The organism is Leuconostoc aquikimchii (assembly GCF_040838325.1).
Taxonomy (GTDB): Bacteria; Bacillota; Bacilli; order Lactobacillales; family Lactobacillaceae; genus Leuconostoc; species Leuconostoc aquikimchii.
Window position 1 is genome coordinate 1038086 of sequence record NZ_JBFPER010000001.1, and the last position, 115343, is coordinate 1153428.

A 115343-nucleotide genomic window follows, 5' to 3' on the forward strand; every position below is an offset into this window, starting at 1 on the left:
TGGTGCTAAAACATCGACGGTTAATGCAATTTTTTTTTCAGAACCAGATCCTGCTATTAACACTTTATATCCTGCACGAACAGCTAATTGCGCAAGTACCATACCAACTTTACCAGCACCTAGAATGCCAACAGTATTAATGTTCATGTGAATTCTCCAAAAGTATTGCTTTGACACGAGGTATGACTTTTTCTCCATAAAGTTTGATCATATGTTCGCGTGCTGATGTCGTTTGCTCGCCAGCACCATAAACTAAATCAAAACGGTCGACATTTAAAGTGATAATTGAATTTGCAATTTTTTTGGCGACTACTTCTGGTGTGCCGACATACATTGAGCCATATTGCATTTCATTTTCAAACTGTTCTCTAGACATTGGGGCCCAACCTCTAGTAACCCCGATTTTGTCAAATGATAGTTTAATATTTGACCATGCAATTTCAACTGCTTCTTCTTGTGTATCTGCAATGAAACCATGTGAATGCATACCAACTTTATTGACAGGAAAGCCAAATTTTTTTAAGGCTTGCTGATATAATGCGACATATGACTTAAAGTTTTCAGGTGATCCGCCGATGATTGCTAACATGACTGGAAATTGATAGCGTGCAGCGCGAATGATTGATTCAGGCGATCCACCGACTCCCACCCACGTATCGAGAGAAGATGAAGCGGTTTTTGGAAACACATTCGTATTCACTAATGATTGGGTGAAATGACCTTCCCAACTAAATTCTTTTTCTTCAAGTAGTTTTGAAAATAACGCAATTTTTTCTTCAAACAAGGCATCATAGTCCTTTAGGTCAAATCCAAATAGTGGGAAAGACTCCGTAAATGAGCCACGACCCAATATTACTTGCGCTCTACCGTCTGATAAGCCATCCAATGTTGCAAAGCGTTCAAAAACGCGAACCGGATCATCAGAACTTAGAACAGTTACACCTGATGCCAGTTTAATTCGCTTCGTGTGCGTTGCAACAGAAGCCAGAACTACTTCGGGACTTGAAATAGCAAATTCCTCACGATGATGCTCTCCTAATGCAACAACATCAACACCGACTGCGTCCGCCAGTTCAATTTCTTTAACAACTTGCTTCAAAGCACCAGCATAGGTCATTAACTTACCAGTGTTATCTTTCGGTATATCACCGAATGTGTCTAAACCAAATAATACTTCTTTTTTCGCTGCCATCTTGTCTCCTTTTACTTACTATTTATAAGTAAATTCTAAATGCAGTTTGTTTAATTGTCAACTAATTTGCTGTATTTTTTATATCTGAGAAAAGATAGGTAAGTCTTGCAACTTCAAATACTTCTTATCAATTACTGACTATTTTAAAACACAGGACATTTTTTTCCACATTGCTTGAACATACTATCTAGTTTACCGTCATTACCAGCTAACTCAGCACTAGTTATTCTGTTTGCCATGATTTGATCATATTTACCTGAAGCAATTGCAGATACAGGAGTATGGTTAGTTGTCACAATGCCGTCATTGAAATGCTAGTTTGCGTGTAATTTTTTTAAATAGCTGACGCCAATACTGCACAATATAGCCGGTTAAGGTAGCGATCACTAACGTGCCTATACCAAGTGGTCCACCAAATATTAAAGAAATTATAAAAAAAGACAAATCTTGAATCGAACGTGTTACTCGGTAGCTGGCCCATTTATTTTTATCAAATAATGGTGCAACTGAATCATATGGAGAAACACCTAAATTGGTACTCGTATAAACACCAATTCCGAATGAAAATAAGAGCATACCAATAATAAATAAAAGTATGCCATCAGAATAAGAAACATCTCCAAACCAATGCTCATTTATGGCACCAAGTTTTGGCGTGAAATAAGCAACGATGTAACCAGGTAATGACATATTGATAATTGTTCCGATTCCAAATTGTGTGCGATCAAAAAATAGAATCACCAAAAACAATAGTGCATTAAACGCCAACTGATAGTTCCCCAAAGGCCAATGAAATGTATTTGATATGCCAACATCTGCTGATGTAGCTGGATCAATTCCCATATTTGCTAAACGAAAAAAAACAATTCCAAAAGCAATAATCACGGTTCCGATAATCGACGCAAATAGTCGCAAGATGAACAGCCTTGGTTTATTGTTAGTCATATGCCTCTCCTTTCTATTGCTAAACCACCTGAGTCTGTCTCATAGAATCTAATAAATAATTTAGTTATCATCGTAAAAAATTAAAAGCCTTAATAGGAAAACGAACCGAGAAAAAAACGGCCGTGACCCTACCACTATGATTATATCAAACCTATCTAACAGTATTTTTAATTAATTGATTCAGGTAAAAATGAACAATTTCAGGTTGATCAATCATCAAGTTGTGTCCAGCATGCGCAATCAGTGCAACGGTGCTTTTTTCATTGGTTGAAAATAACTTAAATTGTTGTTTGTAGCCAACCACATGATCGTGATGCCCAAGTAACACATAAACATGAGTATCATTACCAAATTCAGTTAATTTTCTTTCAGAAGACAAGGTATACCCCTCTTCTTCTAAGCGATTAATGAACGCAACATTTGCTTTTTTTAATCCCGGTAAAATAAGTTTTTGATAGGCTAGCCAACTTGTTTGATTGATGATGACATTCATTTCTGTAAAATCTTGTAAAAACGAGTCATTTTTTTCTGGTTGTGGTTTGTTAATGAATTCATTTTTATGTTCTTCAAGTATTCTTTTGTCTTTGTTTGCAATAACAACAGGACAAGTGATTAAAACGCCTATGACTTGATTCTGATAATGATGTGCGATTGCTTGCGCTAAGTATCCACCGTAAGAATGTCCGTAAATAATGAATTGATTCGATCCAATAATATGATTAATAAATGATATAAGCGTCTTCAAAATTGCGTCAGAAGAAACTTCAATAATTGGTATAGAGTCGCCCATACCAGGAAGATCTATATAGATACGCCTAAATTGACTTAAATTTGAGTTGTTTTCAAAAAAACCTTGTGTTGTGGTTTTGTCTAAAAACATACCATGAATGAATAAAATTGCTGTGCCATTGCCAACACTTGTGTATTTAATACCCTTATATTCAGTATCTATCATAATTCCTCCAACGCTTGAATCAACTAAAGCAAGCTATTGTATACATTGTATCGGCCAAACTTTGATAGGTCAAATGACTTAATAGTATGTCAATTTAGTATAGACTTTTTTAAGATTTGATTGTTTCTATCAATACTATTTACAAGCAATTATTAATCACAATCAGCAACGGAGAACTGTCAAATCAATTGGAATATAATGTCATGAAACAGTTCAAGGATTTTCTGGGTCGTTTGTGGACGCTATCATTTTATCTAACTCCCGATTATAGTTACTCAAAGCCAAACACAGTAGATTTAAATACTTCTTACAGTTACAATAAAAACGACACAACTAGAAAATTATGTCACATTGATCGATATTATGCCAAAATAATACAATTAATTTATTGTCATGCCAAGCGGTTAACACTGTGAGTGAATGACTGATGGTTTTTTCAGGAAGTTGTTGCGAATTATTATGTCTACGGAATACAAATAAATTGAAAATGATAGTCGGTAAGGAATGGTTAGCAGATCATGCAGGACAACTTGTGATAGTAAACAAATACTATAATCAAGCACGGTCACTAACTAAACGATTGGCTTTTATGATGAAAAAATTTAAATTTTTTAGTGATTCACATCAACCTGCTTTAGTATTAAATTTTTCCAAACGATATAGTTGTTCTGAATCAACTTTGCTTATACCGTTCTTAAAATCATATCCCATTCTCTTATAAAAATTTAATGCTGTTTTAGATGCTGGTATTTCAATTCGTGAGGCTCGTAAAAAAAATTCGTCATTTTCTAAAATGTTAATTATTTTCCTTCCTAAGCCATACCCTTGAAAATCAGGATCAATAAAAATATTAAAAAGACTGCTTTCTATTTTACTGCCCCAAAATGGACCAATTGAACCAACACCAATAATATGAGTGTCTTCAGAATTTTCAAGGACATAACAATGAAATTCTTTGGCCCGTTCAATTAAATTTGTGGCTTGTAGTTGATTTAAGTCATTTTCAATAAATTCAAGCGAATAATCTTGAATGTTGGTTGTCCGCATCGTCCTAGAAATCAATTCTGCAACTTCATCAGCATCGTCATTTAAAAATCTGCGTATTTTATACATATTCAGCCTCCTAAAAATAACTTAAGTATAGACCTATTCCGTCAAAATTAGCACTTTTATTTTTTCTATTGATCGTAAAATTAATATTTATTATCACTTCAATTGCTGTATGGTTCACCAGCACTAATTTTTACATCGATCAATGTTATTTGTGTACCAAACACATATTGACAAAGGAGACCTGAATTATCACGATCTTTTCAACCATACTAGCTATCATTTCATTAATTCTCGTACATTTTAGTAATATATAATAAATATTAAAACAAAATTGGTCGACATGCGCCCGGTTAAATACCGGCTTCATATCGACCAATTTGTTAGTTCATACTTTTTTCAAGTTTTTGAAAGTACTGCAACACATGTCATAAAGATATAGTAAAAAGGCTCAAAACTAAGGTTTTATTTTTATATTTATACAACGCGTACATCGTCATCATTTTTAACTTTTGACGCCGTTTCTTTGACAGTATTAACGCCATCCGATGTTTTTTCTTTAATTGTATTGCCAGCATCGGTCACACGATCTTGCAATGACACTTGATCAGCATCAAATTCTGCTTTTGTTTGAATATCAATCACTTCAACATTGAGTTCAACCAACTCTAAACTTGTTATGTCTGTCAATTGCTTGGTAATCACTTCAGTCAAAGCTTTATAAATATCGTGGGCATTGTTTCCATAAGCCATAATAACGTTTAGGTCAACAGCCACCTGTTCTTTACCAACTTCTACTGCAATGCCATCAACAGGATTATCACTGTTGACAAGTTTATTTTTAATATTAGCTATAAAACCACCATCAACGCCTAGCAAACCAGGAACATTTTCAATCGCATAGCCAACAACTTTTTGAATCACTTTGTCATTAAATGTCAATTCACCCTTAGGTACCGTCATGTCTGAACGCTGTGTCTTTTTGTTTTCTGTAACCATTATCATTTCCTCCAAATTTGTTTAACGTTGATTTTTTCGTAGCCAATTTTCAGCTATATGCGATAAATCAATATTATTTTTTTCCAGTAAATAGCCACCAAAAGCAGCAGCTAACGTTACTACGATGATAAAAATTGTGCTTAGAAAACCAACAGTCATTATCAAAGTTGCTAGAACAAAACCAATGCCACCGGTAATCCAAAACATTGAGATATTGTTTTTGTTAATCATTTTTACACTCCAAACTACTAGATAACCCGTGCGGCTTTACGCTTGCCACTGGTTGCCTGATTGATCTTCATATCGACTTTAATGGGAACCGTATTAACGCCTGCCAATAAATCTGTTATTTTATCTGTTAAAGTGTTTGTTAATCTGGGTAATTCCGTAATCGCATATTGCTGATATACTGAGTCTGCTACAATATGAAATCGTTTTTGATGCCGTGTATTTTTAATCGTTACTTTGATGTTCGATAACCCTTCACCCGATAATTGTGTTTGGATAAAGTGACTGACACCATTATTACTTAATGCTAGTCGACCGCGCTTGGTATGACTCAATGGGATATCTGCCTTCTGTGAAGGTGCCAATAATATTCCTAAAAGAATAATTATAGTGATCACGATGAGTGTCATACCATAGTATTCAACAATTGTTTGACTGTTAATGGTGATATTAAGATTCATACGTTCTAAAACAGTCATTATAGTCACAATGATACGTGGCCAAAGCATGATTGCTAATCCGATCAAATAACCTATGCTAAGCAAACTCAGCAGGGCTTTTCGCCATTTTTTCATATCACACCTCTTTACTTAGTTGCGTTAACGATTTGCTCGAATACCAAAAATAGCTGATACAATTAAGACAAGAATAACCGCCCCGATGATTGATGGAATAATTGCCATACCAGCAAGACTAGGACCCCAATGACCAAGAATTCCCTGTCCAATTGCTGATCCAACAAGACCGGCAATAATATTACTAATCCACCCCATAGATTCACCGCGATTCGTAATTGCGCCTGCAACTGCGCCAATAATGGCGCCAACGATTAATGACCAAATCATAATATAATCCTCCATTCTTTTCTTCATATAAGTAGCGCTACTTATTACTTTCAGTATAACATTTTCTTTAATATTTCACAAACTTTCTACGAGTAAATAGCTTATTTTATTAGGTTGACAACGCTTACACAAATATTATTTCACAATGTAAAAAATATTAAGCGACTTCGCTATGTCGGGGTTCAATATGAAACTGTAGCCCAATCTAGTACTGCAAACAAGTTTACCATTGTCAGGTATTTCAAATATATCCTCATGCCAATACAAGGCCGAAATATACTAGGACTGATTTCTGTTTGCCATTTCAGAAGCGTAAAATAACAGCTATATCCTCTGAATATAAAAAAACCAATAACTGAGATAGATTTTATACTATCTAAGCTATTGGTTGTAGTACATAATGACGATTCCAAATATTTAAAAACTATATTTATTATCAGTCGTATCTTTAATATACTTTGAAGTTAGGCCCTCAGCTTCAAGGAATTCACGGAATGGGACTAATTCCTGTGCTTCATAGCGTGTTTTGTAAGCATTAACAACCGCTTCACTGTACAATTCTGTATCAAGCTTCAATGTTTCCACAGGAATTGGACGATCCTTCGTGATCTTTGCATCAATAACAACAACACGTCCCTGATTGTTGTAGTCGACTGCTTCCTTCATGACACGATCAATATCTTCAATACGCCTTACGGTTAAACCAACCGCACCTTGTGCTTCGGCAATCTTTGCATAATCAACATCAGTAAAATCAACACCAAAGTTGTATGTGTTGGTGTCCTCATACTTGTTCTTGATAAAACCATATTCTGTATTTGTGAACACGACGTTGATAACAGGTAAGTCGTAGCGGACATTTGTGACAACATCTGGATACGTCATTGAGAAGGCACCATCACCCATTAAGTTCCAAACTTGACGATCTGGATACGTATTCTTAGCACCAATACCGCCTGGTAAACCAATACCCATTGTTGCAAACAGTGGTGATGTACGCCACATGTTTTTAGGTGTCATGTGTAAGTGACGTATGGACATTTGCGTCACATTACCAACGTCAGTTGAGAAAATGGCATCTTTTGCTGCATACTTATTAATTGCATGATAAACTTGGTAAGCTTGAAGTTCGCCTTCAGTTTTTTGTTCAAGCTTATTCATGTAATCACGCCAGTTTTGTACGTTTTTAATATTGGCATGCCACCAAGATGATTCATTAACTGGCGAAACCTTAGCAAGAATCTCATTAATGGCATCACCAGCATCTCCTAGGATAGCAACATCATTTTGATGACGTTTACCTAGCATTGCTGGATTATTATCAATTTGAATGAACTTATTAACATTTCGGAATGTCCCTTCAACCTCTGAAAATGGGAAGTTTGTTCCGACAAATAATACAGTATCTGCTTCAAGAATGGCTTCATTAGCTGGTTTCCAGCCAACACGGAATGTTGAACCTGTAAAGGCTTCAAAATCCCAGTCAAACGTTTCAAAGTTCTTACCGGTTGTAATAATAGGCGCCTTGATCTTACGCGCCAATTCTTGAACGGCAGGACCATGTCCCATCGTACCAACACCAGCGTAGATGATTGGACGCTTTGCTTGGTTTAGTATGTCAACGGCTTCATCGATATCCGTTTCGTCAACAGGCGCTGATTTATATTCTTTATACTTTAAACCTGACGAATATAATGGTGATGAATAAAGTGAATCTGCATCAATTTCTGAAAATCCAAAATCAGCAGGGACTTCAAGTACTGCAACGCCACGCTTTGAAATTGCTGTCCGAATTGCGTCATCAACCAAATGAGGTAACTGCTCTGCAGTAGCTACACGGCGGTTGTAAACAGCAATGCTTTCATACATTGGATTTTGATTTAATTCTTGGAATGAATCCATGTTTAACTCACGAACTGGTTTAGATCCCAAAATAGCTAATACCGGCGTGTGATCCATCGCTGCGTCATATAAACCGTTGATCAAATGCGTCGCACCAGGGCCACCTGAGCCAACTGCAACACCCAATTTACCGCCAAACTTCCATTGCATGACAGCTGCCATTGCACCGACTTCTTCATGTTTAACTTGTAAGAATTTGATGTTGTTTTCAGGATTTCCCATCGCATTCATCAAACCACTTAATGTGCCGGAGGGAATGCCGTACATTGTGTCAACACCCCAGCCTTCCATAACTTTCAAAGCTGCTAACCCAGCTGATATTTTCTTATCTGACATTTTAATACTCTCCTAAAATAAATATAGTTTTTGTAAACGCTTACTTTATCACTATTTTAATTATAGCCTAATTATTGTATCATATCAAGTGATTGTTATTCGCTAAAAAATAGTCAGTTTTATAGCTAAAAATGATACGAATTACATCAGTCCCATTAATTTTGCAAATGTTGGCACAATTAAATCAACAATTAAGCCAATAACTACCATTGAAATAGAAGCCATAGCACCCTCTACCTCACCAACTTCTATGGCCTTTGCCGAACCAATGGTATGTCCAGCTGTACCAAATGATAATCCTAATCCTATCGGATCTTTATCTAACTTAAACCATTTGATCAGTTGGCTACCCAAAGCATAAATGACAACAGCATTAACAATGACTGCCATCGCTGTAATGGATGCGGCCGTTGTGCCCATTTGGCCACCACCTGCAATGACAGAAGAAATTGGTAATGCGATTGCCGTTGTTGCCGCTTGGGGCAACATAGCGATCGTTGCAATTTTTGATAAACCAAATAGACGTGAAATGGTAAAAATAAGAAACAACGCTATTGTTAATCCAACGAACAAAGAAGTAAAAATGCGTAGCCAATACTGTTTCACTAAATCACGACGTTTGTATAGTGGGACCGCAAACGCCATTGTTGCTGGACTCAAAAACCAAAAGATGAAATCACCCCCAACTTTATACTGTTGATAAAGTGATGTGACAGGTTGCTGTAATAAGCTAGATAAGCCAATCAAGATTAAAATACCCAGTACCATGCCGATAAACAAGGGTTGAAATATAAAAATTGGATACTTCTTGAATAGCTGTTGGCCAATCCAATAAACGGCAATCGTTAAAAAAATGCCCCAAAATGGTGTGCTTAAAAAAGATAACATATAGCTACTCCTAACAACCTATAATTTGTGATGGGTTTTATCACTAATTTTCGCCACTAGTTGTGATGTATACGCAACTGACAGTAAAAGAACGATAGTTGAAATAATCACTACTGCAATAATTTTAATGCCTTCTTGTTTAAATAAAGTTAGCGAACTGGCAAGCGAAATTCCTGAAGGTACAAATAACAAGCCAATCAAGCCAATTAAATTTGTTGACAGGCTTTCTACTTGTTCTAACTTAACAAGGCCACTCACTAAAGCAATAAATAATAATATTAAACCAACTAATGGTGTTGGTACAGGAAATCCGGGTAACACCAATGAAATACCAATTGATAAAATATTAGCCACCAGTAGAATACTACTAAAAATTAGAAATTGCGTTAATAGTGGCGCAGCTTCCTTTTTCTTCTCCATAAAACGATCGCCTCCTGAATATTGTAAGCGTTTACATTGCAGATTTAATTGTACACCATCACACCCATATTGCAAGGGATTTGAAAAATTATAAAACAAGACAGATCTTTTACATGAAAATTTCTCAGTCAAAATTTTAAGAAACTAACGCTTTCAGTTACGCCATGAAAGTTTGCGCACAAAAATCATTATAAAAGTTCAAAAAAAAAACGCACGAAAATGAAGGACTAATGATATAGCATTGACCAATTATTCGATCAATAAAGATGGTTAAAAGCAGTGACCCAAAACTAAACCAGCCACTTTTCTTCTTGATAAGCCATTTCCCAAAAAAGCACTTCATAACGCAACGAATTTTTAAAAATGTTTGTTAAGTGTGTACGTTGAACAGATGTTTGTTGTGTTGTTAACGTATCAAATTTTTGAATTAACCACTCAGTCAAGGCACTAAACTCAGATGAACTATACATCGCAATCCACTCACCGTAAAGCGCATGTTTGGCACCTGGCGAATGAGCTAAACTTTTACCAATTGTCTCATATCCCCACATACAAGGTAAGAGTGCAGCCAGGAGTTCTGCTTGTCCGCCAATCTGAGCAACTGATAGTAGATAATTTGTGTATGCCAATGTTGTCGGTGATGGTTCTGCAGAGGCTAATGTCCCTTCGTCAATATTAAATTGCGCAGCATACTGCCGATGTAATGCCATTTCTTCAGTTAAAGTTGACTGTAAAATTTTTGAAAACTGTGTCATGGTTGTCAAATCAGTGCTTTTGAGAGCACCTAGGGCAAACATTTTAGCATAATCTATCAGATATACATAATCTTGTATCATATAATATTTGAATTTTTTGATGGGTAACGTACCAGCACCGATTTCTTGCACAAATGGATGATTTAGATTAGCTTGCCAAATATTGTCAATTTCTGTGATGATTTCTTGACTAAATCCCATTTTTACTCCTTTTTGGTCTGTGTCCAATTCACAATAAACTGTGCTAAAGATTGACTATATTGCACTAAACGTTCAACTGAAATACTTTCATCAACTGCGTGTGCATGACGTAAGTCACCTGGCCCGTATATGGCAGCGGAAATGTGTGCGTCACCAAACCAACCACCATCCGTGACACTTGTTGAAACAGAAATTTTTGTTTTCGTTTCAAAAACAGCTAGGTGCGCGTTTAGCAATGTTTGAACTGCGGGATGATTTTTATCTACTTCGAGTGCCGGAAATATTTCGCCTCTGTCTTCAATCATCGAATTGCCGCCCCACTCAAAAGTGGGTAAGTGGTCTCGCAACCATGGATCTGACTGTGCTAATCGGGTTACAAATGATTCGATTTCTTGTGTGACAGATTGATAGGTTTCATTTGGATAAAAGTGAACTGTTATCCACAAACGTGCCTCATCAGCGATGAATGCTGCATTTCGACCACCTGAAATTACTGCAGGATTAATCGTATTCGTGCCAGCAGGAAAACCAGGATAAACTTTGTTCACTGCCCAGTCACGTTCCAATTCCTGCAAACCAATGATTAACTTTGCCATTTTTTCAATGGCACTCGCCGCTCTTAAACCGCCACCAGCATGGATCATTTCACGACGCAAGCCATCATGGTAAGTTTTGTCACTTTTAATCGTAATCCAACCTGTAATAACACCACCCTGCCCTTGGATTTCTAAATCACTTGAATCTGTTACAAGTGCAAAATCTGCTGTATAGCCATGTTCAATTGTTGATTTCGTACCGGCCTCACCAACCTCCTCACCAATCACTGATTCAAATAGTATTTTACCAGGCAAGGCGATGTTTTGATCATGCAAAATTTTTAATGCGAATAAAGCAGCTGCCAAACCGCCTTTCATATCTGATACACCACGCCCAATGATTCGTTTATCATGAACCACGGCATCAAAAGGTGAAAAATGCCACTTTTCATCCGGATTTAACGCAGCAACATCCATATGGCCATTAACAATCAAACTTTGATATGCAGAATCGCCAGCTTTGGTACCAACTACGATATCGTCATGATCATATAATTCCCACTGGTCAATATCAAATCCCAAAGGCCGTAAAAAATCAGCAACAAAATTTTGGGCCTCACGCGTGTTTCGTGCTGGCGGCGCTGGTGTTTCAAAAGCAACCAGATTTTTCACTAAATCTAATAACTCATCCTGTTGTGTCTCAATTTGTTGATTAACTTCTGTTAAATCCATGCTTTACCTCCACAAAAAAAGCACTTTTGCCAGCGGACAAAAGGTGCTCTAAAAATTGCGTTTAAACGTATCATAAATCACTTTCCTCCGCTGGTATTATCCATCTCAGGTTCAAAGGGTACTTCTCAGCCATTTGGCGCCCCCAGTATATTATTTAATTATGTCACAAGTGTAACGAATTTTGACAGATTTGTCAAAATGATTTTGAGTAGTCATAATTCTTACTTTTGCCCAACACCAACTTGAAGTGATTTAATAGGTTTATCAAATGCTTATTATTTTAACAACGCACCTAATGTATCTGGTACATATCGTGGGCCCCTAACAGAGGTTACACCGTATTTTTTTAATGTTTCGAGTGTATATGCTTGCTTATCGTATTTTGTCATTAAATGTATATGCATGACATACTTCATCGCAATATTTTTATCGCGATAAGGATAAGACTGGTTTACTTTGACAACTAAACATTTGTAGATAATGGCTGAAACCGGTGCGGTAACATACAGGTAAACCACATCATTCTCTTTAATATGTGTGGTTTGCTTCCAAATAATTGTTTCATTCTCAGAAAATGCTTTTTCTAAGTCAAAATAGTTTGGATTAGCTGGCACAAGCCACTTTGCGCCTGTAGTTGTTGGCGCGTAGCTAAAACAATTTTTGGCAATATTTTGCAATAAAGCGACATACTTTTCTTTGATACTTGCCGCAAAAGAGCCTAAATTATTTTCAACTCGGAAGTTCGTATATTCAGCATGATAATCAGTATCGATTATTTTACCGGTGACCTCTCCTGTTGCATTAACAATAATGATTACTGCAAAATTAGTCTCGGGTATATTTGTTGTGTATTCAAAAAAATTATCTTTTTTTTGAAAACCAAAAGTAATTAACTTTGAATTTTGAGGTTTTAAATTTGTAAATATTCCTGCTTCTATTGTCATTTTTTCTCCTGCACAATCACGTCATCGTCAACTAGTAACTTTTCATCATGTCATTTCTAAAATTAGCTTGTTAATAACAGCGTGTCCCAGCCATATTTAGAAGCACCAGTTTCAATAATTGTATCACCAGCATTTATTTGCCATAAATTTGATTGTAGTCATAATAGCGATACCCAGCTTCGCTTTTTTCAATTGGTTTAAAAGTGGCTTGTTTATCATAAAATATGCGTGTGCGACGCGTGATATTGGCCAACCTTACCATGTCACTTGTTTTTAGTATAGGAGGTCCTTTCGTTGACTTTAACATGACGTTATAGTTTAATATTGATTATAGCATGGTGTTACTATAAACTCGAAAGTCAGGTGTTTTATGAAGCAAGAATCTCTTTTCTCTAGCCAATTCCAAAAGACCCCCTTAGCTAGTCGTGTGCGACCACAAAATTTAGATCAGTTTGTTGGACAACAACAGTTATTGGGTGATGGCAAAATACTAAGAGAAATCATTGAAAATGATCAAGTGTCGTCAATGATTTTCTGGGGGCCACCGGGCGTTGGCAAGACAACACTAGCAGAAATTATTGCCCGAAGAACAAAATCTAATTTTTTGAGTTTTAGCGCCGTTGATAGTAGTATCAGCCAAATCAAAAAAATTATGAAACAAGCTGAGTTAGATCGTGAAATTGGGCAACAAACAACAGTTTTTGTAGACGAAATCCACCGTTTCAACAAGGCACAACAGGATGCTTTCTTGCCTTATGTTGAGAAAGGCAGCATTATTCTAATTGGTGCAACAACAGAAAATCCCTCATTTGAGGTTAATTCTGCCTTACTATCGCGTTGCAAAGTATTTGTTCTTCAGGCATTGAAACACGCTGATATTATCACGTTAATTGAAAATGCATTAAGCAACCCCAATGGTTTTGGTAAACAAACAATTAAGATCGGCCATGATGAAATTCAAGCCATTGCTAATTTTTCAGATGGTGATGCCAGAATGGCTTTAAACACATTAGAAATGGCAATACTTAACGGTGAAAAAACTGATGATGTGATCACAGTCACCATCGATAATTTAAGTCAGTTAATTACTAAAAAATTTGTATTATACGATAAAAGTGGTGAAGAACACTATAACATTATCTCAGCACTACATAAATCAATGCGCAATAGCGATGTTGATGCTGCAATCTACTGGCTTTCACGTATGCTTGAAGGTGGTGAAGACCCATTATACATTGCCAGACGCTTAATCAGATTTGCGAGTGAAGATGTCGGTTTAGCAGATACCAATGCGCTCAATATTGCAGTTAATGTTTTTCAGGCATGCCAATTTATCGGTATGCCTGAGTGCGATATTCATCTAGTTGAGGCCGTAACTTACTTGTCCCTTGCACCAAAATCAAATGCTATTTATAAAGCTAGGCTCGCGGCTGCTAAAGATGTTAAGCAAACAGCTAACGATCCTGTCCCACTACAAATACGTAATGCGCCGACTAAGCTAATGAAAGACTTAGGTTATGGGAAAGATTATGAATTAGCTCATCATGCAAAAGATAAACTAACCACGATGAGCACCATGCCACCCTCTGTTGCAGGACATGAATATTATCTGCCAACTATACAAGGCAATGAACGCCGTTTTAAAGATCGACTTGCTCAAATAAAGGCTTGGCATAAACAACATGGTTAGCCAAATAAAAAGGCGGTCTTTTTAGATCGCCTTTTTAAATTATTTTTTGTTGGGACCTATTAATCTGTTTTTTAAAATATTTAAGAATATAAGACAAAACTAGTGCGGGCTCATCTTCTTGGACTAAGTGTCCAGCATTTTTGATTGCAATAAAGGTAGAATTTGGTATCATTTGATTGAGTTTTTTTCCGTGCACTATAGGAATCCACTGATCCTGCTCGCCCCATAGCAAAAGAACCGGTGTCTTAATAGAGTTGTACATCGCTTCAATTTCATCGGTATATTTTTGGTTCGATTGCGCTATTTGTTGATAAAAAGCTTTTTTGCCCGCTTCACTTGTCCAAGGTTTTTTGATATTTTCTAATGTTTTTAAATCCATTTTGTTATAAGTGGCACCAGCGACATACTTCTCAAGAACAGCATCATGAATATAATTTGGTAAAAACTTGAAAGCCGACTCATTCAAAGTTACATGTTCGAAGAACGGCGAACCCCACGGTGATAAAGCAACTGGATCAATAAGTAAAATTTTCTCAAATGCTACTTTGTTAAGTAAATGTGTTCTTAAAACGGTAGCGCCACCAAAATCATGACCCACAATTTTAGGATTGATAAGATGCCAGTGTTTAATTAATTGAGATAAAATTTGATTTTGTATGCCTAAAGAAACGTTAGTTACATTTTTTTCTGATTCGCCGTAACCTAATAAATCGTAATAATAGACAGTAAACCAATCACTTAATGCTGGAATTATTTTACGCCAATTATATGATGACCATGGTGTTCCGTGAACCAAAATTAAGGGCTCACCGCGCCCCACAATATTATATTTTATATTGCCAAAATCTGTTTTATAGGATAAGTTAGGCTTCACATATTCATCTATCATTTTATGACCCTCGGTTTTGTATAATTTATAGTATTACATAATTCTATTATATCCAAAAAAAATGAAATAAATATTAACTTTGTGACCAAAAAATATTACCAATTTTATTAAAAATAAGCGCGTATTAAATAAAAAAGGCATAACAAAAAGTTTTGAAATGAACCCCACCAACCCGCCGCTTCTTTTTGATATCGTAAATCATCATCTGTATTCTCCTGTATACTAATTATAAGCACTTATTAGAATGAATTGTTTCTTGTGGGAGGTACTATTAATTCTTTTCTTAATCTTAAATGATCACAGTAGAAAGGTGTACCTTCTTTTCTAAAAGTACGCCAATTATTAAATCAAATTGTACCGTGACGTCACAGTCAATAAGTAAAGGACAGTTACTATTGACTGTGTCCAAACGGCATAGTTTAATATGTTATTAAGTCTTGCTGATTAATATGATAATCCATCAGCAATAAATCATATCAAAGTTTAAGGGAATCGTTTTTAGCAACCAATATTTGCTAATTAAATTAAACATATAGGAGGCATCATAAAAGTACTATGGCTGCAAAAAAAAGTAATATTAAACAAATTGAAGTCCGTGGTGGTAACGTCCACAACTTAAAAAATATTAATGTCAACATACCGCTTAATCAATTTGTGGCTATTTCAGGCCCATCAGGATCAGGGAAAAGTTCTTTAGCTATGGGTATTTTATATTCTGAAGGCTCACGTCGTTATTTGGAGGCATTATCTACCTATACTAGGCGCCGCATCAGTCAAAGCAAAAGGTCTCAGGTGCAGGAAGTAAAACATATTCCTTCGGCAATTGCCTTACGTCAAAGACCCAATCTGCCATCTGAGCGGTCGACTGTGGGCTCAATGAGTGAATTATTTAATGTCGTCAGACTGATATTTTCACGTTTAGGATCAACGGTATGTCCAAATGGTCATCGCGTAGATCCGAGCCTGAAAATTGCGCAAGCCATGGATTTGCCTGGTGGTGTAGATAGCCGAATGGGTATTATTACTTGCCCTGTTTGTGATGTTGAATTTATGGCAAAATCAGCTGAAGACTTTGCCTTTAATTCTGGTGGTGCTTGTACTGAATGTCATGGTACAGGTCACGTACGAGAATTAGATATCACGAAACTAATTGGTGATGAAAACCTTAGTTTGGCCGACGGTGCGGTTGCTTCTTGGCATTTACCAGGGCGTAATTTTATGCCTACAGTAGCAGCAACACTTGGGGTCCGCATTGATGTGCCGTATAAAGAATTATCAGATCATGAAAAAAACATTGTCTTACATGGTGAAAAAAAACAGTATCCAGTTGACTTTAGAACAGCAACTGGACGCGTGTTTCATACCGACAAAACCTTATATGAAAATGCTTATGAAGCAGTATATGATTCGCTTAAAACTGTCAAAAGTGAGCGCGCAATTAGCAAAATTAATCAGTTTTTTCATTTCTCAGTGTGTCCGACTTGTCATGGCACACGATTAAATCAGAAATTATTAACGCAACTAGTCGGTGGTTTAAATGTTGCTGAAGTATCAGCACTTTCGCTAGGAACTTTATCTCATTGGGAAAAGCAAACAAAACCTAAGTTACCACAAGACATGCAAGCTATGGCGACTGTTTTATTTCAAAATTTAACCGACACCTTGCGTCCTTTAATTGAATTAGGTTTAGATTACTTAACACTGTCTCGCAATGGCAACACCCTATCAACTGGAGAATTACAGCGTCTCCAGTTGGCCAGAACAATTCGAACTGAAACAATAGGTGTTTTGTATGTGTTAGATGAACCATCAATTGGCTTGCACCCCGATAATGTTAAAGGCTTAATTAATGTGTTTAGAAAACTGATTGATCAGGGCAATTCATTGGTTGTCGTTGACCATGAAGTTGCTATTATTGAAGCTGCCGATTGGGTAATTGAAGTTGGTCCTGGCTCTGGTGATGCTGGCGGTAATATTATCGCTGAAGGTTCACCAAAAGAATTAGTTAACAATTCAAAATCATTAATCGGCCCTTATATCTCAGGAAAAGCAACTATCATGCATGATAAGGTCGTTACTGCAAAACATGCCAATAACTTAACAACGCACTTAGAAGTCGATCAATACTTTAATCTTCATGACATTGCTGTAACAATACCTGGCAATAAAATTACAGCTGTCACTGGCTTTTCGGGCGCTGGTAAAACTAGCTTAATTTTGGATACCTTAGTCCCTGCTGTAAAAGCACTGAATGAAAAGCGAACATTACCATCTCAGGTAAAAAAATTAACGACTACTTTAACCAATGTCGTGAGTGTCGATGCAAAACCGATTGGTAAAAATTCGCGTTCAAGTTTAGCAACTTATACGTCAATTATGGATAACTTAAGACGTATTTTTGCTGATTTGCCAGAATCTAAATCCAAAAATTATGGTCTTGCTTATTTTTCATACAACAATAAACAAGGTGCCTGTGAACATTGTGGTGGTGTTGGGACAATCACCTTAGATATTCAATACCTCCCAGATATGGAAGAAACTTGCCCTTATTGTCACGGTGCACGATATAAAGATGACATTCAACAGATTCGTTGGCATGGCTACAATATTGTTGATTTACTGAACTTATCAGTTAAAGAGGCCCTAATGGTCTTTAAAGATGTGCCCAATATCGAAAAACAGTTAATATTACTCAGTGAAATTGGTTTAGATTATTTACATTTAGGTGAAACCACACCAAGTTTATCTGGTGGCGAAGCACAAAGATTGAAATTAGTTAATCATTTAAATAAGACACAAAATAATACCCTCTTTGTCTTTGACGAACCTTCTGTCGGGCTGCACCCACAAGATGTGCAAACCTTACTTGGTGTAATTAACAAACTAAAAGAAAAAGGCGCCACTGTCATCATCATTACCCATGATCTTGATTTGATGACTAACGCAGATTACATGATTGATTTAGGACCCAAAGGCGGATCAACTGGTGGGCAGTTAATGGCTAGCGGTGAACCAAGTCAGTTAGTTAAAAATCCTATCAGTCTAACCCTGACGTATCTTAAAGAACACTTTAGTCACTTTGGCTTAATTGGAGAAACATGATGATTATTTTCTCAACAGCGTACACTCTCAGTACCAACAATAAAGTAAGTTAACGTCCAATTTTTAGAAGCTCAAAAGAAAAAAGTTAGCCCATGAAAACCATAGTATACGCTCATTCTTGGGAATAAGCGTATACTATGTCACGATAATCAATTAATTTGACACCCTACCACTTGATAGAGTTGTATAAAGAATCTTTCAACACAATCTTTTCTCTCGAAGAACTTAAATTATATGGCGATGGCAAGACACCGTGCATTTTTGTGACAGAATTGATTTTTTATATTTCCTATCTGGTAGTCCAATTTATAAGCAATGTTAAAAAATTTTGCTTATTCAGAAGAAAAAAATCACTTTTTAAAATAACTAACTCACATTTTTAATATATGTGATAAACTATAAAAGTAAGATATCTGGGGTGCCTTGAGCTGAGATCATACCCATTGAACCTGATTTAGTTAACACTGACGAAGGAAGATGTTTATAAATTGATTCATCAAAAAAGTATCATTTTTTTGATTGGAGATTTCATTTTCAACTTTTGTCTCAAGCCCAGCTCAATTAGAGTTGGGCTTTTTTCTGATATTTTATAAAAAATAAAGATGGAGAATAATACAATGAAATTTAGTGAATTAGCACATGAGGAAACAAAAGAACTTTGGCAATCCAGTAAAAATCATCCTTTTATTAAAGGCATTGAAAACGGTACATTACCCTTATCAGCCTTCAAGGCCTATCTTTTACAAGATAATTTTTATGTTCAAAACTATCTTGCAATTTATGATAAAATACTATCAACTACAGACGATAATAAAATTATTCAAGAATTACAGTCAGGTATCTTAGCAATCAACGATTATGATGTGACGCAGCAAAAAAACATTTATAAACAACTTAATATCACAGAAAAAAATATTCATGAAACGCACATGTTACCAACAACATACCATTACATTTGCCATATGCATCATGCATTTAATGAGTACAATGAAATTCATGCTTTATCAGCATTATTACCCTGCCCATGGCTATATTTAGAAATATTTGAAGAAATGTTAGCACGCAAAAATTATTTACAGGGTTCAGAACAAATCTATATTGACTTTATAGAATCTTACGCTGATTCAAATTTCCAAAAATATGTTCATAAAATGATTGCGTTGCTTGATGATTTGGTGGCTAATCGTTTCAATGAAATCCAATCAGACATTCTTTTACAACAATTTGTGTATAGCAGTGCAGAAGAATTACGATTTTGGCAAATGACGCTTCTCCCTGAACAATGGGAAAAATATTCAATAGCCCAGTCATTTTAAAAATAATTCTTCTCACCGGCTAACCGCAATTTTAACTAGAAATATTATTGCGCCTAAATCAATCGTTTGAACTCATTTGTTCTATGGTTGGTCGGTTAAGCTACGTATATCTTACGCTGAAAGGAACAAGTTCATACCTATATTATTTTAGATAAAAACCTAGAAAGAAAATCAGTCGCAATTTGAATATAATTGCCCCCTCAAAAATTATTTCTAACGCAACTTTCATCTCATAAAAAATTGCATATCATAGTCTGTAATATTCAAATAATCATTTTTAAATGGACCGGAAATATCATGAAATCCGTTTTTGAGATAAAATTCATGAGCAGAAGCTCTGGCTGTCAAATTTACTTCGTCATAACCGCTTTTTTGATAGTCGACAATTACTTGTTTGAGCAATAAAGACCCTATGCCTTGCTTCTGAAAATCTGAGTCAACAGCGAAGGAAACAATCTTAATTGTTGATTTACCTAGTTCATAAGTTGAAAGTGTCGCAATCAGCTTTTGACTTAATAAAATACCATAAAATTGATTATTCTTTTCAATTAGTAAGTCATGTTGTAAATATTGCTTACCTAAAGGTTTTCGCAATATGTCATTTCTCAAATTTATAGTTTGATTATATAAATCACTATCGGTTGTTTTAAATTTTTTAAACAAAAAATTATTTTCCATAACGTTACTCCCTGGGCAACGAATTGAGAAACGACCGCAATTCATCTAAATAATTATGGGTCTGATTGATTTCACTCAAGATTTCTTGATTATGAGTATAAGCACGACCAGCGTAAATCATTGCTGAATATAATTCAGCATAAGGTAATCCAACCTTTGTTGCTAAAGATACTTCTTGATCAAGATTATAGGTAACCTTTCTGAAATCAACATCTGCTAAACCCATTTCGTCTATTTCTAAAATTGCATATTGTGCGCGTCGATCGTCGTTCAATTTTGAATGTGTAAAGAATGGTTCACCGATTGTGCCCGGATTAATCACTAATTGGCCTTTGCTACTATACCTTAACAATTGATGATGCACATGACCATAAACAGCAATATCATAACTAGAATCGTCAAATAATGCATCAAAATTGCTTGTTTCAGCGACTGGAAGTAACTCTGATCCATAATTTTTCTGAGGTGAATTATGAGAAATATTAATTTTCATATTATTTATTATCCGAGTTGTACTGGTTTCAAAATTCTTAATTTTATTCGTGTTAATCATCGACAAGTGCCTATAAACATACTTAGCTAAAATACCAATATAAATATCAGATGCATCGTTAAGGTCAATAGTAGCATTTTGTTTGATGACTTCAAGCAAACAATCGTCCCAATTACCTTTAATATAGATTGATGTATTAATACTATTAAGCAAATCAAATAACTCATTATTTCCTGGTCCAGGCAGGACTAAATCACCTAAAAACCAACAGTCATCAACGTTTCTTTTCTTGAGATCTGCTACGACAGCTGATAAGGCAGTAGTATTACCATGAACATCTGACAACAAAGCAATTCTTCGTTTCATTTTTATCTCTTTTTCATCAAATTATAATTCAATTAGATATTTTGCAATAATTATAGCATATTTTATTACATGCTATTAGTCAAGAGGAAATAATGATTTAATTGTTAATGCACTTTAATTAGAATTATTAACTACTTTTTAAAAATAAATAGTGTATAATTATTTTTAATTATGACAATTTGAAATGAAAGAACAAGAGAATGTTTAATGATAGTAATCAAAATAATAATCTGTTTATACGCCTTATTAATGTTATTAGCAGCAATTCAAGATTTTAAAAACAACAAAATTTCTAGTATGCTAATAATAACTACTACTTTAGTTATCATAGTTTCTTTTTTTCTGCCAACTGGATTATTTCAAGTACTTTCAGTGGCCGGATTAATAATTTTTCAAATAATGGCCATTTATCATGGTCTTGCGCAACACAACTTTCATTTAGTGCACCACATGATACGATTGATGGTTACTGTAACTATGATTCTTGCCATACTGTTTTCATGACATAATAAAGGCTTGATTCTTTATATCAATTCAGAATCAAGCCTATCAATAATTCGCAGACCACTTAGCGTCTCGCACAGCTTGCTTAGCGTCACTGATTTTTTCACGATTCAAATCCTGATCTAACACACTTTGTACAGTTACTTCCGCAATTTTTTGCGAAAACTCAGTCAAATTTGAAACGGGCGGCAATACTGCTGCACCTGCTTGATCCGAATCGACTAAACCACCTAATGCATGAATAGCTGCTGAAATTGTTTTTTGCGTTAACAATTTTGCAGTTGAGACTACCAAACCAAACCCTAATCCAGGATAAATCAATGCATTGTTACCTTGCCCAATGTGGTAAGTGACACCTTTGTATTCAACATTTGATGCAGGAATTCCTGTAGCCACTAATGCTTTACCGTCAGTCCATTGAATTAAATTTTCTGCCGTTGCTTCAGCGAGTTTCGTAGGATTTGACAAAGGAAAAATAATGGGACGCGCTGTGTGTGTTGCCATCTCCTTTACAATTTCTTCTGTGAATGTACCAGGTTGCGTTGATGTACCAATCAAAACTGTTGGTTTTATTTCTTTAACCACTGCAGACAATGTTGTGAGTTTTTCCGCATGACTAAATTCGTCTCGCGTGCGTGCAAATGGCTTTTGTGCAACGGTCAAATCTGACATATCATCAAATAATAAGCCTTGTTTGTCAACCAGGTAAAAATGTTTTTTAGCTTCTTCAACGGATAAGCCTGCTTCTTGTAATTCAGTAAAAATTTGATTAACAATGCCCATACCGGCTGTTCCAGCGCCAAATGTTACAAATGTTTGATCAATAAGGCGTTCTTTTGAAATATTTAATGCACCAAAAACACCTGCCAAAACGATCATGCCTGTTCCTTGAATATCATCATTGAAGGTGGCACTTTTATTTTTATACTTGTCTAAAATTACCTGTGCGTTTGCACGGCCAAAGTCTTCCCAATGCAGTAATGACTCTGGAAATAGTTCTTGTTCTGCTGTCACGAATTGATCAATAAATTCAAGATAGGCATCGCCTGCTATTCGTACATGCTTATTTCCGAGATAACGTTTGTTTGCTAGTAGTGTTTGGTTGTTTGTACCAGCATCAATACTAATTGGCAAAACATTGGCTGGGTCGATACCAGATGCTGCAGTATAAACCATTAATTTACCAACAGCAATATCAACCCCATTGACGCCCCAGTCACCCATGCCTAAAATGCCTTCAGCATCTGTTACCACAACTAATTTAATATCACGGCCGTCTGCTGCATTCATAAGTGATTCTTTGATATCTTCTGGCCTATCTACTGATAAAAATGTCGCATTTTGTGGATTTGTAAAGATTTCATTGTACTGTTCAATTGAATCCGCAACAACGGGATCATAAACAATTGGCATGAATTCGGTAACATGCTGCGCCATCAAATGATAAAATAAAGTGATGTTTTCGTTAAAGAGAGTCATCAAGAAAATACGTTTTTCGAGTGGCGTTGTCTTTGATTGGAACTGTTGGTATGCTTGCTCAGCCTGTTCATCAATGGTTTGTACTTGACTAGGCAATGTGCCAGTTAAGCCTAGTGCCGTGCGCTCTGATAACGTAAATCCAGTCCCTTTGTTCAAAAAGGGATTTCGTAATACCTCATATCCTTTTGTGTGCATCAGTAGTTCCTCCATATATTTGTAATTTATTTAACAACATGCTTGACTATACTCGTGTCAATAGTTTATAGTCAAATTGTTATCATGTTATAAATAAAAACTATGGGTCTCTTAAAAATGGTTGACATTAAAGGAAATACACATGCAAATAAATGATTTTAAATACTATAATGGGTTATATAATAAAAAAAATTTTACTAAAGTGGCCAAACATTTTAATATTAGCCAACCATCTATTAGCAGTGCCATTAAACGTTTGGAAAAATTTTTTCAAGTTAAATTGGTTATTAGAGGTAGCACACAATCTGAATTAGTATTTACACAAGCCGGTGAACAACTACATCAACATACCGTGTCAATTTTAAATGAATTAGAAAGTGCAACACATGAGCTAGATCATTTAAAATCACGAACAACAACGATTGGACTGCCACCTATTCTCAAGAATGCTTATTTCACTAAAATTGCAATAGCCGCCAGAGAATTTGATCGTCAGTTTAATATTAATCATATGGCCATTTATGAGGCCGGATCTAATTATCTAAAGCAAGCGCTCATGGCTGGTGAAATAGATATCGCTTTATTGGGTGCTTTAAATACGCCGCAAGAAGATGAACTACTTATTATTCCTTTTGTCCACGCAAATTTTTGTGTTTATATTTCAAAAAATAATCCGTTGTCACAAAAATCACATCTTTATTTTTCAGACTTACAAAAACAACCATTTGTGGCACTAGACTCCAGCTTTGTTCACAATCAAGCGATTAAAAAAATGAGTCAACAGGCTGGGTTTCGACCAAAATACTTTATGAAAACAAACGACATTCATTTTTTGATGAATATGATTTCAGAAAATTTAGGTATTGCTATTTTAACGGATATCGTCAAGCCAACAACTTCAGACATAATTGTTTTACCTTTATTAGATGAGCAACAACCTTTTTTCACTGGCAGTATTGCATTTAGAAAAAGCCATTTATTAACCAATGAAGAAAAAATGTTAGTAGATACTTTGTCAAAATAAAAGTCATTTCTTTGACACTAAATAAGCGGGCATCAGTTTTCTAAGAAAACTGATGCCCGCTTATTTCATGTTAGTTGTTCGATATAGCTATTTAATGACAACCTTGCTAACTATTTAAGCCAGTCGCATACCTGCATCCAATGTATTATCTAACTTATAAATACGTTCTACATCGATAATCACTACAGCAGCACGTGGAAATCTGTCATAGATTTTTGTTTTCGCCAAAATTTCTGAAGCGTAATCATCATTCTCATGAATATGCGCTTTACCTTCAAACCTAAAACCTTTTTCTGCAGATCGATCGACTACTGCAACAGCTACTAAGCCATTTGTTAATAAATTTTCATAAGCATGTCTGAATGTATGTTCATAATAAATTAAATGTGAATCGTCTAAAACATGTAACGACCCTTTCGGACCAACTTGTGGCGAACCATCTGGACTCGTGGTTGCCAAAAACGGAAATTGGTCATTAATCATGTCTTGCATATTTTGTGATAATATTGCCATTTTTTGACCTCTTCTCTAGGATTAAATCAAAACAATTGTTACAAACCACCAGTAACTTTAATTGATTCTCCCGTAATGTAATTTGATTCATCGGAAGCAAGAAATACATATGCACCTGCTAATTCAGCTGGTTGTCCAGCTCTACCAAGTGGTGTTGATTGACCAAAATTTGGAATATTTTCTGGTAATTGACCGCCAGATATTTGTAAAGGTGTCCAAATAGGGCCAGGTGAAATACTATTTACACGAATACCACGATTTGAAAATTGCTTTGCTAAACTAATTGTCATGTTTTTAATTGCAGCTTTGGTACCCGCATAATCAACTAAAAATGATGAAGGTTGGTCTGCTTGAATGGAATTGGTTGTAATAATACTGCTGTTGGGTGGTAAATGTGGCAATGCAGCTTTAATCAACCAGACTAAGCTGAACACATTAGTAGCATAAGTATCTGTCAGTTGTTGCGTAGATAAATTTGTGATATCAATTTCTGCTTGTTGCTTACCCGCTACTAAAACGAGGACATTAATATCACCAAGGAAAGCAACAGCCTCGTTAACAAGTTTTTGATTAAACGATTCAGATTTCAAATCACCTGGGACTAATTTAATTTGCTGCCCCAATGATTCAATAATGCCTTGAACTTCTTGTGCATCAGATGCTTCTTCAGGCAAATAATTTAATACAATATCAGCACCTTCATGTGCATACGCGATTGCCACTGCACGACCAATACCAGAATCACCACCAGTAATTAATGCTTTCTTGTGTTTCAAACGATCGTGTCCAATATAACTTGCCGCCCCATCATCAGGTATTGGTGACATTCTATTTTGCAAACCAGGCGCTGGTTGACTTTGTTTTGGAAAATGTTTTATCTTATATTTTTCATTTTTATTTGCCATCCATATCTCCTTTTAATTATAAATTAGTGAATTAAGATGCCAATTCATTCTAAATTTTTTTTAATGAAAGCAGGTATTTCCTAAAGAATAACAAAATTAATGCTGATTTGCAAGTATTTTGATTGTTTTTGATTTGTAATGATTATTAAATTATATGACATATAAAAAATGATATAATGGCCATAATGTTAAATTATGTTTTTAAAATTTAATATTAATGTGACTAAAGTTAGGAGAAAACATGATGTCTAAAATAACTGATGTATTTCAAGGATACGGTTTTAGAAATGATCGGCTCACCCTATTAGCTGGACCCTGTGCCATTGAGTCCTATGAAACATGTGCTGAAGTAGTTGCAAAACTCAAAAGTATTACAGACGAACTAGGCATTAATTATGTTTTTAAGGCCTCATTTGATAAGGCAAATCGTAGCTCAATTGAATCTGAGCGAGGCGCTGGTATGGCGGCTGGCTTGGAAGTATTACAAAAAATTAAAGACAAATATCAAGTACCTATAGTAACTGACGTTCACGAATCTTATCAATGTGAACCAGTTGCAAAGGTAGCTGATGTCTTACAAATACCTGCCTACTTAAGTAGACAAACCGATTTATTATTAGCAGCAGCTAAAACTGGTCGTGTTGTTAATATCAAAAAAGCACAATTTATGGCACCAGAAGATATTCAAAGTGCGGTTAACAAAGTAGCTCAGACTAATGAACATATTCTGGTAACAGAACGCGGAACAATGTTTGGCTATCACCAATTAGTTGTTGACATGACTAGTTTAATTCAAATGCGCGATACAGGCTATCCGATTATTTTTGATGCCACACATTCTGTCCAAATCCCAAGTGGTTATGGCAACCATTCTGGTGGTAATCGTGACTACGCTTTCCCTCTAATGCGTGCTGCGTTGGCAATAGGTATTGATGGTATTTTTGCAGAAGTACACCCTAACCCACCTGAAGCGATTTCCGATCAAGATAGTCAGCTTTACTTATCTAAGATTCGACCTATTCTAGAAAATGCCAACAAACTCTTTCACGAACATCTTGAAATGAAGGCGGTGTATGACAATGACGACTTACTTTGAAGATGCTAAAATTACTTTTGACACAGAAATTGATGCCTTAAAAATAGTTCGTGAAACAATAGATGAACATTTTGATAAGGTCGTTCAAGCAGTTTTAAATACAAAAGGTCGCCCAATTTTTATCGCAATTGGCAAATCAGGCATTATTGCTGAAAAAATAGCTGCTTCATTGTCATCTGTCGGTGTACCCAGCTTCTTCATTGATGCTGGCACCGCATATCATGGTGACTTGGGTCGCGTCTCAGTAGATGATTTAGTTATTTTTATTTCAAATAGTGGCGAAACCCAAGAAGTCGTACAAACACTTTTTGCGCTAAAAAACATCCATAAGGACGAACTCAAAATGATCGCCCTTACGGGATCTGAAGATTCAACATTAGCTAAAAATGCTGATATTTTATTGAAAGTAGACGTTGCAGAAGAAGCTGATCCAACTAAATTAGCCCCTACAAGTTCGACAACAGCTACACTTGTTATGGGTGACGCCCTATTAATTGCTGTTGAAAAAGCGAAGGCATTCAAACGTGAGGATTTTGCACTATATCATCCTGGCGGTTCAATTGGTAAGATGCTGCTGCGTGATGTTGCACATTCTATGCACACTAAAATTCCTTATGTCTTAACAACGACGCCAATTAATGATGTTATTTATCGTATCAGTGATTTCGGTGTTGGGATGACACTGGTTAAAACGCCTGAAGACAAAGTTATTGGCATCATAACTGATGGCGATATTCGTAAAAAATTTTTGTATATTAATCAAGTGAAGGGTTCAATTGCTGCTGATTACATGACTGAAGGATTTATTAGTGTCAAGCAAAATGCACGTAACAGCGCAGCATGGAAAAAGATGGCATCTAATAATATATCCAATTTGGTGGTAGAAGATGACGATGGTACTGTCGTTGGCATTATTACAATTCATGATGTACTAGAATAATTGCAATTAATAATTTATATTCACAAAATAACCCCACTAACTTGTAGCGTTAGTGGGGTTTTAAAACGTTTATTTGTTCAGTACTGACCAATGAGCCATCCGAAAGTTTTTAAATTATGAAATGAATCATTTTATAATTACAATAACTAAGCTATCGCGTTTAGTAATCTAATTAAATTCTTCATAAGTATTTGGATCTTGATTATTCACGCGCCCATTGGCTTTTGTTAATGCATTAATAGCAGTAATTTCATCTGCTGTTAACTCAAAATTCCAAAGTTCAAGATTATCGTGTTGATGTTTTAGACTACCTGATTTAGGAATAGGCAGAACACCACGTTGTAAGTGCCAACGCAGAATGATTTGCCCGGCATTTTTGTGATATTTATCTGCTAATGACAAAATAGTCTGTTCTTTTAATTCGTCACTACCACGTCCCAAGGGACTCCAAGCTTCGGTAACAATACCTCGATCTTGGTTGGCTTGCAACAACTTATCCTGTATCCAATAAGGATGAATTTCATTTTGATTGACTGCTGGCGCCACGCCGGTTGCCTCAATTATGCGATCTAAATGTGCTGTTTCAAAATTTGAAACGCCAATAGAACGTACTAATCCACGTTTTTGTGCTTCAACCAAAGCAGTCCAAGCTTCAACATAATTATCTCTCTTAGGCAGAGGCCAATGAATTAAATATAAATCTAAATAATCCAAACGTAAACGTAAAAGCGATTCCTCAAGCATCTTTAAAGCATCATCTCTATGATGATATTGACCCGGAAGTTTTGACGTTACATAAAATGCTGACCGCGGAATGCCTGATCGCCTGATTGCCTCGCCAACGGCCCCCTCACTATCATAATTTGTAGATGTATCTATCAAACGGTAACCAATTTGAATAGCTGCTAAAATTTGATCGACACCTTGCATCCCTCGTATTTGGTATGTACCAAAACCTATCTGAGGTAGTGTATGGCCATCATTTAATTTATAAACTGGTACATTATTATTATCCACTTAATTTTCTCCTAACTATTAATTATCTAGTAGAAAAATTAGTCTATATTGCGACAATCGCATTGCTAGATTGCCTCTTTATTAATTAATTTTTAGATTTTTTAGCGCCATATCAACTGGCAAATAGCTAACTTATCAATCAGAGTAATTTAACTATCAATATGACGACTCATTTAATTGACCTGATAAAACTTTAATTTTAAAAGAAATGGTTCTAAGCACCATTTTTACCGCTTAACTTGGGAACCAAATATCGTTGAAACAATAAGTACAAGAATAACTGCCCCAATAATTGAAGGGATAATAGCCATCCCTGCTAAACTTGGTCCCCAATGACCAAGTAGACCTTGACCAATGGCAGAACCAACCAGACCAGCTATAATGTTACTAATCCAACCCATCGATTCACCTTTATTTGTGATGGCACCTGCAATAGCACCAATGATTGCACCAACTATTAATGACCAAATCATAATTTTGCCTCCATTTTTTATTATATTTCCTATAACGCATGATAATATTATAGTCCCACAGATTTATTCTATCATTAACTCATGGCGCTTACAATTAAAGTGTTTACAACGCCTGAGTTAGTCTCTATTCAAAAAAGCAACAGTCAAAGCAATTATGCTTTGACTGTTGCTTTGGATAACCAATTTAAAGATTATTAATCATATAGATTATCTTCTAATTTATCGCCCAACTTATCAATCCCTTTGGCCGTAAAAATAGTAGTCCCAATCACTAATCCACTCACAACTAATGTTGTAGCGAGTGCAAATTTGATAACATTTTTTAACATAGTATGCTCCTTTAACAATGCAGATGACAGCGACTAGTTATCTAACGTATAGCTTCATGATTAATTATTTTTTACGTGATCGAGAACTTTGAATTTCATGATAAAGACTAAACAATAACTGACCAACCGCTAACAATAAGGATAATTTACCCCAAAAACCAGTGCCGTGTTTTTCTTTTGCCATAATTATATTCTCCTTTTCAATATTACAATCAACGTTTAACCTGATTGTAACTTTTTAGATCATATATTACAAGTTATGTGCTAATCACATGGTAAATACATAGCAATTATGCTTGTTTATGCAGACGGAAATATTTATGAATTTCTGTGATGACTAATACAATAGCCCCTGTTACCACAACAATTATCCAATTAAACCATGATAAATCAGCGGTTGAAAAGACATCTTGCATGAAAGGCACGTAAGTAAATAAAATTTGTAAGGCAATCATTAATCCAACCGCAACAAAAGCCATTGGATTAGACCATAGGGAACGGCTCAATACTGGTGCTTCTGTTCGAATGTTAAATAAATAAAATATTTTTCCAAAAATGATAATATTGACTACCATTGTACTGGCAACAGCAAAACTAACACTAGATCCTAGAATTTCAAAAACTGCTAGGCCAACAGCCGCAATCAGTACACTGACATACGTCATTTGAACGATATCATGGCGATTCATTAATTTAGCACTTGTTTTACGTGGTGGTCGGTTCATTAATCCAGGTTCAGCCGGCTCAAAGATAAAGGCCAATTGAATCGTGATTGCCGAGACCATATTAATCCATAATAATTGTGTTGGTGTTAATGGCATAGGTTGCCGCAAAAAAATACTCATGACAACAATCAAACCTTCAGCAAAACTTGTAGGTAACAAGAACAAGATGGTTTTACGAATATTGTCGTATAGTCTTCTACCTTGTTCAATCGCAATTTTGATAGTAGAGAAATCATCATTAGCCAAAACCATATCAGCAGAGTCTTTCGCAACATCCGTTCCTTTGATACCCATTGCCACACCAATATCAGCTTTTTTAAGCGCTGGCGCGTCATTGACACCATCCCCTGTCATCGCAGTTACTAAACCATTTGCTTGAAACGCCTGTACGATACGTAATTTATTTTGTGGTGTCGTACGTGCAAACACATCGTATTTGGTCACAATTGCAGCAAGTTCTTGATCGTTCAATGCATCAACATCAACACCTGTCATCGCTTTAATATCATCAGCTAGCCCTAATTGTCGCCCAATTGCCATAGCTGTATCTGGACTGTCTCCAGTAATCATTTTCACACGAATACCAGCCTGACGCATGTCTTCAATCGCTTTAACAACTTCTGGCCTTGGTGGATCAATAATAGCTGCTAAACCAAGAAACGTGATGCCAGTTGAGGCTAATAATTCATGCGTCACTTCGTTTTCATCAGCTGCTACATCATGATAACCAACTGCAATAACACGCTTCCCAGTTTTTGAAAATTGTTGTGCTAACTGTAACCAATAATCACGATCAAAATCTTTTGAACGGCTTGCTAACTCAAACAATTTGTCAGGCGACCCTTTAATAGCAATAAATCGATGGCCCTTTTGATTTTCTACCAAACGTGCCATATAACGATAGTCTGAATCAAAAGGCATGCGATCAATTTCTTTTAACTTTGGTACTTTTTGACCAAAAGCCTTATAGTAAGTTGACAAAAATGCCGCATCAGTTGGTTCACCATTGAGTTGCCATTGCTCGTTTTCTGATACAAGGAATGTATCGTTGGCCTGTTGTCCCATCGTCAAAAACATTTCTAATTTTTCATCTTGAGACGCATCAATAGCAATGTCATTTTTAAAGATTTGACCGTCTGGTGCATAACCTGTCCCAGTAACACGATATTGTGATTGATCGATAACAATATCTTGCAAAGTCATTTCATTTTTAGTTAATGTTCCCGTTTTATCAGAAGCAATAATATCGACAGCACCCAATGTTTCTGCCGCGGGTAACGTTTTAACAATGGCACGTTGTTTAGTTAATGTTTGCACGCCAGTGGCCAAAATAACCGATGTTGCGGCTGGCAATCCTTCCGGCATCGACCCAACAATCATTGTGATAATAGCCATTGCTAGGACAGGTAATGTATAAACATTCATGACCCAACCTAATACAAAAGTGACTACTGCAACACCGATAATAAACCATGAGATACCACGGCCCAATGTGTCTAATTCTTTTGTCAGGGGGGACTTATTATCTTTTACATCTGACACACTCTGTGAAATCAAACCGATTTCTGTTTTAAGACCTGTCGCTATCACAATACCAGTTGCACTACCATTAGTAACCGCTGTTGTTGCATAGGCCATATTAACACGCTCAGCTAATGGTGTTTTGGTAGCTACGCTCATATCAGATTTCAAGACTGAATCTGCTTCACCAGTCAAAGAGGACTCTTGAATTCTTAAATTGTCAGAATCCACAATTCTCAAATCGGCCGGTACATTATCCCCTGCCTCTAGATAAACAAGATCTCCAGGCACTAGATTTCTAGATGGTATGTCAAATCGCGTTCCGTTACGAATCACGGTTGCCTCAACAGACAGCATGTTTTTAATTTTTTCTAGGGCATTACTGGCATTAATCTCTTGAAAATAGCCAATTAAGGCATTAATAATAACAACCAGCCCAATAACCGTAGCATCAGAATAATGACGCATCAACAATGTCAATAATGCGGCCGCAATTAAAATGTAAATAATAACATTATTAAATTGCTTTAAAAATATCAGCCATTTCGGCGTTGATTTTAATGACATTTCATTAAAACCATAGGTTGTTAACTTAGCACTTACTTCGTCGTCTGTTAAACCTGACGGATAGTGTCCCTCAAAATCTTTGATAACTTTTTGCCAGTCTTCAGCGTGATAATTGTGCAATAACGGCTCGGGTATGGGGACGTTGTCGTCATCCTTTGTTTTCATGTTCTTGTAACACTCCTTTTAAGAAAAGTTTCTTTGCGTCTCGCTGATTAAGGTTGGCCGTCATACCCATAGTAAAGTATGATTATAGTCGGTTTCCCACGATGGTTCGTCGCTACTCCCGCAAGAAGTACAAGTTTATAAAAAAGTATTTTAGTATCTTAATACTACCAGAAAAGCACATTAAAAGCAAGTGACATCAGCCTTAGAACACGACCAGATACCTCAGGATATTATCACATAACTTAGTTTAAAAACTACGTCAAATCTTAAAAGCATCGTCGCCTTGTTATTACGCTTCGTCATACCATGAAAAATGATACATTTCCCCCGCTGGCTTATCAATTCTTTCATACGTATGTGCCCCAAAATAATCACGCTGTGCTTGTACCAAATTTGCTGGCAAAACTTCTGATCGATATGAGTCATAGTAGGCAATAGCCGCTGAGAGTGCTGGCGTTGGTACACCAGCACTAACCGCCAATGCTACTACCCGACGAGTGGCACTTTGATATGATTCAGCAATATTTTTAAAATAGGCATCCAAAAGTAAATTGTGCAATTTGGTATTCGTAACATAGGCATCAGTGATTCGTTGTAAGAATTGTGCACGAATTATGGCTCCCGCACGCCATAATTGCGCTAATTTACCAAAAGGTAACTCCCAATCATAATGATCAGAAGCCATGCGTAATTGATCAAATCCCTGTGCGTAAGACATGATTTTACCAAAGTACAACGCCCGACGGATGTCTTCCTTGGTGGCATCAACATCCCCAGTAAACGTAAATTCCGGACCCGACAACACCTGAGAGGCAGCCATACGATCAGCCTTCATAGCTGAAATATAACGCGCGTACACAGATTCCGTAATTAATGACTGTGGCGCACCAACAGCCAGCGCGGATTGTGAAGACCATTTACCAGTCCCTTTATTTCCTGCGCGATCTAAAATCATATCAACAATTGGTTTACCAGAACCTAAATCGTCTTTTCTTGTCAAAATATCAGCTGTAATTTCGATTAAATATGAGTTCAATTCGCCATCATTCCAGTGAGAAAAAGTCGCTGCTAGATTGTTATGATCTAGTTTTAATATGCGTTTTAAAATGTCATATGACTCTGAAATGAGTTGCATATCACCGTATTCAATACCATTATGCACCATTTTAACATAGTGCCCTGCACCGTTAGGACCAACATAAGTCACTGTTGGTTGGTCATCTTCAGGGGCTCTAGCAGCAATTTGACGCAAAACAGGTGCAACTAGGTCATATGCTTCTCGCTGACCACCAGGCATCAACGAGGGACCTTGTAGTGCACCTAATTCGCCGCCAGACACGCCCATGCCAATAAAATTAATACCAGATTGCGCTAATTTGTCCGAACGACGTATTGTATCTTCAAAATAAGTGTTGCCCCCATCAATTAACATATCCCCTTTTGCTAAGTGTGGCACCAATTCATCAATAACGGCATCTGTTCCTTTACCAGCCTTAACCATCAATAAAATACGTCGTGGTGTTTTAATTGCTTGTACAAATGATTCAATTGAATAACTCGGCACAAACTTTTTATCTGCATGCTTAGTAATCAAATCTTCAGTTCGCTCACGCGAGCGATTGTATACTGCAACATGATAACCCCGCGATTCAATGTTAAGTGCTAAATTACGCCCCATCACTGCTAAACCAACAACGCCAAAATCTGCTTCTACCATTTTTTACCTGCTTTCTATATGCAAAAACTGTCCCGTTTTATTTGTTATACGGATGATTCTAGTATAATAAATAAGACTATACTGTAACCGCTTACAATATAGTCTTATTCAGCTCATCTGTCAACTATTAGTTATTATAATCACAACTCAGAAAGTTTTATATCGTCTTATTATGACATTAAAAAAGCTACTAATCACATGATTAGTAGCTTTTAAGTCAAATTATTTCACACCATGGGCCATATCAGCATTATAAATGTAAGAACGCGTCATTGGTAAGTTTTTACCTGAAGGTCCCTTTGTTAGTAAATACTGAACGACGTCAATATTACCTGATTCAAATGAGGCAGCACATGCTTGCAAATAAAGATCCCACATGCGATAGAAGCGTTCTCCATACTTCGAAATAACTTCTTCGCTAACATGATGAAAGTTCTCAGTCCAAATCTCTAACGTCTTTTGATAGTGACGACGTAGTGGTTCAACATCATCTATTTGCATTGATGCGTTCATAATGTGACCGATATTTTCAGCAATATTAGGAATATAACCACCTGGGAAAATATATTTATTAATCCAAGCATCTACACCAGCCCCATCATGTTGCCCAGTAATACCATGAATTAAGGCAGTGCCGTTATCAACCAAACGGTTTTTAACCTGTATAAAGTATTCTTCCAAGTTTTCTTTACCAACATGTTCAAACATACCAACAGAAGTAACATGATCATAAGTTTGTTCAAGTTCACGATAATCCTTTAAATAAATATGAACACGATCTTGCAGACCTTCTGCGATAATTTTATCTGACACAAAATCATATTGTTCCTGGCTCAAAGTAACGCCTGTCGCCTCTAAGTTGTATTCCTTAGCTGCAGTAAACAGCAATGTTCCCCATCCACAACCAATGTCTAGCACAGTTTCACCAGGTTTAGTATGCAATTTATTTAAGATATGACGTACTTTATTCCATTGTGCATCTTCTAATGAATCATCCTCACTAACAAAATAGGCACATGAATAAGTCATCGTTGGATCAAGCCACATTTCGTAAAACTCATTTCCAATGTCATAATGACTTTGGACATCAGCTTTACTTGTTTTTTCAGTATGTGATTGTTTTGGAATTAATTTTGAAAACTTAGAATTATTCAAAAAGCTTTCTTTTGAACTGTATACCGTACTAACTAATCTTTGTAAATCACCTTGAATTTCAATTTTGCCAGCCATATAGGCTTCACCAAAAGTCAATGATGCATGTGACATGATATCCTTGATTGGTATAATTTCATGTAAGATGATTTTAGCAATGGGTTCGCCATCGCCATAGCTCACTTGTTCACCATCCCAGAATTCAACGTCGATTGGGGCGTTAAAACTAGCTTTAAAAATCTGCTTGTAAATTGTCTTGTCTAACATCTGTTTTTCCCCTTTACACTATATAAAGCATTGTAGAAAAACAAATATAAAAAGTCAAATCAAATTGTTACTTTTAAAACATGACCATTGCTATTAAAAATAATATTTCGCACCTATAATCAATGCTATCAGTCATTTAAAGCGTTAAATAATAATTTTATAACTAACTTAAAAATAAAAAATGCGCGACAATTAATTGCCACGCAGTCTGATATTAATTCTATACGGCTTGCCACCCTAAAAACGCATGGTTAACAACTACATCATAATTCTTATAAACAACTCATTAATATGCCAAAATACATCATGAAAAATTCACGCTAAATTAAAAAACACAACTTTTTTATTGATACTGCATAACAAAATGCCGTGTCTCATCGTAACATTGTTTAGCGACTGACGTTTGGTAATTAAACTGATACTCATGTGTCACTTCTTTTTGATCGTGATTGAAAAATAAACTCGTAACAGGGATATGTAATTGTTGTAACCGTTTTTCAAATGCTAATCCTTGTTCTTGAAACGAATAGGCATTACCATCCGTTATGTAGGTTGGCGGAAATTGACTGGTGATTTGTTTAACGAGTGACGCTTGTTGCAACGTATCAGATTGACGCCAGTTTTTATCACCCAACTCACTCCAAGCGACTGTATTGATAAACCACCTCATGAGCAATGATTTTGGTTGTTGCTTAGCTACCTGTTGTAAATCAAGTGGGCCACAGTAAGAAATTGTTCCCCTGATGTGATCGGCATCTAATTCAGCTGGCATTGCCATTTTTTTGGCATAATTTGCGTTTGTTTGAATAGTTGCATATTGCAACGCAATCTGTGCACCCGCTGAATCACCCCCAAACATAACACGTGAAATAGCCAATTTTTGGTAGTACGCAGGCGTCGTTTTCAAAAATTTTACGACATCATTGACTTGTCGCACTTGACTCGGATATATAGCTGACGGTGCAGTTTGATAATTGATACTAACAACAGCAACATGTGTATCATTAACTAGTCTCGTGGCAAACTCCCGCATACCTGATTTATCGCCGCCAACGTACCCACCGCCATGTACCCATATTAAAGTCGTTACTGGTTTTGTCTCTTTTTTAGGTGTATATATATCTAATGTATTCTTTTTTGTCGTAGACTCATAGTGCACATCACTTTTAACCGCAACATTTTTCTTTGCTTGCTCGAACACCTCTTTATCAGTGATTTTCACGGGGCCATTAAACATACGCCCAATGACATAAGCGCTGGGCCATGGAGACGTCGTTACAGCTATTGTCACAATAATGACCACGGTAGTTAATAGTATGCCAAACCATTTTAAACACTTTTTTATTTTTTGAAACATACACTATCCTTCTCTACCAAATATGACACTATTATCAAAAATGTCATTAACCTATTGCTGTCAAAATATTATAAATGTTCAAAACATACTAGGAATCAGTTGTTTTAACCAAATTTAATCAACACAACACCTATCAGCATGAGAAAAATACCACTGATTTGCAAACGTGTCACACGTTGTTTAAGTGACTGCCATAAGCCAAACTGTGAGACAACCATTGATCCTAATATCGACCCCGTTAATCCTAGTGTGACAGTCATACCAGCGCCTACTCTAGGAACCAAAAATGTTGTTGAAAATACAAACAAACTGCCTAACACACCACCAATAAGTAACCATAATGGTTGTGTTCTCAACTGTACTATGCCTGCCAACAACCGTGGTTCTCTAACCAATACAAAGACTAAAATAAGCACAGTACCAACCGCAAATGATATAACCGCACTGGCTACGGCTGAACCAAGTAAATCCCCTAAATGGCCGTTGATTGCTTGTTGAACCGCTGATAATGCCCCCACTGCAACTCCCCAAATACGCCACGTATTTAATGTCATCGTTACTTTTGATTTTTTAATAGTAGTTGCATTTAGTTTTGTAACACGTTTGCTTGCTAATACAACGGCAATATAAATACCAATAAACAAAATAAATAGGCCGCTTATTTTTACCCACGATAAAGGCACTTGGTTAACACCAAAAAGACCGTAATTATCAATAATAACACCCATAATAACCTGGCCCACAATCGGTAAAATAATGGTTTGAATCGCACCTAACTTTGGAAACATTAAAATATTAGATGTTAAATAAACAACGCCTATAACGCCACCTAACCAAATCCACCAAGGGTTAGTTCTTACAATATGATCAATACTTACAATATGTTGCCCACTAACAAAATAAATAACTATTAAAAACATCGTGCCAATTGTGAAAGAAATTAGGCTAGAAACAAAGGGTGATTTCACAATGCCACCCAACTTAGCATTAATCGGGCTTTGATTGGCCAAAATAAATCCAGCAAACAAACCAATAACATAAAACATATGATCCATACTCCAAACTATATTTGTCTGTGATGACAGAACAGCAATCGCTTTATTACACCATTCAAGTATAATAAAACAATCGCTGTTTGACAACTTTTATTATAATGACTACAACATTTGCAGAAATAGCTGTCTTGTGCTAAAGTAACGCCTGTAGACTTGCTTATATAATTAAGCAAGGTATAGATAAATCAAACGAAAGCAAGGGTATCCTGATGTCTCAAATCAATGCAAGTATTGCTGTTCAAGTATTACCTATGACTGCCGACAAGTCAGAGACGATTCGCATCGTTGACCATGTGATTGCCTATATTGACCACTCTGGTATAAATTATCAAGTTGGTGCTTTTGAATCAACCTTGGAAGGTGACTATAATCAGCTTATGGCTATTTTAAAAGCCCTCCCCTTAGTCGCAGCAGAAATAACAGATATACCAGTCATGGTTTATAGTAAAATCAACATGACAACGACTGGCGATGTCTTAACTATCGCACAAAAAACAGATAAATACCTTTCAAAGTAAAATACCGTTTTGTCACAGCGCAGACATTAAAAGCCTCTCAAAATGAGAGGCTTTTAATGTTGCTTAATTTTCTTCTTGATCCAATGCCGCTTGCGCTAAAAGATTCAGATAATTAAATGGTCGATCAAACCACGGTTGAAATAGCATATCTACGAAAGCTAAATCAGTCAAGGTCATACGATTTTGAATCGCCACCGATGCCGTATTAGCTGATTGCGAAATATCATATTTACTTTGAAATTGCACACCTAAAATACGTTTTGTGCCCTTCTCCCAAGTGATAGTCATCAATACTGGCTCAGTAGACGACATAAACTCTGGTCTAAAATTGTCGGTCATTGTCAAACTATCAGCATCAAGTCCTAATTCTTTTGCATGGGCCGCAGTTAACCCGGAAGATGCCATATTTAAATCATATAGCTTCAAACCAGAAGTTGATTGCGTACCCATGTATTTAATCGTTGGTGTGGTCAAGTTATAGCCGATTAATGTTCCCTGACGTACAGCATTAGTAGCCAAAGGAATATAGGCATTTTCACCAGTAGGGTTATAATGGACAGCAACTGAATCACCTGCAGCAAAAACATCAGGATCGCTAGTTTGCATATAGTCATTCACGATTAATGCCCCATTTTGGGTCATTTCGAGTTGACCTTTAAATAGCTGTGTTGTTGGTCGGAATCCTACAGACATAACCACTAAATCAGCTGAAAAATCACCAGCATCAGTTTTAATAATAATTGCTTCTTCAGTACTTTCAAAAGCCTTTACCATTTTGCCAGTTTCAACAGCAATGCCGTGGCGTTTAAACAAGTTTGCGACATTTTGAGTAAATTCAGCATCAAAATAACGATTCAAGACTGTCGGTTGATTATCAATTAGTGTGACCTCACGGCCTTTCACATTAAATGCCTCAACAAGTTCAGTACCGATATAACCACCGCCAATTATGACGACGCGCTTGATGCTGTCGTCATTGGCATAGCGTATCAATTCTTGCGCATGCGTATAGTTTTTTGATAAGACAACCCGCTTATCATCAATTCCCGGAATCGGTGGCACGACGGGCCATGAACCAGTAGACGCAACCAATTTATCATAACTTTCTGTAGTTGTTTCCTTGGTAATGAGATTTAAGACATCAACTGTTTTATGCACTGTATCAACATGTGTCACTTCGTGATTCATGTGAATATTCGCACCCGCTTCTGTTAAGATTTCTGGTGACGAATAGAATAGGTCCTCAATATTTTTAACTTCTCCCTGAACAGTTAAGGCAATACCACAAGAAAGGAAAGAAACGTTGTCATTTTTCTCATAAACATCCACCTCAACATCTGGATGCCTTTTTGTTATAGATTTAATTGTTGCTGTGCCAGCATGTGTTGCGCCAATAATAATAACTTTCATAATATATCCTCCAAAGGAATTTCACTTTTATTGTTATTTTTATTGTATAATTAATTCACATAGAATAAATTGACTTATGTCAAGAAAGAGTGAAAAATGTCACATTCTGCTTTTGCCTGTCTTAAGGCCGCGCCTATTTTTTCCCAACTTTCCGATGAGTTAATTGAGCAACTCGTTAATATTTCGATACACCAAAAAAAATATACTGCTGGCAGTTATATTTATGAGCCGGATGATGATTTGTCTGCATTACTTATTGTGGACACTGGAAAAATAGATATTTTAAATATTAATGATAGTGGTCAGGAATTACGTTTATACTCACTATATAGCCATCAAGTTGATGTTGAGTCTTCTTTATTTACCGATGCAATACACCATCATTTTGCTCGTGCAAGATCTGATTCAAGTGTCTGCCTGATTCGTCGCAAAGATTTTCAAAATTTATTACATGACAATCCTAAATTAGCGTTAAATATGTTAAATACATATGGAAAACGATTGACTGAACTAGAACAACGTCAAATTAGTTTGTCATTGCAAAGTGCAGATGAGCGGCTACTCAAATATCTCCATGAAATTGCTGCAATTCAGTTAAATAACACCTTTAAATTAGCCATTACAAAAAAAGAATTAGCTTCTTCGTTGCATATCACACCAGAAACATTAAGTCGCCTATTTAAAAAATTAACCAAAAATGGTACCATCACATTAGATAAACGCAAAGTCACGATACTTTAATTGCTGATCAATTAAAATTTTTGATAATAAAAAAAGGAATATTCACGCTAATTAAACGTGTCATATTCCTTTTTTGCGTTTACAATTGTTCACGAACTGGCCCAAAAGATCGGCGATGAATTGGCGTAACACCTAGCTTTTCAAGACCAGCTAAATGATCTTTAGTGCCATAGCCTGCATTACTAGCAAAACCATAACCTGGATAAATCAAATCATAGTCAGACATTAAACGATCACGCGTCACTTTAGCGACAATACTTGCGGCGCCAATCGAATTACTGAGTGCATCTCCTTTTATCAATGCTTCTTGCATCATTGGGACATCTAATGACATCGCATCAATTAGCAACACTTCTGGTTCCGGTGCAAGATCTTTAACTGCTTTTGTCATTGCCAATCGCGCTGCTTGATAAATATTAATATCGTCTATTATTGCGGCATCAACAACACCAACCCCAATTGAAACCGCCTGTTCAATAATTAATTCATACAATGCTTCACGTTTTTGTGCTGACACTTGCTTTGAATCAATCACCTCAACATTATGGAAATCAGATGGTAAAATGACTGCTGCTGCAATTACCGGACCCGCTAAAGGGCCACGACCAACTTCATCAACACCAGCAATATGAGTGATCCCTTGCTGCCAATAATGACGCTCAAAAGCAAAACGTCCTTGAAATGCCTGTTCTTGTTGCTGTGATTTTGCATAACGCTTGTCCCATGATTGTAACGCTGTTTGAACCCCTAACCGCGAATCCTTTCGCCATTGTGATAAACGCACATCGGATACATTGTCAATGTTTTTTAATAAAGACTTAATATGACCAATTGTTTCAGTCATCTGTCGGCACAATTAAATCTAACGTAAAGGTTCCAAGCTTCCCCTTACGTAAATCATTTAATAAACGTTCACTCGCTTTTTCATAATTATCTTTAAAGCCAAGTTTATTTGTGATTTCGAGTAGTATTTGCACATTTTCTTGATCAAAAATATCCTCTGCTAAATGATATCTTTCAATAATCGATTCAGGTCGATAATTTCTAAAAAATTCAATCAAAAATAACGCCGCATCATCTTTGGCAAAAATTGTATCTTTAACGGCCCCCGTTAATGCTAATTTCATGCCAATGATTTGATCTTCAAATTTAGGCCACAACACACCAGGTGAATCTAATAAATCTAGTTTGGTTGGTGTTTTCAACCAAGCAATTTTTTTAGTCACACCAGGACGATCTGCAGTTGGTGCAACGTTTTTCATAACCAAATGGTTGAGCAAAGTTGATTTTCCGACATTTGGAATACCAGTAATCATGGCACGAATCGGTTGGTCTTGAATACCACGTGCTGTTTGCGCTGCTTTTTTTGCTGAAACAGCACGTCGCGCTGCTTTTGTAACTAATTGTGGCGTGCGTGGATCACGTGTGTCAAGCACTAAAACAGTATGCCCTTCTGATTCAAATCGCGCCTTCCAAGCACGGATTTGTTCAGGATCTGCTAAATCTGCCTTTGTCATAATCAACAGGCGTGGCTTCGAACCAATTAACTTATCAACTTCTGGATTACGTGAACTCTCTGGAATTCGTGCATCAACCAGCTCAAAAATAACGTCAACCAGTTTTAAATTTTCGCGCATTAAGCGAAAGGCTTTAGCCATATGGCCAGGGAACCATTGTATTATTTGTGCCATTATTATATATGTATACGCTTTCTATCGCGTGAATACATTTCCTATCTTAATATTTACGTGCTTGCAGCATGGTAAAGTTCCCATGCTTTATCAAATGTTGTCATGCCCATGAGGTATGTTGTATTCTCTTCCAAATATTTTGAAATTTCATCAAAATCCGTACTTTGCTTTGGAAATGTTAAATCTAGAAAAGCATTATTTGCAAACTGCTGTATTTCATTAGCCGAAACTGCGTTGCGGTTTGTCATCAACCAATTATAAAATGAACGATTACTTCCTATCACCAGCGAGTCCTCCTTCAAAAATAAAGCTATCTGATTTCATATCAATCACTTTCGCACGAAACGACATGCCTTGTGTCACCGGTAATTGCGTCATATCAATAAAAATTTGTTTCTTTTTGGGATTAATTTGCACAAACTTTGGGGCATCATAACTAGACTTAACATATTGCATGACCGCACTTATTGGTAATGGTAAGTTGCCAATAGCTAATTTTTGTGCAGTTAAAATAATATTGCCATTTTTTGTGATTTCTGGTCGCATCATCATGCCAAATTTGAAATTCTCTCCAAGAAATTTGGCACTACCGTACATCATAATATTATCCTCAACACGAAAAGTATAGCCATTTGCATTAGAATCACTTAAATAATAAGCAACTAATGCGTTAACTTGTTTTTTATTGAGTGACACATCAAACGTCGCATCGGAACTAGCAATTTTAGAACGATTATCTGTCATCGCTACCGGTTGTGCCGCAATAGCAAAGAAAAAAATACCAGTCAATAAAATTATCCCTAAAAGTGTCCAAAATGACCAGAACCAGGGAGACTGTTTTTGTTTTAAAAATTGCGCTCTTTTTAGTGTTTTATCAACCATTTTTCTTGTTCCTTTCTCATGACTTGATATAACTGCGTTGACATATAATTATAACCAGTGTCATTCGGATGATAGTTATCAGTCTCACTAATCCATGAATTTTTAACATGCGTTTCGCCCATCAAGGTAGCTGTCATGACTTGATTACTATTTGAATTTTTAGTCATTTTTTTAGCTTGTTGATCCAATGATTGTCTCATCTTTTTTGTACGATATTGACCAAATGTTAAATCAAATGCGTCAACATAATAACTGTTTTTATCTTGCTTAGCGACGTGACGATTAATTGTATTAAAGCGCGTGACATCTTGATTCAAGTCTTCTCTTTGTGGAAAATGAACAAATAATGGATTATAATTACCAAAAATAAAAATAGGTGCCTGACGATTGTATGTTCTAATATCACGAAAAAGTCGGGTTAATTTAGTTTGATAGGCTGCTTGGCTACTGACTATGGCAGCTGTTAATTCCGTGGGCGTTTTTGCAAACACATTTTTTAGCAACGCTTGCTGTAAATCATTACCGCCAGAAGTCAAAATAATGACATTAGCCTGCTTAACAGCACGCTGAAATTTAGGTTGTTCATTCAAACGTTTTTGAATTTGATCTGACCGGTCACCTGCTTTACCAAAATTTGACATGGTGACAGATACATCGTACGCTTTATCAATTTTTTTTGCAACGCGACCAGAATAACCTTGTTCACGTTTATCATCACCAATACCTTCTGTTAGCGAATCACCTAATGCAACCAAATTAATATGCTTTACTTTGGCTAATTTAGCTGCTTTCTGTGGTGCAGCAGTTTTAATCGCTGGTTCAGTTTGTTTCAGCCAAATAAATGCTGCCATGCCAACAGCAATTAATGTTATTAACATGATTAAAATTTTTTTCATCGTTTACCTCTAGAAATATGTCTACTCTATTGTATCAAAAATACCGTGCCTGCGCTGAAAGGCTAATCGAAATTAACATCAAAAAGAGCAATCATATTTGATTGCTCTAACAGATTTTATTTTGCTAATGCGATAATTTTTAAAATCGTATCGGTTGCTTGTGACATGACAGTCGTAGACACATACTCAAAACGGCCATGCATATTCTCACCACCAGCAAACAAATTAGGTGTTGGCAAACCCAGAAATGTGATTTTTGAGCCATCCGTACCACCACGAACAGGTGCAATAATTGGGTCAATGTTTAGTGCTAGCATCGCTTTTTCAGCTAATGATACCGAGCGCATGTCATCCTTTAAAATTTCTCCCATATTATAATACTGATCTTTTAGCGTGACAGTCACACGATCTTGACCAAACGCCGTATTAAATTGATGCGCAATATCTAATAATTTTTGCTTACGATTTTCAAATTTATGTCGGTCATGATCACGTACAATATAACGTAATTGTGCTGACTCTGGATTACCTGTAACTGCCATCACGTGCCAAAAACCTTCACGGTCTGTCGTATGTTCAGGACGGTCAGTTTCAGGTAATTGTGCATGAAAATCAAACGCGACTTGGATCGCATTAATCATTGTATCTTTGGCAGTACCAGGATGGACGTTACGCCCTTGTATATCAACTATTGCACTGGCTGCTGAGAAAGTTTCCCACTCTAATTCACCAGCTGGCCCACCATCTACAGTGTAGGCGAAATCGGCACCAAAAGCATCTGTATCAAAATTATCTGCACCAATACCAATTTCCTCGTCTGGACCAAAAGCAAAGCGTAAATCGCCGTGCAAAACATCTGGATGAGACACGAGATATTTTGCAGCAGTCACGATTTCTGCCACGCCTGCCTTATCATCAGCACCAAGTAAAGTTGTGCCATCTGTCGTAATTAAAGTGTGTCCAACATATTTTGTCAAGCTTGGAAATTCTGTTGGTCTCAGTGTATAACCACTATCGCCCAATTTGATACTGGACTTCCCATCATAATTTTCAATAATTTGTGGTTTAACATTGGTACCATTAAAATCTGCCGTATCAACATGAGCAATAAAACCAATGGTCGGCAACGTTTTATCTACACTATTACTCGCTAGTTCAGCAAACACATACCCATCAGGCATTATACGAATGTTTGTTAAGCCAATATCTTTTAAATCTTTGGCTAAATTAGCCAAAAAAGCGACTTCTTTAGCAGATGAAGGCACTGTTTGTGACGTTTCATCGGATTGGGTGTCAACGGCAACATATTTCAAAAAAAGTTGTGTCAGATCTGGGTATTTTTCTTTTATCATGCGACATCATATGATTTTGATCGATCAGTGTTAAAATATCGCCACAAGGTCAAAATCATTTTTCCTTTCATAATTGGGGGTTTTGACGCCTAAACGTCACTATTTTTAGAGATAAGTATAGGGATCCGTGTTAATATTGGTCGGAAAAGCAGTCAGTGTGTCCTCATTTTTGAACCATAATTTTATTTTATCAGCCATGTGCGCATTAGCAATGGCTTCCATATGATGATCTGGATCGATGACTACAAAGTCAGATGCCAAAATGTCATGGCCAACGTGATAGTAAACATCGGCTGTCACATAAGCATCAGCACCTGCAGCTTGAGCTATCGACCAAAACTTGCCACCGTCGCCACCAAGTACTGCTATTTTTTGAATTGGTCGGGTTAAGTCATTGGCAATAATTCGAACTGTTTTAACGCCGAACACACCGCGTATTTTTTCAGCATATGCCTGCACGGTCATACTGTGAGCCAGATAACCGATGCGTCCAAGTCCTGTTACGCCATCGTCATTGGCTGCTATTGGTATGACATGTTGCATGCCAATTGCCTCAGCAAGCCAATCATTCATGCCACCAACTGCACTGTCTAAATTAGTATGTGTTGCATAAACAACAATATTGTGTTTGATTAAATCGGCATACATTTTATTTTGTGGTATACTCAGATCCAAATTTTTTGCTGGAAAAAACATCACTTCATGGTGCGCCCAAATAAAATTAACATGGCGCGCAATGGCCTCTTGAACAACCGCTGGCCGAACGTCAAGTACAGTCATAACACGATTGACTACTTGACCCGGATCCCCAATTTGTAAGCCAACGGGGTCCCCCGCTTCAGCAAGAGACTTTGGTGCAAACATGTCGATTTTGTTAATTAAATCTTTTGCAATAATCATGCAATCACCGCCTGAATCTGATCGTAACGTAATTGCCATTGCCTGTACGTATCTGTATCTGATTTGCCTGCAGCTTTTAAATGATCGAAAATTAGCGCAATCCGCGCACTCTCTTTTTGCCATTTAGCAACAAAAGTGGCTGTTTTTTCTGCTCTGAGGTATGGTCCAAATACGACATCAAGGTCAGATAAGTGTTGTGTCCCAATTGTTGCAACAATAATTTCATAAAAATGACTAGCTTCTTGCACAATCGCTTCATCAATGATTTGATATTGCTGTGTATTTAGCCAACCTCGAACAACTGATTCATCCGTATTCGGCTGCAATACAAGTGTTTTAAACGCCTGCCCTTGTTGCTTACCAGCTTTTAAGATATCACCAATTAAAATGCCTCCCATACCAGCAATTACAACCGTATCAACGTTATCTTTGTCATTGATTGCTGCTAAACCATCAGCCAATCGTACGTCAGCACGTCCCAAAAGATGCCGTTTTTTTAGTTCGTGGTAAGCATTATCTCGTGGTCCTTTAGCAACTTCACCAACAATAGCATGATTAATTGTGTCGTTAAGAAGTAAGTGCACTGGCAGATAAGCGTGATCTGAACCAATATCTGCTAAACGGGCATTTAAAGGCACAAAATCAGCAACTGCTTTTAAGCGCGGTGAAAGGTGTATGCTATCCATAGTTAAAATCCTTTAATATATAGTATATCACGATTAGATGTTTTATAATTAGTTACTCATTATGAGCTAACAAAAAAGTTAGCATTGATTTGCTAACTTAAGTTAATTACTTGACAAAACCGTGATTTGTCATTGCTTCTTTAAATAACTGCACCACATCGTCAACTTGTAATGGCACATATGCTGCGTTGTTCAACTGACCAACTGTCACAGCGCTTTCAGCCATACCTTGGAAATGTGTATCGTCATTAATATCAACACCAGGTAAAGTTGTTGGCACCTCAAGTGATTTTATCCAATCAAATGTGGCTTGAATAGCACGTTCAGCAACTACCATATCTGTACCAGTCAATTCCCAAACATTACGACCAAACTGGGCAAAACGTGGCAAGGTTTCAGCAGACAACACACGTTTCATCCAACGTGGGGTCATAATACCCAAACCAACACCATGTGTAATATCATAATAAGCCGATAATTCGTGTTCTATAGGATGCACAGTCCAGCCATTTTGATTGCCAACATTCACTAAACCATTTAATGCCATTGTTGCTGTCCACATGAGTGTCGCACGTGCATCATAATTATCAGGTTCTGCCAAGGCAATCGGCGCATTTTTAATGACTGCGCGATATAACCCTTCCATCATGCCTGACGTCACATCATTGGCACCATTGTCGAAATATTGTTCTGTCAAATGACTAAAAATATCAATTGCTCCGGCAGCTGTTTGCCATTTTGAAACTGAGTATGTCAATTGTGGATCTAAAAATGACACTGCTGGTGTTTTAGGACCATATGTTCCTAATTTTTGATTCGTTTCTGGGTTAGAAATAACTGACCCAGCATTCATTTCTGTTCCCGTCGCTGATAACGTTAGAATATCAACTAATGGTAATTGTTCAATTGTTTGCCTTTTTGCTGGATTTGTTACTAAATCCCATGGATCTGCCTCATAAAATTTAGACGAGGCAATCACTTTAGCAGCATCAATCACTGAGCCACCACCAACAGCCAAGACAACATCAATATCATGCTGCTTTACAAGTTTTTGACCTTGACGCACAGAACTAATTTTAGGATTAGGTGCAATGTTTGATAGTTCAACAATATCTAAGTCAGACAATGCGTCAATAACGCGATCGTAAAGACCTGATTTTTTGATTGAGCCACTACCAAAAACCAATAATACTTTATTGCCAAATTGGGCGACAGCATCATGTAGTTCGGTTTGTAAGCGATCTTTTCCAAAACGAATAGACGTTTTATTTTGAAATTTAAAATTATTCATCATGACGTATTCTGTTCCTTTCAAGTTATAAGACTATTATAACACGTCAAAAGAGGCATCTAAAGTCACACCTAGACCAACTTGTCTTGGTACAGTCATTAATCCCTGTTTTATTTCAAATGTTTCCACTGTAAGATCCTGTTCAAAATAATGCTTACTTTCAGAAATATCTCCCGCAAAAGCAATGTTTGGTAAACTGGCAAGCGCTAGATCAACAGATCGGCCAAAATTACTGCTCAGCATGCCACCTATCCAAGGTTTAATACCTGCGTCATGAGCCGTTTGAATAGCTTGTATTGCCGCCGTAATGCCACCTATTTTTGCTTGTTTAATGGTGACTGCTTTAGCAGCGTGTAACGCAATCATTGTATTGATATCATCCAAACTATTAATACTTTCATCTAAACTTAACAAATGGGTTGTGCTTTTTTGAAAAAAAGCATGATCAACAAAATCGTTCTCAGAAAAAGGTTGTTCAATAAAAACAATATTTTGAGGTAATTGCTTAAAAATCTCTGCTGTCTGTCGATTAAAGCTACTATTAGCATCTAATGAGAATTGTTGATTAGGAAAATAATTCAAACGCGCCATTAATTTTTGTTTGTCCAATGATTGCGCGTCAATCTTCATTTTGATGCGTTGATAACCCTTATCAATAGCCGCTGTAATATCAGTCGTATTAGCATTTAAATCAAGTACAGTCCCCACTGGCACGCTTTGCTTTGTGCCACCAATCATTTGTGACAAAGATTGGTTTGTAAGTTTACCAACAGCATCCCAAACAGCCATTTCAACCCCGGCCTTTGCAAAAGAACCAAAAGGTGTCAGGCGCGCTAACTTTTCGGCAAATTCTTGTGGTGTGGCAAAATATAAGGTTTGAATCACTGGTTTAATAATAGTACTCACAATTTCTCGACTAACTGATTGGTTTTCGAGCGTATAACTAAAGTCAGCAAAAGATTGTATTTCCCCCAAGCCAACTACTTTTTCAGCAGTACTACTGTTAACGACCAGCAGTTTAATCAGTGTCAATGGCCGATTTGTAGTCGTACTATGCGCCGTTTTAAAAGCGTGTTTTAATTTTAAAGCGACTGGTATCATTTCTAACGATTCAATACGGTACATTTTTCAAAACCTCAATCACTTGATGCGGTTGTTCAACATGTGTATTATGGCCGGCATTTTTGATCACGTGTTTTTGTCCATCAGGTAAAAGCGTAATCATGTCATCTGCAATGCGATTAAATTTTTGATCCAACTCACCAACAAGTAAGACAGTTGACATCTTTAAGTGTGTTAAATGAGGCCAAAAATTAGTTTGTACGCCTGTCCCCATATATTTTAGAGCGTTAGCAACATTTTGTGGTTGTTGCGCTAGGCGTTGTGCCCTAATTGCTTGACGTTGTGTCGCAGTCAATACTTTTTGTGTTGCAAATAGTGGTAATTTTTCCCAGTCTAAAACAAATTCATTAAAGTTTGTCAAAATTTGCGTGACTTTTTTATCATCCGCTACACGTCGTTTTTCACGTTCTAAAGCTAATTGTAAGCCAGCTGAACTGCTTTCAAGAAACAATCGATCAACCAACTCATTGTATGATATTGCAAAGCCAAGCGCTAACCTGCCACCCATTGAATACCCTAATAAATTAATGTGCGTCCATTGATAGGTTTGTAGAATCACTTTTATATCGGAAATTTGTGCTGCCATTTCAAAACGCGTCGGATCACTTACAAAACTAGCTTGTAAACCAAATCCTAACAAATCAAAAGTCAGCACCTCACCTGGTAACTGGTTTACAATTGTATCAAAATCATGATGTGTTCCCATAAACCCATGGAGTAACACCCATTTTGTTGGTCCCTCATCATTTATTTGATGGAAAATACGATACGCGTAACCAGCTACAGTGACAATTTTTTCATGCATCTGATCCTCCTATTAACTGTTGATGTGCTTTAACATTATTTGAACGATCGCTTTCAAATGCAATCAATCTTGGTCCAATAACCGGCGTTGACAGCACTTGTTTTAATGCCTCAGCTGTTGGTATTTTCACGTATGCTAAATCATATAAATTAGCAATTTTTGACATATCTAAATTAAGCGGTGTCCCAAACAACAGATCAAAGTAAGACGCTGCCGCTGCTTGTGGTAAAAATGAAAATATGGCACCGCCATTGTTATTAATCACGACAATATCAATTGGTAATTGGTATTGTCGTGCCATCATGAGACCATTCATATCATGGAATAGTGTTAAATCGCCAGTTAGTAACACGCTACGTTGCTGGAACGTACTGCTCATACCTAATGCTGTTGATACAACACCATCAATGCCATTGACACCACGATTAGCATAAATATTTTGTGTTGTCTGTCCAGTAAAAATATCATCCATATCACGAATAGCCATGCTATTGGCAACAAAAACTGCTGTTTGTTCAGGTAATACCTTATCTAGGACACTTGCAATACCTGCTTCCCCTGTAATATATCGTGTTTTTTGATTCAGATTTTGCCAAAGTTGGTAAAACATCTCATCGTTGTTTAAAGAGACTTGTGACAAAAATGAGACTGGTGACAGTTGAAAGACACGTGATATATGCCTTGAATGGTCAGCACTCGCATTTTCATCAACAGACCAAACGGGTATATTTTCAGATTTTAACCATTGTAATACACTAGCTGAAATCGGTGTCGCACCAAATCGAATCACGAGATCAGGCTGATGAGCTGATGTCAAACTGTTGGCCTTAATCAAAGCATCAATACCATAAATGGTTGTTTTTTGTCGGGTACGGCTTAACACGTCTGCAATGACTGGCACATGATATTTTTTTGAAAAATTGATCAGTTCTAACTGGTAGTCAACACCTTCATTTGGCCCTGCCAAAATAACGACATGCGATTCAGAAAGTTGCATAGACATCATATCTTTTTTTATCGTATCGAATTTTAAAGGCGGCACAATAATTGTAGTTTGTTCATGCAATTGTGGCATTAACGGTTTACGCAGTGGTAAATTAATTTGCAATGGACCACTTGGTGCATCTACCGCTTCATGAATCAATTTTTGTGTCATAAAATCAATGTATTCAGTGACATCAGGTTGTTCATCTTGCAGTGTAAATGCGACAAATTTTTTCGTCAGTTCACCAAATATGCGATGCTGTGGTAACGTTTGGGGCGCACCATTATCCTGTAATTCTGCCGGCCTATCCGTTGACAATATAATTAATGGCACATGAGAAATATGCGCTTCCGCCACGGCTGAAGTGTACTCAGTAATCGCTGTGCCTGAGGTTCCTAAAAGTACCACTGGTTGCTGCAGTGTTTTAGCAATACCCAATGCAAAGAATCCCGCCGAGCGTTCATCGACATCAATATATAGTTTAATATCCTTATTTTGACGGTCATATTCAGCTAGCAATAACGCGATTGGCGTTGTCCGTGACCCGGGTGACACAACAAAATGTTTAACGCCACTTTGATAAAGTGCATGCAACAGATGTTTTGTATTTTTAGTAAGTGTATTAATTGTCATTGGCATACCTCTTCAGCAGTTGGCGCATTGGTTCAAATTTCAAATCAGTTTCCTTAAATTCTTGTGCCACATTAGAATCTTGAACGATCCCCGCCCCTGCAAATAAAGTGGCCATATGTGTAGCTTGATTCACATACATTGAACGAATTCCCACAACAAATTCGCCACTATTATGTGCCGTATAATAACCAATAGGTGCTGCAAATAAGCCACGAGGTGACTTTTCATGTGTTTTAATATACTGCAATGCCTGCTCTTGCGGGACACCACCAAGTGCCGGTGTGGGATGTAATTTGCGTACAACATCAAGCACTGTGTAAGTGGCAATTAAATCACCCACAATTGGTGTATACAAATGTTGTACTTGCTTATTTTGTAATAAGATGGGGTGAACTGGTAGCTGTAAGTTTGTTGTCAGTCCTTGTAGCTTTTGATCAATGCTATTGACAACATATTGATGCTCTTGTTGATTTTTATGACTATTTAATAACATCTCGCCGAGCAATCTGTCTTCAATTAATGTATCGCCACGACGAATTGTACCAGCAACAGCCGCTGTTCTTAGCTTCCCAGCCGACACCTTAACTAATCGTTCAGGTGTTGCAGAAATAAACAATTCCGTTTGATATTTTAAAATAACATGGTATGTATTTTTTTGAGAGGTTAATGCCTGAACTAAATTTGAAATTAACACCGCTTCAGAAAGTGCGTATTGTTGTTGCCTGCCAAAAACAACTTTTTTGAGTTTTTCATCCGTAGCTAATACATCAATTAACTTTTGCGTTCGTGTTGGCCAATCTATTTCACCAATCAAATCACGGCTAATCATATTTTTTGTAGTTGCCTGTTTAAATTGCATGATCCAATTATCAAAAGCACTCACACTATGTGATTCAAAATAAATTTTATCTTGCTTAATTTCAACAAAAATCGTGGGGACAAACCAAATGCCATTCATTAATTTAGAATTTTCTATGACTTGGTCATCAAAAGCATACCCACCAAATATTATGTCACCAGCTAATTTTTCAGGCACATCAGTCTCTTGTTGTGCACCGAACCCAAACAACTCTTTTTTGCCATCCGCAGTTGCAAAATAAGCCGCTATATTAAAAACATCCAACGCGCGATAGAGTTGTTGTCTATCGCTATCACGTAAAGTACGTGAAGAATGATATCTCATGAATTGCACCTCATAACATGAAAAAGCAACAGACAAAAACCTGTCGCTTTTACTTTAATTTTTAAAATTAATTTGTGGTAAACGTTTAAATACTGGGATTAAAACGAGTGCAATAATTACGCCCATGACGGTTTGTGCCATGTTGCCAATAATTGAGGCAAAACCTGCAGCCCAATTGTATAAAAACGCACCAGCCAACAAATAGCCAATAATCATAATCAATGATCCAAGAACCAAACCGATAACTTGACTAATCAGATTCTTTTGGTACCCAAAATAACCGACGATTAGCCCCTCTACACCATGAATAAGAAATGAAAAAATCATCCATTGTGGATAGCCAGCCAGTAAATCTAGCAGCAAACCACTTAATCCACCAACAATCATACCATTACGTGCACCACCAAGCATTGCAGTCAGAAATATACCAGCCTCAACTAAGTTTACGAAACCATTTGTTGCGGGCACCGGAATTCTAACAATGTACGATAGCGCGACATTCAGTGCAATCATAACTGCTAGTATTGTCATTTGTTTTGTATTAAAATTTTGTTTCATGATTGCTTCTCCGTGCACCTTGCCAAACATTACCATCACTGAACTGCGAGTTTAATGTCACACCATTTTTAATCCCTTGCCAAACAAAATCTTTGGCATCACTAAATGCACGCGTGACATCTGGTGATTCCCCTAAATTAGCTGCAAGACTAGCAGATAATGTACATCCTGCACCATTGTGACATAACTTAGTTGTCTGTATCTTATTTTGTCGGAATATATGACATGCTTTACCATCAAATAATACATCAACCGCTTGGTTGCCAGATATTTTTGTGCCACCCTTAACGACCACATTTTTGGCGCCAAAATGAGCAATAACAGCTGCGGCATGTGTCATATCCTTAATACTACCAATTTGCTGATTCGCTAAAATTTGTGCTTCATTTAAATTTGGCGTAACGACCGTGGCTAATGGCAATAACTGTGTTTTTAAAGTGTTTGCAATATTTTTAGCATTAACCTGTGTTGTTTCTTTAAACACCATCACTGGATCAACAACAATTGGCACATGTATTTGCGCTAAATATTTGGTCACAAGCATTATAATCTCTGGCGTAGGCAGCAAACCGACCTTCACGGCCACAATATCATCTAGCGCTAACGCCGATTCCAATTGTGATTCAATAATTGAAATGTCAACTGGATATATTTTAAAATCTGATGGTGTTATCGTGACAATTGCCGTAATAACACTCAATCCAAAGTACCCATAGTTAGCAAAAGTTGCTAAATCAGCCTGTATGCCACCACCCGCAAGAGAATCAGAGCCTGCAATCGTTAAAATTTTATGTGGCATATGATGCTCTCTTACTATTTTATTTTGCAGATGCAACAAAATTAATGTTGCGACCATCATCTGTCACTGAAGTCACAACGGCATTGTCACCACCAGATGTAATCGACCATGAATAATAACGGCCATGGGCTTTTGCCCAATCTATTGCTTCTGTAATACTTCGTCCTTTCAAATGCGCTGAATCCTGATTGCTATCAGAACTACTAGAAGACGCACTTGAACTTGATTCACGTAAAGAGCTGCTAGACGACCGTGAGGTAGTGTTAGAACTTTCATCATTAGATTCTGAAACATTTGAATCAATTGTTTCATCAATTGTACTACTATTAGCAGCTCTTTTGGCAATGGGTTCTGTCGTCTTTGGCGACGACGAATAACCAAGGTAAATAAATACACCTAAGCCAATAATAACTATCCCTGCAATTAACATGAAAAAATGACGTATACTATGCGTTGCTTTATGAAATTTAGGACGTTTATAATTGTTATCTGACATATGCACCTCTCAATTTAAACCATTATACCAAATTTACAGACGTTCCTGCCAACTGATTTTATGATAAAATGAAATCAATGTATTTGAGGAGAAAAATTGTCTATGGACAATACAAATTTAGCACGTATTTCAATAAAAGATATCATCATGATTACGATTGGCACAGGTTTTTATGGTTGGAGTTTAATTAATATTAATATCACCAACCAATTAGCTGAAGGTGGGTTATCTGGTATTACGCTGATTTTACTTGCCCTGCTTAACTGGAATCCTGCGTATACTAACTTAATTCTAAACATTCCTTTATTAATTATTGGTTATCGTGTTCTTGGCCGTCGGTCTTTCATATATACAATCTGTGGCATTATCTCATTATCATTTTGGCTCTATGTCTGGCAAAAGTTTCCCATGCCCCCAGCACTTCACCATGATATGTTGATTGCCGGTCTGTTGGCCGGTATTGTTTCAGGTATTGGTTTAGGTATAGTGTTTAGATTTGGCGGTACGTCTGGTGGTACAGATGTTATTGCCAGAATCGCGGAGCAAAAATTAGGCATTCAAATTGGCCGTACCATGTTCGCCTTAGATGCTGTTGTCTTATTAATGTCTTTAATTTATATTGATGTCATACACATGATGTACACGTTAATTGCTTCGTTTGTATTTGCGCAAGTTGTTGGTTTAACGCAGCAAGGCGCTTATAGCGCACGATCGTTTATGATTTTCACAGATTATCCTGAAGAAATATCACATGCCATCATGGCTGAATTAGAACGTGGTACAAGTTTATTGAAATCTGAAGGCGGTTATTCACATCGCGAGCAACGTGTTGTCTATGCTGTTGTTGATCCATCTGAGGTCAGTGCTGTACAACATATTATTCAAGAAATTGATCCTAAAGCATTTGTTTCTATCATTACTGCACAAGAACAATTAGGAGAAGGATTTTCATATTTACGCCCAAAGAAAAAATTTATTTTCTTCTAAAAAAGTCTTTGCTAGACATTACTAGCAAAGACTTTTTTCATATCTTTTTTTGCATATGTGTGTATGCATGCTTGCCAATTGTTATTTTACCTACTGGCTCAAACCCTAGCGCCGTATATAGCTTTTGGGCTCTAGGATTAGCATCATCAACATTTAATCCAATCGTTTCTCGATTTTCTTGCTTGGCACGCACTTCAGCAGCTTTGATCAATTGCTTACCAATACCTTGTCCGCGTACAGCATCTGTGACAACAATTGAATCGAGATACCATTCGTTTTCAAACACTTCTGAGTCACTAAACAACCAGCGATGATAACTATATTTGTCAGCTAATATAGACTGTAACGTCTTATCAAGTGTCTTTTCTTCTGTGTCTGGGTAGCCAAAAGCAACTCCCACCACTACGTTGTCATCATTTTTGGCAACTAATGCCCGACTATAATGATAACGACTTTTTTCTGATGTTGCGACCGCAAGCGTCCAAGCTGCTTGCACGTCAGCTACACTCAGTTCCTCATATATTTCTAAGGCCATATCATCAAAAATTGTCTGTTCTAGTTTTAAAATTGCTGCCTGATCTATTTGTTTCGCCGGTTGAACGATCATGACTTACTCTCCTCTGGACTAATCATCGTTAAGCCAATTCGCTGACGCTTCTCATCAATATCAACAACCCAAACATCAACAATATCACCGACAGAAACAATTTCAGACGGTGTTTTTACGCGACGTTTTGCCAAACGAGAAATGTGAACCAAACCATCATGTTTGACCCCGAGGTCAACAAACGCACCGAAATCAACGACATTTCGAACAGTCCCTTGCATTTTCATACCAGACTTCAAATCCTCAATATGCAAAATGTCTGATTTTAATAGCGCCCCTACCATTTCTGAACGGCCATCACGACCAGGCTTTTGTAAACTATTAATGACATCATGTAACGTTTGCATACCAATTGCCAAATTGTCTGCTGTATCAACCTTATCTAAAAGTCTTAACGCTTGATTGGCTGATTCTGTCGCTAATGTCTGAGGTGTGACATGAGCCAAATCTAGTAATCGCTTAGCGGCCGGATAACTTTCAGGATGAATATCTGTGTTATCCAAGACGTTCTTACCTGCTAAAATGCGTAGAAACCCTGCTGACTGTTCAAAAGCTTTGGGTCCCAATCGTGTTACTTTTTTAAGTTGGGTACGTGAAGTAAACTCACCAATCGTATCACGGTAGGTCACAATATTTTGCGCTAAAACCTTATTTAAACCAGCAATGTGCGTCAATAATGCAGCACTTGCTGTGTTCAAATTAACGCCAACTTGGTTGACAGCTGTCTCGACCACATCATCAACTTGCTCATCAAGGGCTTTAGCATTTAAATCATGTTGATACTGACCAACACCAACGGATTTTGGATCAATTTTAATTAATTCTGCTAAAGGATCTTGTATGCGACGACCGATGGAAATAGCCGAACGTTCTTCAACATGTAACTCAGGAAATTCTTCTCGCGCCGCATCTGATGCAGAATAAACTGAAGCCCCTGCCTCATTAACAATCGCGTACTGCACACCATTTGGTAAGTGTGCAGCAACAAATTCTTCTGATTCACGTGAAGCCGTACCATTTCCAATGGCGACCAATTGCACATTAAATTCATGTACCAATGATTCAAATATCTCACCAGCTTCATGTCGTTGCTGGGCATTAGCTGGTTTATGCGGATAAATAACTTGCTTTTTTAAAAACTTGCCATTTTCATCAATGACAGCCAACTTAGAGCCTGTTCTAAATCCCGGATCAAATCCCATGACAATTTTGTCTTTAAGTGGTGCTTGCATTAATAGATGATACAAATTATCACCAAAAACCTTAATGGCTTGTTCTTGTGCTTGTGTTGTTAATTCTTGGCGAATTTCACGCGCTACAGCGGGTTGGATAAAACGTTTATAAGCATCCTCAATCGCTGCTCGCAATACTTGATACCCTGATCCAGCGGCAGATTGTCCGCGTAACTCTTTTGTTTGAATAAAATGAATCATGCGTGCTTCGGTAAAATCAATTTTAACTGACAAAACACCCTCTTTTTCGCCACGATTAACTGCTAAAATTCGAAATTGGTTGTCACGTAGTGATTTAATTGACTCACTATAATCATAATATTGCCCGTAAACTTCTTGCTCATCTTTTTCTTTGCCAGCACGTTTAATGTTTGATGTTAACACACCATCTGCAGCCATACGTGTACGTAACCATTGGCGATAAATGGCATTTTCACCAATTTGTTCTGCTAATATTTCATGTAGACCTGCTAACACATCTGCTTGCGTTGATAATGCATCATTAATGTACGACGCACTAGGAATAGCAGCTGTGACATGTGATGTAACAAAATCAGCTAGTGGCTGCAACCCGTTTTCACGGGCTACCATTGCCTTAGTACGTCTTTTTTGTTTATAGGGTAAATATAAGTCCTCTACGATTTGCAACGTTTCTGCTGATTGAATTGCTTTTTGTAAATCTGGTGTGAGTTGTTGCTGCTCTTGAACAGCTTTTAAAACAGTGTGCTTACGCTCAGACAAGTCTTGCACTTTTTTTGCCGTTGACTGAATATCACGAATTTGCACCTCATCAAGTTCACCTGTCATTTCTTTACGATAACGAGAAATGAAAGGCACCGTAGAGCCATCATTTAATAACGTGAGTGTTGCGTTAACCTGCTTAAAGGGGATGTTAAGTACTTGAGACACATGTTTAGCGGTGTCTGCTTGTGTTAGTTCTGTTAAAACGAGTTCTGTCATGTGATTGTTTACCGTTATCTTCTTTCAAAAAATAAATTATCGCACGAATTAGCAATTATTTCGTCCTCGCTATTAATTATAACGTGAATTGGAAACTTCAATAACAATAATTTTAAGATACTTTAAAATCTTAAAATTTATCATTAAACATTTAATGATAAATTTCTATAATATTGCCAAGTCAAGCTATGCTAACTTATTAAACGCAGCTGAACAAAATACCATACCATTAGGACAAGTCATGCAATTAAAAACGCCACCTACTCCGAAGAATAGGTGGCGGGTAGGTAGATAGATTCTACCCAGTTGGTCCTCTATAGTATAGCTGATTTTTTTAAGAATAGCAATCTTTTTTTAATTTGAATATATTTTAGCATGATGTTGTCCAAAAAAATAAATCATCCAGCACTGTCATTTCAACAATCGTAGCTAATTTCCTGCAATAATTTTTGTGCTGCACGACCTCGATGCGAGTATAAAACACGTTCAGCCATTGGCATTTCCGCAAGTGTTTTACCATTCTCGGCTTCAAATAATGTGTCAAAACCAACGGCGTACTTGCCACGCTCACTTTTGGCTAGTAAAACCCCGCCACGTCCAACACTGCTTACAGTTTTTCCTGTAGAGGTGATTAACACAAATAAGGCTTCTAAATAGGCACCACGATTTAAAATTGGCTTATACAAGTCCAACAAATACGCATCTTCTTCACGCACAGAATTTAAGCCAAGTGCCTTTAATTCACGTGAAGTCGTTAAGCCAAAGCGCTCAGGAAAAGCTGTAAAATATGCGCCAGTATCATCAGCTAAGATATTATTATTTGGTAAAAATTGTTGAATATAGCGTGCTTTGTTTAATGCGTTGGTATATTGATCGGCGACAGTCTCAGTTGGAAAATTTTTTTCATCGATTAATTCACGATAATTAACCACTGACACATCAAATTCAGCAAACACGCCCTGAATTTCACGTGTTTTTGCTGAATTGTTGGACGCGACGACTAAATTTTTAATCATTTAATTACTCCTATTATCTAACCAACTATAAGTACTTGTTTTATTTTAACATGACGGGCTAAACCTGCCAAACAGGCCGCAAAAAAATTCATAATAACATAAAAAGGCGTTTTAAAGAACGCCTTCAATGTCATCGTGAATTTTTTTGTCTGGCCATGCGCCATATGGGATAAGCAACACCGCTGTTAACAATATAATATAAGTATTTCCCGACGTTAGCAAAATTGCCTTGCGTCATCGCTTTAACTAATTGGACAAAGTTATAAACAATCCAAAAGAGCCATTGGTCTTCAATTTTAAAAACATTTAATATATTTGGAATCAAGGAAAGACTAAAAACTGCACTCGCCAGCCAAAATAACGGACTTGTATTTTGAAAAGCTAAATAATTCAGTCCTAAACTGAGTAGTATTGCGCCACCAATCACGAGTGGTAACCATTTCTTGAAATCAGTCGCACGATTAACCTGTTTATCACCGTACCGATGCCAACCTTTAATCGCTGCAGCATTAATCAAAAAAGACACGGGATAAGTCAGTATCGCCCCACTGTTCCCAAGAATAAAATCAATTGTCCCTGACAGTAAGGTATTGATAGTGCCGACAATATTACCAAATTTATTTAATCTCGCTGTCAAGCGTGTTGACATAATCGATAAACTGGATGACACAACAGAGATGACACCAAAAGGCACGTATTTGGCCCAAATATTTTCTGAAAAAAATGACGTATGAGTCAAATTCTCAAAAAGATAGCCTGATGTATAGGCCGCAAGAATAACAATGATAACGCCTAATGTGTCAAATAACCATGATTCGTTTAGTGACTTTAATATTTTTAGCATGCTATCATGCCTCCGTTTGTTTTTGAACACCGCAACGGCAACGTGTTCATCAGTTTGTTTTTTGAGAGCCGATCTGTTGAGAACGCTCATATTCTTTTTCAGAAAGTGTTTTTATCAGTCAAAAATACTGACTCTTTCTATTTTAACAAATGCGATTGATTATGTGATTGATTTAACAATTTCTTAAATTTTTTTCAAACAAAAGGAATACAAACTATTAACTTATTATTGCGTCAATAACACAAATTTTTCAATCATTTTTGCACCCTCTGGCGTACCAATCGATTCTGGATGAAATTGCAAGCCAAAAATTGGCAATGATACATGCTGCATTGCCATGATTTCATTATCATCAGAAGCGCGTCCTGTCACAATAAAATTATCCGGCATGTGATTAGTTTTGATAATGAGTGAATGATAACGCATGACCGCAGTAGTCTGTGCTATAAATAATGCTGATGGCGCTATTGCTAACATATCAGAAACTTTGCCATGTCGAATAATTGTTGCATTTGTCACAACCCCACCAAATACTTCACCAATCGCTTGATGTCCTAAACATATGCCAAGCAATGGGATTTTATTAGCATATTGTCGAATCATATTTTCCATTTCACCAGCTTCATTTGGTTTACCTGGTCCTGGCGAAAAAATTATCCCAGAAGCTTGATCAGCCACATCATATAAATGTTCATCATCATTTCGTAATATGACTAAGTCTGTCATTTTCCCAACAATTTGTGCTAGGTTATACGTAAACGAATCATAATTATCAACTAATAGTATCATAGTTTCTCTCCCACGTTTAGTAAGGCTCTTGCTTTATTGCGTGTTTCTTCATATTCATTTTCAGGCACAGAATCATAAACAATTCCCGCCCCAGCTTGTACATAACCTTTATTATTTTTAACAACCATTGTTCTAATTGCAATCGCAAAATCCATCTGATTGTCTTTTGATAAATAACCAATAGCCCCAGCGTAAACACCACGTTTAGTGGGCTCCATTTCATAAATACGTTGTAACGCACGTACTTTTGGTGCGCCGCTTACCGTACCCGCTGGTAAGGTTGCTTTTAAAGCGTCAATTGCGCGTGTCCCTGCCCGCAATTTGCCCTGCACCTCCGACACGAGATGCATGACATATCTATATTTTTGAATATCTAGAAAAGTTGTGACATTGACAGTCCCATATTCGGAAATTTTTCCCAAATCGTTACGGCCCAAATCCACTAGCATTTTATGTTCAGCGAGTTCTTTCTCATCATGCTTTAATGCTGATGCAATCTCAATATCTTCTTGTACTGTTTTACCGCGCTTACGTGTACCAGCAATCGGATTTGTTGTCACGATATCACCACGGACTGTCACTAAACTTTCAGGTGACGATCCGACAATTTGAGTGTCGCCCATATCTAAATAATACATGTAAGGCGAGGGGTTTGTGCGACGTAATTGTCGATAAAAATCAAACGGATCATTTTTAAAATCAAAACTGAATCGTTGCGAAGGCACCATTTGAAACATATCGCCAGCCGTTATCAACTGTTTAGTACGATTAACAATTGCTGTAAACTCTTTTTGACTCATATTTGACTTTGGTTCGAGCGGCGGTAATGACCTAGTAACCATTTCTGCATGGACTTGTTTTTGTAAGCGATCTTCAATTTTAGATAGCACATGCTGTCGTTTTGATGCATCCCGTTTTGAGTAGGCATTATCTACCACGATTGTTAAAGTTTCTTTTTGATGATCAAAAAGAATAAATGTTTCATACAAAAACATATGAATATCAGGCATGTCTAACTCATCATGGGGTTGTTGCCCAATATTTTCATAGGTGGCAATGGTATCAAACCCGACATAACCAATAGCCCCTCCCTGAAAAGGCATGTGATCATTAATTACTGAGTCAGTGACCACTAATTCACTCAATACATGTAATGGATCCAAATTTTCGGATAACTGACCATCAATATTAATATGAGTACCCGTTGCTTGAAATTCATGAACAGGATCTAAACCCAAAATAGAATAACGGGATTTTTCTTGCGAAGTGGGTACAGATTCTAATAAAACTGTGTGCGCACCACGTAATCGTAAATAAGCGCTGATAACGCTGATTGTGTCAGCATTGATTGTTTTTATTTCATAAGCCATATGACGTACATTCTCCATTTTATTTTGTGTGGCACCATCTCACACGCGTTATCGCGCTTCATTATTGATGACATTACCAGGCCGTCTTCATCGCGTTCACAAAATTCTGTAATGCTTCTTCGGCATCATACGGATGTGCCTCAATAATATTAACAATTGCTGAGCCGACAATCACTGCATCCGCGTTTTTAAACTGTGACATTTGTTCAGGCTGACTAATGCCAAAACCGATAGCAGTCGGTACATTAGTCAATTTTTTTATTTGTGTGATTAAGTTATGAGAATCGGTTGATAATTTTTGTCGCATGCCAGTAATGCCTAAAGAGCTGACCACATAAACAAAACCTGATGCGCGTTTAATAATATTTGGTATGCGTTCGCCAGATTTAAGTGTGATTAATTGAATAAATGACCGATCATACTTTTCAGCTAAAGTAACAAATTCATCTTGTTCTTCCAGAGGCATATCAGGCATAATAATACCTTGCACATTAAGTTGTTTCATTTTAGCCAAAAACGCTTCATACCCGTATTTAAAAACCGGATTAGTATATGTTAAAAAAACCAATGGCACCTGCGTCCTTTTCCGAACATTTGTGACAAACTCAAAAACTTTCTCCGTAGTTGACCCAGCTTCAGCCGCACGTAAATCAGCTTTCATAATTGTTTCTCCATCTGCTGACGGATCTGAAAAAGCAATGCCGATTTCAACGACATCCGCCCCAGCCTCAGCAAGTGTTACAACATAATCGACACTTTTATCGAAATCAGGATCCCCAGCTACTGTAAAGCCAATAAAGCCTTTGCCATTCTTTAAAACTTCTTCTATTTTTTCTACTGTCATTTTTTCTCCAAACGTCAACTTTATTTATGCTAAAATATTATGATTTAGCTGTCTGTTGGTGTGCTATATCGACTAAGATACGCATTTTTTCTAGATTTTTAATACCTGCTACTTCAGAACCACTAGAAATGTCAACCCACTCTGGCTGTACTTGATTGATTGCATCTTCCAAATTGTCAATTGTTAAACCACCCGCCAGCATCAAAGGTGTTTGTCGTAGGGATTTTGGTGGTACAATACGCCAATCAAATGTTTCTCCTGAACCAGCACTGTTGTCTAACAGCAAATAATCTGCTGCTGTTGTAAGTAATGCTTGTTGTGGTTTAACCACTTGAATAACAGGCACCTTGTTTTCACGTAATAATGCCACTTCTAATTCTGACTCGTCACCATGTAGCTGTACACCTTGTATGAGCCCATTAGCAAAAAAAGTTAACATATCCATGACGTTTTGATTAACGAACACACCATATAACGGAATACTATCATCCAAACGTTCGCGTATTTTAATCGCTGTCGTTAAATTGACCGTTCGACGATGGTTTGGTGCAAAAATAATACCTGCCATATCAGGTTGAACCTTATTTAAAAGGTCAGCATCCTCAACACGAAAGTTTCCACAAAGTTTAATTTTAGTCATGTGCGTTTATTGTCCTATCAAAGTTTTAATCATCTTCATTTTATCTTTGCTTTTCATAAAAGTCTCACCAACTAAAATACCATTTACCTGTAGGTCTTCCAGTAACGTTACATCAGCGCGCGTTTTGATGCCAGACTCAGAAATAACTAATATATCTTCAGGTATTAACTCACGTAACCGTTTTGTATTGTTAAAATCAACCGAAAAATCTTTCAAATTACGATTATTAATCCCAATAATACGTCCTTTTGCTGCGATAGCGCGGTGAATCTCTTTTTCATTATGTGCTTCAACAATTGCCGACAAGCCTAGTTCATCTGCTAATTTAAGATAGCGACGTAATTGCTCATCTTCTAAAATTGCCACAATTAATAAAATAACTTTAGCGCCAGACACTATTGCTTCATAAATCATATAGTCATCAATGATAAAATCTTTTCTTAATATTGGCGTTTTAACGGTCTGCGCAACTGCTTTCAAAATAGCAATTGATCCTTTAAAATATTTTTCCTCTGTCAAAACACTAATTAAATCCACACCGGCTTCATCGTACGCATGCGCAATACTAAGATAATCAAATTGATCCTGCGGAATAATTTGTCCTTGTGATGGCGACGCTTGTTTGATTTCTGCAATCACTGAAATTGCTCGTTGGCGTAGTGCCTTTTCAAAAGGAAAAGTTTTTTTAATGATGCGTTGACGTGCTTTTGCCTCTAAAATTGTCGCAGGCACCTCGAATTGCCTGTGTACCATATTGTCACGTGTTGCCCTTACCAAATCATCTAAAATCATGCGCTAACCGCCTTTGTTGCTTGTTGCAACTGTATTAAATGTTGATATGCTTTACCATTTTCTAAGATACTACGTGCCAGTGTGATACTTTGCTGCAAATTTTCACAAATATTTGCAGCAAACAATGCCATAGCAGCATTCAAAATAACAACTTCTTTCTTTGCACCACCTAAACGACCACTTAAAATTGCTTGTGTTATTTCAGCATTCTCTGTTGGTGTGCCTCCTAACAATTCTTCTGGTAAAACATAATCAAAACCATACGTCATCGGATCAAACTCTGACTCAGTTATCTCCTGATTACGAAGCACCACCATATCAGTTTTATCTGTCAAAGTAACCTCATCTAATCCATCCTTACCATGAATTAAAATGGCATTTTTAACACCTAATGCGATTAAAACATGCGCCAATGGGACTAATAATTGCTTCGAGTAAACACCTAACAGCATGCTTTTGGGTCGCATCGGATTTATCAAAGGGCCTAAGACATTAAACACAGTTCGAATCCCTAAATTTTTTCGAATTGGACCGACAATCTTCATTGCCGGATGAAATGATCGTGCAAATAAAAAGGTTTGCCCAGTTTCACGTAAAACCTGAGTCGCTTGATCAGCGGTCAATGAAATTGTGACACCCAGGGCCTCTAGTACATCAGCTGTTCCTGATTTTGAACTGGCCGCACGATTACCATGTTTAGCAATCGGAACACCAGCTGCTGCTACGATAAAGCTAGCTGTTGTAGAAATATTGAATGTATTTGACATATCCCCACCGGTACCAACAATATCCATCGCATCAAATTCTGGTGCGATATTAACTGCTTGATTAAGCATAGCTTTTGCTGAACCAGTAATTTCTGAAACAGATTCATTTTTTGACGTTAATCCCATTAAATAGGCTGCAATTTGTGGTTCTGATACATCACCAGCCATAATTTCATTCATCACGTTTTCTGCCATCTCAGCAGATAAATCTTGACGCACTGATAACAACCTTAGTGCTGCTTTAATATCACTCATGAATGTCAACTCCTTTATAGCGGGCAATAGCAGCAACATCTTTATCGCCACGACCACTCAAGTTAACCATAATTTGCTGATCTGATCGCATAGTTGGTGCCAACTTCATGGCATATGCTACTGCGTGAGAACTTTCAATTGCAGCTATAATACCTTCTGTTCGAGCAATATACTCAAATGCTATTACTGCCTCATCATCAGTAATGGGGACATATTGCGCACGATTAATATCTGCCAAATAAGCATGTTCTGGTCCAATGCCTGGATAATCAAGACCAGCAGAAATGCTATATACTGGATTGATTTGTCCATCTGACGACTGTAAAAATTTTGATTTCATACCATGAAAAATACCATCTGAACCATTAGCAATTGTTGCAGCTGTTTGAGATGTCTGAATCCCTTTACCCGCTGCTTCAACACCAATTAATTTAACTTGCACATCATCAATAAACTTACTAAACGCACCAATCGCGTTTGAACCGCCACCAACTGCAGCAATCACAGCATCGGGTAACTTACCAGTTTGATCTAAAAACTGTTGTCGCGCTTCTTCACTAATAATTGATTGGAAATACTTAACCATCTCAGGAAAAGGATGCGGACCGACAGCAGATCCTAAGACGTAAAACGTATCGTCAATACGTTTAGTCCAGTCTTGAAACGTTGCATTCACTGCATCCTTTAGAACCTGTGTGCCTGTTTCAACAATAGTCACTTTAGCACCAAGTAACTTCATACGATAAACATTCAGTGCCTGTCGATCTGTATCCTCTTTGCCCATAAAAATTTCTGCTTCCATACCAAATAATGCAGCAACAGTTGCTGTGGCCACGCCATGTTGTCCAGCGCCAGTTTCAGCAATCAATCTTGTTTTGCCCATTTTTTGAGCAATTAAGGCCTGACCCAAAACATTGTTAATTTTATGTGCGCCTGTATGATTAAGATCTTCACGCTTAAAATATATTTGTGCCCCACCAAGATCTTTTGACATATTTTTTGCATAATATAATAGCGATGGTCTATTGGCATAGTTGTCAAATAAGTTTTTTAATTCTGCTTTAAAAATAGGATCTTCTTTATAATGATTAAACGCCTCAGCCACTGCATTGACAGCTGGCATCAATAATTCAGGAATAAATTGTCCCCCATATTCGCCATAATAACCTTTTCTTATTGTATTAACCATGTTTTTCTCCTCATTGTTGGGTTCAAGAGCAAATAAAAAACCGTCCTGAAAATATTTGCTCATTGCAATATTTTCAGGACGGTTTCCCGCGGTGCCACCTGATTTTAAGATATTAAACCGCATTAAAAAAATTTGATCTAATAACTCACCCTCCATAGTCTGCTAACACAGACCTGACAACTGACGTATGTCTCACGTTCACATCTACTCACATGACTGCTTTCAATTGACCCTCGATGATCCATTTGCCAACTTGCTTTCGACCCAGCTCTCAGTATCCTGGATTCCCTGTGCGCGCACAATTGGTTTGATCTTCATCTCATTGGTTTATTTAGACGATTAAATTGTTAACACTATATTAAATCTAAATGAGATTTTTGTCAATACATTTATTTTTAAAAGGCGCTTTTTGTACTTTTTTATGATAAAAAAATCAAAATTATCAATGTTTAGAAAAATTGCAAACTATAAGTACCATTAAATGTGTCACCTGCTGCCAAGACATTCACGCCAAATTTTTCTTTAAAGTTGCCGGTAGAATCAACCGTATCCGCAATTCCCCACCAAGGCTCTAATGCAATAAATGGTGCTTCTTTTCCAGCTGGTGTCCAAATACCTAAAAATTGGGCATTATCTAAAGTCATGCGCAAACCATGTTGATTAGCCAAGCGTGCAAGTAAAAATGAGGTTTTCTGACGATCCAACTTTAAAATAATCGCATCATCATGATAATCCTCTTGGCGTAAACGCAATGGAATATTTGCATTAAAAGGTGTTGGTACATTTGGATTCGAGTAAGGACCAGTTAAGCGAACGCGATCATAGAGTTTTTCTGGTTCAATAGAAACGTAATAATCTGAAAATTTACCACCATCAAGTGGCAGATTAAACGCTGGATGCCCACCAACACTAAAGAATAGTGATTCCTCAGTGTCAGTATTGTTAACAATATAGGCAATTTTAAGTTCGTTATCATCTGTTAAATCATACCGAATATCTAGTTGGAATTTGAATGGGTAAACACGCATTGTTGACTGCGTATCATGAATGCGAAAAAGAGCATGGTTATCGTTATGTTCAACCACGTCAAAAACTGTATTTCGCGCAAACCCATGTTGGTTCATAAAATAAGTTTCGCCTGCAACCTTGTATTGATCACCACGTAAACGACCAACAATTGGGAACAAATTAGAGGCGTGACGCCCCCAATACTTAGGATCTCCGATCCAAATATATTCCAATTCGGCCTGCTTGTGCCACACGCTTGTTAATTCGGCACCTTCTTCGTTAATCATCACTTTTAAATTTTTATTTTCTAGTTTAATCATAATACCTATATTCTACCAAATTTTTAGAGACAAATGTAATTAATGTTAAGCGTTTACAGCTTTTTTTTGGCACGTGGGAAAAAATTTTGGTAATTTTTTTGTAAATTCTCACGTGTAACATGAGTATACATTTGCGTTGTTGATAAATTAACATGCCCTAGTAATTCCTGAACTGTGCGCATATCAGCCCCATTATTAAGCAAGTGCGTAGCAAATGTATGGCGTAACATGTGCGGATGAATTTTTCCAGTCAAAGTTGAGCGCTTCATGAGTTCGTTTAAAATATAAGTAATTCCTGCTGTAGTAATTGGTTCACCACGATGGTTAACAAACACAAAATCATGTGCGACTTGTTTGGCTATCAGTTTTGGTCGTGTCTCTTTTAAATATTGCGTTAACGCTTGTGCTGAAAAATGACCAAAGGGTACATATCTGTCCTTATTACCCTTACCATGAATCAACACTAACCGCTGAGAAAAATCTAATTGCGAAATAGTCAGATTAGCAATCTCAGCTACACGTGCACCTGTAGCATACAAAAACTCTAAAATAGCCGCATTCCTTTGCCACAAGACATCCTCGCGATTATATGCCACATCAAAAAGTGTGGTCATTTCTGTTTCGTAAAAAAATTCTGGCAGATGATTTTGATGTTTTCGTAGCGCAATGTTATCAAACGGATTATCAATTGCAAATTGATTAGCAATCATAAACTGATAAAACATACGTAAACTGCTAATTTTTCTGGAGATAGTTGTTCGCGCCAATTTGCGTTCGTACAAATCGTTTAAATAAACTCTAACATCCAATGTTTGGACCATTTTAAAGGTGGTAAAACCGCCATTTTGCGTTAAAAACATAACAAATTCATCAATATCAGATAAATATGCCTTCAGGGTCAACGGCGAGTATTGTCGTTCAGCCTCTAAATAGATACGATACAATTGTTGTTCACGTGTTTCCATGAGTCTAATTATACGCGCTATTGCTTGTTTTTAAAAATTAAGAAGACGTTAATTTAGTTACAATCAGTCAAACATGCACATATCACGCTTCTTTTTCGATATGATTAAAGATAGATATAGTATGACTAAACGAATCATAGAGGAGAATCCTTATGAAAATTCCTGTCCAAACACCATTAGAACAATTACGCCAAAATGTTTTATTATTACAACATAAATCGGTCAATGCTATTATTGGCTTTCGTCAAAACATTTTGGCTAATCGTGATGCACACAATATAAAACCAAAACAGTTAAAACTGTCTGACACACGAGAAATTGCAATTGTACCTTATGAATCAAACGCTAAGGTCGTTGATTCAAGTAGCTTCGCATATGCACTGGAATCTGCTATGACAGAAAGCAATAGCGATTTACATGAACCATTTACAATGCGACGTCATATCACCTCTTTTTTGCATCATCCTGCTCGTATTTTGGCAAGCATGATTATCATCATTTTAGTTATCTACATTGCCATTATAACTGGACAAGCTAATTCAACTAATCGTCAACCTATCACGCCAGCACCTCAAAAAACAAATTAAGGTCTAGAACACCTACTAACGACGTTTAATTTTTTGTGCGTTGCTTTTTTGAGTATTATTAATCACGATAACTTCACTAGCAAAAATTTAAAATACTGCAAATAAAAGCGAGCTTATCTTTTTGATAAGCTCGCTTTTAAGTAGTCTATAATATTTTTAGTGCCTACATCCGACCAACAGTCAGATCCTAATTTTTAAACGAATGAATCGGTGCTGGAATATGGCCACCACGATTAATGAAATCTGCACTTGATTTATTAACTACCGGCATCACTGGTGCAGTACCTAATAGCCCACCATAATCAATCATATCACCAACTTTGGCGCCGTTAGTTGGTAAAATGCGTACAGCCGTTGTCTTATTATTTTGCACACCAATAGCTGCTTCATCAGCAATCATTGCAGCAATTGTTGTCGCATCAGTTTCACCTGGGATTGCAATCATGTCTAACCCAACAGAGCAAACAGCTGTCATTGCTTCAAGCTTTGCTAACGTTAACACGCCGGCCTTAACAGCATCAATCATACCAGCATCCTCAGAAACAGGAATAAAGGCACCAGATAAACCACCGACGCGTTGTGATGCCATGACACCACCTTTTTTAACAGCGTCATTAAGTAACATTAATGCTGCTGTGGTCCCATGGGTGCCAACCATTTCAAGACCGATTTCTTCCAATACTTCCGCAACAGAATCACCGCGCGCTGGCGTAGGGGCTAAACTTAAATCAACTATGCCGAATTCAACGCCTAAACGTTCAGCAGCTAGCGCACCAACCATTTGGCCAACACGTGTAATTTTAAAGGCTGTTTTCTTAACCGTTTCAGCAACAACCTGAATGGATTCGCCCTTAACTTTTTCAATTGCACGTTTAACAACACCAGGCCCGGAAACACCAACATTAATCACAACGTCCGCTTCACTTACGCCATGAAAAGCACCAGCCATAAACGGATTGTCTTCTACTGCATTAGCAAAAACAACCATTTTTGCATTCGCAGTATCTGATTTATCCGTAATCGCTTTAATCGTTTCACCCATTAGTTTGATAGCATCTAAATTGATTCCAGCTTTTGTCGAACCAATGTTAACACTTGACATCACTAAATCTGTTTCTGTTAACACGCGGGGCAATGACTTGATCAGTGCTAGATCCCCATTGGCAAATCCTTTTTGTACTAATGCGGAATAACCACCAATAAAATCAACCCCAACAGCCTTAGCAGCATCATCTAAAGCGTGTGCGTAGTATAACATCTCATCAGGCGTTGCTTTTCCAGCAATCAACGCAATAGGTGTCACACTAATACGTTTGTTTGTAATCGGAATACCAAATTCACGTTCAATTTGCTGCGTGACTTTAACCAAGTCTTTTGCATAAGTTGTAATCTTTTGATAAATATTTTTTGCAGTTTCTTGTGGTGTACCAGCTATTGTATCGAGCAAGGAAATGCCCATCGTAACAGTTCGAATATCCAAATGCTCTTCCGCAACCATATTAATGGTTTCAGTTATTTGAGTGGTTTCCATAATTTCTCCCAATTTTTGTTTGTAAATTTGGTCTTAACACATTTATTCGTTATTTAAACACGACTCATTGCATCAAAAATTTCTTCGCGTTGCGTGTGAATTTCAACTGTTAACTGCTTGCCAAGTAGATTCAAATCATCTTGAAGTTTATTAAATTCTTCATCTAATTGTGCCAAATTAACTAGCATGCTCATTGTGAAAATGTCAGACATAATTGTCTGCGATACATCTAAAATATTAATATTATGGTCGGCTAACGTATTAGCTACACCGGCTATAATTCCTGGTTTGTCTTTTCCTATTACTGTTACAACTGCTTTAGCCATTTTTTTCCTCTTTAAAAGTTATTTAAATTATTATACAGTATTTACTTATTAAATGCCATAATCCTTAAAATGCTATCTCGTCACTTGTAAACCCGTTCGCCATTTTGCCAACCCAAAAATTGGAATAGTTTGGTGCCAACAATGGCATCTGATTTAACATCAATGTGCGAATCGTAAAGCTGCGCTTTAAACATTGCTTCATACTGATCCACAGACATAACCTGACGTTTGGACAATAATTGTTGCGTCATTTCTGCTGGCACATAGTTTTTAAAATTTTTCTGAAGTGTCACAGAGTAAAGTTCGGCCTCTGCACCAGAACCATAACTGAAAACAGCTAACTTTTCGCCAGATTTCAAATCAGTCGCATTGCTTAACAGCGACAACAAGCTTAAATAAACAGAACCTGTGTAAAGATTGCCGACTTCTCGACTAAATTTTTGACTGGCCTGCAAATTACATGTTAATCGTTCTTGATGCTGTTGGGTGGCTTCATGCATAATTTGATCGAGTGCTTTTTTACCCATTTTTGTATAAGGTAAATGAAAGGCAAACCCTGCAAAGTCATTTAACTGATGCTTTGTTTGTGATTGGTATCGTTGCCACAACGTCATAAACATCTCTTTATAAATATCAGTTGATAAATGTCCGTCAACTAGTGCCTCTTGCCGATCAATTGGCCGCCAAAAATCGGCAACATCACGGCTCATATAAACAGAATCAGTATTAATACTCACAATTTTGGGTGTTTCGGATATAATCATGGCAATTGCACCAGCGCCTTGTGTGACTTCGCCTGCTGTCGATAGGCCATAGCGCGCAATATCTGATGCAATAACTAATACGCGTTTACCTGGATGGGTTGCGACATAATCACGCGCTTGCATCAAGCCATAAGTCCCCGCGTAACAAGCTTGCTTGAGTTCAATCGTACGCACAAATTCTGACAACCCAAGTAATCTTTGCACATATATGGCACTTGATTTTGAATTATCAATTCCTGACTCTGTCGCAAAAATGACAACATCAATTTTTGCGCGATCATCGGCCGTAATGATTTTTATAGCTGCATTGGCTCCCATCGTCACAACATCCTCAAAATTTGGCACAATTGCTTGTCGATCTTGTCCGATGCCTATGGTGTATTTATCTGGTTCATCGCCACGTACTTTTGCTAATGTGATAAGGTCTAACACATAGTTAGGTGTGTAAAATGCTATTTTATCAATCCCTATTGTCATGATTTAGAATTCCTCTAAAATTATTATACCATGCAAAAAAGCGCCACTAGACGCCTTTTTTGCATGATATTTTGTAACTAGACTATTAGTAAAGTGCTTCAACTTTTTCTTGTATACTTTCAGTTGAAATAAATTCATCATAAGATGTATCTACACGATCAACAGCACCTTTAGCAGAAACCTCGATAACATGATTGGCCGTTGTTGCCAAAAACTCATGGTCATGCGAAGTCATAATAATACCGCCCTTGAAATTAACAACAGCGTCATTTAAAGATTGAATCGACTCCAAATCAAGATGGTTAGTCGGATCATCCATTAATAAAACATTTGCCTTCAGTAGCATCATTTTAGCTAGCGTTATACGTACTTTTTCACCACCAGATAGCACTTTAATTGCTTTCAAAGAATCATCACCGCGGAACAACAACTGTCCCAACATGCCACGCAGACTCGTATTATCCTTTTGTTCTTCTTCCGCAAAATCACGTAACCAATCCAAAATTGTGACATCTTGATTCTCAAAGTTATCATTCAGATCTTTAGCAATATATGACTGCGTTGTTGTCACACCAAAATTGACAGTCCCACTATCCGGCATCATTGTGCCAGCAATAATTTGCATTAATGTTGTCGTGGCCAAATCAGAACGTGATAAAATAGCGATTTTATCGCCAGGACGGCCTATAAATGAGATGTTATCCAATACTTTTTCGCCGTCAATTGTTTTGGAGATATTTTCAACACGAATCATATCATTACCCATTTCACGATTAAGTGGGAAATTAATAAATGGATACTTACGTGATGAGGGCTTAATATCATCCAATGTAATTTTGTCTAACTGCTTTTTACGCGCAGTAGCTTGTTTAGACTTCGATGCATTAGCTGAAAAACGTGCAACGAATTCTTGTAGCTGTTTAATTTGATCTTCTTTTTTTGAGTTCTGTTGCGAGGCTAATCGTTGCGCTAATTCTGAAGATTCACGCCAAAAGTCATAATTACCAACAAACGGTGTAATTTTACCAAAATCAACATCTAAAATATTGGTTGATACAGCATTCAAAAAATGACGATCATGCGATACGACAATAACCAAGTTAGGAAAATCTGCTAAGAAGTCTTCTAACCAGTTAATTGTTTGCACATCTAAACCGTTTGTCGGTTCGTCTAACACCAAAATATCAGGATTACCAAACAATGCTTGCGCTAACAAAACTTTGACTTTGTCGTTTTCTGTCAATTCTCCCATTAAAGTGTCGTGCATTGTATCTGAAATACCCAATTTGCTTAACAATTGCCCAGCTTCAACTTCAGCATTCCAGCCATCAAGTTCTTCAAATTCTGCACCCAAATCAGCAACACGTACACCGTCTGCATCATTAAAGTCTGGCTTGGCGTAGATTGCATCCATTTCAGTTTTGACTTCATACAATCTTTTATGCCCTTGAACAACAGTGTCCAATACTGTAAAAGCATCAAAAGCAAAATGATCTTGTTGCAAAGATGACATGCGTTCTCTGTCACCAATTGTAATTGTTCCCTCATTTGGTAGCAGTTCACCTTGTAGTAGTTTTAAAAATGTTGACTTTCCGGCACCATTGGCGCCAATAATACCATATGTATTGCCAGGTATTAACTTTAAAGAAACATCCTGATATAATTTAGGTCCAGCAAAGCTGAAACTCATTTCTGATACTGTGATCAATTTTTTTCCTCCAATTAAACATGTTCGTACACATAGCAATACGTTATTAAGCTATGCTTACATATCGGTAAAATACCTTATATAACTATACCAGAAAAAGCGCGAAATTTCGCGCTTTTTCACAATAATGACACGCTATTTAATAAAAGTACACGGCGCAATTATGACTTGAACCCACCATCAACTGGTAACGAAAAATTATTTTCAGTACCAGAGGCAAGCCCCTGAAAACCATTCTCAACTGGAATCAAATTTTCATCAGGATCATCACGTGTATCACCAAAAAATGTAAATAGACTGAGTACAATATAGAGCAAACTAAAATAGAAACCATATTGTGTTGCAACAATCTTCAACCACATAATTGATACCCCAGAAAAAATAGCAGGTACAAGCATAATCAATAATGGTGAGTACCCATGTTTTCGAACAGCATACCCAAAATACAATGTATAAATACCATTGATGACAAGGTACAACCAAATAACTTGATGAATTTCGCGTATACCGATTTTTTGCGCCATTAAAGGTAATATAGCACCTATTATCACCGCAGCAAGCCACTGGTAACCGTAATATTTTTTAAATATTTTTTTCATATGCGACCACCCTTTAATGCAACTTTTACTTAAAAAATTTAATATGTATATCAGCTTCTATTAATTATTTATTATAAACTAATCATTTAATTCTCGCAAGACACTAATTGCTGACAGCGCATATAAAGGCGCCGTTTCCGCACGTAAAATACGTGGACCTAGTCCGGCTGGATGATAACCGTACCGCGTTAGTTCTGCGACTTCTAACCTAGTCAACCCACCCTCTGGGCCAAAAATCAGATTCACATCTGTACCACTAGGCATCACGTTAATTAATTTAATCAATGTTGACACTTCCCCGGTACGAGCAGATTCTTCCCAAGCTACAAGCCCAACATTTTTAGATAAATCAAGCACATTTTGCCACGTCATAAATTGAATTTGTGGTACCAATAAACGATGCGCTTGCTCTGCTGCTGCTTGTGCAATCTTTTGTAATCTGACTGCTTTTTTATCTTGTTGCTTTTTCCAATCAGCCACTGTACGCGACATCTCAGCAAAAATAATGCCATTAGCCCCTAATTCGGTTGCTTTTTGAACCAGCCAATCAGAACGATCATTTTTAAGTGGTGATACAATAATCGTAACATTAATCGGCAGTTCGACATCACTTTTTAAGTGTGCCACAATTGCTAGCGTTATTGTCATGTCATCAATGGCTATGACTTCGCCAATGACAACTTTTTGATCCACACTAACAAATTCCGCTTGTGAGCCAATGCGTGCACGTAATACTTTGCCAAAATGTTTGAAAACATCTTGATCTTTGGTTAACACCATATGATCACTGTCAATTACGTGTTTTAAAAAGTATCGTTGCATGATTATTTTTCCTTAAGCTGTGTAATATAGCTGTGCCACTCACCCATTTGTGATTTTTGAACAATTTCATAGCCATTAATATGTAATTGTTCTTCAATATGTGGCGCAATAGCATCATAAATACCTGATACTAAAAAATAACCATCTGGTTTTAAACGTGAAAGCGTCTGCGGAATTAGCCTTTCAATAACATCTGCCAAGATGTTTGCCACAATCAAATCAACTGGTTGCGTCTCAACATCTAACAATAAATCGCTTGCGATAACCTTAATATCATCCGCAATCGGATTCAGTATCAAATTTTCTTTTGCTACTTGCACTGACATATCATCAATATCTGTCGCCAAAACAGAATGAACGCCTAACTGTTTAGCAGCGACTGCTAAAACACCAGACCCTGTCCCAACGTCAATCATTGATTCACCACCACGCACAACGGTTTCCAATGCCTGCATCATAAGCTGTGTTGTTTCATGCGTGCCTGTTCCAAATGCCAATTGTGGATCCATAAAAATCGGCATTTCTGTTGCTTGTTGCGGTATAAATGTCTCCCATGCTGGGACAACTGTCAAATGACGTGTGATGCGCTGGGTATGATAGTATTGTTTCCAATTATTTTCCCAATCTGCTTGTGATACACCATGCAAAGATACAGTCGCAGGTGAAGGATCTACTGCAAATTTTGATAATAATTTAAGTCGTGATTTGATGTTTGAAACGACTTCAGGTAATTGGTCATCATCTTCATAATAAGCGATGATTGCGATACCGTTTGTCTCATCAATTTGAACCCCTTCAGCACCAACTGACATGAATAGGTCACATATGACTTCGACTGCATCCCTATTCGTGCTGATACTTACTGCTTGCCAATTCATAGTGCTTCCTCATCATGTATGATGACCACTTTACCAATCATGTGACCATTCTCAACATCCTGAGTGGCCTGTTGCATATTTTCAACGTTAAGGCCATTGTATGTTTTAGTTAGTGTGGACTTAATCACTTGCCTGTCTAACAATTCAGCAATTTTGTTTAACGCTTCACCCTGACTTGACATATCAACGCCATAATTACCCTTAGCAAACATAAATACCCAGTTGAACTGCGCGCCAATATTTTTTAGTGGGCCAATATCAATTGGCCCACTTGTTTCAACAATCGACGCAATGCGCCCAAATGGCTTAATTGATTCTAATACTAATGGCCAATAGCTATTGGTATCTTGTAACATAGCAATATAGTCCACTTTATCATGTTTGATTTGCATTAACTGTTCATGTAAATTTTGATGATAATCTAAAATATAATCTGCACCAAGTGACTTAACCCATGTCACCGATTCCGGACGTGAGGCCGTTGTAATCACTGTCAATCCTAAATATTTTGCCAGTTGAATTAAAGTTGAACCAACACCACCAGCACCATTTAAAATAAGAATACTTTTACCAATCGCCACATTTTCAGTCACATCAAAACCAAAAGACTGTAAAATTTCTACTGCAGTAATTGCTGTTAAAGGCATAGCAGCGGTTTCGGATACACTGAGATTAACTGGCGCATGTCCCACAAGTGATTCATTGACAACTTGATATTGTGCATGAGCCCCTTGCTTTATTTGAACACCGGCGTAATATACTAAATCACCAATTGCAAACTTTGAAACATGCGTTCCCACTGCAACTACTTCACCCGTTGCATCAAATCCAAGAATACGAAATTGCCCATCATTTTGATAACCACGACGCATTTTGATTTCGACAGGATTAATAGCACTAGCATAGACCTTCACTAATAGTTCATGATCAGCAGGGCTAGGCTGTAAAACATTTTTTGCGATAAAAACATTTTGCTTGTCAATCGTTAAAGCACGTTCAAAACCAATTGCGCGCATTTTTAGCTTGCCAAACGGCCAATATTTTTTTATTTTGTCAAATAGTGACATACTTGTCTCCTTTAATATGCCTCAAAAAACAGATACTTATTGCCTGTTTTTTAGCATAATGCGTTTGACGCTATTGCGATCATTGCGCAGTAGCATTAATTTCCTCGTGCGTACTGTGTATCGTCATCTGTTTTCAATACCGCCATGAAGGCTTCTTGTGGTACTTCAACTGTACCAACTGACTTCATACGCGCTTTACCGCGCTTTTGTTTATCTAACAATTTTGCACGACGATCTGGATCACCTGTGTGAATTTTAGATGTCACATCTTTACGATATGCTTTTATATTTGTACGGGCCAAAATTTTTGCGCCGATTGCTGCTTGTACGGGAATCTCGAAATTTTGACGTGGAATAATTTCTTTTAGTTTTGACGTAATCACACGACCACGCTCTGCTGCAAAATCACGATGAACAATAAAACTCAGAGCATCGACTTTTTCAGAATTTAACAAAATATCAATTTTAACTAAATCTGATTGTCGATAACCAAAAATTTCATAATCTAAAGATGCGTAACCACGTGTACTTGATTTTAATTTATCAAAGAAATCAAAAATAATTTCTGACAAAGGAATCTTGTACTTAACGTTAACACGTGTCTCGTCTAAATACTCCATCGTGTCAAAATCACCGCGCTTACGCTGGGCAAGTTCCATCACCGCACCAACATACTCATTTGGCACCATAATTTGAGCATCGACATAAGGTTCTTCGATATATTTAATCATTGAAACGTCGGGCATTTCAGATGGGTTTTCAATTTCGAGTAATTCATCGTCATTAGTCATCACATGGTAAGTAACAGAAGGTGCAGTGGTCACTAAGTCTAAGTCAAACTCACGTTCTAAGCGCTCTTGCACAACATCCATATGCAATAAGCCAAGGAAACCAACACGATAGCCAAATCCTAATGCCTGTGATGTTTCAGGATCAAACGTCAGTGCCGCATCATTAAGTTGTAGCTTTTCTAACGCATCACGTAAATCTTTATACTTAGCATTATCGGACGGATATAACCCTGAATAAACCATGGGTGTCATAGGTTTATACCCTGATAACGGCTCAGTAGCCGGATTAACAACAGATGTGATTGTATCTCCAGAATGTGTTGTGTGAATATCTTTAATGGCTGCTGTTAAGTAACCAACATCCCCAGCCATTAAATAATCACGTTTTTGAGCACTCGGTGACATCACACCAACTTCGTTGACTTCATATTCCGCCCCGGTGTTCATCATTTTGATTTTATCACCTGGCTTAACGATGCCTTCACGTACCCGCATATTAACCACGACACCGCGATAAGCATCATAAGCTGAATCAAAAATTAACGCACGTAAAGGTGCCGTCAAATCACCTGTCGGTGCAGGTAGGTCCGTCACAATTTTTTCTAGTAGTTCAGGAATGCCGATACCTTTTTTAGCCGATGCTAATACAGCCTCTGATGCATCTATGCCAATAAGATCTTCAATTTCTGCACGCACTTTTTCTGCATCAGCAGCAGGCAAATCAATTTTATTAATGACCGGCAAAATTTCTAGGTTATTGTCTAATGCTAGGTATACATTCGCAAGTGTTTGTGCTTCCACCCCCTGTGCTGCATCAACAACTAATATAGCCCCTTCAGCAGCAGCAAGTGATCGCGACACCTCATAAGAAAAATCAACGTGTCCTGGTGTATCAATTAAATGAAAAATGTAGGTTTCCCCATCGTTTGCATCATAGTGCACTTCGACCGCATTTAATTTAATCGTGATACCACGTTCACGCTCTAAATCCATCGTATCGAGCAATTGATTTTGCATATCGCGTTGCGCTACTGTATGTGTTTGATCCAAAATACGATCTGCAATTGTTGATTTGCCATGATCAATATGTGCCACAATTGAAAAATTACGAATGTGTTTTTGGCGTTCTTTGAGTTGTTCTAAATTTATTTCTGTCATTTTTTTATCACGCATATTGTGCGTATACTTTCAATTTTTATGTCTCCTTTATTTTATCATGAAAAGACACAAAAAACGTGACCCGAATCATTTCTGATACCGTATCACGTCAAATCACTTGCGTTTGCTTAATTAAATCACACTAATAAGGTATATGAACCACACCTTTAAAGAACCGACAAAAATAATATGCAACATTCGTATTTTAAGCCATATGTTCTGAGTTTATTTAAGTACAATTTTTTCTAAATCACCCAACCCAGAAATGAGATTGTTAATCATATGTAATTGGGCATAACGATTGTTTTTGATTAATTCATCATCAGCATTAACCATTGTTGCATCAAAATAAGCTGCAATCGGTGCTTGTAGTTCGGCTAAGGCGTTATATACCGCTTCACCACCCTGCAGTTCTAGTGCTTTTAAATCAATTTTTTTTGTTGCACTAAATAATGCTTGTTCTGTTTTATTTTCAAACAAACTCTCAGCAACACGACCTTCTGTTACCTGTTTCATTGCCAAACGTGAAACACGAGTCAATGCTTCAATAATGTCACGGAAATCATTATCATCAGCATGTTTTGCCAATACTTGCGTACGATCAGCAATATAAATTACATCGACATCAGTCATCATCGCAGTGCCTGCAGCCACAATATCTTGACGTAGGTCATCATCCAAAGCCAACTTACGCACACGATCTAAAATAAATGTCATAATCGCAGTTAAATCAGCATTCTCAGTGACCGTACCAGTTGCTTTGATAAATTCAATCAACAATGGTCGCAATGCAACATGCCACTGTTTGCTTTGAAGTGTTCGTACCACTCCGGTAGCTGCACGTCGCAAACCGTAAGGATCATTTGATCCCGAAGGAATCAGATTAGCCGAGAAGAAAGTCACAATGGCATCTAATTTATCAGCTATTGCCAACACTGCCCCAACTGCCGTTTCTGCAACATCTCCATTAGCAGATGTTGGCATATAATGTTCTCGTATTGCGCTGGCAACTGCTCTATTTTCACCAAATAGTTTCGCATAATGCTCGCCCATGATCCCTTGTAACTCGTCAAATTCACCAACCATACCCGTCATCAAATCAAACTTGTATATGTCAGATACACGAGCTAAATCAGCTTTTTGCGCATCATCAAAGTGTAACTGATTAGCTAAAGTTTCAGCTAATAAGCCAACACGCTGCATATGCTCATAAACTGTCCCAATTTTTTCGTGGAAAACCAGTTTTTTAACTTTTGACATGCTTTCGGCAATGGTTTTTTGTTGATCTTCATGATAGAAAAATTCAGCATCTTCTAATCGGGCAACTAATACTTTCTCGTTTCCAGCAATGACATTATTAAGATGTTCAGAATTACCATTACGAACTGATAAGAAATGTGGCAGCAAATTGTTTGATTGATCTTTGACATAGAAAAAACGTTGATGCTCACGCATCGATGTCATTAAGACTTCATCTGGCAAGTCTAGATATTTATTATCAAAGCTACCAGCAAACGCCGTAGGCCATTCAACAATATTATTAACTTCCTCCAACAGATCCTGTGTGGCATCTGAATTTAAGTCTAACACCCAATTATTTTGACTCACTATAGCTTCAAGTTGTGACTGTATTTTGTTTTTACGCGTTGTGGCATTTACAATAACATGGGCTGCCTTTAAGGTTTCAACATATGACTCTGCGTGAGCAATTGTGACCGCTTCATTTGACAAGAAACGATGCCCTCGTGTCACACGGCCTGTCTGAACTTCTAAAATGTTAAAGTCAATAACTGCTGCATCAAGTAAAGCAACAACCCAGCGAATTGGACGCACATACAAAAAGGCGTTGTTAGCCCATTTCATATAAGTTGTAAACTTCATTTGTGCAACAACTTCTTCACCAATACTAGTTAAAATATTGGCAGCCGGTATACCCGCTGTATGCTTAGTTAACCAAACATAGCCATCATGTATTTCAAAATCCTCTGGTGTTGCACCTTGTCCTCGCGCAAACCCTTGAGCAGCTTTTGACCAATCACCATGATCATCTTTAGCACGTTCAATAGCTGGTCCGCGTTTTTCTTCTGATAATGGCTCTGATTCAGCCGCTACATCAACCAACAGCACAGCTAAGCGACGTGGCGTTGAATAGGGTTGAATATTACTTACTGATAAATGATGCTCTGCCAAAAAACTTTTTGTGCGTGTCATTAATTGTGCTTCTGAACTCGTTACCAAATGTGCCGGAATCTCTTCCAAACCAATTTCTAGTAAAAATGTTGACATGTCTAATTTTCCCCCTTCAACGCATATTTACCGTTTTCACCTAAATATTTTTCACGTAAATCACCATCTTTTAATAATGGGAAGCCAAGCTTACCACGTGCCTCAATAAATACCTTTGACACACGACGTGCCATAGTACGAATACGATGCAAATAACCTGCACGTTCTGTCACTGAAACTGTTCCACGTGCGTCTAATAAATTGAATGTGTGTGATGATTTTAAAATATAATCATATGCTGGATGCACTAAACCTAATGCTAGCAACCGCGTTGCTTCGGCTTCAAATTCATCAAAATGTTTCAACAACATTTTTTGATCAGATTCTTCAAAAGCATATTTAGAGTGTTCATATTCTGGTTCTTTGAAAATATCACCATACAGTACGCCATTTCCCCACTCAAGATCATACACTGTTGGCACATCTTGAATATATGACGCCAAGCGTTCCAGACCATAAGTTACTTCAGCAGTCACAGAATCAACTTCAATGCCACCTACTTGTTGAAAATAAGTGAATTGTGTGACCTCCATACCATCCAGCCAAACTTCCCAGCCAATACCTGCTGCCCCCATTGACGGATTTTCCCAATTATCTTCGACGAAACGTATATCATGTTCTAATGGCTTGATCCCCAAAGCTTCAAGTGACCCTAAATACAATTCTTGGATATTTGATGGGGATGGTTTCATAACGACTTGAAATTGATGATGTTGAAATAAACGATTTGGATTATCGCCGTATCGACCGTCAGCGGGACGGCGTGATGGTTGAACGTAGGCTGCATGCCATGGTTCAGGCCCGTTTGCACGTAAAAACGTGTATGGTGACTGTGTGCCAGCACCCACTTCGTTGTCGTAGGCTTGCATTAAGTTTGCCCCTTGTTTAGCCCAGTATTGTTGCAAGGTTAAAATAATGTCTTGCAATGATAATTTTGTATTTGTCATTTTTTCTTTCCTTTAAAATATATTTTCCAACTATACTACGTTGTATTACTTTTAAAACTTGCTGTCATTAAAACTTGCTAATAAACTGAAAAATCGCAGTAATCAAAATTGGAAAACCCAAGCTCAGTAAATTACCGATAATAAATTTATCAATGGCAACACTTTGCACATCACTATCTAATTTAGACAGTTCACCCCAGCGAGCAAAACCCTTGATAGCAACAATCATACTCATTGCACCAACGTTACCCAAAATAATCAATAGCATCGCAAAAGTACGTTCAATATTACCAATAAGTTGCCCGTGTATAAACGGATCAGTCCGTTTACCGACAACAGGTTGCCATTTTTTTTGACCAATTTTACTCAAAATCACACTGATTAGTGTGCCGTAAAGATAGCTGAGCGCCAACCAACCCATAATTTTAAATATGATATCTATCACTTCTTGCTGCATTTAATTCTCCTCGAACACGGCTAATTGCTTATTGACAGCTTGCACATCTGCCTTAGTCACTAGCATACGTGCACGATTTTCAATTTGTTTGAGTGTATCTGTTTCTTGAAAACCACTATTTTTGATAGCAATCAATTTTGGTAAATCATCGCGCCAATTTTCTGAGTTTTTTAATGCTGAATAAATTAAGCGTTTTTTTACTGTATTGAGCTCGAACTCATAAACTAGTAAGAGCACTTGTTCAACCACTACCATGTTGCCATGATCAGCAGCTATTTTCAGCAAAATAGGTGCTTTTTTAAAATCAGTTTGAATGCCTAATTTTTTATCAATTTGCCTGGCCACAGTTAATTTCAGCGCTGGCATCGCTGTATTTCGAGCCAAAACCACTGCTGAACCATTAACCAATGCTTCGTCATTCGTCTGGTTCAAATCCGTATCAATATTACCAACCCCAACCGCCATATAAAATTGCAAGGTCATCGCATGCATGATTAAGTCTGTCGTTAACGATTGATAAATTTTAATAATGTCATTTCGCGTATTAACTGACTGCACCGCGCCAGAAATTGCATCGCCATTGTGTATTTGAAATGGCATGACCTGTGTTTCTTTAGTCAGTTCGTTTAAATACGCCGCGACATGCTTGACTTGTTGTATCAATTGATTATTGTCTTTAACTCGTCGTGAGTTCACCACATCTAATTCAAAATAGATTGTCTGTTTTGTTTTCATATTTAGATTATATCACACATAAGATATACATTTACATATCTTTTTAATAAAGATATGTATTTACATATCTTTATTATGTCTTAAAATCGCTTATTCCACCTTTCCGACACTAAAAAACCGCCCATAACCCGTTCCAATGTCAAAATAATTGACATCAGGACGCTTACACGCGGTTCCACCTGATTTCCGGAAAAACTTCCCGACACTTGAGTTGCTTACCCACTCCGTCATCGCCACATGACATCCTAGCTAGTAAACTGAATATATTTATTATGCACTGCTACAATTAAAACGTCAAGTGTTTCATTTTATTTAAAATGCCCCACCGTACGTCGTGGACACCGAATTGATTATTGTATTTAATAACGGTTTTGACCGGGAAATTAAATACATCACTCGAATATGACCATCTGTCATATGCCATTCTAAATAACTCATAGACTGCATTTGCCCAGTTAACGGCTCTTTATAAGTGCCGTCAATGCGCCATACCTGTACGTTATTTTCTTGTTTTAACTGAAAATAACTTTGACCAATAATTTTTTCAAAAGGAAAACTAGACATATCTACGCCAAATCCTTGTCCCATTGTACTAGTTAAAATCATCACACGTTGATTTTGTGTACTAAGCCACCATTGTTCACTTGTACCATCTTGTTCCCATTGACCTTGAACTGTAAACGTGCCAAAATCATTATCGCCTAACTGCATGTTAGGCAATGTACGATAATTAGCAGTTGCTTGATCATCTGGTAATGTCTTGACTGAAATGTCTGGAATTGGCTTTTGATTATCATCTGAATGATTTGATTGATCATTATTAGATGTGTCATTAGATAAAATCGATTCAATATCTACTTGACTACTAGCAGATTTTTCATCTGATTTTGATTCACGTAAAGTTGGCGGTTCTTGTTGTTTTAACACTTTTTGCCAGATATTATTAAGACTATTAATTTGTTTGTTGATCGTAAAAAGCTGTATGCTGATTATCAAAGCAATCATCACCACAAAAATAATCGTATAATTTATTTTTTGTTTAGTATTCAAATAAGGTGTCCAGTATGCTGAACGTCGAGATAACAAGTAACACACACCAATTAAGTAACTCAATAACAAAAAAGGCACAATAATGAGCAAACCAATTGCTGTCATAATACCACTAATTATACTCAATAAAAATGGACTGAAAAATATCAATGTTATCGTTTGCTGTGGCAAACCAGTGTCTCGCAGTCGCCGAACGAGCATAGACACATTTGGTAAAAATATGAATAGACTAAATATTGAAGACAGCTGGCTTAAAAGCGACCAGTCGTTAAAAATCGACCCAACAACAAAAAGTAGCAACGCAAAAATCAAGTTGTTAATAACCTGAACCAACCAATAGTCTAAGCGATAGGCCCCGCCACGAAAATCAAATGTTTCTCGCCAATATCTCAAATACCTTTGCATGGCAATTATCCCTCAAATAAAAAACTCGACTCATCGTCAAGTTTTTATAGTAATTTAGTATAATAACATGTTTTACACTTAAATTGTCAACAATTCTTTTTCTTTCTCGTTTGCAATAGCATCAATTGCTTTGATATTTTCATCAGTCAACTTTTGCACATCATCCTCTGCATTTCGTACATCGTCTTCAGGCAATTCTTTGTCTTTTTTAACTGTATCCATGGCATCACGTCGCACGTTACGAATAGAGACTTTAGCTTTTTCAGCTTCAGCCTTCACTTGCTTAGCCAAATCTTTACGCCCTTCTTCAGTCATTTGCGGGATTGCCAAACGCACAATATTCCCATCAGAAGCTGGATTCAGCCCTAAGTCAGACATGTTAATCGCACGCACAATTTCTTCTAAAACTGACTTATCAAACGGCGTAATCAATAATAGGCGCGCCTCAGGTACAGAGATAGAAGCAACCTGCTTTAATGGTGTCATTGAACCATAATATTCAACTTCAAGACGGTCTAAAATATGCGGGTTAGCACGTCCCGTGCGAATACTCCCTAATTCACGCTTTAAAGCATCTTGTGCACCTTGCATACGTGTCTTAGCATCTGTTAAATTAAAAGCCATTATTTTCCTCCAGTAACTGTTGTACCAATATTTTCACCTAATACCACACGTTTCAGATTACCTGGTGTGTTTAAGTTAAATACGACAAGTGGCATGTTATTATCCATTGATAGTGAACTAGCGGTTGAATCCATCACTTTCAATCCCTTTTGCAAAATATCTAAATGAGTCAGTTCAGTGAATTTGACAGCATTCGCATTTTTATTAGGATCTGAATCGTAGATCCCATCAACACCATTTTTACCCATTAAAATAGCATCAGCATTAATTTCATTTGCTCTTAATGCCGCTGTTGTATCTGTTGAAAAGTAAGGCGAGCCTGTACCGGCCGCAAAAATAACAATACGCCCCTTTTCAAGATGCCTAATGGCACGACCACGAATATAAGGCTCAGCAATTTGTTGCATTGTGATAGCGGTTTGAACACGTGTATCAACACCAGCACGTTCCAAAGCATCTTGTAATACCAACGCATTCATTGTTGTGCCAAGCATACCAGTATAATCCGCACGTGAGCGTTCCATACCAACTTTTGATGCTGGTTCACCACGCCATAAATTGCCACCACCAACAACAATTGCGATTTGTGTTCCTAAGTCATGCACTTCTTTTAAATCTAGTGCAATTTCAGAAACTGTCTCAAGATCAATCCCTTGACCTTTTTTTCCAGCCAATGCTTCACCAGAAAGTTTCATCAAAACACGATTATATTTCATACCAGTCATGATTTACCTCATTTTCTATACTATTTAAATTATACCAAAAATATGCCACAAAAAAAGTGCGTCATGATTATATAACGCACTTTTAACATTTATTAACCTAGTTGCTTAGCAACTTCTTCGGCCAAATCAGTCACTTTCTTTTCAATGCCGTCACCAACTTGGAAACGTACAAATGATTTTACAGAACCATTTTGTGACGCAATAAATTGCGCAACAGTTTGGTCACTATTTTTAACAAAAGCTTGATCTAACAATGAAATTTCAGCCAAGAACTTTTTAATACGTCCTTCTACCATCTTTTCTTTGATATTGTCAGGCTTTCCAGCCAAATCTTCAGATGCAAGTTGAACAGCTTTTTCTCGAGCGACAACTTCAGCTGGTACTTCGTCGTCTGATACATATTGTGGTGCAATCGCTGCAACATGCATTGCAATATCTTTAGCTGCTGCTTCTGAGGCACCTTCAACAACGACTAGTGAAGAAATTGAACCAGCTAAATGCGAATAGGCACCAAAGTTTTCAGAGTCTGACTTTTCAATAACAGCAAATCGGCGCAAAGTAATTTTTTCACCAGTAATTTGTGTTGTTCCAATAATTTTATCATTCAAAGTTTGGCCAGATGCTACTTCCAAAGCTAATGCTGCTTCAACGTTTTCAGGCGCAAATGCAACAATTGTGTTGGCAACAGCTTTTAGCAAATCATTAAATTCAGCATTGCCAGCAACGAAATCAGTTTCAGAATTCAATTCGATAATAGCTGCTTTGTTTCCGTCAACGGCAACATAAGTCATACCTTCAGCAGCAACACGGTCGCCCTTTTTAGCAGCCTTGGCCATGCCTTTTTCACGAAGCAAGTCAATTGCTTTTTCCATATCACCATCGGCTTCAACCAAAGCCTTCTTTGCATCCATCATACCAACAGATGTCTTATCACGTAATTCTTTTACTTGTGCAGCAGAAATTGCCATTATATTGCTCCTCTAAAAATATTTATGTTTTTATTATAACATGTTTTTTATACGTTTCGGACAAATAAAAATGCCAGTCCGCATCCCAAATAGGTCCGCAGGAACGGCATTTGTCATTCAAATATTAATTATTGCCTTCTTCAACGATATTGGCAATTTCTTCAATTGATTCTGTGTTTTCATCACCAGCTACGAAAGCATCTTCAGGCGCTGAATCTTGCCCTTGACGACCTTCAATAATAGCATCAGCCATCTTAGCAGTAATCAAACGAACTGCACGAATCGCATCATCATTGGCAGGAATCTTAACGTCAATAACTTCAGGGTTAGCATTTGTATCAATCATAGCCACAACGGGAATGTTCAACATATTTGCTTCCTTAACAGCGATTTCTTCTTTCTTAGGATCAACAACAAACAATACATCTGGTAAACCAGGCATATCCTTGATACCACCCAAGAACTTATCTAACTTTTCACGTTGCTTGTTTAACAAAACAACTTCTTTTTTAGGTAATTGTTCGAAAGTGCCATCTTCGGCCATTACTTCCAAATCCTTCAAACGTTGGATACGTGTCTTAATTGTATTCCAGTTAGTCAATGTACCACCCAACCAACGATGGTTGATGAAGTATTGACCAGCACGTGTTGCTTCTTCAGCAATAGCATCTGAAGCTTGTTTCTTTGTACCAACAAACAAGAAATTTGCATCGTCAGTTGAGGCATTACGAACAAAGTTATAAGCTTCGTCAACAAGTTTAACTGTCTTTTGCAAATCGATGATATGGATACCATTACGTTCTGTAAAGATATACTCATCCATCTTTGGGTCCCAACGACGTGTTTGGTGACCGAAGTGTACTCCTGCTTCGAGGAGTTCTTTCATTGAAATAACTGCCATGTTTTGTTCTCCTAGGTTTTTCCGCCGACAAATTCGACATTCACACTGACATTTCTGCACCTATGTGAACTCGTTTGTCGTGTGTATTTGTTACTAATTGCAACAGCTATTATTATACGAGATATTAATTCACATTGCAAGTCATTAAGCCCAAATTTCAGCATTGACATGATGTGCCATTAAAAATTTTTCTTTATTGCCTCGTGTCAATTTTTTGAAAGCTGCCTCTGCCTTTAAAGCCTCACTTTTGGTATTAAAATGAGCCTCGTAAATTAATTGCAGAGGATGTCTTGATTTGACACGTGTGAATTTCGCACCTTTACGCAACTGATGCGTCTTAAAACGACGCTGTACATCATCGGTAAAACCACCATAAAAATAACCATCAGCCGTATACAAGACATAAAAGTAATAAGATTTCATCATGTCCATGGCTGACCGTATAAAATATTTTGTACCTGCTTAGTATACTCATTTGTTTGTTTATATGCCACAATTGGCGGCATAATACGAACACCGCCCAAACGGCCGGCTTTTATCGCCTCAATAAGTACCATATTTGCTTCTCGATCTGCTTTACCATAAACAAATTGTACGCGCTTAATCATTAATTTTCGTGCTGCAAAAGCTGAAAAAATATCAGCTAATCTTTCTGGCCGATGAACCATATAAAATTTACCATTATTTTTAAGTAATTTGTTTGCAACCTGTGCTAAACCAGGTAAGTCTATGGTTAATTCGTGACGTGCTAATTCGTAGTGTTCATCTTGATTTGTTTTTGTTGTATCACGCAATGGAAAATAAGGTGGGTTGGCTAGTACTGTCTCTACTGAACCGGGTTGAATATCATCAAAAATAGCTTTCATATCGGCTTGCAAGACACTGATTCGATTTTGTAAACCATTCATGGCAATACTTCGTTCAGCCATTTCAGCTAACGCTGGCTGAATTTCTACTAACTTAATAGTCCCAGTCACTTTAGGTGCATAAAATAAACCAACAGCCCCTGTGCCAGCACCAAGATCTACAGTCAATCCTCGCCCCTTGCCCTTGACATCAGCAAAATTAGCTAACAAAATCGCATCTAATGAATAGGAGAACATGTCTGGATTTTGAATAATCTGAATATTTTGTGAAGGCAAGCCATCGATACGCTCACCTTCCTTAAGAATTGGTTCAATCATTGTTTTTTTCTCGCTTTATCGTGTAAAATAGTTAGGGTAGTTTATGAGGTGACTAATAATGAAATTTTATGATTTTCTACGTGGCATAGCTGTCAGTCTGATGTGGACAGTTAATGGCCGCGTCAAGTATATGAATCGGGATCGCATACCCGTTGAAGATAACTATGTTTTGGTCGGCCCACATCGTACGTGGTGGGATCCCGTTTGGTATGCAATTGCTGCCTACCCAAAACATTTTATTTTTATGGCTAAAATTGAGCTTTTTAAATTTCCGCCACTTGCATGGCTTGTTAAGTCTGCTGGTGCTTTTCCTGTTGATCGCGAAAATGTCGGTCCAAGTGTTATCAAAATACCAGTTCAAGAGTTAAAACACGGTAACCGATCGCTCATCATGTTTCCTTCTGGTTCCAGACACAGTGACGACTTAAAAGCTGGCTCTTTGTTAATCGCAAAGATGTCTGGGAAAGCAATTGTTCCTGCTGTGTATCAAGGACCAGTCTCATTTAGCCAGTTGTTTAAGCGTAACAATACAATCATCAATTTCGGCGAACCGATTGTGATTTCGCGTAAAGACCGACTAAATAAGGAAAATATTGCCAAATATACGCAGATGATTCAAGACGCTTTTGATCAATTAGATCAAGAAGTAGATCCTAACTGGATTTATATCGATCCTAAACGTGAAAAAAAATAAGCCTAATGGCTTATTTTTTTTGCGCTTGTTCGCTTTGTTGCTTCATTTGAGCCATCATTTGATTTAATTTCTTTTGTGATGGTTTTTGACCCATTGACATCATCATTGACTTCATCATTTCTTCTGAAATTGGTGGGTTCTTTGCTAAGTAACTCTTCATTGAGTTACGTGCTAAGAAGAATCCAGCCGCTAATCCGATAATTAAAGCCAAAACTGCAATCAAGATAACGAGTCCGATATTTAAAGTCATAGTCTTCCCCTTAATAAATTTCTAAGATTAATTATAGCATAAAGCACAAGGTAATGACGTCACAATTTATCAAAATACTAACTCACGACTTGCAACCGTATTATCCACAGACTTTTTCTGAATCTAGGCGCAAGTTTAAAGAATTAATAAATATTTTTAGTAGATAACTTATTAAAATATAAAAAACGAACAAATGTTTGATTTATCGTTTGCTTTTCGTTATAATTAATACATATTAAATCGAGTAGTATTAAGGAATGAGATCCAAAATGACAAGTCAAATTCAAGAAAGCAAACAGCTTCAGGTGCTAAGGTTTATCCATGACGCACAAATAACAAATGGCTATCCACCTACAGTGCGTGAAGTTGGTGAAGCTGTCGGATTATCCTCTTCTTCAACAATTCATGGTCATATTGAACGGTTAGTTAAAAAAGGGTACCTTTTAAAAGATGCCTCAAAACCTCGTGCACGTGCCATCGAAGTCACTGATTCTGGTTTAGAAGCTTTGGGTGTGTCCATTACTCCTGGTCGTATCCCCGTGTTAGGACTTGTTACTGCCGGTACGCCTATCTTGGCCGTTGAAGAAGAAGCCACTGAATTTTTCCCGATTCCTGACAATTTGATGCAATTTGATGGTGACATGTTTATGCTAAATGTTCGCGGAAATTCTATGGTCAATATCGGTATCTTAGATGGCGATAAAGTCATCGTTCGTAAACAAGATAATGCTGATAACGGCGACGTCGTAGTGGCTATGAATGATGACAACGAAGCAACCGTTAAACGCTTTTTCCGAGAAGCAGATCATTTCCGTTTGCAGCCTGAAAATGATGCTATGGCGCCAATCATTCTTAAAAGCGTTTCTATTTTGGGTAAAGTCATCGGCCTCTACCGTGATGCAATTTATTAACAGCAAAAAAGCGTTTGGAAATTTCCAAACGCTTTTTTGCTGTTAACTTATATCTGCCACTTGGCAGGATTTTGTTGCCAATTTTGCAGTGTTGCTACTTGTGACGTGTTCAAATCACCACGTTTGATAGCTGCAGCTATCAATTGAGAATAAGTTGTCAATGATTTAAAAGTCAATTTTGCATTGGTAAAATTAATCAATCCTTCAGGTAATTCATACGAAAAAATTGATACAACGCCTACAACGTCTGCACCCTCTTTACGTATCGCTTCAACAGCACCTAATACTGAGCCACCCGTTGAGATCAAGTCATCAATTAACACAACTTTTTTACCAGCAACCGCTACACCTTCTGTTTGACGACCAGCGCCATGATCTTTTGGTTTAGAGCGTACATAGATCATCGGCTTATTCATTTTCTCTGAAACCCATGCAGCATGTGGTATACCAGCCGTTGCAACACCACCAATAATTTCAACATCACCATATGATTCTTGAATTAATGCGACTAAACCTTTATAAATATTTTGACGCACTTTTGGATAGCCAATAGTCATGCGATTATCCGTATAAATAGGACTTTTAATACCCGATGCCCACGTAAACGGTGACTCTGGTGAAAATTTCACTGCACCAATGGCTAATAAATCATTTGCCACTTGCTCTGCATAATTTAACATTTAATTACTCCATTCTGATATCACCTGTTGATATGCTGCCACAGGATTTTTGGCTTTGGTAATTGATCGGCCGACAACTAAGCCAGTAGCACCAAAGTCCCGTGCTTTTGCAGGTGTTGTAATCCGCGCTTGATCATCAGCTGAATCACCTGTCAATCGAATTCCCGGTGTCACACGTAGAAATGAATCACTTGTTTTTTGTTGGATGAGATTTGCTTCCAGTGGGGCACTAATTGTACCATCAACTCCTGATTGATAGGCTAATTGCGCTAAATGAATGACGCTATCCGTCATGCTTGCTGTCGTCTGTTGTGTTGCCTGCATATCAGATTCTGAAAAAGAGGTTAACTGCGTGACCGCCAATAATTGCATGTTTTGGCCTTTATTCGCGACTGCTTGTCGTAACATTTTTTCACCACCAGCTGCGTGAACTGTCAAATATTGGACGTTTAGCTTTGCAATACTGGCAACCGCATGACCAACCGTTGTTGGAATATCATATAATTTCAGATCCAAGAAAATAGTAAATCCTTGCCTTCTTAATTCACGGACAAATTCTGGTCCTTCAGCAAAAAATAATTCCATGCCTATTTTTATTGCTGGCTTATTTGTGATATCACGAAAATTGTCGAGAAAAGCGCGTGCTGTTACTGCATTTGGAAAATCTAATGCTATAAATATTGGTCGTTGCATGGGAGTCCTTTCTAAACCTGACAGTCATTATTTTTTGAATGTGTCAGTCACAGCCTGAACATCAGCAAATTCATATTTGTCTAATGCTGCTGGCATCGCGTCAATAATGTTTACCATGGCATCAGGATGCTGCGTTAAAGCCCCGCCAACTTGTACAGCACTGGCACCCGCCATCATAAGTTCTAACGCGTCTGCCACAGTAGTGACACCCCCAACACCAATTATCGGAATACTGACTGTCTGAGCTGCTTCATAAACAAAACGTACCGCAATAGGATGAATTGCCTTTCCAGACATACCACCTATACCACGTGCCAAACGCGCTTGACGTTTTTTCAAGTCAAGGCTCATTCCCATAACTGTATTAATCAATACAATACCATCTGCACCTGCAACTTCAAGGGCTTTTACAATTGGTTTAATGTCTGTCACATTTGGAGACAGTTTAGCATAAAGTGGTAAATGAGTAATTTGTCGCAACGCTGCAATGACTTCAGACGCTGTTTGCGCATCAACACCAAAAGCCATACCACCGCGATCAACATTAGGGCACGATAAATTGACTTCAATCGCAGTGACCAAACCTGAATGCGTTAATAACCGTGCTAATGCAACATATTCTTGTACTGTTTCGCCAGCAATTGAAACCATCACTGGCATATCATCACCATATTTTGTGTGAATAGCCGGCAACATATCTGTTATTACTTTTTCGATACCTGGATTAGCTAGCCCAACAGAATTCAAAATACCACTTGGTGTTTCAATGATCCAAGGTTGTGGATTACCAACACGTGGTGTCATTGTAACTGTTTTTGTGACTAGTGCACCTGTCTTTTCAATACCAAACCCTTTGTCTTCAAGTCCAAAATATACTGCTCCTGATGAATTCATCACAGGATTTTTCATATTTAATCCTGGTAAATTAACTGCCAAGCGATGTTTTGTTATCATTTTTTCTCCTAATTTGTCTCACTGGACAATTTTATTAGTGCCATTAACAACAATCAATTACTTCATTTCATTGACTGTAAAACTGCGACTCTCCAAAACATCCAAGAAAGCGTTAACTGTATCCAACGCTGTAAACAGTGGTACAGCATTTTCAATTGCTGCGTTACGAATGAGGCGACCATCGGATTCTGCCCGATCATCAGCTTGTGTCGTATTAATGACGACTTGTAACTTTTGTGTTTTCAATGCTTCTACTGAGTTATTGTTAGATTCTGAAATTTTATCTAGCACCTCAACTGGCATATCATGTGAATCAAGATAGGCACCAGTACCTGATGTTGCAAACAAGGCAAATCCCAAATCATTGAAGCGTTTAGCCAAAATCAACGCCTCTTCTTTATCATCGTCAGCAACTGTAAAGAGCACATTACCATATTGTGGGACTTTAATATTTGAAGCAACAAAGGCCTTATAAAGGGCTTTTGGTAACGTCGTATCAGAACCCATTACTTCACCAGTAGATTTCATTTCAGGACCAAGCAACGAATCGACATCTGGTAACTTGGTAAATGAGAAAATTGGTGCTTTAACATGAACCATGTCATCAGCCGGTACTAACCCAGTTTCAAATCCCATGTCTGCTAATTTTTCGCCTAACATTACACGTGTTGCCAATTGTGCTAACGGTAAATGTGTCACTTTAGAAATAAATGGTACTGTTCTCGACGCGCGTGGATTGACTTCAATCACATAAGCTGTATTTTCATGAATCACGAACTGCACGTTCATTAAGCCGATCGTATGCATAGCTTGTGCTAAATTAATGGCTGCTTGCGTCATTTCATCTTGTACTTTTTGTGACAAATATTGGGGTGGATAGACAGACATAGAGTCACCAGAATGTACGCCTGCACGTTCAATATGCTCCATTATACCTGGAATAACGGCTGTTTGACCATCTGACAAAACATCAACTTCAGCTTCTTGACCAACCAAATATGAATCAATCAAGACGGGATGATCATTTGACACTTTAACTGCACGTTGCATATAATCTTTTAATTCTTCGTCTGATGTCACGATTTCCATCGCACGTCCACCAAGTACATATGATGGTCTGATCAAAACCGGATAACCGATTTCCTGTGCCGCTGCCAAAGCACCAGCAACTGTTGTGGCCGTTTTTCCTATTGGTTGTGGTAGTTTTAATTGTTTGATGACCTGATCAAAAGCTTCACGATCTTCAGCACGATTCAAATCTTCAACTGTTGTGCCTAAAATATGCACCCCATTTTCTGTCAAAGGTTGTGCTAAATTGATTGCTGTTTGGCCACCGAATTGTACCACAACACCAATAGGTTGCTCCAAATCAATCACATTTAACACGTCTTCTAATGTTAACGGTTCAAAATACAATTTATCAGAAATAGAAAAGTCAGTCGACACAGTTTCAGGGTTAGAGTTCATAATAATCGCTTCATAACCCGCACGTTGAATGGCTTTTACTGCATGAACAGTGGCATAATCAAACTCCACACCTTGCCCAATACGTATTGGCCCTGAACCTAGTACAATGACTGATTTTTTATCCGTTTTGATTGATTCATTTTCACGCTCATAAGTTGCATAGTAATATGGTGTTTGCGACTCAAACTCAGCCGCCACCGTATCAACCATTTTGTAGACTGGTAAAATATTTGCTTGTGTTCTTAACTGACGCACATCAGCTGTTGTTGTATGCCAAATATTAGCGATAGTCGCATCAGCAAAACCATTTTTCTTAGCATAAGTCAGCTGATTTAAATCACCAACATTTTGTGCTAAATCACGTTCAATTTCAATAATATGAAGCACTTTGTCCAAAAAGAATTCATCGATCAACGTTTTGTCATGAATAGCTTCAATCGTCACGCCACGACGTAATAAATCAGCAATCATAAATAAGCGGTCATCACGTGCTGGCATCAATGCCTGCAACAATTCTTCATCTGATAGTTCATCAAAAGTGATGTCATCTAATCCGATTGCGCCAATTTCTAATGAGCGTACAGCCTTCAACAACGCTTCTTCCATGTTACGACCGATTGCCATAACTTCTCCAGTGGCTTTCATTTGCGTCCCTAAACGGCGATCAGCTGTGGCAAATTTGTCAAATGGCCAACGTGGAATTTTAAATACCACATAGTCCAATGCTGGCTCAAATTCTGCCTTTGTTGTCCCAGTAACAGGATTAATAATTTCATCTAAATTCAAACCAACAGCAATCTTAGCAGCCATTTTAGCAATAGGATAACCTGTTGCTTTTGATGCTAATGCAGACGAACGCGACACACGTGGATTAACTTCGATAATGTAATACTTGTATGAATCTGGATCGAGTGCCATTTGAATATTGACACCACCTTCAATTTTTAGAGCACGAATAATTTTCAACGCCGCATCACGCATCATTTGAACTTCACGGTCAGACAATGTTTGTACTGGGGCTGTGACAATTGAATCACCTGTGTGTATACCAACTGGATCAAAATTTTCCATTGAAGCGACAACTAATGCATTATCATGTGCATCACGCATAACTTCAAATTCAATCTCTTTATAGCCTGCAATTGATCGTTCAATCAATACTTGTGTGACGGGTGATAATTCTAAACCATTCGCTGCAATTTCAGTTAATTCTGCATGCGTTTCAGCAATACCACCACCAGTACCACCCAATGTGTACGCTGGGCGCACAATGACAGGATAGCTGTGTGTATCAGCAAATTCTAATGCTTCATCTAGTGTCGTTGCAATCGTTGATTCAGGAATAGGTTCATTCAAGCGTTCCATTAGCGCTTTAAATTCTTCGCGATCCTCAGCCTCTTCAATTGCTGACAGCTTTGTGCCTAACAACTCGATATGTAAGTCATCTAATATCCCAGCTTCAGACAAATCTTTGGCCATATTTAGTCCAGTTTGCCCGCCTAATGTTGGTAAAATAGCATCAGGTCGTTCTTTACGCAAAATACGCTCAATAAAGTCAATTGTTAAGGGTTCTATGTAGACTTTATCTGCAATTTCCGCATCCGTCATAATTGTTGCAGGATTCGAATTAACTAAAATGACATAATAGCCTTCTTCCTTCAAACTAAGTGCGGCCTGCGTGCCCGAATAATCAAATTCTGCTGCTTGACCAATAACAATTGGACCAGAGCCAATCACCAATATTTTTTTGATGTCAGTGCGTTTAGGCATTTTGTGTTGTCTCCTTCTTGGCGTTTTCAATCATGTTCAAAAAATCATCGAATAGATATTCGGCATCGTGTGGACCTGGTGCTGCGTCTGGATGAAATTGAACAGAGAAAGCATGGTGATTCTTTAGTCTGACACCCTCAACTGTGAGATCATTAATTTCTTCATGTGTCACAACAAGATCGGTTTTTGATAAACTATCACGATTGACAGCGTAACCATGATTTTGAGAAGTAAAGTCTAACCGTTCCTTTGACAAATTACGAACCGCATGATTGAAACCACGATGTCCAAATTTTAATTTGTATGTTTCCGCCCCATTAGCTATAGCAAACAATTGATGTCCCAAGCAAATACCCATTAATGGTAACTGTTCTTGCAATGTTTGTATTGTGGGAATAGCGTAAGCAACATCTTGGGGATTGCCTGGACCATTTGATAATAATATACCATCAGGATTGGCTGCTAAAATAGTTTCTGCATCAACGTTGGCTGGAAACACCATGACATTGACGCCTCTCTTTGCTAAAGAACGTAAAATTGAATTTTTTAATCCAAAATCAATCAAGGCAATTGATACACCATCCGTTGGATTTTGGTATTGTGTTTTTGTTGTGGCATCCGCAACCATATTTTTTGAAGGCACAAATTTTTTAATCTCAGAGAAAATTTCATCGGTCACTTCATTAACTAATGCCGCTTTCATGACACCATTATCACGTAACTCTCGTGTCAGTGCACGTGTATCAACACCAGTGATGCCAGGCATATTTGTTCGTTCTGCCCATTCTTCCAAACTCATCATTTTACGCCAATTGCTTGGTCGACGTGCAATTTCATGTACTACGATTGCTGAAGCTGCTGGTCGTAAACTTTCAAAATCATCACGATTAATGCCATAATTCCCAATTAAAGGATAGGTAAACACAATCATTTCACCACGGTATGATAAATCAGTTATTGATTCTTGATAGCCTGACATGCCGGTATTAAAGACCAATTCTGCCATCACATCTACATCAGATCCGAAGGACTCGCCTTCGTATACTGAGCCATTTTCAAGTACTATATAGCGTTTTTTCATGTCCCATTATCCTCGTTATCGTGTTTGCGTCGTTCAGAATGATTGATAAACTAATTTACCATCCACCCAAGTTGCCAGTGTTTTGCCGTAAACTTGCCAGCCAATAAATGGTGTATTCTTACCTTTTGATTTAAAATTGGCTGCTGAAATCGTTTCCTGATGTTCTAAATCAAACAAAGCTAGGTCAGCTGTTTCACCAGCCTTAATCTCAGTTGGTGCTTCAAGTTTGAAGGCAGCTATTGGTGCCTTTATCATACGTTGCAAGAGTGTCTCTAGCGTCATAACGCCTGATCTCACTAAATGTGTATACAGCAATTGAAAGCTTGTTTCAATCCCTGTAATCCCAAACGGTGCTTCTCGAAATGGCTTATTTTTTTCTGCCGTACCATGTGGTGCATGATCTGTTGCAATCATATCAATTGTGCCATCCAATAACCCGGCTAATACGGCTTGTCGATCTGCCTGTGAACGTAAAGGTGGATTCATTTTAAATAGCGCATTATCACCTTTGATGTCTGTATCAGAAAGCAAAACATGATGTGGTGAAACCTCAGCCGTAACATTTACGCCCTGCGACTTTGCAATTCGAACTAATGTAACTGACTCTTTTGTCGAAATGTGGGCAACATGATAGTGAACACCTGTCGCTTTGGCTAACACCAAATCACGTGCCAGTTGTGAGCTTTCCGCTAAACCAGTAATTCCAGGGATTTCTAATTTTTTAGATTGTTCCCCAGCGTTCATAACGCCACCATGTAACAAAGAGTCATCCTCTAAATGTGCTGCCAACGGCTTATCAACTTGTGCTGCTGCCAGCATCGCTTGTAACATGGTATCAGCGGTTTGTACGCCTTTGCCATCGTTACTAAATGCAACAGCACCAGCAGCTGCCATTCCTGCGATATTTGATACTTCAGATGCTGTCAAATCAGCTGAAACAGCGCCATATTGCTTAACATGAACCATGCCATTTGTGTCATTTAATTTAATTTGTGCAGCTAGCCGTTCTGCCGTGTCTGGCACAGGGTTAAGGTTTGGCATCGCAATAACTGTTGTAAAACCACCGCGTGCAGCAGCTTGAGAACCAGTCGCAATCGTTTCCTTATAATTAAAACCAGGCTCGCGAAAATGAACATGTACATCAACTAGTCCACTTGATAAAAATGCACCTTTAGCATCAATCGTATCAATCTCTGAATGATTGTTTTCTGATACCTTAACAATTTTTTTACCATCAATTAAAACGTCACGTGTAACTAAATGATTGTTTTCCAAAATCTTAACATTTTTAATAAGTTGCATGATTTGTCTCCATTGTATATTCTAATATTGCCATTCTTGCAAACACCCCATTAGTCATTTGTTCAAAGATACGTGATTTTGACGCTTCAACAAATTCGTCAGCAATTTCCACATCACGATTGACTGGTGCTGGATGCATGATAATTGCCTGCGCTTTGAGTTGTTCATATCGTAATTTATTCAGTCCAAATTTAGCATGATATTGTTTGGTTAAAAAAGTTTGATTTTCAGTCTGTGTGATACGTTCATGTTGCACACGAAGAAACATCACAACATCAAGTTGTTCCCAATCCTTATCCATAACCACAAATTCACCAAATTGACTAAAATCTTTTGGTTGCCAATTTTCTGGGCCAGAAAATGTCATATTAGCGCCTAATTTTTTCAAAATTTCAGCATTTGAACGGGCCACACGCGAATGCATTAAATCACCAACAATTCGAATATTTAAACCATCAAAATGACCAAATTGCTCGTAAATCGTCACCAAATCTAATAGACTTTGGGAGGGATGTTGACCGCTACCATCCCCAGCGTTCACAAGCTGTGGTATAGCATGTCCACCTGTACTTAAAACATTGTCATACCAACTCGTGACACTATGCCTAATAACAGCAACATCAACACCAATTGCTTTTAATGTTTTCAGCGTGTCGACTAAACTTTCACCTTTTGACATTGAACTACTTTGAGGATCAATTCTTATTTGTTGAAAACCCAACTTATTTTCTGCCATTTGGAAACTACTATGCGTACGTGTTGAATTTTCAAAAAACAGATTACTGACCGTCAAATTTGTCTGATCGGGCTGCACACCTGACTTAAATGCTAACGCCCGCTGAATTAATTTTAGCACATCAGATTCATTTACTGAATTTATATTCAAAAAATGTCGCATAATACTCCTTTTTATACAAAGAACCGCATAAGTCTTTTGACTTACGCGGTTCTAGAAAATTACGGTCAAAGTATGGACTTTGACCCCAGTATCTAAAAGCCTTGTAAGTCTCTCTGGACTTAATTAAAGGTTTTATCGTTTCTCATATATTATCATTTTTTTCACAACTATGCAAATTCAGTTTGCAAAAAACAGTTTGTTTTGACCATTAATATTTTGCTTAGCTGTTTTATTTGAATTCCAGAAAGGGACATATACCTTGCCTCGAACATGTTGCTTATCAATAAATCCAAAATAACGACCATCATTAGAAACTGACCGGTGGTCTCCCATAACAAAGTATTCCCCTGCTGGCACCTTAGTATGGTTACGATCTTTTTCTTGCCATTGATTAGTAGACGATAACGTCGCTAACGACCATTCGCTGCCAAATGACATTTCAGTGCCTTGTGTTCGCTCATTGATGCCAATATAATTTTGATTAACAACTTTATTATTCACGTATAAATTAGAATTTTTATAAGAGACTGTGTCGCCTGGTATACCGATGATACGCTTAACATAATCTTTTTCACCAGGTCTCACTCTTGGGTCTTCTTGACGTGCATTAAATACAACGACGTCACCGCGTTTATATTTGGAAACTTTACTTAACAAAACTAATTCATCATTTTGCAAGTTTGGTGTCATCGATGGCCCATTCACACGTACAAACTCGAATAGGAACACTCGAATCAAAGAAACCACAACAACAGCAACCAAAATTGGTGCCACCCATTCTTTTAAAAACTGAACAAATTTATTTTGCATAGTATTTCTCTCTTTTCATGTAAAAAGCAATTATATTAATCTTTTTACAATTATTTGCGCAACTTTGCATAGGCATCAGCAACAGGTTTTGTGATAATATCATTCAATTCCGTGAGTAACTTATTTAATGCTTGTTCAGCTGTCAAAAGTGCCGTAATCAGCTCATTTTTTTGAACTTCAGCTGCGATAGCATCCCATTCTTTTTCTTGCTCTGGCTTTGGTTGTTGTTGAATTTGCATCATTTGTTGTACTGCAATTTGCACTTCTTGGAACTCACCAAACAAGCGCTTAGCTTCTTCATTCCCTTGAATGCCATCAAAAGCGTCTTGCCAAGCTGTGTATTCTTGTGTCTGTTTAAGCACATTAGCCATTTCATTGGCGTTATCATAAATATTTACTGTCATTTTCTTTTCCTTTTTTGTTTTAAATATTACAGCTGCGACATTGTCTCTAGCGTACGCATTATTTTAATTGCCAAACAATCCCTTAACTGTTTGCCAAGCCTTGTTGGCGCCATCTACTGCATTATCAACACCCTTTGAGAAATCAGAACCAATATTTGACCAATTAAATCCCTTGTCAGTATTAGCACTATTACTGTTTGGATTTGTGACATTAAAGTTTGTACCTGGTGTATTTGGCAAAATTTCTTCTAATGATGTCTTCACCAATGGCCCCATAGTGGCGGTCAGGCCAAGCGGCAAACTATTATTTTCACTCTTATCATCTAACCCCATCCAAGTGGCCTCAACAACATCTTTTGTATAAGCCATGGCCCAAGAATCTTTAGATGATTGACTGTTCTCTGTATCATTAGGATTCTCTGTTGTGCCTGTTTTACCAGCAATAGTAAACCCAGCAGGTGCTGCTCCTAAACCGGTCCCGTTAGTATAAGTACCCAGCATCATACGTGTCATATTGTCCGCAACACGTGAACTAATGACACGTTTTTGCTTAGCTTTAGGACTGCTAACAACAACTTTCCCAGTTGCATCAACAATTTTTGTAATAAAATGCGCGTCACTCATGACACCGTCATTAGCAAAAGCGGTGTAGGCTTGTGCCATTTGCATGGGTGAAACACCAACCGTTAGCCCACCTAATGACAAAGCAAGGTTTTTATCTTTATCTGATAATGGTAGACCAAACTTACGTGCACTAGCATAACCTGCATTAACGCCAATTTTATTTAACAAATAAACTGCCGGTACGTTATAGGAATGTTCTAAAGCTTCATACATCGGCAAGTCATTTGTTTGTACATTCAATGCATTATGAACTTCCCAGCCGTTTGTGCCGAACGTACGTGTCGTATTCGGCAAGCTCGTGTCGATACTGTATCCTCGTTCTAGGGCTGGTGCATAAACAACAATAGGTTTAATTGATGAGCCTGGTGACAATTTTGATTGTGTTGCATAATTAAAGCCTCGGAATGTATGTTTCTCTTCACGTCCGCCTACAAGGGCACGAACGCCACCAGTTTTAGCATTTAATACAACACTTGCTGCTTGTGCATCTGTATTGTAATTAAACATCGCACTATTATTAAAATTTTGTTGCAAATTTGTTTGGTCTTGTTGATTCAACGTTGTATAGATTTTATAACCACGATTCATGACATCGCTTTCAGTTAACCCGTATGTTTTAATTGCTTCACTGATAACAGAGTCAAAAAACCATGGGTACTGATATTTATTTGATCCATCGTACGTATCATTCAAAGTCATAGGTACAGCTTGTGCGCGCTTTGACTGTGCTGCTGACAAGCGTTTTGTTTCAACCATTGTACCTAAAACAATATTACGCCGGTTAGTTGCAGCTTGTAGATGATCGATTGGATTATACAAAGCTGGACTTGGTAACATGGCAGTCAACGTGGCTGCTTGAGATGTTGTCAACTCACTAGCGTGTACTCCAAAATACTTTTGAGAGGCATCTTCAACACCCCAAACACCATTACCAAACCAAGCATTATTAAGATACATCGTCAATATTTGGTTTTTTGTATAATCTTGCTCGACTTGCATGGACAAGAAAATTTCTTTAGCCTTACGTGTGATAGTCTGTTCTTGGGTCAAATAAGCATTTTTGACAAGTTGTTGTGTCAAAGTAGAGCCACCACCAGCAATAGCAGACGAACCTACCAGCTTATTTTTAAGATTAAGTACCACCGAACGGGCAATACCTTTGACAGAAAAACCATACTCATGATAGAAATTGCGATCTTCACTTGAGATAACCGCATCACGCATATTTTGAGATATGCGATTATACTTAACATAAGTTCCTTTTTGCGAGTATAATTCACCTGCTTTCGCACCTGAATCATCATAAACAGTTGTTGTTTGTGCCAACGTCGCATGTAAGTTTTTGACATGTGCTGTTTTAGCTAAGGTAACCAAGTAAATACTCATAGTCAAAAACAATGTCAAGAAAACTATAATAAGAAAACGACCAAATTGCCAGCGTTTAGCGATTGGTCTAAATTTCTCATTTATTTTTTTCATTATACGCTTCAATCGATTCATAGACTATCCTATCAATGCCGACCAACGTTTGGTTAACGTTTCCGCACTTACTTCATCTGGGCTTGTCACATAAATTGTATCAAATCCAGCTAATGTTGCAATCACTTGCGGTAAATTTGCATCATCAATTATACCAGCAACAGCGTTACCACTTGAATCAGCTGTTTTTATAATTGTCATAAATTGGACACGCTTGACAAATACAGCATACTCCATGATGGCGGCATCTACCACATTTTCAGTCACGATTAAATCAGGTGTTTCATCTTGATCTTGTAATTGCTGATAGCGCAAATCATCATTGATATCCTTGATGCGCACAATACCAAGTGCCCGAATATCCCGTGAAACTGTTGTCTGTGTTGTTTCAACATGATGTTTTAACAGTTCGCTCAGTAATTCTTCTTGACTCGTGATAAGTTGATTTTGAATAATATCAAGAATTAATTCTTGACGTTGTTGCTTTGAAATCATATCTTTCTCCTAATTGAGAACTGTCAGAACTGATGCTTGTTTATCTCAGTTAACACCTACGCAAAGCTACATTTCTTCTGGTGACTTCACACCTAACAAACGCAAACTTTCTGACAAGACAATTGTCACCGATTGCACTAACGCCAAACGTGCATTTAATTGTTGATCATTTGTTAATATTTTTGAATTAGCGTAGTACCTATTAAAGGCACGTGACAAAGTTAAGGCATATTTTGCAATAATACTTGCCTCACGTTGTTGCCAGGCACGTTGGACTGTGTCAGGAAAATTATTAAGTGTTGTTATGATATCCCATGTTGCAGCATCGTCCAAATCTAAATTATCATCAACGATGTCAACATTAACTTTACGCAAAATTGATTTAGCACGCGCATTAGTGTATTGCACATAAGGGCCTGTGTCACCTTCAAAACGAACAACTTCTTCCAAATTAAAATCAAAATTATTTGTTCTATCGTTCATTAAATCATGGAATATAACGGCACCCGCACCAACTTGCTCGGCAACACTGTTTTTATTTTCAAGTGCTGGATTTTTTTCCTGTATTTGCTTCAAAGCTAAGTCGTGGGCATCATCCAAAACGTCCTTTAACAATACAACATCCCCTTTACGGGTCGACATTTTTTTACCATTAAAGGTAATCAAACCAAATGAAATATGCTCCACGTCATCTGACCATTCAAATCCCATTAATGACAAAACTGCCTTCATTTGCACAAAATGTTCGCGTTGTTCGCCGCCAACCACATATAATGACTTTGAAAAATGATATGTTTCTTTACGATAAACAGCTGCTGCCAAGTCACGTGTCATATATAACGTGGCCCCATCTGATCTTTTAATCATTGCTGGTGTTAAATTAGGATTAATCCCAGATAAGTCAACAATTCGAGCGCCTTGTGATGTAACTAAGAGGTTTTTTTCTTCTAAAATATCAACCACTTTGTCCATCTTATCATTATAGAAAGCTTCACCGTTAAAAGAATCAAATGTAATATCTAAACGATCATAAATTGCTGTGAATTCTTTTAAAGATTCAGCACGGAACCACCGCCACAATTCATGCGCCTCTGAATCACCATCTTCTAATTTTTTAAACCAAGCACGACCCGCATCATTCAACTTGTCATCATCTTTGGCTTTTTCATGAAATTCGACATAATAACGCAATAGTGTGGCAATCGGATCAGCTTTTACTGCTTCCTCTGATCCCCAAGTTTTATACGCATATATTAACTTACCAAACTGTGTCCCCCAATCTCCCAAATGATTAATTTTAACTGGAACATAGCCATTTTTGGCGGTAATATTAGACAATGAATTGCCGATAACTGTCGATCGTAGATGTCCCATAGACATCGGTTTAGCAATGTTAGGTGATGACATATCAATCGGAACATGTGCACCTTGTCCATCTGTGTTGCTACCATAATGCGATTGTTCCTTCAGAATCTTACCCAAAATGTGACGTGACGTCGCTTGTTTATCTAAGAAAAAATTAACGTAAGGACCCGTTGCAACAACTTTTTCAAAGCCTACTTGATTAATGTTAGCCACAATATCTGCTGCAATTTGTTGCGGTGCGCGATGCAAAACTTTTGCCAATGTGAAGGTTGGGAAAGCGACATCACCCATATCTGATGATTTAGGTGCTTCTAATTTTTCTGAAATTTCTTCTGGTTTAAAATCTGTCAACACCTTTGCCAGTGCTGCAACAACCATATCATTATCTGCCATTATTATTCATTCCTTTTTTTACTAGTTACTATTATACCTTATTTTGATTAACTGAATAAAAAAACTCGTCTCTTGTCATTTTAACAAGAGACGAGTTTTCACCCGCGGTACCACTCTAATAGCTTTCGCCGCTCAATATAACACTCATAACTCCAAGTACGCGCCGTTTCCATTTATATCTGACTTTCACCTTCTCAGACTCGCTACGAATAAATGATTATGAAACTTTTTTACTCTTCAATGTTATCATCAGTCTTTTCTGGTTCTAAGACTGGTGCCTGCTGAATCACTTCGATCTCGTCCATACGGACGATTGCCCGGTGGTTCATTTCATTAACTGTTGGTTGATCTGCAGGATCATTTTCCGTAATTTCAACTAACAAGGCATTCTCATATATTTTTTCTACTTGTCCAGTAAATGGCTTTTCTAGATTGCCATAAGCTGGTGCAAGCAAAACATCACCAATATGGTACTTTGATGCCTTGCTTTCTTCTTCTTCGTCTGCCATTTTTTTCAGCATATTAAACTGTCTAAGATAATAACAAAATTGACATCTTTCTTAGCCAATTATGTTTTTATTAACACCTTAACATGTTTCCTCCTGTAATCAGTATGTAACACCATATTCTATCATAAATAGCGATTCATTTCAATGTTATAATACGTGCCATGATTGCTCTGGCAATCTCTATTTTAGATGTTTTCGAAAGTGTTTCTGGCAAATGGTCTGGTATTAGAATTGTCACAGCGTTATCATCAGATGAAAAGCCCGTATCCGACTTGCTGACATCATTGGCAATTATCATATCAGCCTGTTTTTTGATCAACTTCTCTTTGCCATGCGCCAATATTTCTTGTGTCTCAGCAGCAAAACCAACTACAATTTGATTCGTTTTTTTAGACTGACCAATAGTTTGCAAAATATCTGGGTTTTGTACGAGATTCAGTGTTAATCCACTATCAGTTTGCTTTTTAATTTTATGTGTCGCGAACTCTGCCGGCTTGAAATCAGAAACTGCTGCAGCGCTAATAAAAATATCAGCATCTGAAAATGCATGAGTTACTGCCACTAACATCTCTTGCGTCGAACTAACGAATACTTGTTCAACGCCAAATATATTCTCGCGCGCTGTCGTTGTAATCAAAACAACTTCTGCCCCATTTTCAGCAGCCGCACGTGCTAAAGCGTAACCCATTTTACCACTTGAACGATTGGTTAAATAGCGTACTGGATCTAAAGCCTCACGCGTGCCGCCAGCCGTAATAACAACTTTTTTACCTATTAACAGGCCACTTTTTGCGCGCAATCGCACATCGGTTTGCTCTAAAATATCGACTGGTTCTGGCAAACGACCTTTTGCTGCGTACCCTTCAGCCAGAAAACCGATAGTCGGTTCAATCACCAACCAACCATCTTGTTGTAATGTTTTCATATTTCTCACAACCGCTGGATTCGCCCACATATTATCGTTCATAGCTGGTGCAATTATTTTATCAGCAGACGACGCCATAATGGTTGCAGTTACCGCATCATCCGCTATTCCTTGTGCAATTTTACCAATGAGATTAGCAGTTGCCGGAACAACAAAAATGAAATCTGCCCATTTCGCCCAACTGATATGGACAACCTCTGATGTATGCCCAACAAATAAATCAGTTAAAACATCATTTCCTGACAAGATTGATAAGGTTTTGCTGGTAATAAATTTCTGTGCAGCAGTTGTCATGCCAACGCGAACGTTGGCACCAGATTTCGTCAATAACCGTACAAATGTAGCCGCCTTGTAAGCAGCAACACTCCCAGAAACCATTACCAAAATATTTTTTTCTTTAAACATTTTTCCCCACTAAACAGACAGATTTAGCATATCTTATTGTGTTGCTTTTTTCACAAATCCATCACCTATTAACCAATTTTTTGGTCTTCAACGGTGTGCTATTAAACGCGTTATTTCAAACCTTTTTCAAGTAATTTTCCAACAACCGGTAATTGACCAAGCTTAGAAACTTCTTTACCGTCAATAACAACTAAGTTCGCTGACGAACCAGCTAGAGTTGTAAATGCATTAATTGATTGGTTCTGGAAATACTTATCATCAGCTCCTGCTAGTCCAGCCTGCACGGTATCAATGCGGTAGCGTTCTGCATCAGCTCGTGTTTTAGTGGCGTCAGCTTCGGCTTTGGCTGTTGCCATTAACGCATCGTTTGTCGCTTTTGTGGTTAACTCAATTGAACGTGCCTGACCTTCTGCTCTAGCAATTGTAGCCACACGTTCTCGGTCAGCTGTTAATTGTTTATCCATGGCTTCTTGAATAGAAACTGATGGCCGTAATTCATCAATGTTTATGCGATCAACATTGATCCCATATGTATTTGTTAAATCACCAATCGCTTCGGCTAACTGTACGTTAATTTTTGTGGTTGATCCTAATGCTTCATTCAACTCCATACGACCAATAATATCACGTAGATGACCACGTACTAATTGTGCCATTGACTCAACAGAGTCAGTGTTTTCGTACATATATTTCATAGCATCTGTCACGTGATAATTCAATGTCACACTCGCTTTAATATCAGCGTTATCAGCAGTGATAACTGAATAATCTGGTAAACGTAACGGGCGCATCGCCAAACTGACATTACGAATTGTTTGGATAAATGGCACATAAAAATGCAAACCAGCCTCTCTACGACGACTATATTTCCCCAATGTTTCGACTAACCCAGCGTTATTCTGCGGTACAATTCTAAAAAAAATCATGTTGTTCTCCCTTATTAAATAGCTTATTGAATTGAAAATGATACCTTATTTCAATTCTCGTAATGTTAAAATATTCCCATTTGCTTCTATAACAGCATATCTTGCATCTGCTTTAGCCGCTGTCGCATTATCGATCAAATAACGATAATAAATGCCTGAAATGGACACCAATCGACTAGCTAAATCAAAATTTTCACCTGATATCACTTGCCCTACAAATTGCCGATCTTCAAAAGTTGACGGCCGCAAACCGGCCTCTAGTAATTTTGTTAAATAATTATTCAACGAACGCCCCTCTTTGTTTGCACGTGTTACAAGCATTTCATGCAATTCTGGGTCGATTCTGAGGGGTATTTTACCTGATTTTGTGTGTGATTCTTCAATTGGATTTGTCATATACTAATGATATCATATTTATCATAGTCACACTAGCAAAAGTGCACTAGAATCACAAAAAGACCAGAAGTGACGAACTTCTAGCCTTTTTCATAATGTCATTTAATCATGGTAACTCTGAACAACAGCATAATCACCAACATAAGGGACATCTACACCATTAATTTTTTGATAAGGGTCTTCACCTTTACCAGCAACTATGACAATATCTTTTTCACCTGCTTGCTTGATAGCCTCAAAAATTGCCTTGATACGATTCATTTCAAAATGAACCTCAAGTTGCGCATTACTAATGTTTTCAGCAATTTCATCGGCAATAGCTTTCGGTGATTCAAACTGTGGGTCATCAGCTGTCAAATAGACAACATCTGCCAGTTCCGAGACCACACGGCCAAAATCAGCGCGACGCGAGACCCCTTTATTCCCAGGCGAGCCAACCACTACTAATACTTTACCGTTTGGATATTGATTTTGAGCAAAATTGAGCAATGCACGCATCGATGCATAATTATGAGCATAGTCTACAAAAGCAACTCCGTGACCTGCGATTGGCAAACTTAACATACGGCCAGGTATAAAAACAACATCTAATCCATGAACCATGTTTTCATGTTTTGCCCCAGCAAGTGCCGTCATAATTAATGCAGCCATAGCGTTTGACTCATTAAAATCACCTGGTAAATTCAAACGATAGTCACCAACAAGTTCACTTAAATCACTTGACGCAACACTTAGTCGGCTTTCATGAATAGCACTTTCTCGTGATACATACGTATAATTGCCACCCTGTCCCTTTAAACTATACGTATAAATTTTGTCATGTGTTTGCCTAGCATGTCCCAAAATTTCATTGAGATGATCGCTTTCAGCATTCACAATAACTTGATCTGAATGATCAAACAACATCATTTTATGGGCTAAATAATCTTCAAAAGTTGGGTGTTCATTTGGTCCAATGTGATCCGGCGAAATATTTAAAAATGCGCCGACATTATAACGTAAGCCATAAACGCGCTGTTTCAAATAGGCTTGTGAGCTCACTTCCATAACTAAATGTGTCATGCCATTATTTACCGCTTGACGCATATCTTTAAATAATTCATATGATTCTGGTGTTGTTAAGTCTGATTTTTTCTTATCTTCAGGGCGTGTGCCTGTAATACGATCAACGGTTGAAAACAACGCCGTATGATTATTAGTAGCATCTTTTAAGATATTAAAGGCCATATACGCGGCAGTTGTTTTCCCTTTTGTTCCTGTAAAAGCACCAATCCACAGGGCTTTTTGTGGATAATTAAAGAACGCCATCGACATGATGGCAAGTGCTTTTTGCACATTTGTTACTTGCCATTGAGGTAAAGGAACGTCTAATAATGTCTCCGTAATTAAACCTGTTATATCATTTGTATGCGTCAAATATTCTGCCCGAAAGGCGCCTTTGACAACAAACAATGTATTTGTCTTAACCTGACGCGTGTCATAATGTAAAAAATCAAATGTCATTGCCGTGTTGGGCTTTGATATTAATAAGTTTTGCGCCGTCAATAATTTTTCAATTGTTTTGCTCGTGAGTTCCATAACTTCAATTATACAAAAAACTTGTTATGCTGTCAGTTATAACTTTTTTTTTAACTATTTTACAAGGATTTCACGTGTATCTGTCATTAAATATCACACCACTCATTAAGCCTTCTCTGATTCGCGCACTAATTTTAGTTTATTGGCTTCAGCCATATCTGCACTTGCTACGCTATTATCACGATAAATATGTTCATCTGCGGCCACTACTGCATAAACTTTCGCCAATTCACGATCTAATATATCACGCACTTCATCTGTGGCATGCGTTTCCATCAGCAACTGACGTAATGCTGATGCATGCGCAAAGCCACGCAAATATATTTTAAAATAACGTTTTAGTGCCTCAAAATGTTTAGGCGCGATATTTGCATTGACATCGTCAAACAAATCCAGTTGTAATTTCAATAATGCAATTGATTCTTCTAAAGTATGCTGTTTGGGTTTGACTTCAAATGCATAGGGGTTTTCAAAGACACCGCGACCAATCATAATGCCATCTATGCCAGGGTGCGCTTCTACAAGTTGCATCCCCGATTGACGTGTTTTAATATCCCCATTAATTTGAATTAATGTTTGCGGTGCAATGGCGTCACGCATAGCTAGAATTTCATCTATATATTCTTCATGTGCAGGTGCCTTTGACATTTCCTTCCGTGAGCGCAAATGAACAGTTAACACGGCCACCTGTTCACGTAAAATAGTGGGCAACCAATCGCGGAATTCTTCAGCTTTATAAAAACCCAAACGTGTCTTAACAGAAACGGGTAAACCCGATGTTTTAGCTGCTGATATAATTTGTTTTGCTAACTCTTGATGCCGAATCAAATCAGAACCCGCACTATTTTTAATCACAGTTGTATCTGGACAACCCATATTGATATCAACAGCTTGATAACCCATGGTTGCCAAAATTTTAGCGGCCCCAGCAATTTCTTCTGGTCGTGACCCCCAAATTTGAGCAACCGGTTGTTTTTCATTTTCAGCCACAGCTAACCGGCCTTGAACAGAAAACTTGGCCTGTGGGTGAACCATCGAACTCGCATTTGTAAACTCCGTATAGTAAACATCTGGTGCACCGGCCTGTGCAATCACACGTCGAAACACAGTATCTGTTACTGCCTCCATTGGTGCCATACTAAAAAAAGGTTGTTTGCCTATTGTTTCATGTCCCAATTGGGCATTTTTGACAACATCATGCCAAAAAAAATTTTGAGGAGACTCTAAAGTCATATCTCTTCTCCTTAATTATTATAAATAACTTCAATTATAACATCCTATGCTTGTGCGATACACATTAGATTCGGTTATCTGTTTGAATAGCACTCAATGTGTAGAAAGATCCTGTCACAACAATCAGAGCCTGTGATGATTCTCGAACACGCATTGCAAGTGAAACGGCCGCCGAAGCGTCATTAGCTATTTCAACATCAACATTTGGATAGTTTGTCAATATCTCTGCTGCAAGTTCTTCTGCAGATAATGCACGCGTTTTATTGTTTGGTGTGACTGTAATCACACGTTGTACAACAGGTATAATAGTATCCAACATTTCATGATAATCTTTGTCTTTTAACACACCTAAAATTAAAGTTGGCTTGATTTTCAAGTGCCATGCACTGATAGCCGATACCAGACCATTAATGCCATCCACATTATGAGCAGCGTCAACTAAAATGTTTGTTGTTTTATGATAATTCATGCGCCCTAATAAGCTGACATTCGCAAGGCCTTCACGTGTCTTCTCTTGTATAAACGTGTAACCCATAGCAGTCAACGCAGCTTTAATTTTTAATACAATACTAAAATTATGCACTTGAAAAGCACCCGACATGTTCAAAAAATAGCCTGGTGTCCCGTTAACAATCAAATCCAAACCTGAAGGCGTTGTATTGGCAATAATGATTTGATCTTGTTGATAGTCAAACCACCGTGCACCGACCGCTGCTGTTTTTGCTTTCAAAACATTACGCGCTGTTATGTCCTGACCCGCATAATCGATCACCCAAGTGCCTTTTTTAATAATTGCAGCTTTATTTTCCGCAATTTCTGTCAAATTTCGACCGATTAAGTTCTGATGATCAATACTGATTTTTGTAAATACTGTTAGCAACGGTGTATCAATGGCGTTTGTCGCGTCTCTCAGGCCACCCAATCCTGCCTCAAACAAGACAAAATCTACTTGCTGATCGACAAAATATAATAATGATATCACTGTGAAATATTCAAAATGCGTCAAATGATTTGATGACACCCCATTGGCTTTAAAACATGCAACAAGCCGGTCATAATAAATGACAAAATCATTTTTAGAAATCATGGCATCATTAATACGAATTTGTTCTCTTGCTGACAACATAAACGGACTTGAAAAATGGCCATAAGAATAGCCATTAGCCTGCAAAATTGCACCCATCATGGCACCAGTCGAGCTCTTCCCGTTCGTGCCAGCAATATGGATTATTTTTAACTTTTGATCTGGATGATCTAGCCAATCCAGTACTTCGCGAACAATTGGTACCCGCTCATCATCTAATATATGCCAAGTATTATCTAAACTTTTAAGCACGTTTTTATAACGCGCCGATATACGGGCTTCACGTTTTTCTGCTGATTTTTCCAAGGTAACTCTCCCGACAATTTCTCTGAAATCTATTTTATCATATGTCAACACTAAAGGTGCACAGTTGTAGCACTAAAATCTATTACATTGACCATGGCATATAGCGCTTAGTTTAACCTTTGTAATTCACAATGATGTCACTTTTGGAAAATCCGTAAAAACAGCCTGAATGCGCCATCTTTGCAATTTATTTGCCATAACCGAATCATTTACTGTCCACACATTTATTTGCAGATGATTATCAATCAATTCTTGCGTCTGTTCTTTTGTCAGGTAATCGCCATCAGGGTGAACATAACTTGCCCCAACACTTTTAGCAATTGCAACAAGGTTGTCTGGCAATTGATTTTCCACTAACACACCTATCACAACTTCCGGCATGAGCGCATGAAATTTTTTGAGCATATTGACATCAAAACTAGATACAATCATCTCAACTTTTGTGCTAACACGGCGTAACGCTTGACAAACATGTGTTAAATAGAATTGTTGTTTGTCACCCTTAACATCCGTTTTGAGTTCAAAATTGACATTTATTTGCTGTTGATTAATAAAATCAATTAACCAATCTAAAGTCACAATACGTTCACCAGTGAATTCTTCGCCAAACCAGCGACCAAAATCTAATTTCTGCAAATCACGCAACGACATATCATTCACTGAACCACTGCTGTCTGATGTACGATCAACTTTGTTATCATGAATAAGAACCAACTCACCATCAG

At 37.5% G+C, this 115343-nt stretch carries 112 protein-coding genes and 2 riboswitches (2 of these 114 running past the window's edge); of the genes, 12 read left to right on the plus strand and 100 right to left on the minus strand.

All coding sequences use genetic code 11. From position 1 onward, the window contains the following. From AB3K24_RS05120 to AB3K24_RS05190, 15 genes are all read right to left on the minus strand, one after another. Window positions 1-147, minus strand: the 5' portion of a protein-coding gene (locus AB3K24_RS05120; protein WP_367974119.1) for an NADPH-dependent F420 reductase. It extends 540 nt beyond the left edge of the window; 147 of the gene's 687 nt are visible here — the first part of the coding sequence; the start codon lies at window positions 145-147; its stop codon lies beyond the left edge, outside the window. Continuing rightward, window positions 137-1192 (minus strand): Atu2307/SP_0267 family LLM class monooxygenase, encoded by a 1056-nt coding sequence (locus tag AB3K24_RS05125; protein ID WP_367974120.1) that lies wholly within the window; start codon window positions 1190-1192, stop codon window positions 137-139. Before AB3K24_RS05125 ends, AB3K24_RS05120 begins: the two co-directional genes overlap by 11 nt. A gap of 303 nt (window positions 1193-1495) precedes the next feature. Beyond that, window positions 1496-2137 carry a YczE/YyaS/YitT family protein gene (locus AB3K24_RS05130; RefSeq protein WP_367974121.1) on the minus strand — a complete coding sequence of 214 codons (642 nt, stop codon included), beginning with the start codon at window positions 2135-2137 and terminating at the stop codon, window positions 1496-1498. A 151-nt stretch (window positions 2138-2288) separates the two neighbouring features. Next, entirely contained in the window at window positions 2289-3092 is an 804-nt protein-coding gene (locus tag AB3K24_RS05135) for an alpha/beta fold hydrolase (RefSeq protein ID WP_367974122.1), read from the minus strand. A 624-nt stretch (window positions 3093-3716) separates the two neighbouring features. Beyond that, complete coding sequence (locus AB3K24_RS05140) at window positions 3717-4205, minus strand: GNAT family N-acetyltransferase (RefSeq protein WP_367974123.1); 489 nt, start codon at window positions 4203-4205, stop codon at window positions 3717-3719. 414 nt (window positions 4206-4619) lie between these two features. After that, on the minus strand, window positions 4620-5141 hold the full coding sequence (locus tag AB3K24_RS05145; protein ID WP_367974124.1) for an Asp23/Gls24 family envelope stress response protein: 522 nt from the start codon (window positions 5139-5141) through the stop codon (window positions 4620-4622). Window positions 5142-5162: 21 nt separating this feature from the next. Then, complete coding sequence (locus AB3K24_RS05150) at window positions 5163-5372, minus strand: DUF2273 domain-containing protein (RefSeq protein ID WP_367974125.1); 210 nt, start codon at window positions 5370-5372, stop codon at window positions 5163-5165. Between the two features lie 17 nt (window positions 5373-5389). After that, entirely contained in the window at window positions 5390-5944 is a 555-nt protein-coding gene (gene amaP, locus AB3K24_RS05155; RefSeq protein WP_367974126.1) for an alkaline shock response membrane anchor protein AmaP, read from the minus strand. Between the two features lie 24 nt (window positions 5945-5968). Further along, window positions 5969-6214 (minus strand): GlsB/YeaQ/YmgE family stress response membrane protein, encoded by a 246-nt coding sequence (locus AB3K24_RS05160; RefSeq protein ID WP_367974127.1) that lies wholly within the window; start codon window positions 6212-6214, stop codon window positions 5969-5971. Window positions 6215-6631: 417 nt separating this feature from the next. Then, window positions 6632-8452 (minus strand): pyruvate oxidase, encoded by a 1821-nt coding sequence (spxB, locus tag AB3K24_RS05165; RefSeq protein WP_367974128.1) that lies wholly within the window; start codon window positions 8450-8452, stop codon window positions 6632-6634. Between the two features lie 141 nt (window positions 8453-8593). Continuing rightward, complete coding sequence (locus AB3K24_RS05170; protein ID WP_367974129.1) at window positions 8594-9340, minus strand: LrgB family protein; 747 nt, start codon at window positions 9338-9340, stop codon at window positions 8594-8596. 18 nt (window positions 9341-9358) lie between these two features. Then, a complete protein-coding gene (locus AB3K24_RS05175; RefSeq protein ID WP_367974130.1) occupies window positions 9359-9760 on the minus strand; it encodes a CidA/LrgA family protein in 402 nt (133 codons plus the stop codon). Between the two features lie 290 nt (window positions 9761-10050). Then, a complete protein-coding gene (gene tenA / locus AB3K24_RS05180; RefSeq protein ID WP_367974131.1) occupies window positions 10051-10716 on the minus strand; it encodes a thiaminase II in 666 nt (221 codons plus the stop codon). Window positions 10717-10718: 2 nt separating this feature from the next. Next, window positions 10719-11984, minus strand: coding sequence for an acetylornithine deacetylase (locus tag AB3K24_RS05185; protein ID WP_367974132.1), 1266 nt, complete (start codon window positions 11982-11984; stop codon window positions 10719-10721). 65 nt (window positions 11985-12049) lie between these two features. Continuing rightward, a riboswitch (TPP riboswitch) is annotated at window positions 12050-12138 on the minus strand. A 121-nt stretch (window positions 12139-12259) separates the two neighbouring features. Then, window positions 12260-12928, minus strand: coding sequence for an MmcQ protein (locus AB3K24_RS05190; protein ID WP_367974133.1), 669 nt, complete (start codon window positions 12926-12928; stop codon window positions 12260-12262). 370 nt (window positions 12929-13298) lie between these two features. On the opposite strand from AB3K24_RS05190, the gene AB3K24_RS05195 reads away from it, so the two are divergent. Next, window positions 13299-14618 (plus strand): replication-associated recombination protein A, encoded by a 1320-nt coding sequence (locus tag AB3K24_RS05195; RefSeq protein WP_367974134.1) that lies wholly within the window; start codon window positions 13299-13301, stop codon window positions 14616-14618. 34 nt (window positions 14619-14652) lie between these two features. Here the strand turns inward: AB3K24_RS05195 and AB3K24_RS05200 are convergent, their stop codons facing one another. Beyond that, on the minus strand, window positions 14653-15507 hold the full coding sequence (locus tag AB3K24_RS05200; protein ID WP_367974135.1) for an alpha/beta fold hydrolase: 855 nt from the start codon (window positions 15505-15507) through the stop codon (window positions 14653-14655). 555 nt (window positions 15508-16062) lie between these two features. On the opposite strand from AB3K24_RS05200, the gene AB3K24_RS05205 reads away from it, so the two are divergent. Both AB3K24_RS05205 and AB3K24_RS05210 read left to right on the plus strand, forming a co-directional pair. Further along, the gene (locus tag AB3K24_RS05205; RefSeq protein WP_367974136.1) at window positions 16063-18609 is read left to right on the plus strand and encodes an AAA family ATPase; all 2547 of its coding nucleotides are present in this window, start codon (window positions 16063-16065) and stop codon (window positions 18607-18609) included. Window positions 18610-19013: 404 nt separating this feature from the next. Beyond that, window positions 19014-19102, plus strand: a riboswitch (TPP riboswitch). 124 nt (window positions 19103-19226) lie between these two features. Next, entirely contained in the window at window positions 19227-19925 is a 699-nt protein-coding gene (locus tag AB3K24_RS05210) for a thiaminase II/PqqC family protein (protein WP_367974137.1), read from the plus strand. A gap of 225 nt (window positions 19926-20150) precedes the next feature. Here the strand turns inward: AB3K24_RS05210 and AB3K24_RS05215 are convergent, their stop codons facing one another. The 3 genes from AB3K24_RS05215 to AB3K24_RS05225 form a co-directional block, all read right to left on the minus strand. Continuing rightward, entirely contained in the window at window positions 20151-20603 is a 453-nt protein-coding gene (locus tag AB3K24_RS05215; protein ID WP_367974138.1) for a GNAT family N-acetyltransferase, read from the minus strand. A 4-nt stretch (window positions 20604-20607) separates the two neighbouring features. Then, window positions 20608-21462 (minus strand): metallophosphoesterase family protein, encoded by an 855-nt coding sequence (locus tag AB3K24_RS05220; RefSeq protein ID WP_367974139.1) that lies wholly within the window; start codon window positions 21460-21462, stop codon window positions 20608-20610. Between the two features lie 549 nt (window positions 21463-22011). Continuing rightward, window positions 22012-23655: a malolactic enzyme gene (locus tag AB3K24_RS05225; RefSeq protein ID WP_367974140.1), complete on the minus strand. Its 1644-nt coding sequence runs from the start codon at window positions 23653-23655 to the stop codon at window positions 22012-22014. 127 nt (window positions 23656-23782) lie between these two features. Between AB3K24_RS05225 and AB3K24_RS05230 the strand changes: the two genes are divergently transcribed. Continuing rightward, the gene (locus AB3K24_RS05230; RefSeq protein WP_367974141.1) at window positions 23783-24664 is read left to right on the plus strand and encodes a LysR family transcriptional regulator; all 882 of its coding nucleotides are present in this window, start codon (window positions 23783-23785) and stop codon (window positions 24662-24664) included. A 114-nt stretch (window positions 24665-24778) separates the two neighbouring features. On the opposite strand, the gene AB3K24_RS05235 is transcribed toward AB3K24_RS05230, so the two are convergent. Together AB3K24_RS05235 and AB3K24_RS05240 are read right to left on the minus strand one after the other, a co-directional pair. Further along, on the minus strand, window positions 24779-25177 hold the full coding sequence (locus AB3K24_RS05235) for a pyridoxamine 5'-phosphate oxidase family protein (RefSeq protein WP_367974142.1): 399 nt from the start codon (window positions 25175-25177) through the stop codon (window positions 24779-24781). Window positions 25178-25215: 38 nt separating this feature from the next. Beyond that, entirely contained in the window at window positions 25216-26082 is an 867-nt protein-coding gene (locus AB3K24_RS05240; RefSeq protein ID WP_367974143.1) for an SDR family oxidoreductase, read from the minus strand. A 244-nt stretch (window positions 26083-26326) separates the two neighbouring features. On the opposite strand from AB3K24_RS05240, the gene kdsA reads away from it, so the two are divergent. Next, window positions 26327-27178, plus strand: coding sequence for a 3-deoxy-8-phosphooctulonate synthase (gene kdsA, locus AB3K24_RS05245; protein WP_367975577.1), 852 nt, complete (start codon window positions 26327-26329; stop codon window positions 27176-27178). Further along, window positions 27162-28118, plus strand: a complete 957-nt coding sequence (locus AB3K24_RS05250; RefSeq protein ID WP_367974144.1) for a KpsF/GutQ family sugar-phosphate isomerase — start codon at window positions 27162-27164, stop codon at window positions 28116-28118. The genes kdsA and AB3K24_RS05250 overlap by 17 nt, the downstream gene beginning before the upstream one ends. Before the next feature lie 168 nt (window positions 28119-28286). Here AB3K24_RS05250 and AB3K24_RS05255 read toward each other — a convergent pair whose 3' ends face one another. From AB3K24_RS05255 to AB3K24_RS05290, 8 genes are all read right to left on the minus strand, one after another. Further along, complete coding sequence (locus AB3K24_RS05255) at window positions 28287-29135, minus strand: aldo/keto reductase (RefSeq protein ID WP_367974145.1); 849 nt, start codon at window positions 29133-29135, stop codon at window positions 28287-28289. 227 nt (window positions 29136-29362) lie between these two features. Next, complete coding sequence (locus tag AB3K24_RS05260; RefSeq protein ID WP_367974146.1) at window positions 29363-29608, minus strand: GlsB/YeaQ/YmgE family stress response membrane protein; 246 nt, start codon at window positions 29606-29608, stop codon at window positions 29363-29365. A 194-nt stretch (window positions 29609-29802) separates the two neighbouring features. Next, on the minus strand, window positions 29803-29937 hold the full coding sequence (locus AB3K24_RS05265; RefSeq protein ID WP_367974147.1) for a hypothetical protein: 135 nt from the start codon (window positions 29935-29937) through the stop codon (window positions 29803-29805). Between the two features lie 290 nt (window positions 29938-30227). Further along, complete coding sequence (locus AB3K24_RS05270; RefSeq protein WP_367974148.1) at window positions 30228-32915, minus strand: HAD-IC family P-type ATPase; 2688 nt, start codon at window positions 32913-32915, stop codon at window positions 30228-30230. A 289-nt stretch (window positions 32916-33204) separates the two neighbouring features. Further along, window positions 33205-34632, minus strand: coding sequence for an NADP-dependent phosphogluconate dehydrogenase (gene gndA, locus AB3K24_RS05275; protein ID WP_367974149.1), 1428 nt, complete (start codon window positions 34630-34632; stop codon window positions 33205-33207). 222 nt (window positions 34633-34854) lie between these two features. After that, window positions 34855-36051 carry a class I SAM-dependent methyltransferase gene (locus AB3K24_RS05280; RefSeq protein ID WP_367974150.1) on the minus strand — a complete coding sequence of 399 codons (1197 nt, stop codon included), beginning with the start codon at window positions 36049-36051 and terminating at the stop codon, window positions 34855-34857. Window positions 36052-36394: 343 nt separating this feature from the next. Next, entirely contained in the window at window positions 36395-37408 is a 1014-nt protein-coding gene (locus AB3K24_RS05285) for an alpha/beta hydrolase (protein ID WP_367974151.1), read from the minus strand. Between the two features lie 104 nt (window positions 37409-37512). After that, window positions 37513-38454: a DMT family transporter gene (locus AB3K24_RS05290; RefSeq protein WP_367974152.1), complete on the minus strand. Its 942-nt coding sequence runs from the start codon at window positions 38452-38454 to the stop codon at window positions 37513-37515. Between the two features lie 218 nt (window positions 38455-38672). Between AB3K24_RS05290 and AB3K24_RS05295 the strand changes: the two genes are divergently transcribed. Next, window positions 38673-38981, plus strand: a complete 309-nt coding sequence (locus AB3K24_RS05295; protein ID WP_409201747.1) for a thiamine-binding protein — start codon at window positions 38673-38675, stop codon at window positions 38979-38981. Between the two features lie 63 nt (window positions 38982-39044). On the opposite strand, the gene AB3K24_RS05300 is transcribed toward AB3K24_RS05295, so the two are convergent. Next, on the minus strand, window positions 39045-40391 hold the full coding sequence (locus AB3K24_RS05300; protein ID WP_367974153.1) for an FAD-dependent oxidoreductase: 1347 nt from the start codon (window positions 40389-40391) through the stop codon (window positions 39045-39047). A gap of 96 nt (window positions 40392-40487) precedes the next feature. Here AB3K24_RS05300 and AB3K24_RS05305 point away from each other — a divergent pair, with 96 nt between their 5' ends. Continuing rightward, a complete protein-coding gene (locus AB3K24_RS05305; protein ID WP_367974154.1) occupies window positions 40488-41132 on the plus strand; it encodes a Crp/Fnr family transcriptional regulator in 645 nt (214 codons plus the stop codon). A gap of 79 nt (window positions 41133-41211) precedes the next feature. On the opposite strand, the gene AB3K24_RS05310 is transcribed toward AB3K24_RS05305, so the two are convergent. The 16 genes from AB3K24_RS05310 to AB3K24_RS05385 form a co-directional block, all read right to left on the minus strand. Further along, entirely contained in the window at window positions 41212-41976 is a 765-nt protein-coding gene (locus AB3K24_RS05310; RefSeq protein ID WP_367974155.1) for a ribonuclease HII, read from the minus strand. Next, window positions 41969-42823 carry a ribosome biogenesis GTPase YlqF gene (ylqF, locus tag AB3K24_RS05315; protein ID WP_367974156.1) on the minus strand — a complete coding sequence of 285 codons (855 nt, stop codon included), beginning with the start codon at window positions 42821-42823 and terminating at the stop codon, window positions 41969-41971. The genes AB3K24_RS05310 and ylqF overlap by 8 nt, the downstream gene beginning before the upstream one ends. 53 nt (window positions 42824-42876) lie before the next feature. Continuing rightward, window positions 42877-43107, minus strand: a complete 231-nt coding sequence (locus AB3K24_RS05320) for a YozE family protein (protein ID WP_367974157.1) — start codon at window positions 43105-43107, stop codon at window positions 42877-42879. Continuing rightward, window positions 43094-43705, minus strand: coding sequence for a YpmS family protein (locus AB3K24_RS05325; protein WP_367974158.1), 612 nt, complete (start codon window positions 43703-43705; stop codon window positions 43094-43096). Before AB3K24_RS05325 ends, AB3K24_RS05320 begins: the two co-directional genes overlap by 14 nt. Next, on the minus strand, window positions 43687-44601 hold the full coding sequence (locus AB3K24_RS05330) for an SGNH/GDSL hydrolase family protein (protein WP_367974159.1): 915 nt from the start codon (window positions 44599-44601) through the stop codon (window positions 43687-43689). Before AB3K24_RS05330 ends, AB3K24_RS05325 begins: the two co-directional genes overlap by 19 nt. A 116-nt stretch (window positions 44602-44717) precedes the next feature. Beyond that, entirely contained in the window at window positions 44718-45953 is a 1236-nt protein-coding gene (gene pepT, locus AB3K24_RS05335) for a peptidase T (RefSeq protein ID WP_367974160.1), read from the minus strand. A gap of 105 nt (window positions 45954-46058) precedes the next feature. Continuing rightward, on the minus strand, window positions 46059-46853 hold the full coding sequence (locus AB3K24_RS05340; RefSeq protein ID WP_367974161.1) for a Nif3-like dinuclear metal center hexameric protein: 795 nt from the start codon (window positions 46851-46853) through the stop codon (window positions 46059-46061). Next, complete coding sequence (locus tag AB3K24_RS05345) at window positions 46850-47539, minus strand: tRNA (adenine(22)-N(1))-methyltransferase (RefSeq protein WP_367974162.1); 690 nt, start codon at window positions 47537-47539, stop codon at window positions 46850-46852. The genes AB3K24_RS05340 and AB3K24_RS05345 overlap by 4 nt, the downstream gene beginning before the upstream one ends. Before the next feature lie 106 nt (window positions 47540-47645). Further along, window positions 47646-48830, minus strand: a complete 1185-nt coding sequence (locus tag AB3K24_RS05350) for an iron-containing alcohol dehydrogenase (RefSeq protein WP_367975580.1) — start codon at window positions 48828-48830, stop codon at window positions 47646-47648. 36 nt (window positions 48831-48866) lie between these two features. Further along, entirely contained in the window at window positions 48867-49955 is a 1089-nt protein-coding gene (gene menC, locus AB3K24_RS05355; protein ID WP_367974163.1) for an o-succinylbenzoate synthase, read from the minus strand. Next, window positions 49942-50757: a 2-succinyl-6-hydroxy-2,4-cyclohexadiene-1-carboxylate synthase gene (menH, locus tag AB3K24_RS05360; protein WP_367974164.1), complete on the minus strand. Its 816-nt coding sequence runs from the start codon at window positions 50755-50757 to the stop codon at window positions 49942-49944. The genes menC and menH overlap by 14 nt, the downstream gene beginning before the upstream one ends. After that, window positions 50750-52375: a 2-succinyl-5-enolpyruvyl-6-hydroxy-3-cyclohexene-1-carboxylic-acid synthase gene (menD, locus tag AB3K24_RS05365; RefSeq protein WP_367974165.1), complete on the minus strand. Its 1626-nt coding sequence runs from the start codon at window positions 52373-52375 to the stop codon at window positions 50750-50752. Before menD ends, menH begins: the two co-directional genes overlap by 8 nt. Next, on the minus strand, window positions 52365-53558 hold the full coding sequence (locus AB3K24_RS05370) for an isochorismate synthase (protein ID WP_367974166.1): 1194 nt from the start codon (window positions 53556-53558) through the stop codon (window positions 52365-52367). Before AB3K24_RS05370 ends, menD begins: the two co-directional genes overlap by 11 nt. Window positions 53559-53612: 54 nt before the next feature. Further along, on the minus strand, window positions 53613-54116 hold the full coding sequence (locus tag AB3K24_RS05375) for an ECF transporter S component (protein ID WP_367974167.1): 504 nt from the start codon (window positions 54114-54116) through the stop codon (window positions 53613-53615). Continuing rightward, complete coding sequence (locus AB3K24_RS05380) at window positions 54100-54915, minus strand: bifunctional hydroxymethylpyrimidine kinase/phosphomethylpyrimidine kinase (RefSeq protein WP_367974168.1); 816 nt, start codon at window positions 54913-54915, stop codon at window positions 54100-54102. The genes AB3K24_RS05375 and AB3K24_RS05380 overlap by 17 nt, the downstream gene beginning before the upstream one ends. 19 nt (window positions 54916-54934) lie before the next feature. Continuing rightward, window positions 54935-55411 carry a hypothetical protein gene (locus AB3K24_RS05385; RefSeq protein WP_367974169.1) on the minus strand — a complete coding sequence of 159 codons (477 nt, stop codon included), beginning with the start codon at window positions 55409-55411 and terminating at the stop codon, window positions 54935-54937. A gap of 102 nt (window positions 55412-55513) precedes the next feature. Here AB3K24_RS05385 and AB3K24_RS05390 point away from each other — a divergent pair, with 102 nt between their 5' ends. Continuing rightward, a complete protein-coding gene (locus AB3K24_RS05390; protein WP_367974170.1) occupies window positions 55514-56398 on the plus strand; it encodes a YitT family protein in 885 nt (294 codons plus the stop codon). Window positions 56399-56435: 37 nt separating this feature from the next. Here AB3K24_RS05390 and AB3K24_RS05395 read toward each other — a convergent pair whose 3' ends face one another. From AB3K24_RS05395 to xerC, 13 genes are all read right to left on the minus strand, one after another. Continuing rightward, complete coding sequence (locus tag AB3K24_RS05395; RefSeq protein WP_367974171.1) at window positions 56436-57005, minus strand: GNAT family N-acetyltransferase; 570 nt, start codon at window positions 57003-57005, stop codon at window positions 56436-56438. Next, complete coding sequence (locus AB3K24_RS05400) at window positions 57002-59197, minus strand: Tex family protein (RefSeq protein WP_367974172.1); 2196 nt, start codon at window positions 59195-59197, stop codon at window positions 57002-57004. The genes AB3K24_RS05395 and AB3K24_RS05400 overlap by 4 nt, the downstream gene beginning before the upstream one ends. Before the next feature lie 416 nt (window positions 59198-59613). Beyond that, entirely contained in the window at window positions 59614-60213 is a 600-nt protein-coding gene (locus AB3K24_RS05405) for a non-canonical purine NTP pyrophosphatase (RefSeq protein ID WP_367974173.1), read from the minus strand. 130 nt (window positions 60214-60343) lie between these two features. Then, window positions 60344-61057 carry a nicotinamide mononucleotide transporter family protein gene (locus AB3K24_RS05410; RefSeq protein WP_367974174.1) on the minus strand — a complete coding sequence of 238 codons (714 nt, stop codon included), beginning with the start codon at window positions 61055-61057 and terminating at the stop codon, window positions 60344-60346. A gap of 225 nt (window positions 61058-61282) precedes the next feature. Beyond that, the gene (locus AB3K24_RS05415; protein WP_367974175.1) at window positions 61283-61846 is read right to left on the minus strand and encodes an anthranilate synthase component II; all 564 of its coding nucleotides are present in this window, start codon (window positions 61844-61846) and stop codon (window positions 61283-61285) included. Next, window positions 61843-63216: an anthranilate synthase component I gene (gene trpE / locus AB3K24_RS05420; protein ID WP_367974176.1), complete on the minus strand. Its 1374-nt coding sequence runs from the start codon at window positions 63214-63216 to the stop codon at window positions 61843-61845. The genes AB3K24_RS05415 and trpE overlap by 4 nt, the downstream gene beginning before the upstream one ends. Before the next feature lie 73 nt (window positions 63217-63289). After that, a complete protein-coding gene (trpA, locus tag AB3K24_RS05425; RefSeq protein WP_367974177.1) occupies window positions 63290-64060 on the minus strand; it encodes a tryptophan synthase subunit alpha in 771 nt (256 codons plus the stop codon). Window positions 64061-64097: 37 nt separating this feature from the next. Continuing rightward, window positions 64098-64700, minus strand: a complete 603-nt coding sequence (locus AB3K24_RS05430) for a phosphoribosylanthranilate isomerase (protein ID WP_367974178.1) — start codon at window positions 64698-64700, stop codon at window positions 64098-64100. A gap of 6 nt (window positions 64701-64706) precedes the next feature. Next, window positions 64707-65492 (minus strand): indole-3-glycerol phosphate synthase TrpC, encoded by a 786-nt coding sequence (gene trpC, locus AB3K24_RS05435; protein ID WP_367974179.1) that lies wholly within the window; start codon window positions 65490-65492, stop codon window positions 64707-64709. Then, the gene (gene trpD / locus AB3K24_RS05440; RefSeq protein ID WP_367974180.1) at window positions 65489-66514 is read right to left on the minus strand and encodes an anthranilate phosphoribosyltransferase; all 1026 of its coding nucleotides are present in this window, start codon (window positions 66512-66514) and stop codon (window positions 65489-65491) included. Before trpD ends, trpC begins: the two co-directional genes overlap by 4 nt. After that, entirely contained in the window at window positions 66507-67703 is a 1197-nt protein-coding gene (gene trpB, locus AB3K24_RS05445) for a tryptophan synthase subunit beta (protein WP_367974181.1), read from the minus strand. The genes trpD and trpB overlap by 8 nt, the downstream gene beginning before the upstream one ends. Before the next feature lie 449 nt (window positions 67704-68152). Beyond that, complete coding sequence (locus tag AB3K24_RS05450; protein ID WP_367974182.1) at window positions 68153-69031, minus strand: aldose 1-epimerase family protein; 879 nt, start codon at window positions 69029-69031, stop codon at window positions 68153-68155. Window positions 69032-69084: 53 nt separating this feature from the next. Next, window positions 69085-69996, minus strand: coding sequence for a tyrosine recombinase XerC (gene xerC, locus AB3K24_RS05455; protein WP_367974183.1), 912 nt, complete (start codon window positions 69994-69996; stop codon window positions 69085-69087). 152 nt (window positions 69997-70148) lie between these two features. Here xerC and AB3K24_RS05460 point away from each other — a divergent pair, with 152 nt between their 5' ends. Beyond that, window positions 70149-70583, plus strand: a complete 435-nt coding sequence (locus AB3K24_RS05460) for a hypothetical protein (RefSeq protein ID WP_367974184.1) — start codon at window positions 70149-70151, stop codon at window positions 70581-70583. A gap of 187 nt (window positions 70584-70770) precedes the next feature. Here AB3K24_RS05460 and AB3K24_RS05465 read toward each other — a convergent pair whose 3' ends face one another. The 20 genes from AB3K24_RS05465 to AB3K24_RS05560 all read right to left on the minus strand — a co-directional run bounded on the left by AB3K24_RS05465 (window position 70771) and on the right by AB3K24_RS05560 (window position 90986). After that, window positions 70771-72114, minus strand: coding sequence for a PFL family protein (locus AB3K24_RS05465; RefSeq protein ID WP_367974185.1), 1344 nt, complete (start codon window positions 72112-72114; stop codon window positions 70771-70773). A 53-nt stretch (window positions 72115-72167) separates the two neighbouring features. Beyond that, the gene (locus AB3K24_RS05470; RefSeq protein WP_367974186.1) at window positions 72168-72440 is read right to left on the minus strand and encodes an ACT domain-containing protein; all 273 of its coding nucleotides are present in this window, start codon (window positions 72438-72440) and stop codon (window positions 72168-72170) included. An 80-nt stretch (window positions 72441-72520) separates the two neighbouring features. Beyond that, window positions 72521-73681 carry a hydroxymethylglutaryl-CoA synthase gene (locus AB3K24_RS05475; protein ID WP_367974187.1) on the minus strand — a complete coding sequence of 387 codons (1161 nt, stop codon included), beginning with the start codon at window positions 73679-73681 and terminating at the stop codon, window positions 72521-72523. Window positions 73682-73766: 85 nt separating this feature from the next. Continuing rightward, window positions 73767-75389 (minus strand): ABC-F family ATP-binding cassette domain-containing protein, encoded by a 1623-nt coding sequence (locus AB3K24_RS05480; protein WP_367974188.1) that lies wholly within the window; start codon window positions 75387-75389, stop codon window positions 73767-73769. A 161-nt stretch (window positions 75390-75550) separates the two neighbouring features. Then, entirely contained in the window at window positions 75551-75988 is a 438-nt protein-coding gene (locus AB3K24_RS05485; RefSeq protein WP_367974189.1) for a hypothetical protein, read from the minus strand. Between the two features lie 78 nt (window positions 75989-76066). Beyond that, window positions 76067-76810 (minus strand): RsmE family RNA methyltransferase, encoded by a 744-nt coding sequence (locus tag AB3K24_RS05490; protein WP_367974190.1) that lies wholly within the window; start codon window positions 76808-76810, stop codon window positions 76067-76069. 2 nt (window positions 76811-76812) lie between these two features. Continuing rightward, complete coding sequence (gene prmA, locus AB3K24_RS05495; protein ID WP_367974191.1) at window positions 76813-77688, minus strand: 50S ribosomal protein L11 methyltransferase; 876 nt, start codon at window positions 77686-77688, stop codon at window positions 76813-76815. Then, a complete protein-coding gene (locus tag AB3K24_RS05500) occupies window positions 77685-78755 on the minus strand; it encodes a zinc-binding alcohol dehydrogenase family protein (protein WP_367974192.1) in 1071 nt (356 codons plus the stop codon). Before AB3K24_RS05500 ends, prmA begins: the two co-directional genes overlap by 4 nt. Window positions 78756-78850: 95 nt before the next feature. Next, the gene (gene lepA / locus AB3K24_RS05505) at window positions 78851-80704 is read right to left on the minus strand and encodes a translation elongation factor 4 (RefSeq protein ID WP_367974193.1); all 1854 of its coding nucleotides are present in this window, start codon (window positions 80702-80704) and stop codon (window positions 78851-78853) included. A 225-nt stretch (window positions 80705-80929) separates the two neighbouring features. Then, a complete protein-coding gene (glyS, locus tag AB3K24_RS05510) occupies window positions 80930-82990 on the minus strand; it encodes a glycine--tRNA ligase subunit beta (protein WP_367974194.1) in 2061 nt (686 codons plus the stop codon). 2 nt (window positions 82991-82992) lie between these two features. After that, window positions 82993-83937, minus strand: coding sequence for a glycine--tRNA ligase subunit alpha (glyQ, locus tag AB3K24_RS05515; protein WP_367974195.1), 945 nt, complete (start codon window positions 83935-83937; stop codon window positions 82993-82995). A gap of 67 nt (window positions 83938-84004) precedes the next feature. Continuing rightward, complete coding sequence (locus tag AB3K24_RS05520) at window positions 84005-84394, minus strand: hypothetical protein (RefSeq protein ID WP_367974196.1); 390 nt, start codon at window positions 84392-84394, stop codon at window positions 84005-84007. Next, the gene (locus tag AB3K24_RS05525) at window positions 84395-85129 is read right to left on the minus strand and encodes a hypothetical protein (protein WP_367974197.1); all 735 of its coding nucleotides are present in this window, start codon (window positions 85127-85129) and stop codon (window positions 84395-84397) included. A gap of 312 nt (window positions 85130-85441) precedes the next feature. Next, window positions 85442-86584 carry a DUF805 domain-containing protein gene (locus tag AB3K24_RS05530; RefSeq protein WP_367974198.1) on the minus strand — a complete coding sequence of 381 codons (1143 nt, stop codon included), beginning with the start codon at window positions 86582-86584 and terminating at the stop codon, window positions 85442-85444. 78 nt (window positions 86585-86662) lie between these two features. After that, entirely contained in the window at window positions 86663-87208 is a 546-nt protein-coding gene (gene frr, locus AB3K24_RS05535) for a ribosome recycling factor (protein WP_367974199.1), read from the minus strand. After that, entirely contained in the window at window positions 87208-87933 is a 726-nt protein-coding gene (pyrH, locus tag AB3K24_RS05540) for a UMP kinase (RefSeq protein ID WP_367974200.1), read from the minus strand. The genes frr and pyrH overlap by 1 nt, the downstream gene beginning before the upstream one ends. A gap of 92 nt (window positions 87934-88025) precedes the next feature. Then, on the minus strand, window positions 88026-88901 hold the full coding sequence (gene tsf, locus AB3K24_RS05545) for a translation elongation factor Ts (protein WP_367974201.1): 876 nt from the start codon (window positions 88899-88901) through the stop codon (window positions 88026-88028). A gap of 124 nt (window positions 88902-89025) precedes the next feature. Beyond that, a complete protein-coding gene (gene rpsB, locus AB3K24_RS05550; protein ID WP_367974202.1) occupies window positions 89026-89802 on the minus strand; it encodes a 30S ribosomal protein S2 in 777 nt (258 codons plus the stop codon). A 144-nt stretch (window positions 89803-89946) separates the two neighbouring features. Then, entirely contained in the window at window positions 89947-90225 is a 279-nt protein-coding gene (locus tag AB3K24_RS05555; RefSeq protein ID WP_367975581.1) for a GIY-YIG nuclease family protein, read from the minus strand. Next, on the minus strand, window positions 90225-90986 hold the full coding sequence (locus AB3K24_RS05560; protein ID WP_367974203.1) for a tRNA1(Val) (adenine(37)-N6)-methyltransferase: 762 nt from the start codon (window positions 90984-90986) through the stop codon (window positions 90225-90227). Before AB3K24_RS05560 ends, AB3K24_RS05555 begins: the two co-directional genes overlap by 1 nt. A gap of 58 nt (window positions 90987-91044) precedes the next feature. Between AB3K24_RS05560 and AB3K24_RS05565 the strand changes: the two genes are divergently transcribed. Further along, on the plus strand, window positions 91045-91680 hold the full coding sequence (locus AB3K24_RS05565; protein WP_367974204.1) for a lysophospholipid acyltransferase family protein: 636 nt from the start codon (window positions 91045-91047) through the stop codon (window positions 91678-91680). Window positions 91681-91690: 10 nt separating this feature from the next. On the opposite strand, the gene AB3K24_RS05570 is transcribed toward AB3K24_RS05565, so the two are convergent. Continuing rightward, window positions 91691-91930: a YneF family protein gene (locus tag AB3K24_RS05570; RefSeq protein WP_367974205.1), complete on the minus strand. Its 240-nt coding sequence runs from the start codon at window positions 91928-91930 to the stop codon at window positions 91691-91693. A gap of 269 nt (window positions 91931-92199) precedes the next feature. Between AB3K24_RS05570 and lexA the strand changes: the two genes are divergently transcribed. Further along, window positions 92200-92841 carry a transcriptional repressor LexA gene (lexA, locus tag AB3K24_RS05575; RefSeq protein WP_367974206.1) on the plus strand — a complete coding sequence of 214 codons (642 nt, stop codon included), beginning with the start codon at window positions 92200-92202 and terminating at the stop codon, window positions 92839-92841. Window positions 92842-92888: 47 nt separating this feature from the next. On the opposite strand, the gene pyrE is transcribed toward lexA, so the two are convergent. The 20 genes from pyrE to AB3K24_RS05675 all read right to left on the minus strand — a co-directional run. Then, a complete protein-coding gene (pyrE, locus tag AB3K24_RS05580) occupies window positions 92889-93521 on the minus strand; it encodes an orotate phosphoribosyltransferase (RefSeq protein WP_367974207.1) in 633 nt (210 codons plus the stop codon). Next, window positions 93522-94214, minus strand: a complete 693-nt coding sequence (gene pyrF / locus AB3K24_RS05585; protein WP_367974208.1) for an orotidine-5'-phosphate decarboxylase — start codon at window positions 94212-94214, stop codon at window positions 93522-93524. 27 nt (window positions 94215-94241) lie between these two features. Then, entirely contained in the window at window positions 94242-95168 is a 927-nt protein-coding gene (locus AB3K24_RS05590; RefSeq protein WP_367974209.1) for a dihydroorotate dehydrogenase, read from the minus strand. 57 nt (window positions 95169-95225) lie between these two features. After that, window positions 95226-98405: a carbamoyl-phosphate synthase large subunit gene (carB, locus tag AB3K24_RS05595; protein ID WP_367974210.1), complete on the minus strand. Its 3180-nt coding sequence runs from the start codon at window positions 98403-98405 to the stop codon at window positions 95226-95228. Next, entirely contained in the window at window positions 98398-99486 is a 1089-nt protein-coding gene (locus AB3K24_RS05600; RefSeq protein WP_367974211.1) for a carbamoyl phosphate synthase small subunit, read from the minus strand. The genes carB and AB3K24_RS05600 overlap by 8 nt, the downstream gene beginning before the upstream one ends. Before the next feature lie 33 nt (window positions 99487-99519). Continuing rightward, the gene (locus tag AB3K24_RS05605) at window positions 99520-100788 is read right to left on the minus strand and encodes a dihydroorotase (RefSeq protein WP_367974212.1); all 1269 of its coding nucleotides are present in this window, start codon (window positions 100786-100788) and stop codon (window positions 99520-99522) included. Beyond that, the gene (locus AB3K24_RS05610; protein WP_367974213.1) at window positions 100775-101686 is read right to left on the minus strand and encodes an aspartate carbamoyltransferase catalytic subunit; all 912 of its coding nucleotides are present in this window, start codon (window positions 101684-101686) and stop codon (window positions 100775-100777) included. Before AB3K24_RS05610 ends, AB3K24_RS05605 begins: the two co-directional genes overlap by 14 nt. Window positions 101687-101863: 177 nt before the next feature. Further along, window positions 101864-102496, minus strand: coding sequence for a signal peptidase I (gene lepB / locus AB3K24_RS05615; protein WP_367974214.1), 633 nt, complete (start codon window positions 102494-102496; stop codon window positions 101864-101866). A gap of 50 nt (window positions 102497-102546) precedes the next feature. Beyond that, the gene (locus tag AB3K24_RS05620; RefSeq protein WP_367974215.1) at window positions 102547-102900 is read right to left on the minus strand and encodes a YlbF family regulator; all 354 of its coding nucleotides are present in this window, start codon (window positions 102898-102900) and stop codon (window positions 102547-102549) included. Window positions 102901-102963: 63 nt separating this feature from the next. After that, window positions 102964-105024: a PBP1A family penicillin-binding protein gene (locus tag AB3K24_RS05625; protein ID WP_367974216.1), complete on the minus strand. Its 2061-nt coding sequence runs from the start codon at window positions 105022-105024 to the stop codon at window positions 102964-102966. 3 nt (window positions 105025-105027) lie between these two features. After that, window positions 105028-105498 (minus strand): arginine repressor, encoded by a 471-nt coding sequence (locus tag AB3K24_RS05630; RefSeq protein WP_367974217.1) that lies wholly within the window; start codon window positions 105496-105498, stop codon window positions 105028-105030. Between the two features lie 66 nt (window positions 105499-105564). After that, window positions 105565-107256, minus strand: a complete 1692-nt coding sequence (argS, locus tag AB3K24_RS05635) for an arginine--tRNA ligase (protein ID WP_367974218.1) — start codon at window positions 107254-107256, stop codon at window positions 105565-105567. 230 nt (window positions 107257-107486) lie between these two features. Further along, window positions 107487-107765 (minus strand): hypothetical protein, encoded by a 279-nt coding sequence (locus AB3K24_RS05640; protein WP_367974219.1) that lies wholly within the window; start codon window positions 107763-107765, stop codon window positions 107487-107489. Window positions 107766-107901: 136 nt separating this feature from the next. Continuing rightward, a complete protein-coding gene (gene coaBC / locus AB3K24_RS05645; RefSeq protein ID WP_367974220.1) occupies window positions 107902-109095 on the minus strand; it encodes a bifunctional phosphopantothenoylcysteine decarboxylase/phosphopantothenate--cysteine ligase CoaBC in 1194 nt (397 codons plus the stop codon). 110 nt (window positions 109096-109205) lie between these two features. Continuing rightward, a complete protein-coding gene (locus tag AB3K24_RS05650) occupies window positions 109206-110021 on the minus strand; it encodes an SPFH domain-containing protein (RefSeq protein WP_367974221.1) in 816 nt (271 codons plus the stop codon). Window positions 110022-110066: 45 nt separating this feature from the next. Further along, the gene (locus tag AB3K24_RS05655) at window positions 110067-110417 is read right to left on the minus strand and encodes a toxin-antitoxin system HicB family antitoxin (protein ID WP_367974222.1); all 351 of its coding nucleotides are present in this window, start codon (window positions 110415-110417) and stop codon (window positions 110067-110069) included. 102 nt (window positions 110418-110519) lie between these two features. Then, a complete protein-coding gene (murE, locus tag AB3K24_RS05660; protein WP_367974223.1) occupies window positions 110520-111995 on the minus strand; it encodes a UDP-N-acetylmuramyl-tripeptide synthetase in 1476 nt (491 codons plus the stop codon). 105 nt (window positions 111996-112100) lie between these two features. After that, complete coding sequence (locus tag AB3K24_RS05665) at window positions 112101-113228, minus strand: tRNA dihydrouridine synthase (protein WP_367974224.1); 1128 nt, start codon at window positions 113226-113228, stop codon at window positions 112101-112103. A gap of 64 nt (window positions 113229-113292) precedes the next feature. Continuing rightward, complete coding sequence (locus tag AB3K24_RS05670) at window positions 113293-114618, minus strand: bifunctional folylpolyglutamate synthase/dihydrofolate synthase (RefSeq protein ID WP_367974225.1); 1326 nt, start codon at window positions 114616-114618, stop codon at window positions 113293-113295. A 126-nt stretch (window positions 114619-114744) separates the two neighbouring features. Beyond that, window positions 114745-115343, minus strand: partial view of a glycerophosphodiester phosphodiesterase family protein gene (locus AB3K24_RS05675; RefSeq protein WP_367974226.1) — the 3' portion only. Its footprint extends 118 nt past the window's final position; the window shows 599 of its 717 coding nt (coding positions 119-717); the start codon falls outside the window, past its right edge; it ends in the stop codon at window positions 114745-114747.

Excerpts from the sequence above, each read along its gene's own strand:
- AB3K24_RS05125 (WP_367974120.1), bottom strand. The coding sequence starts at position 1,192 with ATGGCAGCGAAAAAAGAAGTATTATTTGGTTTAGACACATTCGGTGAT.
- AB3K24_RS05130 (WP_367974121.1), bottom strand. The coding sequence starts at position 2,137 with ATGACTAACAATAAACCAAGGCTGTTCATCTTGCGACTATTTGCGTCG.
- AB3K24_RS05135 (WP_367974122.1), bottom strand. The coding sequence starts at position 3,092 with ATGATAGATACTGAATATAAGGGTATTAAATACACAAGTGTTGGCAAT.
- AB3K24_RS05140 (WP_367974123.1), bottom strand. The coding sequence starts at position 4,205 with ATGTATAAAATACGCAGATTTTTAAATGACGATGCTGATGAAGTTGCA.
- AB3K24_RS05145 (WP_367974124.1), bottom strand. The coding sequence starts at position 5,141 with ATGGTTACAGAAAACAAAAAGACACAGCGTTCAGACATGACGGTACCT.
- AB3K24_RS05150 (WP_367974125.1), bottom strand. The coding sequence starts at position 5,372 with ATGATTAACAAAAACAATATCTCAATGTTTTGGATTACCGGTGGCATT.
- amaP (WP_367974126.1), bottom strand. The coding sequence starts at position 5,944 with ATGAAAAAATGGCGAAAAGCCCTGCTGAGTTTGCTTAGCATAGGTTAT.
- AB3K24_RS05160 (WP_367974127.1), bottom strand. The coding sequence starts at position 6,214 with ATGATTTGGTCATTAATCGTTGGCGCCATTATTGGCGCAGTTGCAGGC.
- spxB (WP_367974128.1), bottom strand. The coding sequence starts at position 8,452 with ATGTCAGATAAGAAAATATCAGCTGGGTTAGCAGCTTTGAAAGTTATG.
- AB3K24_RS05170 (WP_367974129.1), bottom strand. The coding sequence starts at position 9,340 with ATGTTATCTTTTTTAAGCACACCATTTTGGGGCATTTTTTTAACGATT.
- AB3K24_RS05175 (WP_367974130.1), bottom strand. The coding sequence starts at position 9,760 with ATGGAGAAGAAAAAGGAAGCTGCGCCACTATTAACGCAATTTCTAATT.
- tenA (WP_367974131.1), bottom strand. The coding sequence starts at position 10,716 with ATGGGATTTAGTCAAGAAATCATCACAGAAATTGACAATATTTGGCAA.
- AB3K24_RS05185 (WP_367974132.1), bottom strand. The coding sequence starts at position 11,984 with ATGGATTTAACAGAAGTTAATCAACAAATTGAGACACAACAGGATGAG.
- AB3K24_RS05190 (WP_367974133.1), bottom strand. The coding sequence starts at position 12,928 with ATGACAATAGAAGCAGGAATATTTACAAATTTAAAACCTCAAAATTCA.
- AB3K24_RS05195 (WP_367974134.1), top strand. The coding sequence starts at position 13,299 with ATGAAGCAAGAATCTCTTTTCTCTAGCCAATTCCAAAAGACCCCCTTA.
- AB3K24_RS05200 (WP_367974135.1), bottom strand. The coding sequence starts at position 15,507 with ATGATAGATGAATATGTGAAGCCTAACTTATCCTATAAAACAGATTTT.
- AB3K24_RS05205 (WP_367974136.1), top strand. The coding sequence starts at position 16,063 with ATGGCTGCAAAAAAAAGTAATATTAAACAAATTGAAGTCCGTGGTGGT.
- AB3K24_RS05210 (WP_367974137.1), top strand. The coding sequence starts at position 19,227 with ATGAAATTTAGTGAATTAGCACATGAGGAAACAAAAGAACTTTGGCAA.
- AB3K24_RS05215 (WP_367974138.1), bottom strand. The coding sequence starts at position 20,603 with ATGGAAAATAATTTTTTGTTTAAAAAATTTAAAACAACCGATAGTGAT.
- AB3K24_RS05220 (WP_367974139.1), bottom strand. The coding sequence starts at position 21,462 with ATGAAACGAAGAATTGCTTTGTTGTCAGATGTTCATGGTAATACTACT.
- AB3K24_RS05225 (WP_367974140.1), bottom strand. The coding sequence starts at position 23,655 with ATGGAGGAACTACTGATGCACACAAAAGGATATGAGGTATTACGAAAT.
- AB3K24_RS05230 (WP_367974141.1), top strand. The coding sequence starts at position 23,783 with ATGCAAATAAATGATTTTAAATACTATAATGGGTTATATAATAAAAAA.
- AB3K24_RS05235 (WP_367974142.1), bottom strand. The coding sequence starts at position 25,177 with ATGGCAATATTATCACAAAATATGCAAGACATGATTAATGACCAATTT.
- AB3K24_RS05240 (WP_367974143.1), bottom strand. The coding sequence starts at position 26,082 with ATGGCAAATAAAAATGAAAAATATAAGATAAAACATTTTCCAAAACAA.
- kdsA (WP_367975577.1), top strand. The coding sequence starts at position 26,327 with ATGTCTAAAATAACTGATGTATTTCAAGGATACGGTTTTAGAAATGAT.
- AB3K24_RS05250 (WP_367974144.1), top strand. The coding sequence starts at position 27,162 with ATGACGACTTACTTTGAAGATGCTAAAATTACTTTTGACACAGAAATT.
- AB3K24_RS05260 (WP_367974146.1), bottom strand. The coding sequence starts at position 29,608 with ATGATTTGGTCATTAATAGTTGGTGCAATCATTGGTGCTATTGCAGGT.
- AB3K24_RS05265 (WP_367974147.1), bottom strand. The coding sequence starts at position 29,937 with ATGTTAAAAAATGTTATCAAATTTGCACTCGCTACAACATTAGTTGTG.
- AB3K24_RS05270 (WP_367974148.1), bottom strand. The coding sequence starts at position 32,915 with ATGAAAACAAAGGATGACGACAACGTCCCCATACCCGAGCCGTTATTG.
- gndA (WP_367974149.1), bottom strand. The coding sequence starts at position 34,632 with ATGGTAGAAGCAGATTTTGGCGTTGTTGGTTTAGCAGTGATGGGGCGT.
- AB3K24_RS05280 (WP_367974150.1), bottom strand. The coding sequence starts at position 36,051 with ATGTTAGACAAGACAATTTACAAGCAGATTTTTAAAGCTAGTTTTAAC.
- AB3K24_RS05285 (WP_367974151.1), bottom strand. The coding sequence starts at position 37,408 with ATGTTTCAAAAAATAAAAAAGTGTTTAAAATGGTTTGGCATACTATTA.
- AB3K24_RS05290 (WP_367974152.1), bottom strand. The coding sequence starts at position 38,454 with ATGTTTTATGTTATTGGTTTGTTTGCTGGATTTATTTTGGCCAATCAA.
- AB3K24_RS05295 (WP_409201747.1), top strand. The coding sequence starts at position 38,673 with ATGTCTCAAATCAATGCAAGTATTGCTGTTCAAGTATTACCTATGACT.
- AB3K24_RS05300 (WP_367974153.1), bottom strand. The coding sequence starts at position 40,391 with ATGAAAGTTATTATTATTGGCGCAACACATGCTGGCACAGCAACAATT.
- AB3K24_RS05305 (WP_367974154.1), top strand. The coding sequence starts at position 40,488 with ATGTCACATTCTGCTTTTGCCTGTCTTAAGGCCGCGCCTATTTTTTCC.
- AB3K24_RS05310 (WP_367974155.1), bottom strand. The coding sequence starts at position 41,976 with ATGACTGAAACAATTGGTCATATTAAGTCTTTATTAAAAAACATTGAC.
- ylqF (WP_367974156.1), bottom strand. The coding sequence starts at position 42,823 with ATGGCACAAATAATACAATGGTTCCCTGGCCATATGGCTAAAGCCTTT.
- AB3K24_RS05325 (WP_367974158.1), bottom strand. The coding sequence starts at position 43,705 with ATGGTTGATAAAACACTAAAAAGAGCGCAATTTTTAAAACAAAAACAG.
- AB3K24_RS05330 (WP_367974159.1), bottom strand. The coding sequence starts at position 44,601 with ATGAAAAAAATTTTAATCATGTTAATAACATTAATTGCTGTTGGCATG.
- pepT (WP_367974160.1), bottom strand. The coding sequence starts at position 45,953 with ATGATAAAAGAAAAATACCCAGATCTGACACAACTTTTTTTGAAATAT.
- AB3K24_RS05340 (WP_367974161.1), bottom strand. The coding sequence starts at position 46,853 with ATGATTATTGCAAAAGATTTAATTAACAAAATCGACATGTTTGCACCA.
- AB3K24_RS05345 (WP_367974162.1), bottom strand. The coding sequence starts at position 47,539 with ATGGATAGCATACACCTTTCACCGCGCTTAAAAGCAGTTGCTGATTTT.
- AB3K24_RS05350 (WP_367975580.1), bottom strand. The coding sequence starts at position 48,830 with ATGAATAATTTTAAATTTCAAAATAAAACGTCTATTCGTTTTGGAAAA.
- menC (WP_367974163.1), bottom strand. The coding sequence starts at position 49,955 with ATGTACCGTATTGAATCGTTAGAAATGATACCAGTCGCTTTAAAATTA.
- menH (WP_367974164.1), bottom strand. The coding sequence starts at position 50,757 with ATGCATGAAAAAATTGTCACTGTAGCTGGTTACGCGTATCGTATTTTC.
- menD (WP_367974165.1), bottom strand. The coding sequence starts at position 52,375 with ATGACAATTAATACACTTACTAAAAATACAAAACATCTGTTGCATGCA.
- AB3K24_RS05370 (WP_367974166.1), bottom strand. The coding sequence starts at position 53,558 with ATGAGATATCATTCTTCACGTACTTTACGTGATAGCGATAGACAACAA.
- AB3K24_RS05375 (WP_367974167.1), bottom strand. The coding sequence starts at position 54,116 with ATGAAACAAAATTTTAATACAAAACAAATGACAATACTAGCAGTTATG.
- AB3K24_RS05380 (WP_367974168.1), bottom strand. The coding sequence starts at position 54,915 with ATGCCACATAAAATTTTAACGATTGCAGGCTCTGATTCTCTTGCGGGT.
- AB3K24_RS05385 (WP_367974169.1), bottom strand. The coding sequence starts at position 55,411 with ATGTCAGATAACAATTATAAACGTCCTAAATTTCATAAAGCAACGCAT.
- AB3K24_RS05390 (WP_367974170.1), top strand. The coding sequence starts at position 55,514 with ATGGACAATACAAATTTAGCACGTATTTCAATAAAAGATATCATCATG.
- AB3K24_RS05395 (WP_367974171.1), bottom strand. The coding sequence starts at position 57,005 with ATGATCGTTCAACCGGCGAAACAAATAGATCAGGCAGCAATTTTAAAA.
- AB3K24_RS05400 (WP_367974172.1), bottom strand. The coding sequence starts at position 59,197 with ATGACAGAACTCGTTTTAACAGAACTAACACAAGCAGACACCGCTAAA.
- AB3K24_RS05405 (WP_367974173.1), bottom strand. The coding sequence starts at position 60,213 with ATGATTAAAAATTTAGTCGTCGCGTCCAACAATTCAGCAAAAACACGT.
- AB3K24_RS05410 (WP_367974174.1), bottom strand. The coding sequence starts at position 61,057 with ATGCTAAAAATATTAAAGTCACTAAACGAATCATGGTTATTTGACACA.
- AB3K24_RS05415 (WP_367974175.1), bottom strand. The coding sequence starts at position 61,846 with ATGATACTATTAGTTGATAATTATGATTCGTTTACGTATAACCTAGCA.
- trpE (WP_367974176.1), bottom strand. The coding sequence starts at position 63,216 with ATGGCTTATGAAATAAAAACAATCAATGCTGACACAATCAGCGTTATC.
- trpA (WP_367974177.1), bottom strand. The coding sequence starts at position 64,060 with ATGACAGTAGAAAAAATAGAAGAAGTTTTAAAGAATGGCAAAGGCTTT.
- AB3K24_RS05430 (WP_367974178.1), bottom strand. The coding sequence starts at position 64,700 with ATGACTAAAATTAAACTTTGTGGAAACTTTCGTGTTGAGGATGCTGAC.
- trpC (WP_367974179.1), bottom strand. The coding sequence starts at position 65,492 with ATGATTTTAGATGATTTGGTAAGGGCAACACGTGACAATATGGTACAC.
- trpD (WP_367974180.1), bottom strand. The coding sequence starts at position 66,514 with ATGAGTGATATTAAAGCAGCACTAAGGTTGTTATCAGTGCGTCAAGAT.
- trpB (WP_367974181.1), bottom strand. The coding sequence starts at position 67,703 with ATGGTTAATACAATAAGAAAAGGTTATTATGGCGAATATGGGGGACAA.
- AB3K24_RS05450 (WP_367974182.1), bottom strand. The coding sequence starts at position 69,031 with ATGATTAAACTAGAAAATAAAAATTTAAAAGTGATGATTAACGAAGAA.
- xerC (WP_367974183.1), bottom strand. The coding sequence starts at position 69,996 with ATGGAAACACGTGAACAACAATTGTATCGTATCTATTTAGAGGCTGAA.
- AB3K24_RS05460 (WP_367974184.1), top strand. The coding sequence starts at position 70,149 with ATGAAAATTCCTGTCCAAACACCATTAGAACAATTACGCCAAAATGTT.
- AB3K24_RS05465 (WP_367974185.1), bottom strand. The coding sequence starts at position 72,114 with ATGGAAACCACTCAAATAACTGAAACCATTAATATGGTTGCGGAAGAG.
- AB3K24_RS05470 (WP_367974186.1), bottom strand. The coding sequence starts at position 72,440 with ATGGCTAAAGCAGTTGTAACAGTAATAGGAAAAGACAAACCAGGAATT.
- AB3K24_RS05475 (WP_367974187.1), bottom strand. The coding sequence starts at position 73,681 with ATGACAATAGGGATTGATAAAATAGCATTTTACACACCTAACTATGTG.
- AB3K24_RS05485 (WP_367974189.1), bottom strand. The coding sequence starts at position 75,988 with ATGAAAAAAATATTTAAAAAATATTACGGTTACCAGTGGCTTGCTGCG.
- AB3K24_RS05490 (WP_367974190.1), bottom strand. The coding sequence starts at position 76,810 with ATGCAACGATACTTTTTAAAACACGTAATTGACAGTGATCATATGGTG.
- prmA (WP_367974191.1), bottom strand. The coding sequence starts at position 77,688 with ATGAATTGGCAAGCAGTAAGTATCAGCACGAATAGGGATGCAGTCGAA.
- AB3K24_RS05500 (WP_367974192.1), bottom strand. The coding sequence starts at position 78,755 with ATGTCACTATTTGACAAAATAAAAAAATATTGGCCGTTTGGCAAGCTA.
- lepA (WP_367974193.1), bottom strand. The coding sequence starts at position 80,704 with ATGACAGAAATAAATTTAGAACAACTCAAAGAACGCCAAAAACACATT.
- glyS (WP_367974194.1), bottom strand. The coding sequence starts at position 82,990 with ATGTCAACATTTTTACTAGAAATTGGTTTGGAAGAGATTCCGGCACAT.
- glyQ (WP_367974195.1), bottom strand. The coding sequence starts at position 83,937 with ATGACAAATACAAAATTATCATTGCAAGACATTATTTTAACCTTGCAA.
- AB3K24_RS05520 (WP_367974196.1), bottom strand. The coding sequence starts at position 84,394 with ATGCAGCAAGAAGTGATAGATATCATATTTAAAATTATGGGTTGGTTG.
- AB3K24_RS05525 (WP_367974197.1), bottom strand. The coding sequence starts at position 85,129 with ATGAAAACAAAACAGACAATCTATTTTGAATTAGATGTGGTGAACTCA.
- AB3K24_RS05530 (WP_367974198.1), bottom strand. The coding sequence starts at position 86,584 with ATGCAAAGGTATTTGAGATATTGGCGAGAAACATTTGATTTTCGTGGC.
- frr (WP_367974199.1), bottom strand. The coding sequence starts at position 87,208 with ATGGCTTTTAATTTAACAGATGCTAAGACACGTATGCAAGGTGCACAA.
- pyrH (WP_367974200.1), bottom strand. The coding sequence starts at position 87,933 with ATGACTGGTATGAAATATAATCGTGTTTTGATGAAACTTTCTGGTGAA.
- tsf (WP_367974201.1), bottom strand. The coding sequence starts at position 88,901 with ATGGCAATTTCTGCTGCACAAGTAAAAGAATTACGTGATAAGACATCT.
- rpsB (WP_367974202.1), bottom strand. The coding sequence starts at position 89,802 with ATGGCAGTTATTTCAATGAAAGAACTCCTCGAAGCAGGAGTACACTTC.
- AB3K24_RS05555 (WP_367975581.1), bottom strand. The coding sequence starts at position 90,225 with ATGAAATCTTATTACTTTTATGTCTTGTATACGGCTGATGGTTATTTT.
- AB3K24_RS05560 (WP_367974203.1), bottom strand. The coding sequence starts at position 90,986 with ATGATTGAACCAATTCTTAAGGAAGGTGAGCGTATCGATGGCTTGCCT.
- AB3K24_RS05565 (WP_367974204.1), top strand. The coding sequence starts at position 91,045 with ATGAAATTTTATGATTTTCTACGTGGCATAGCTGTCAGTCTGATGTGG.
- AB3K24_RS05570 (WP_367974205.1), bottom strand. The coding sequence starts at position 91,930 with ATGACTTTAAATATCGGACTCGTTATCTTGATTGCAGTTTTGGCTTTA.
- lexA (WP_367974206.1), top strand. The coding sequence starts at position 92,200 with ATGACAAGTCAAATTCAAGAAAGCAAACAGCTTCAGGTGCTAAGGTTT.
- pyrE (WP_367974207.1), bottom strand. The coding sequence starts at position 93,521 with ATGTTAAATTATGCAGAGCAAGTGGCAAATGATTTATTAGCCATTGGT.
- pyrF (WP_367974208.1), bottom strand. The coding sequence starts at position 94,214 with ATGCAACGACCAATATTTATAGCATTAGATTTTCCAAATGCAGTAACA.
- AB3K24_RS05590 (WP_367974209.1), bottom strand. The coding sequence starts at position 95,168 with ATGATAACAAAACATCGCTTGGCAGTTAATTTACCAGGATTAAATATG.
- carB (WP_367974210.1), bottom strand. The coding sequence starts at position 98,405 with ATGCCTAAACGCACTGACATCAAAAAAATATTGGTGATTGGCTCTGGT.
- AB3K24_RS05600 (WP_367974211.1), bottom strand. The coding sequence starts at position 99,486 with ATGAAAAAACGCTATATAGTACTTGAAAATGGCTCAGTATACGAAGGC.
- AB3K24_RS05605 (WP_367974212.1), bottom strand. The coding sequence starts at position 100,788 with ATGCAACTTATTAAAAATGTTAAGATTTTGGAAAACAATCATTTAGTT.
- AB3K24_RS05610 (WP_367974213.1), bottom strand. The coding sequence starts at position 101,686 with ATGCGACATTTTTTGAATATAAATTCAGTAAATGAATCTGATGTGCTA.
- lepB (WP_367974214.1), bottom strand. The coding sequence starts at position 102,496 with ATGCAAAATAAATTTGTTCAGTTTTTAAAAGAATGGGTGGCACCAATT.
- AB3K24_RS05620 (WP_367974215.1), bottom strand. The coding sequence starts at position 102,900 with ATGACAGTAAATATTTATGATAACGCCAATGAAATGGCTAATGTGCTT.
- AB3K24_RS05625 (WP_367974216.1), bottom strand. The coding sequence starts at position 105,024 with ATGAATCGATTGAAGCGTATAATGAAAAAAATAAATGAGAAATTTAGA.
- AB3K24_RS05630 (WP_367974217.1), bottom strand. The coding sequence starts at position 105,498 with ATGATTTCAAAGCAACAACGTCAAGAATTAATTCTTGATATTATTCAA.
- argS (WP_367974218.1), bottom strand. The coding sequence starts at position 107,256 with ATGGCAGATAATGATATGGTTGTTGCAGCACTGGCAAAGGTGTTGACA.
- AB3K24_RS05640 (WP_367974219.1), bottom strand. The coding sequence starts at position 107,765 with ATGGCAGACGAAGAAGAAGAAAGCAAGGCATCAAAGTACCATATTGGT.
- coaBC (WP_367974220.1), bottom strand. The coding sequence starts at position 109,095 with ATGTTTAAAGAAAAAAATATTTTGGTAATGGTTTCTGGGAGTGTTGCT.
- AB3K24_RS05650 (WP_367974221.1), bottom strand. The coding sequence starts at position 110,021 with ATGATTTTTTTTAGAATTGTACCGCAGAATAACGCTGGGTTAGTCGAA.
- AB3K24_RS05655 (WP_367974222.1), bottom strand. The coding sequence starts at position 110,417 with ATGACAAATCCAATTGAAGAATCACACACAAAATCAGGTAAAATACCC.
- murE (WP_367974223.1), bottom strand. The coding sequence starts at position 111,995 with ATGGAACTCACGAGCAAAACAATTGAAAAATTATTGACGGCGCAAAAC.
- AB3K24_RS05665 (WP_367974224.1), bottom strand. The coding sequence starts at position 113,228 with ATGACTTTAGAGTCTCCTCAAAATTTTTTTTGGCATGATGTTGTCAAA.